102 protein-coding genes (2 of these 102 cut by a window edge) are annotated in these 114,249 nt (G+C 70.1%); 70 read left to right on the top strand and 32 right to left on the bottom strand.

Annotated elements, in window-relative coordinates; all coding sequences use genetic code 11:
• A protein-coding gene (locus G6G98_RS04815; protein WP_164233487.1) for a glycosyltransferase family 2 protein crosses the window boundary here: on the bottom strand, nucleotides 1-927 show its 5' portion. Its footprint begins 144 nt before the window's first position; the window shows 927 of its 1,071 coding nt (coding positions 1-927); its start codon is at nucleotides 925-927; its stop codon lies beyond the left edge, outside the window.
• A gap of 78 nt (nucleotides 928-1,005) precedes the next feature.
• Between G6G98_RS04815 and G6G98_RS04810 the strand changes: the two genes are divergently transcribed.
• From G6G98_RS04810 to wecB, 25 genes are all read left to right on the top strand, one after another.
• Nucleotides 1,006-2,292 (top strand): CDP-glycerol glycerophosphotransferase family protein, encoded by a 1,287-nt coding sequence (locus G6G98_RS04810; RefSeq protein WP_164233489.1) that lies wholly within the window; start codon nucleotides 1,006-1,008, stop codon nucleotides 2,290-2,292.
• A 71-nt stretch (nucleotides 2,293-2,363) separates the two neighbouring features.
• Entirely contained in the window at nucleotides 2,364-3,647 is a 1,284-nt protein-coding gene (locus G6G98_RS04805; RefSeq protein ID WP_164233491.1) for a CDP-glycerol glycerophosphotransferase family protein, read from the top strand.
• Between the two features lie 2 nt (nucleotides 3,648-3,649).
• Nucleotides 3,650-4,417: a biotin--[acetyl-CoA-carboxylase] ligase gene (locus G6G98_RS04800; protein ID WP_164233493.1), complete on the top strand. Its 768-nt coding sequence runs from the start codon at nucleotides 3,650-3,652 to the stop codon at nucleotides 4,415-4,417.
• An 87-nt stretch (nucleotides 4,418-4,504) separates the two neighbouring features.
• Nucleotides 4,505-5,023, top strand: a complete 519-nt coding sequence (locus tag G6G98_RS04795; RefSeq protein ID WP_164233924.1) for a PH domain-containing protein — start codon at nucleotides 4,505-4,507, stop codon at nucleotides 5,021-5,023.
• Between the two features lie 102 nt (nucleotides 5,024-5,125).
• Nucleotides 5,126-6,250 (top strand): 5-(carboxyamino)imidazole ribonucleotide synthase, encoded by a 1,125-nt coding sequence (locus tag G6G98_RS04790; protein WP_164233495.1) that lies wholly within the window; start codon nucleotides 5,126-5,128, stop codon nucleotides 6,248-6,250.
• Between the two features lie 125 nt (nucleotides 6,251-6,375).
• Nucleotides 6,376-6,843 (top strand): 5-(carboxyamino)imidazole ribonucleotide mutase, encoded by a 468-nt coding sequence (gene purE, locus G6G98_RS04785; protein WP_164233925.1) that lies wholly within the window; start codon nucleotides 6,376-6,378, stop codon nucleotides 6,841-6,843.
• Nucleotides 6,840-8,291: an LCP family protein gene (locus G6G98_RS04780; RefSeq protein WP_208321424.1), complete on the top strand. Its 1,452-nt coding sequence runs from the start codon at nucleotides 6,840-6,842 to the stop codon at nucleotides 8,289-8,291. The genes purE and G6G98_RS04780 overlap by 4 nt, the downstream gene beginning before the upstream one ends.
• 65 nt (nucleotides 8,292-8,356) lie before the next feature.
• Nucleotides 8,357-9,433, top strand: coding sequence for a glycosyltransferase (locus G6G98_RS04775; protein ID WP_164233497.1), 1,077 nt, complete (start codon nucleotides 8,357-8,359; stop codon nucleotides 9,431-9,433).
• A 170-nt stretch (nucleotides 9,434-9,603) separates the two neighbouring features.
• Nucleotides 9,604-11,604 (top strand): cell wall-binding repeat-containing protein, encoded by a 2,001-nt coding sequence (locus G6G98_RS04770; protein ID WP_208321423.1) that lies wholly within the window; start codon nucleotides 9,604-9,606, stop codon nucleotides 11,602-11,604.
• 76 nt (nucleotides 11,605-11,680) lie between these two features.
• Complete coding sequence (locus G6G98_RS04765; protein ID WP_243842005.1) at nucleotides 11,681-12,616, top strand: ABC transporter permease; 936 nt, start codon at nucleotides 11,681-11,683, stop codon at nucleotides 12,614-12,616.
• A complete protein-coding gene (locus G6G98_RS04760) occupies nucleotides 12,613-13,350 on the top strand; it encodes an ABC transporter ATP-binding protein (RefSeq protein WP_164233501.1) in 738 nt (245 codons plus the stop codon). The genes G6G98_RS04765 and G6G98_RS04760 overlap by 4 nt, the downstream gene beginning before the upstream one ends.
• A complete protein-coding gene (locus G6G98_RS04755; protein WP_164233503.1) occupies nucleotides 13,347-15,290 on the top strand; it encodes a DUF2339 domain-containing protein in 1,944 nt (647 codons plus the stop codon). Before G6G98_RS04760 ends, G6G98_RS04755 begins: the two co-directional genes overlap by 4 nt.
• Before the next feature lie 32 nt (nucleotides 15,291-15,322).
• Nucleotides 15,323-16,048: a glycosyltransferase family 2 protein gene (locus G6G98_RS04750; protein ID WP_164233505.1), complete on the top strand. Its 726-nt coding sequence runs from the start codon at nucleotides 15,323-15,325 to the stop codon at nucleotides 16,046-16,048.
• A 5-nt stretch (nucleotides 16,049-16,053) separates the two neighbouring features.
• Complete coding sequence (locus tag G6G98_RS04745) at nucleotides 16,054-16,458, top strand: DUF2304 domain-containing protein (protein ID WP_243842004.1); 405 nt, start codon at nucleotides 16,054-16,056, stop codon at nucleotides 16,456-16,458.
• Nucleotides 16,455-17,690 carry a glycosyltransferase family 4 protein gene (locus tag G6G98_RS04740; protein WP_164233509.1) on the top strand — a complete coding sequence of 412 codons (1,236 nt, stop codon included), beginning with the start codon at nucleotides 16,455-16,457 and terminating at the stop codon, nucleotides 17,688-17,690. The genes G6G98_RS04745 and G6G98_RS04740 overlap by 4 nt, the downstream gene beginning before the upstream one ends.
• Nucleotides 17,687-18,298 (top strand): acyltransferase, encoded by a 612-nt coding sequence (locus G6G98_RS04735; RefSeq protein ID WP_208321422.1) that lies wholly within the window; start codon nucleotides 17,687-17,689, stop codon nucleotides 18,296-18,298. Before G6G98_RS04740 ends, G6G98_RS04735 begins: the two co-directional genes overlap by 4 nt.
• A complete protein-coding gene (locus G6G98_RS04730) occupies nucleotides 18,295-19,392 on the top strand; it encodes a DegT/DnrJ/EryC1/StrS family aminotransferase (protein WP_164233511.1) in 1,098 nt (365 codons plus the stop codon). Before G6G98_RS04735 ends, G6G98_RS04730 begins: the two co-directional genes overlap by 4 nt.
• Nucleotides 19,392-20,375, top strand: coding sequence for a Gfo/Idh/MocA family protein (locus G6G98_RS04725; protein WP_164233513.1), 984 nt, complete (start codon nucleotides 19,392-19,394; stop codon nucleotides 20,373-20,375). Before G6G98_RS04730 ends, G6G98_RS04725 begins: the two co-directional genes overlap by 1 nt.
• A 49-nt stretch (nucleotides 20,376-20,424) precedes the next feature.
• Complete coding sequence (locus tag G6G98_RS04720; RefSeq protein WP_164233515.1) at nucleotides 20,425-21,633, top strand: glycosyltransferase; 1,209 nt, start codon at nucleotides 20,425-20,427, stop codon at nucleotides 21,631-21,633.
• Nucleotides 21,630-23,426, top strand: coding sequence for an ABC transporter ATP-binding protein (locus G6G98_RS04715; protein WP_164233517.1), 1,797 nt, complete (start codon nucleotides 21,630-21,632; stop codon nucleotides 23,424-23,426). The genes G6G98_RS04720 and G6G98_RS04715 overlap by 4 nt, the downstream gene beginning before the upstream one ends.
• Before the next feature lie 16 nt (nucleotides 23,427-23,442).
• Nucleotides 23,443-24,555, top strand: a complete 1,113-nt coding sequence (locus G6G98_RS04710) for a glycosyltransferase (RefSeq protein WP_243842003.1) — start codon at nucleotides 23,443-23,445, stop codon at nucleotides 24,553-24,555.
• Between the two features lies 1 nt (nucleotide 24,556).
• The gene (locus G6G98_RS17275) at nucleotides 24,557-25,615 is read left to right on the top strand and encodes a glycosyltransferase (protein ID WP_347877965.1); all 1,059 of its coding nucleotides are present in this window, start codon (nucleotides 24,557-24,559) and stop codon (nucleotides 25,613-25,615) included.
• The gene (locus G6G98_RS04700) at nucleotides 25,612-26,733 is read left to right on the top strand and encodes a glycosyltransferase family 4 protein (protein WP_164233521.1); all 1,122 of its coding nucleotides are present in this window, start codon (nucleotides 25,612-25,614) and stop codon (nucleotides 26,731-26,733) included. The genes G6G98_RS17275 and G6G98_RS04700 overlap by 4 nt, the downstream gene beginning before the upstream one ends.
• Nucleotides 26,730-27,815, top strand: a complete 1,086-nt coding sequence (locus G6G98_RS04695) for a glycosyltransferase family A protein (RefSeq protein WP_164233523.1) — start codon at nucleotides 26,730-26,732, stop codon at nucleotides 27,813-27,815. The genes G6G98_RS04700 and G6G98_RS04695 overlap by 4 nt, the downstream gene beginning before the upstream one ends.
• Before the next feature lie 9 nt (nucleotides 27,816-27,824).
• Complete coding sequence (wecB, locus tag G6G98_RS04690; protein ID WP_164233525.1) at nucleotides 27,825-28,883, top strand: non-hydrolyzing UDP-N-acetylglucosamine 2-epimerase; 1,059 nt, start codon at nucleotides 27,825-27,827, stop codon at nucleotides 28,881-28,883.
• On the opposite strand, the gene G6G98_RS04685 is transcribed toward wecB, so the two are convergent.
• On the bottom strand, nucleotides 28,832-30,076 hold the full coding sequence (locus G6G98_RS04685) for a glycosyltransferase family 39 protein (protein WP_164233527.1): 1,245 nt from the start codon (nucleotides 30,074-30,076) through the stop codon (nucleotides 28,832-28,834). The two genes, wecB and G6G98_RS04685, sit on opposite strands and share 52 nt — an antisense overlap.
• Before the next feature lie 76 nt (nucleotides 30,077-30,152).
• Here G6G98_RS04685 and G6G98_RS04680 point away from each other — a divergent pair, with 76 nt between their 5' ends.
• Nucleotides 30,153-31,226 (top strand): acyltransferase, encoded by a 1,074-nt coding sequence (locus G6G98_RS04680; protein WP_164233530.1) that lies wholly within the window; start codon nucleotides 30,153-30,155, stop codon nucleotides 31,224-31,226.
• 50 nt (nucleotides 31,227-31,276) lie between these two features.
• The gene (locus G6G98_RS04675) at nucleotides 31,277-32,572 is read left to right on the top strand and encodes a nucleotide sugar dehydrogenase (protein WP_164233533.1); all 1,296 of its coding nucleotides are present in this window, start codon (nucleotides 31,277-31,279) and stop codon (nucleotides 32,570-32,572) included.
• A gap of 58 nt (nucleotides 32,573-32,630) precedes the next feature.
• Here G6G98_RS04675 and G6G98_RS04670 read toward each other — a convergent pair whose 3' ends face one another.
• Nucleotides 32,631-33,599 (bottom strand): glycosyltransferase family 2 protein, encoded by a 969-nt coding sequence (locus tag G6G98_RS04670; RefSeq protein ID WP_164233536.1) that lies wholly within the window; start codon nucleotides 33,597-33,599, stop codon nucleotides 32,631-32,633.
• Complete coding sequence (locus tag G6G98_RS04665) at nucleotides 33,592-34,017, bottom strand: GtrA family protein (RefSeq protein ID WP_164233538.1); 426 nt, start codon at nucleotides 34,015-34,017, stop codon at nucleotides 33,592-33,594. Before G6G98_RS04665 ends, G6G98_RS04670 begins: the two co-directional genes overlap by 8 nt.
• Before the next feature lie 62 nt (nucleotides 34,018-34,079).
• Between G6G98_RS04665 and glf the strand changes: the two genes are divergently transcribed.
• From glf to G6G98_RS04650, 3 genes are read left to right on the top strand one after another with little or no spacing between them, the layout of a single operon-like run.
• Nucleotides 34,080-35,216: a UDP-galactopyranose mutase gene (glf, locus tag G6G98_RS04660; RefSeq protein ID WP_164233540.1), complete on the top strand. Its 1,137-nt coding sequence runs from the start codon at nucleotides 34,080-34,082 to the stop codon at nucleotides 35,214-35,216.
• Between the two features lie 10 nt (nucleotides 35,217-35,226).
• The gene (locus tag G6G98_RS04655) at nucleotides 35,227-36,018 is read left to right on the top strand and encodes an ABC transporter permease (RefSeq protein ID WP_067350615.1); all 792 of its coding nucleotides are present in this window, start codon (nucleotides 35,227-35,229) and stop codon (nucleotides 36,016-36,018) included.
• Nucleotides 36,018-36,752: an ABC transporter ATP-binding protein gene (locus tag G6G98_RS04650; RefSeq protein WP_164233542.1), complete on the top strand. Its 735-nt coding sequence runs from the start codon at nucleotides 36,018-36,020 to the stop codon at nucleotides 36,750-36,752. Before G6G98_RS04655 ends, G6G98_RS04650 begins: the two co-directional genes overlap by 1 nt.
• Nucleotides 36,753-36,754: 2 nt before the next feature.
• Here G6G98_RS04650 and G6G98_RS04645 read toward each other — a convergent pair whose 3' ends face one another.
• From G6G98_RS04645 to G6G98_RS04625, 5 genes are all read right to left on the bottom strand, one after another.
• Nucleotides 36,755-37,336 (bottom strand): hypothetical protein, encoded by a 582-nt coding sequence (locus G6G98_RS04645; RefSeq protein ID WP_243842002.1) that lies wholly within the window; start codon nucleotides 37,334-37,336, stop codon nucleotides 36,755-36,757.
• Nucleotides 37,337-37,338: 2 nt separating this feature from the next.
• Nucleotides 37,339-38,301 (bottom strand): glycosyltransferase family 2 protein, encoded by a 963-nt coding sequence (locus G6G98_RS04640; RefSeq protein ID WP_164233546.1) that lies wholly within the window; start codon nucleotides 38,299-38,301, stop codon nucleotides 37,339-37,341.
• Nucleotides 38,298-40,208 carry a glycosyltransferase gene (locus tag G6G98_RS04635; protein ID WP_164233548.1) on the bottom strand — a complete coding sequence of 637 codons (1,911 nt, stop codon included), beginning with the start codon at nucleotides 40,206-40,208 and terminating at the stop codon, nucleotides 38,298-38,300. The genes G6G98_RS04640 and G6G98_RS04635 overlap by 4 nt, the downstream gene beginning before the upstream one ends.
• Before the next feature lie 149 nt (nucleotides 40,209-40,357).
• Nucleotides 40,358-41,656 (bottom strand): O-antigen ligase family protein, encoded by a 1,299-nt coding sequence (locus G6G98_RS04630; RefSeq protein ID WP_164233550.1) that lies wholly within the window; start codon nucleotides 41,654-41,656, stop codon nucleotides 40,358-40,360.
• Nucleotides 41,653-43,068 (bottom strand): O-antigen ligase family protein, encoded by a 1,416-nt coding sequence (locus G6G98_RS04625; protein WP_164233552.1) that lies wholly within the window; start codon nucleotides 43,066-43,068, stop codon nucleotides 41,653-41,655. Before G6G98_RS04625 ends, G6G98_RS04630 begins: the two co-directional genes overlap by 4 nt.
• Before the next feature lie 89 nt (nucleotides 43,069-43,157).
• On the opposite strand from G6G98_RS04625, the gene manA reads away from it, so the two are divergent.
• From manA to G6G98_RS04605, 4 genes are all read left to right on the top strand, one after another.
• Nucleotides 43,158-44,285 (top strand): mannose-6-phosphate isomerase, class I, encoded by a 1,128-nt coding sequence (manA, locus tag G6G98_RS04620; protein WP_164233554.1) that lies wholly within the window; start codon nucleotides 43,158-43,160, stop codon nucleotides 44,283-44,285.
• A 162-nt stretch (nucleotides 44,286-44,447) separates the two neighbouring features.
• Entirely contained in the window at nucleotides 44,448-44,765 is a 318-nt protein-coding gene (locus G6G98_RS04615; protein WP_084788236.1) for a WhiB family transcriptional regulator, read from the top strand.
• Between the two features lie 113 nt (nucleotides 44,766-44,878).
• Complete coding sequence (locus tag G6G98_RS04610; RefSeq protein ID WP_164233555.1) at nucleotides 44,879-47,863, top strand: glycosyltransferase; 2,985 nt, start codon at nucleotides 44,879-44,881, stop codon at nucleotides 47,861-47,863.
• Nucleotides 47,860-49,242 (top strand): DUF5719 family protein, encoded by a 1,383-nt coding sequence (locus G6G98_RS04605; protein WP_164233557.1) that lies wholly within the window; start codon nucleotides 47,860-47,862, stop codon nucleotides 49,240-49,242. Before G6G98_RS04610 ends, G6G98_RS04605 begins: the two co-directional genes overlap by 4 nt.
• 33 nt (nucleotides 49,243-49,275) lie before the next feature.
• Here the strand turns inward: G6G98_RS04605 and G6G98_RS04600 are convergent, their stop codons facing one another.
• The gene (locus G6G98_RS04600) at nucleotides 49,276-49,701 is read right to left on the bottom strand and encodes a hypothetical protein (RefSeq protein WP_243842001.1); all 426 of its coding nucleotides are present in this window, start codon (nucleotides 49,699-49,701) and stop codon (nucleotides 49,276-49,278) included.
• A gap of 83 nt (nucleotides 49,702-49,784) precedes the next feature.
• Between G6G98_RS04600 and G6G98_RS04595 the strand changes: the two genes are divergently transcribed.
• Nucleotides 49,785-49,991, top strand: coding sequence for a DUF3499 family protein (locus G6G98_RS04595; RefSeq protein WP_067350641.1), 207 nt, complete (start codon nucleotides 49,785-49,787; stop codon nucleotides 49,989-49,991).
• Between the two features lie 47 nt (nucleotides 49,992-50,038).
• Nucleotides 50,039-51,484 (top strand): adenosylhomocysteinase, encoded by a 1,446-nt coding sequence (gene ahcY, locus G6G98_RS04590; RefSeq protein WP_164233559.1) that lies wholly within the window; start codon nucleotides 50,039-50,041, stop codon nucleotides 51,482-51,484.
• A gap of 24 nt (nucleotides 51,485-51,508) precedes the next feature.
• Here ahcY and G6G98_RS04585 read toward each other — a convergent pair whose 3' ends face one another.
• Nucleotides 51,509-52,318, bottom strand: a complete 810-nt coding sequence (locus tag G6G98_RS04585; protein ID WP_067350646.1) for an RDD family protein — start codon at nucleotides 52,316-52,318, stop codon at nucleotides 51,509-51,511.
• Nucleotides 52,319-52,334: 16 nt separating this feature from the next.
• Between G6G98_RS04585 and G6G98_RS04580 the strand changes: the two genes are divergently transcribed.
• Nucleotides 52,335-53,327 carry a stage II sporulation protein M gene (locus G6G98_RS04580; protein ID WP_067350649.1) on the top strand — a complete coding sequence of 331 codons (993 nt, stop codon included), beginning with the start codon at nucleotides 52,335-52,337 and terminating at the stop codon, nucleotides 53,325-53,327.
• A 126-nt stretch (nucleotides 53,328-53,453) separates the two neighbouring features.
• Here the strand turns inward: G6G98_RS04580 and G6G98_RS04575 are convergent, their stop codons facing one another.
• The 5 genes from G6G98_RS04575 to G6G98_RS04555 all read right to left on the bottom strand — a co-directional run bounded on the left by G6G98_RS04575 (nucleotide 53,454) and on the right by G6G98_RS04555 (nucleotide 59,056).
• Entirely contained in the window at nucleotides 53,454-54,761 is a 1,308-nt protein-coding gene (locus G6G98_RS04575) for a DUF58 domain-containing protein (RefSeq protein WP_164233561.1), read from the bottom strand.
• Nucleotides 54,762-55,685 carry an AAA family ATPase gene (locus G6G98_RS04570; protein ID WP_243842052.1) on the bottom strand — a complete coding sequence of 308 codons (924 nt, stop codon included), beginning with the start codon at nucleotides 55,683-55,685 and terminating at the stop codon, nucleotides 54,762-54,764.
• A 94-nt stretch (nucleotides 55,686-55,779) separates the two neighbouring features.
• On the bottom strand, nucleotides 55,780-56,964 hold the full coding sequence (locus G6G98_RS04565; protein ID WP_164233563.1) for a DUF4350 domain-containing protein: 1,185 nt from the start codon (nucleotides 56,962-56,964) through the stop codon (nucleotides 55,780-55,782).
• A gap of 2 nt (nucleotides 56,965-56,966) precedes the next feature.
• A complete protein-coding gene (locus G6G98_RS04560) occupies nucleotides 56,967-57,608 on the bottom strand; it encodes a DUF4129 domain-containing protein (protein WP_164233565.1) in 642 nt (213 codons plus the stop codon).
• Entirely contained in the window at nucleotides 57,605-59,056 is a 1,452-nt protein-coding gene (locus G6G98_RS04555) for a glycerophosphoryl diester phosphodiesterase membrane domain-containing protein (protein ID WP_164233567.1), read from the bottom strand. The genes G6G98_RS04560 and G6G98_RS04555 overlap by 4 nt, the downstream gene beginning before the upstream one ends.
• Before the next feature lie 109 nt (nucleotides 59,057-59,165).
• On the opposite strand from G6G98_RS04555, the gene mtrA reads away from it, so the two are divergent.
• From mtrA to hpf, 5 genes are all read left to right on the top strand, one after another.
• Entirely contained in the window at nucleotides 59,166-59,846 is a 681-nt protein-coding gene (gene mtrA, locus G6G98_RS04550; RefSeq protein ID WP_067350661.1) for an MtrAB system response regulator MtrA, read from the top strand.
• A gap of 7 nt (nucleotides 59,847-59,853) precedes the next feature.
• Complete coding sequence (gene mtrB, locus G6G98_RS04545; RefSeq protein WP_164233569.1) at nucleotides 59,854-61,533, top strand: MtrAB system histidine kinase MtrB; 1,680 nt, start codon at nucleotides 59,854-59,856, stop codon at nucleotides 61,531-61,533.
• Entirely contained in the window at nucleotides 61,530-63,281 is a 1,752-nt protein-coding gene (locus G6G98_RS04540) for an LpqB family beta-propeller domain-containing protein (RefSeq protein WP_084788239.1), read from the top strand. The genes mtrB and G6G98_RS04540 overlap by 4 nt, the downstream gene beginning before the upstream one ends.
• 102 nt (nucleotides 63,282-63,383) lie before the next feature.
• Nucleotides 63,384-64,073, top strand: a complete 690-nt coding sequence (locus G6G98_RS04535; protein WP_067350667.1) for a phosphoribosyltransferase family protein — start codon at nucleotides 63,384-63,386, stop codon at nucleotides 64,071-64,073.
• Nucleotides 64,074-64,160: 87 nt separating this feature from the next.
• Nucleotides 64,161-64,817 carry a ribosome hibernation-promoting factor, HPF/YfiA family gene (hpf, locus tag G6G98_RS04530; protein ID WP_067350671.1) on the top strand — a complete coding sequence of 219 codons (657 nt, stop codon included), beginning with the start codon at nucleotides 64,161-64,163 and terminating at the stop codon, nucleotides 64,815-64,817.
• 69 nt (nucleotides 64,818-64,886) lie between these two features.
• On the opposite strand, the gene G6G98_RS04525 is transcribed toward hpf, so the two are convergent.
• Complete coding sequence (locus G6G98_RS04525) at nucleotides 64,887-66,203, bottom strand: hypothetical protein (RefSeq protein ID WP_067350675.1); 1,317 nt, start codon at nucleotides 66,201-66,203, stop codon at nucleotides 64,887-64,889.
• 59 nt (nucleotides 66,204-66,262) lie between these two features.
• Complete coding sequence (locus tag G6G98_RS04520; RefSeq protein ID WP_067350678.1) at nucleotides 66,263-66,865, bottom strand: PadR family transcriptional regulator; 603 nt, start codon at nucleotides 66,863-66,865, stop codon at nucleotides 66,263-66,265.
• A gap of 167 nt (nucleotides 66,866-67,032) precedes the next feature.
• Here G6G98_RS04520 and secA point away from each other — a divergent pair, with 167 nt between their 5' ends.
• A complete protein-coding gene (secA, locus tag G6G98_RS04515) occupies nucleotides 67,033-69,831 on the top strand; it encodes a preprotein translocase subunit SecA (protein ID WP_164233571.1) in 2,799 nt (932 codons plus the stop codon).
• Between the two features lie 79 nt (nucleotides 69,832-69,910).
• Here the strand turns inward: secA and G6G98_RS04510 are convergent, their stop codons facing one another.
• The 5 genes from G6G98_RS04510 to G6G98_RS04490 are packed head-to-tail and all read right to left on the bottom strand — an operon-like array spanning nucleotide 69,911 to nucleotide 76,091.
• Nucleotides 69,911-71,512, bottom strand: coding sequence for a xanthine permease (locus G6G98_RS04510; RefSeq protein WP_164233573.1), 1,602 nt, complete (start codon nucleotides 71,510-71,512; stop codon nucleotides 69,911-69,913).
• Nucleotides 71,509-72,933, bottom strand: coding sequence for a DUF1116 domain-containing protein (locus G6G98_RS04505; RefSeq protein ID WP_067350689.1), 1,425 nt, complete (start codon nucleotides 72,931-72,933; stop codon nucleotides 71,509-71,511). Before G6G98_RS04505 ends, G6G98_RS04510 begins: the two co-directional genes overlap by 4 nt.
• Nucleotides 72,933-74,480 (bottom strand): acyl-CoA synthetase FdrA, encoded by a 1,548-nt coding sequence (fdrA, locus tag G6G98_RS04500; protein WP_164233575.1) that lies wholly within the window; start codon nucleotides 74,478-74,480, stop codon nucleotides 72,933-72,935. The genes G6G98_RS04505 and fdrA overlap by 1 nt, the downstream gene beginning before the upstream one ends.
• A 22-nt stretch (nucleotides 74,481-74,502) precedes the next feature.
• Nucleotides 74,503-75,102, bottom strand: a complete 600-nt coding sequence (locus tag G6G98_RS04495) for an ankyrin repeat domain-containing protein (protein WP_164233577.1) — start codon at nucleotides 75,100-75,102, stop codon at nucleotides 74,503-74,505.
• A complete protein-coding gene (locus tag G6G98_RS04490) occupies nucleotides 75,099-76,091 on the bottom strand; it encodes a DUF2877 domain-containing protein (RefSeq protein WP_164233579.1) in 993 nt (330 codons plus the stop codon). The genes G6G98_RS04495 and G6G98_RS04490 overlap by 4 nt, the downstream gene beginning before the upstream one ends.
• Nucleotides 76,092-76,239: 148 nt before the next feature.
• Between G6G98_RS04490 and G6G98_RS04485 the strand changes: the two genes are divergently transcribed.
• The 3 genes from G6G98_RS04485 to G6G98_RS04475 are packed head-to-tail and all read left to right on the top strand — an operon-like array spanning nucleotide 76,240 to nucleotide 79,165.
• Nucleotides 76,240-77,193, top strand: coding sequence for a carbamate kinase (locus tag G6G98_RS04485; protein WP_164233581.1), 954 nt, complete (start codon nucleotides 76,240-76,242; stop codon nucleotides 77,191-77,193).
• 34 nt (nucleotides 77,194-77,227) lie between these two features.
• Nucleotides 77,228-77,908: a GntR family transcriptional regulator gene (locus G6G98_RS04480; RefSeq protein ID WP_067350708.1), complete on the top strand. Its 681-nt coding sequence runs from the start codon at nucleotides 77,228-77,230 to the stop codon at nucleotides 77,906-77,908.
• 30 nt (nucleotides 77,909-77,938) lie between these two features.
• Complete coding sequence (locus G6G98_RS04475) at nucleotides 77,939-79,165, top strand: pyridoxal phosphate-dependent aminotransferase (RefSeq protein WP_067350711.1); 1,227 nt, start codon at nucleotides 77,939-77,941, stop codon at nucleotides 79,163-79,165.
• Here G6G98_RS04475 and G6G98_RS04470 read toward each other — a convergent pair.
• Together G6G98_RS04470 and G6G98_RS04465 are read right to left on the bottom strand one after the other, a co-directional pair.
• Entirely contained in the window at nucleotides 79,089-80,327 is a 1,239-nt protein-coding gene (locus tag G6G98_RS04470; protein WP_164233583.1) for an AAA family ATPase, read from the bottom strand. The two genes, G6G98_RS04475 and G6G98_RS04470, sit on opposite strands and share 77 nt — an antisense overlap.
• Nucleotides 80,324-80,944 (bottom strand): SAF domain-containing protein, encoded by a 621-nt coding sequence (locus G6G98_RS04465; protein WP_164233585.1) that lies wholly within the window; start codon nucleotides 80,942-80,944, stop codon nucleotides 80,324-80,326. Before G6G98_RS04465 ends, G6G98_RS04470 begins: the two co-directional genes overlap by 4 nt.
• 97 nt (nucleotides 80,945-81,041) lie before the next feature.
• Between G6G98_RS04465 and G6G98_RS04460 the strand changes: the two genes are divergently transcribed.
• Nucleotides 81,042-81,320: a helix-turn-helix domain-containing protein gene (locus G6G98_RS04460; RefSeq protein ID WP_067350722.1), complete on the top strand. Its 279-nt coding sequence runs from the start codon at nucleotides 81,042-81,044 to the stop codon at nucleotides 81,318-81,320.
• Here G6G98_RS04460 and G6G98_RS04455 read toward each other — a convergent pair.
• Nucleotides 81,308-81,919: a hypothetical protein gene (locus G6G98_RS04455; protein ID WP_164233586.1), complete on the bottom strand. Its 612-nt coding sequence runs from the start codon at nucleotides 81,917-81,919 to the stop codon at nucleotides 81,308-81,310. The two genes, G6G98_RS04460 and G6G98_RS04455, sit on opposite strands and share 13 nt — an antisense overlap.
• Before the next feature lie 127 nt (nucleotides 81,920-82,046).
• Here G6G98_RS04455 and G6G98_RS17270 point away from each other — a divergent pair, with 127 nt between their 5' ends.
• Complete coding sequence (locus G6G98_RS17270; RefSeq protein ID WP_164233589.1) at nucleotides 82,047-82,433, top strand: Rv3235 family protein; 387 nt, start codon at nucleotides 82,047-82,049, stop codon at nucleotides 82,431-82,433.
• Nucleotides 82,434-82,473: 40 nt separating this feature from the next.
• A complete protein-coding gene (locus G6G98_RS04445) occupies nucleotides 82,474-83,958 on the top strand; it encodes a sensor histidine kinase (protein ID WP_067350734.1) in 1,485 nt (494 codons plus the stop codon).
• Between the two features lie 54 nt (nucleotides 83,959-84,012).
• Here the strand turns inward: G6G98_RS04445 and G6G98_RS04440 are convergent, their stop codons facing one another.
• Nucleotides 84,013-84,261: a WhiB family transcriptional regulator gene (locus G6G98_RS04440; RefSeq protein WP_017203224.1), complete on the bottom strand. Its 249-nt coding sequence runs from the start codon at nucleotides 84,259-84,261 to the stop codon at nucleotides 84,013-84,015.
• Nucleotides 84,262-84,494: 233 nt separating this feature from the next.
• Between G6G98_RS04440 and G6G98_RS04435 the strand changes: the two genes are divergently transcribed.
• Nucleotides 84,495-84,878, top strand: a complete 384-nt coding sequence (locus tag G6G98_RS04435; protein ID WP_067350737.1) for a hypothetical protein — start codon at nucleotides 84,495-84,497, stop codon at nucleotides 84,876-84,878.
• Between the two features lie 21 nt (nucleotides 84,879-84,899).
• On the opposite strand, the gene bcp is transcribed toward G6G98_RS04435, so the two are convergent.
• The 3 genes from bcp to aroA are packed head-to-tail and all read right to left on the bottom strand — an operon-like array spanning nucleotide 84,900 to nucleotide 87,778.
• Nucleotides 84,900-85,373 carry a thioredoxin-dependent thiol peroxidase gene (bcp, locus tag G6G98_RS04430; RefSeq protein WP_164233591.1) on the bottom strand — a complete coding sequence of 158 codons (474 nt, stop codon included), beginning with the start codon at nucleotides 85,371-85,373 and terminating at the stop codon, nucleotides 84,900-84,902.
• A gap of 9 nt (nucleotides 85,374-85,382) precedes the next feature.
• Nucleotides 85,383-86,456, bottom strand: coding sequence for a ribosome small subunit-dependent GTPase A (gene rsgA / locus G6G98_RS04425; protein ID WP_164233593.1), 1,074 nt, complete (start codon nucleotides 86,454-86,456; stop codon nucleotides 85,383-85,385).
• Nucleotides 86,453-87,778: a 3-phosphoshikimate 1-carboxyvinyltransferase gene (gene aroA, locus G6G98_RS04420; RefSeq protein ID WP_067350748.1), complete on the bottom strand. Its 1,326-nt coding sequence runs from the start codon at nucleotides 87,776-87,778 to the stop codon at nucleotides 86,453-86,455. Before aroA ends, rsgA begins: the two co-directional genes overlap by 4 nt.
• A 71-nt stretch (nucleotides 87,779-87,849) precedes the next feature.
• Between aroA and G6G98_RS04415 the strand changes: the two genes are divergently transcribed.
• From G6G98_RS04415 to G6G98_RS04360, 12 genes are all read left to right on the top strand, one after another.
• Nucleotides 87,850-88,512 (top strand): sigma-70 family RNA polymerase sigma factor, encoded by a 663-nt coding sequence (locus tag G6G98_RS04415; protein ID WP_067350751.1) that lies wholly within the window; start codon nucleotides 87,850-87,852, stop codon nucleotides 88,510-88,512.
• Nucleotides 88,509-88,754: a zf-HC2 domain-containing protein gene (locus G6G98_RS04410; protein WP_067350753.1), complete on the top strand. Its 246-nt coding sequence runs from the start codon at nucleotides 88,509-88,511 to the stop codon at nucleotides 88,752-88,754. Before G6G98_RS04415 ends, G6G98_RS04410 begins: the two co-directional genes overlap by 4 nt.
• A 58-nt stretch (nucleotides 88,755-88,812) precedes the next feature.
• The gene (locus tag G6G98_RS04405; RefSeq protein WP_164233596.1) at nucleotides 88,813-90,117 is read left to right on the top strand and encodes a GNAT family N-acetyltransferase; all 1,305 of its coding nucleotides are present in this window, start codon (nucleotides 88,813-88,815) and stop codon (nucleotides 90,115-90,117) included.
• 88 nt (nucleotides 90,118-90,205) lie between these two features.
• Nucleotides 90,206-91,486, top strand: coding sequence for an APC family permease (locus tag G6G98_RS04400; protein WP_243841999.1), 1,281 nt, complete (start codon nucleotides 90,206-90,208; stop codon nucleotides 91,484-91,486).
• Nucleotides 91,487-91,594: 108 nt separating this feature from the next.
• A complete protein-coding gene (locus G6G98_RS04395; RefSeq protein ID WP_164233600.1) occupies nucleotides 91,595-93,256 on the top strand; it encodes an ABC transporter substrate-binding protein in 1,662 nt (553 codons plus the stop codon).
• Nucleotides 93,257-93,298: 42 nt separating this feature from the next.
• The gene (locus tag G6G98_RS04390) at nucleotides 93,299-94,303 is read left to right on the top strand and encodes an ABC transporter permease (protein ID WP_067350763.1); all 1,005 of its coding nucleotides are present in this window, start codon (nucleotides 93,299-93,301) and stop codon (nucleotides 94,301-94,303) included.
• Nucleotides 94,296-95,291 (top strand): ABC transporter permease, encoded by a 996-nt coding sequence (locus tag G6G98_RS04385; RefSeq protein ID WP_067350767.1) that lies wholly within the window; start codon nucleotides 94,296-94,298, stop codon nucleotides 95,289-95,291. Before G6G98_RS04390 ends, G6G98_RS04385 begins: the two co-directional genes overlap by 8 nt.
• On the top strand, nucleotides 95,288-96,145 hold the full coding sequence (locus G6G98_RS04380) for an ABC transporter ATP-binding protein (protein ID WP_067350768.1): 858 nt from the start codon (nucleotides 95,288-95,290) through the stop codon (nucleotides 96,143-96,145). The genes G6G98_RS04385 and G6G98_RS04380 overlap by 4 nt, the downstream gene beginning before the upstream one ends.
• Nucleotides 96,142-96,978, top strand: coding sequence for an ATP-binding cassette domain-containing protein (locus G6G98_RS04375; protein WP_067350771.1), 837 nt, complete (start codon nucleotides 96,142-96,144; stop codon nucleotides 96,976-96,978). Before G6G98_RS04380 ends, G6G98_RS04375 begins: the two co-directional genes overlap by 4 nt.
• A 46-nt stretch (nucleotides 96,979-97,024) precedes the next feature.
• Nucleotides 97,025-98,158, top strand: a complete 1,134-nt coding sequence (locus G6G98_RS04370; RefSeq protein WP_067350774.1) for an ROK family transcriptional regulator — start codon at nucleotides 97,025-97,027, stop codon at nucleotides 98,156-98,158.
• A gap of 37 nt (nucleotides 98,159-98,195) precedes the next feature.
• Nucleotides 98,196-99,452 carry a 6-phospho-beta-glucosidase gene (locus tag G6G98_RS04365; RefSeq protein ID WP_067350777.1) on the top strand — a complete coding sequence of 419 codons (1,257 nt, stop codon included), beginning with the start codon at nucleotides 98,196-98,198 and terminating at the stop codon, nucleotides 99,450-99,452.
• Nucleotides 99,449-100,465, top strand: a complete 1,017-nt coding sequence (locus G6G98_RS04360; protein ID WP_243841998.1) for an N-acetylglucosamine kinase — start codon at nucleotides 99,449-99,451, stop codon at nucleotides 100,463-100,465. Before G6G98_RS04365 ends, G6G98_RS04360 begins: the two co-directional genes overlap by 4 nt.
• A gap of 61 nt (nucleotides 100,466-100,526) precedes the next feature.
• Here the strand turns inward: G6G98_RS04360 and G6G98_RS04355 are convergent, their stop codons facing one another.
• Nucleotides 100,527-104,192, bottom strand: a complete 3,666-nt coding sequence (locus G6G98_RS04355; RefSeq protein WP_164233604.1) for a multifunctional oxoglutarate decarboxylase/oxoglutarate dehydrogenase thiamine pyrophosphate-binding subunit/dihydrolipoyllysine-residue succinyltransferase subunit — start codon at nucleotides 104,190-104,192, stop codon at nucleotides 100,527-100,529.
• A 162-nt stretch (nucleotides 104,193-104,354) separates the two neighbouring features.
• Between G6G98_RS04355 and G6G98_RS04350 the strand changes: the two genes are divergently transcribed.
• From G6G98_RS04350 to G6G98_RS04335, 4 genes are all read left to right on the top strand, one after another.
• Entirely contained in the window at nucleotides 104,355-105,809 is a 1,455-nt protein-coding gene (locus G6G98_RS04350; RefSeq protein WP_164233606.1) for a GuaB1 family IMP dehydrogenase-related protein, read from the top strand.
• 475 nt (nucleotides 105,810-106,284) lie between these two features.
• Nucleotides 106,285-107,088 carry a hypothetical protein gene (locus G6G98_RS04345; protein ID WP_164233608.1) on the top strand — a complete coding sequence of 268 codons (804 nt, stop codon included), beginning with the start codon at nucleotides 106,285-106,287 and terminating at the stop codon, nucleotides 107,086-107,088.
• A gap of 422 nt (nucleotides 107,089-107,510) precedes the next feature.
• On the top strand, nucleotides 107,511-108,827 hold the full coding sequence (locus G6G98_RS04340) for a hemolysin family protein (RefSeq protein ID WP_164233610.1): 1,317 nt from the start codon (nucleotides 107,511-107,513) through the stop codon (nucleotides 108,825-108,827).
• Nucleotides 108,824-109,885 carry a hemolysin family protein gene (locus tag G6G98_RS04335; protein ID WP_164233612.1) on the top strand — a complete coding sequence of 354 codons (1,062 nt, stop codon included), beginning with the start codon at nucleotides 108,824-108,826 and terminating at the stop codon, nucleotides 109,883-109,885. The genes G6G98_RS04340 and G6G98_RS04335 overlap by 4 nt, the downstream gene beginning before the upstream one ends.
• Nucleotides 109,886-109,948: 63 nt before the next feature.
• Here G6G98_RS04335 and G6G98_RS04330 read toward each other — a convergent pair whose 3' ends face one another.
• Entirely contained in the window at nucleotides 109,949-111,016 is a 1,068-nt protein-coding gene (locus G6G98_RS04330; RefSeq protein WP_067350801.1) for an NADH:flavin oxidoreductase/NADH oxidase, read from the bottom strand.
• Between the two features lie 55 nt (nucleotides 111,017-111,071).
• Here G6G98_RS04330 and G6G98_RS04325 point away from each other — a divergent pair, with 55 nt between their 5' ends.
• The 4 genes in view from G6G98_RS04325 to G6G98_RS04310 are tightly spaced (at most 9 nt apart) and all read left to right on the top strand, a layout consistent with a single transcriptional unit that may run on beyond the window.
• Nucleotides 111,072-111,902: an ADP-dependent NAD(P)H-hydrate dehydratase gene (locus G6G98_RS04325; protein ID WP_067350804.1), complete on the top strand. Its 831-nt coding sequence runs from the start codon at nucleotides 111,072-111,074 to the stop codon at nucleotides 111,900-111,902.
• The gene (locus G6G98_RS04320; protein WP_243841997.1) at nucleotides 111,899-113,152 is read left to right on the top strand and encodes a hypothetical protein; all 1,254 of its coding nucleotides are present in this window, start codon (nucleotides 111,899-111,901) and stop codon (nucleotides 113,150-113,152) included. The genes G6G98_RS04325 and G6G98_RS04320 overlap by 4 nt, the downstream gene beginning before the upstream one ends.
• Nucleotides 113,153-113,156: 4 nt before the next feature.
• On the top strand, nucleotides 113,157-113,504 hold the full coding sequence (locus G6G98_RS04315) for a thiamine-binding protein (protein ID WP_067350806.1): 348 nt from the start codon (nucleotides 113,157-113,159) through the stop codon (nucleotides 113,502-113,504).
• Between the two features lie 9 nt (nucleotides 113,505-113,513).
• Nucleotides 113,514-114,249: the 5' portion of an MFS transporter gene (locus tag G6G98_RS04310; RefSeq protein ID WP_067350808.1), read on the top strand. It continues 485 nt past the right edge of the window; the window shows 736 of its 1,221 coding nt (coding positions 1-736); the start codon lies at nucleotides 113,514-113,516; its stop codon lies beyond the right edge, outside the window.

Raw genomic sequence — 114,249 nt, 5'->3', positions numbered from 1 at the left:
GCCGCCGCCTCCCGGGGCGACCGCGACCGCGATCACCAGCAGGACGTAGGCGGCGAGCGGCAGGTAAACCGCCGACGCGATCATCGACGGGATCCCTGTCAGGACGCCGGTGAGCTGGAGAGCGCCGATCACGACGGCGAGGCCGACGAGCAGCACGAGCGCCGGCGGGGCGAAGTACCGCAGGCCGTTGCGGCGACCGAAGCGGCGGACGAGCTCCCCGCGCCAGGCTCCGGTCGCGCGGAACTGCCGGGCCAGTCGCAGCCAGCTCTCCCGCGGCCAGTAAGTCACGGACAGCCGAGGGTCGAACCAGACACGATGCCCGGCCTGACGGATGCGCAGGTTGAGCTCCCAGTCCTCGCCCCGGCGGATCGACTCGTCGAACAGTCCGACCTCGTCGAGCACGACGCGGCGCATCACGCCGAGGTACGCGGACTCCGCCTCGCCCTCATGCGCGCCGCCGTGATAGGCGCCTCCACCGAGGCCGACCGGGGAGTTGTAGAGCCGTGCGACCGCCTTCTGGAAGGGCGTGCGTCCTTCCGCGTGCATCACGCCGCCGACGTTCGCCGCTCCGGTGCGGTCGAGGGTCTCGAGCGCCAGGGCGGCGTAGCCCGGGGCGAGCTCGGAGTGGGCGTCGACCCGGATCACGGTGGCGTACCGGCTCGCGCGGATGGCGGCGTTCAGGCCCACCGGGATGTGGGCGGCGGGGTTGTCGACGAGGCGGATGCGGTCGTCCGCTGCCGCGAGGCGCTGGGCGAGGTCCGTCGTGCCGTCGGTGGACGGGCCGAGCGCGAGCACGAGCTCGGCGGGCACGTCGAGGTCCTGAGCGAGAACGGACGAGACCGCGTGCTCGAGGTACGCCCGCTCGTTGAGCACGGGCATGACGAAGGAGACCCCGGGGAGGGGCTCGGTCGATTCGGGGTCTCGCACCTGTCGATCATGTCACGGGCTGCTCGGAGGTTCGCTGATCACGGGCTCCTCGGAGGTTCGCTGATTACCGTCGGGCAGATGGATCTCCTCACCGACGCGAAGAAGGCCTATCGTCTGATCAGCCGTGCCGCGGGGTCGCGCGCCGCCGCGCAGCGGGTGCGGCGCCGGATCGGGCCCATGGAGCGAGGGCGCTTCCGGATCGCCGTGTACTTCGCCGACTCCGCCGTGAACATGTACCAGATCAGGCAGTGGTACCGCCCGCTGGCGGCACTCGCCGAGCGCTGGCCGGTGGTCGTGCTCGCCCGCTCTGCGGTCGGTGCGGAGGCGCTCCTCGACGACGGGGCGCTGCCGGTCGTCTACGTGCCGAAGATCCGCGACATCGAGGACTACCTCGACACGCAGGACATCCGGATCGTCCTGTACGTGAATCAGAACACCCGGAACTTCCAGATGTTCCGGTACGGACGGCGCTGGCATGTCTTCATCAACCACGGCGAGTCCGACAAGGTCTACATGGTGAGCAACCAGTTCAAGGCGTACGACTACGCGCTGGTCGCGGGTCAGGCGGCGCGGGACCGGCTCTCCCGCGCGCTCTGGGACTACGACGTCGACCGACGGACGATCGAGATCGGCCGGCCTCAGGCCGACCACTACCTCGCGGACCCTCCGTATCCGGCGGACGACCGCACGGTGGTGCTGTACGCGCCGACCTGGGAGGGAGACCGCGCCTCGATGAGCTATGGCTCGGTGATCACCCACGGCGAGACGCTCGTCACGGCGCTGCTGGCCACCGGCCGGCACCGGGTCGTCTACCGCCCGCATCCGCGCAGCGGCGTGAACGACGACGCATACGGGGCGGCGAGCCGCCGCATCATCGCGGCGCTCGCCGCCGCGAACGCCGCGGACCCGACAGCCCATCACGTCCACGATGACGGTCCGGAGATCGGCTGGCAGATCGCCGCGGCGGATGTCGCGATCGTCGACGTGTCGGCGATGATCTACGACCGGCTCGCGGTGGGACGCCCGCTGCTGGTGACGCGTCCGGCCGATCCCGAGGCGGTGATCGATGACGAGGGCTACCTCTCGGCCTGCGAATGGCTGAGGGCGGAGGATGCCGGCGCCGTGGCAGCCGAGGCCGATCGGGTCCTCCACGACGATGAGGCCGTCGCCCGGCTCGGCCACTGGGTGCGTCACCACTTCGGAGACACCTCGCCGGGTGCGGCCACGGCGAAGCTGCACGCGGCGATCGAGCGGCTGCTCGCCGACTGGGAGCGCTGGAGGGCGCGTGAGGGCGCGGCGTCGCCGCGAGTTCCGCGGGCCGCCGCCGCACCGGAGGAGGACGACGACGGACGGCCCGAGATCTGAGCGGCGCGCAGGGCGGGGCTCCGGGTCGTCACGCATCTTCGCGACATTCCTGGACTCAGTACTCTGGAGGGATGGGTGCAGTTTCTGACGCGAAGAAGGCCTACCGTCTGCTGAGGCACGCTCTCGCGTCCCGTTCCGCCGTGCAGCGCGTGCGCCGCCGGCTGTCCGCTCTCGGGCCGCACCCGCATGACCACTATCGGATCGCGGTCTACTTCGCCGACGGCGCAGTGAACATGTACCAGATGCGGCAGTGGTACCGTCCTCTCGCCGAACTGGCCGAGCGGTGGCCGGTCGTGGTGCTGTCCCGTCAGGCGACGGGAGCGGAGAAGCTCCTCGACGAGGATGCCCCGCCCGTGGCGTTCGTGCCCACCGTCCGCAACCTCGAGAAGTTCATCGCGAAACAAGACATCCGCGTCGTCCTGTACGTGAATCAGAACACCCGGAACTTCCAGATGTTCCGGTACGGACGGCGCTGGCACGTGTTCATCAACCACGGCGAGTCCGACAAGATGTACATGACCACGAACCAGTACAAGGCGTACGACTACGCCCTGGTCGCGGGTCAGGCGGCGCGGGACCGGCTCTCCCGGACACTCTGGGACTACGACATCGACAAGCGCACGATCGAGATCGGCCGACCGCAGGCCGACCACTACTCCGGCGCGCTTCCCTACACGCCCGATGACAGGGTGGTCGTGCTCTACGCGCCGACCTGGGAGGGAGACCGGCCCAGCGCCCACTACGGCTCGATCGCCACTCACGGAGAGGCGCTGGTCACCGCGCTCCTCGCCACCGGCCGCCACCGCGTCATCTATCGCCCGCACCCCCGCAGCGGTGTCGTGAACGCCGAGTACGGGGCCGCGCACAAGCGGATCATCGCGGCGATCGAAGCGGCCAACGCGACGGACCGCACGGCCCAGCACGTGTACGACGACGGTGCGGACCTCGGCTGGCAACTGGCGGCGGCGGACGTCGCCGTCGTCGACATCTCCGCGATGGTCTACGACAGGCTGGCGGTGGGCAAGCCGCTGATGATCACCCGCCCTGCTGACGAGCGTGCCTCCGTCGACACCAACGGGTACCTCTCCGACTGCGAGTGGCTCACCGTGGACGGCGCCCGCGACATCGTCGCCGAGGTCGAGCGCGTCCGCGCCGATGAGGCCGCGATCGCCCGCCTGAGGATGTGGGTGCAGCACTACTTCGGCGACACGACGCCGGGCGTCGCCACCGCGAAGTTCCACGCCGCGATCGAGCGGCTCATGGGCGAATGGGATGCCTGGCATGCCCACGAGATCGGTGCCGTCCGGGTGGACGAGGACGATGACGACGAAGAAGGCGTCGGCGAGGACGACTGAGCATGGAGCTGTCCGCATCCCGCCGGATCGCCGCGCGCCTCGAGGTGCTTCCCGAGACCGGATCGACCAACGCCGACCTCCGTGCGCTCGCCGCCGACGCCGCCGCGTGGCCTCACCTCTCGGTGCTCCTCACGGAGCACCAGACGGCGGGTCGCGGGCGCCTGGATCGCGTCTGGACCGCGCCGGCCGGGTCGTCCGTGGCGATCTCGACGCTGCTGCGTCGCCTGCCGGAGATCGACGTCCGCGGCTGGATCCCGCTCGCGGCGGGAGCGGCCATGGCCGATGCCGTCGCCGCGCAGCTCCCCGGGCATGACGTCTCGGTGAAATGGCCGAACGACGTGCTCGTCGACGGCCGCAAGATCTGCGGCATCCTCGCCGAGGCCACGGCGGACGCCGTGATCGTCGGCACCGGCGTGAACACGGCGATGACGGCAACCGAGCTCCCCGTCCCCACCGCCACCTCGTTCGCCGCGCTCGGCGTCCAGGCGGATGTCGACCGGATGCTCGCCGACTACCTGCGTGCGCTCGACGACCTCGTCGCGGAGCTCGCCACGACCGGCGACGCTGTGCGCAGCGGGCTGCACGGGGCCGTGACGGCCCGCTGCGGGACGCTCGGCCTCGACGTCCGCATCTCTCTGCCGGGTGACCGGATCCTCGAAGGGGTCGCGACCTCACTCGACGCCGACGGGAGGCTGCTGGTGGTCGCCGACGGGGCCGAGCACACGGTCTCCGCAGGCGACGTCGTGCATGTCCGCCCTGCCGAAGACTGACACGCCCGTCATGCGAGCGCCGATGTCCGGCCCTGCAGGCACAATGGAGGGGTGACCCAGCCCGTGACGCTCGGCGGACGGCCGACGATGCCGCCACCCGGCGTGCCTGCGGAGGAGCTGCTCATCGCACGGTTCCGGGGCCACGCCCGCCGGTTGGCGTGGTCGGCCCTGCTGCTCATCGTCGCGTGCGGCGCCACGGCCTACTTCCTCGGGAATCTCCCGGCGCCCTTCGAGGACTGGATGCTGCTGACCGCAGCGGGTGTGCTCGTCGTGGTCGCCGTGATCGTGCCCTTCGTGATCTGGTACTCGCGCACGGTGACGGTCACGACCCGGCGCGTGATCGTGAGCGAGGGGATCGGCGCGAGGAGCCGGCGGGAGATGTCGCACGCTCGCGGTTACACCATCGGCGTCCGCCGCGGCATCCTGCAGCGGATCTGGGGAGTCGGCACGATCACCCTCTCGAACGGCGTCGACGCCCCGCTCCGCCTCTCCAACGTGCCGAACGTCACTCTCGTGCACGAGACTCTCGCCGATCAGATCGAGGTCAGCCAGATCCTCGCCCATCGCGATGCGCAGACGGGGCAGGACGCCGCGACAGGGCTCTGAGCGCCCGCGCCGACCGCGTCGAGACGTCCGCGGCCGTGCGTGACCGTGTGATCTGCTTCCGCAACCATGCGGGAGAATGGTCAGGACGAATGGAGGCGGCATATGACGCTGCGTGTGGGCGTGATCGGCGGAGGCCAGCTGGCACGGATGATGATCGCTCCGGCGGTCGAACTCGGACTCGACCTGCGGGTCCTCGCGGAGGGTGAGGGCATGTCGGCCCAGCTGGCGGCCACGGCCGTCGGCGACTACCGCGATCTGGACGCCGTCCGGGACTTCGTCAAGGACGTCGACGTCGTCACCTTCGATCACGAGCACGTGCCGCAGGACGTGCTCCGCGCTCTCGTGGCCGACGGCGTCGCCGTGCACCCGGGGCCCGACGCTCTGCAGTACGCGCAGGACAAGCTGGTCATGCGCGCGCGGCTCGGCGAGCTCGGCATCCCGCAGCCCGACTGGGCCGCCGTCCGCGACGCCGGCGAGCTGCAGGCCTTCCTCGACGCGCACGACGGCAGGGGCGTGGTGAAGACCCCGCGGGGCGGCTACGACGGCAAGGGCGTGCGCGTCGTCCGCGGCGCGGGCGAGGCTCAGGACTGGCTGGACGCGCTCGCCGACGATCAGGCCCTCCTCGTCGAGGAGCTCGTCGGCTTCGTCCGTGAGCTCGCCCAACAGGTCGCCCGCCGCCCCGGCGGACAGATCGTCGCGTATCCGGTCGTGGAGACCGTGCAGCGCGACGGCGTCTGCGCCGAGGTGCTCGCACCCGCGCCGGCGGCATCCGAGCGTCTCGTGCGCGTCGCCGAGGGCATCGGCCGCGCGATCGCCGAGGGGCTCGGCGTCACCGGCATGCTCGCGGTCGAGCTGTTCGAGACCGACGACGAGCGCATCCTCGTCAACGAGCTCGCGATGCGGCCCCACAACAGCGGCCACTGGAGTCAGGACGGCGCGATCACCGGCCAGTTCGAGCAGCACCTGCGGGCGGTCGCCGACCTTCCGCTGGGCGATGCCTCGCCCCGTGCGCCGTGGTCGGTCATGGTGAACATCCTCGGCGGTCCCGCGGAGGGCACGCTCGATGAGCGCTTCGCCGCGGCGATGATGGAGCACCCGTCCGCGAAGATCCACACTTACGGCAAGGCGCCGCGCCCCGGCCGCAAGGTCGGGCACGTCAACGTCTCAGGGGACGACCTCGACGACGCCGTGTACGAGGCCCGCGCGGCGGCGGCGCACTTCGCCTGAGCCGGGGGAGCGTCACACTCCGCCAGGGAGGCGTGCCGCTGGGGGTTTCTCCCAGCGCCGGCCCGTACCCTGTTCAGGTGACTGAGCCGCTGCACTCCTCCGCCGCACCCCTGGTCGGCGTCGTGATGGGATCCGATTCCGACTGGCGCGTGATGAGCGACGCCTCCCAGGCGCTGACGGACTTCGGCATCCCCCATGAGGTGGAGGTCGTCTCCGCCCATCGCACTCCGGACAAGCTCATGCAGTACGCCCGCGAGGCGCGCGGCCGCGGCATCCGGGTCATCATCGCCGGGGCCGGGGGAGCGGCCCACCTGCCGGGCATGCTCGCGTCCATGACGCCGCTGCCGGTGGTCGGAGTGCCCGTGCCGCTGGCCTTCCTCGACGGCATGGACTCGCTGCTCTCGATCGTTCAGATGCCGGCCGGCATCCCCGTCGCCACCGTCTCCATCGGCGGCGCCCGCAACGCGGGCATCCTCGCCGCGCGCATCCTCGGGACAGGGGACGATGCGCTGGCCGACCGCGTCGAGGCCTACGCCCGCGACCTGGAGGCCCAGGTCGCCGAGAAGAACGATCGGCTGAAGGGATCGCTGTGACCCTTGCGCCGCCGCGTGTCGCGGCGCGACCCCTGATCGAGACGCGGCCGCTCCGCAACCCCGATGTCACGGACGCCGCTCTCATGGCGAAGCGCGGCTGGTGGCTGGTGGCGCTCAACGTTCTCGTACCCGGGTCGGCGCAGGTGCTGGCAGGCAGTCGCCGTCTGGGCCGGTTCGGTCTCGGGGCGACGCTGCTGGCGTGGTTCCTCGTGCTCCTCTCGGGCGGTCTCGCGCTCTTCGCGCGTCCCACGCTGCTCTGGCTCACTGTCGGCGCAGGGTGGTTCTCGGCGGTCGTCCTCACGCTCGTGCAGGCGCTGCTGATCGGCTACCTCCTGCTCTGGGTCGTGCTGACGCTCGATGCGCTGCGGCTCGTCCGCCTGGTGAAGGTCGACGGCCTCTCGAAGCTCGCGATCCCGCTCGTGGCGCTGCTGCTGCTCGGGCTGATCGGCAGCGGGACCGCCTATGCGGCGACCGTGGTCGGCTCGGCCCGCAACACGATCAGCACGATCTTCGGGCAGAGCGGGCCGAGCCTGCCGCCCAGCGACGGCTACTACAACATCCTGCTCCTCGGCGCCGACAGCGGTGAGGGGCGCGACTCCATGCGGTTCGACAGCATCTCAGTGGTCTCGGTCAACGCCGCCACCGGTGCCGTCACGATCACCGGCATCCCGCGCGAGCTTCCGAACGCGCCGTTCAGCGAGGGGAGCCCGATGCAGGCCCTCTATCCTGACGGATTCGAGGGGCACAGCTCTTCGAGCTGCGGATGGAACGGCTGGATGAACCACGTCCGCAACGCCGCGGAGACCTGTCGCGAGGACGCGGGGGCCGGCCTGTATCCGGATGCCGCCGCGCACGGATCCGAGCCCGGCATCGAGGCGACGAAGGATGCGGCGGAGGGAGTGCTCGGCATCGAGATCCCGTACTACGTGTTCGTCGACATGCACGGCTTCGCGGCCCTCGTGGACGCACTCGGGGGCGTGGACATCAACGTGACGGAGCGGCTGCCGGAGGGCGGGGGACCCGCCTACGAGGGGCAGCCCGTGGAGGAGTGGGCGACCGGCTGGATCGAGGTCGGGCAGCAGAAGATGGACGGCGAGACCGCGCAGTGGTACGCCCGCTCCCGCTACACGACGAGCGACTGGGACCGCATGAAGCGCCAGCGCGAGCTGCAGGAGGCGATCCTCGCGCAGTTCACGCCGCAGACCGTGCTCACCCGGTTCAACGAGGTCGCCGCTGCCGGCACGGCGCTGATCAGCACCGACCTGCCACAGGACAAGCTCCCGGAGTTCTTCGAGCTGGTGACGAAGGCGAAGAAGCTGCCCGTGACCACGATCGAGCTCACGCCCGAGTTCGGGGTGGACGAGCACGAGCCGGATTACGCGCACATCCACGAGATGATCCAGCAGACGCTGCATCCGCCGACGGAGACCCCCGACCCCGCGCCCTGAGCGCAGGCGTGGCGCTCCCGGGCGCGCTTCCAGGCTCGGCCCGGGTGCGCGATTACGCTGGACGCATGAGTGCTCGGCTGCGTGTTGTCCTTGATCAGCTGGTGCACGTCGTGGATGCCGACCAGGCGTCGGCATCGCTCGACCTGGCCGCGGGACTCGTGGCGACCTCGCCGGCCGGCTGTGACGTTGAGGCGATCGCGCCGGCGGGCGCCTCGGTCTCCATCCGGGGCCTCGCGGGGGTGCGCACACTGCCGCTCGCGCGCCGCGAGCTGGCCGCATCCTGGCAGCTCGGCCTGACGCCGGGGGTCGGCGGCGGGCTGATCCACTCGGCGACCCTGATGGCGCCGCTCGTGCGGCACGACAGGGTGCACGACAACGACCAGACCACGGTGACCCTGTGGGATCTTCAGGCCTGGGAGGCGCCGGAGACGCTCTCCAAATCGGCGGTCGTCTGGCAGCGCGCGATGCTCAAGCGGGCCGTGAAGTACGCGGATGCCGTGGTCGTCCCGTCGCATGCCATGGCAGAGCGGCTGGCCGAGCTGAAGCCGAAGCTGGGGGAGCGGATCCGGGTGATCGCCGGCGCGGCGCCGGAGGGGTTCGCTGTGCCCGATGACGCTGACGCGCGCCGCTCGGAACTCTCGCTCCCTTCTCGCTATGTCGCCCTGTGCGGTGATGCCGATTCGCTCGAGACCGGATTCCGCGGTGCCATCGCCGCCGGACTGGATGCCGTCGTTCTGGATGCGCCCGAGGGGGCGGAGCCGCGCCTGTCGGAGGTCGCCGTCGCGGCGGGCCTTCCGGAGCACCGCGTGCATGTCCGCGGTGTCCTCTCCGTCGAGGACAGAGCTGCCGCGCTGGGCGGAGCGTCAGCGTACGTCGCCACGAGCACGCGGAGCGCCTGGCCGTGGCGGGTCGTCGAGGCGATGACGCTGGGGGTCCCCGTGGTGGCGGCCGAGAGCGGCGTCCATCGGGATGTCATCGCCGACGGCGGCGCGATCGTGCCGGTCGCCGATCTGCCGGATGCCGTCGCCGATGCGGTCGGCGCGGGAGGCGTGCGCCTGCGAGTGCTCGGCGAGGACCGCTCCCGGGCGTTCTCGTGGATGGGATCCGCGGAGCGGGTGTGGGGTCTGCACGCCGACCTGTGACCTGCTGAGCGCACGCTGGGGGTTTCGGCGACACGCCGCCTTCGTGCGCGTCTTCTCCGGTACCAGTGGCATCATTCTGCAACTTCAGTCACACTGGTCACATGTCTCGATGCGCCCGAAGCTCTCGAAACGCCGTGAGGGCGTCCCGGCTATTCGCCACATTCGCCGCCGTGGCGGCGCTCGTCGTGGGGATTCTCGTACCCGTCTCCGGTGCATCCGCCTCCGTAGCTTCGGGCCTGGCGGGTCGAGACATCAAGGCGACGCTTGTCGGGTTCAGTGCGGGAAACATCATCAGCGATGCCGTGTTCACGAACAAGAGCACGATGACCGAGGCGCAGATCCAGACGTTCTTCAACAGCAAGGTTCCGAAGTGCCTCGGCGGTTCGGACAAGTACGGCCCGATCGTCTGTCTCAAGGACTACAAGGCGACCTCCGTGAACCGCCCCGCGGACGCGTACTGCAGCGGCTACACCGGGGCGACGAACGAATCCGCAGCGCGGATCATCTATCGCGTCGCGCAGTCGTGCAACATCAATCCTCAGGTGCTGATCGTGATGCTGCAGAAGGAGCAGGGCCTGGTGACGCACACCTGGCCCAGTGCCTGGCGTTACAGCAAGGCGCTCGGCCAGGGCTGCCCTGACGGTGGCGTCGCCTGCGATCCGAACTACGTCGGGTTCTTCCACCAGATATACGGCGCCGCCCGCCAGATGCAGATCTACATGGAGGGCAAGTGGTTCACCTGGTATGCGCCGGGGAAGACCTGGAACATCCTCTGGCACCCGCCGGTCGAGGTCTCACCCGGCGTCTGGAAGGATGTCTGCGGAAGTTCGCCGGTGTACGTCGCGAACAAGGCCACGGCGGCGCTCTACTACTACACGCCCTATCAGCCGAACGCCGCGGCGCTGCGCGCGGGCTACGGCGAAGGCGACAGCTGCTCCGCCTACGGCAACCGGAACTTCTACAACTACTTCACGGACTGGTTCGGGCCGACGCTCACGTCGACGTTCTCGGATGCTCGCGTCGTGGTCAACGGCTACGTCACACCCGGACAGGTAATCACCGCAACCGGAGTGTTCACTCCCGCCGCCACCACCACCACATACCAGTGGTATCGCGACGGGCAGGCGATCGCCGGCGCCACGCAGCGCGGGTACTCGGTCACGGCCGCTGACGCCGGTCACACGCTCGAGGCGAAGGCGACCGCCAAGCGCCTGGGATACGCGGACGTCACGGCGGTGTCGGCGAAGTACGTGCCGAAGGCGATCACGGTCGATCGGATCGCGGGCGAGAGCCGCGAGCTGACCGCTGTCGAGGCATCGCGCGCTGCCTGGCCCTCCGGAACGCGCACCGTATACATCGCGGGAAGTCTCGGATTCGCGGATCCGCTCAGCGCCACAGCCGCGGCGGGCCGGGCTGACGCATCCCTGCTCCTGACCCCGCCGACCGCGCTGCCAGACGCGGTCGGCGACGAGCTCACGCGGCTCGCTCCTACGCGAGTCGTGCTGGTGGGCGGCACAGGGGTCATCAGCGACGAGGTGTTGAAACAGGTAAAGACTCGCGTGCCGGCCGCGCAGGTCGTGCGCGTCTCCGGGCCCGATCGCTACGCGACGTCTCGTGCGATCGTCGAGCAGAGCGGCGCATCGGAGAGACTGATCCTCGCGACGGGTGAGGACTATCCGGATGCGCTGAGCGCGGGGGCGGCGGGAAGCGCGAGCCGCACGCCGCTGCTGCTCGTGAACGGGACAGCGAGCGCCGTGGACGCCGCGACGCTGGCGACGATCCGCAAGATCAGCGCCAAGACCATCACGGTCGTCGGCGGTACCGGCGTCATGAGCGAGGGCATCGTGGCGCAGCTCACGTCTATGGGATTCGTCGTGAAGCGGCTTTCCGGTAGCGATCGGTACAGCACGAACGCCGCAGTGAACGCCGCATACTTCCCCAGCACCGCGCTGAAGGCTCTGCTGGCCGCCGGCGGAGGCTTCCCGGATGCGCTGTCCGCATCCGTCCTGGCAGGACGCTGGGGAGTGCCCCTGCTCCTCACCGAGCAGAGTTGCGTCGTCCCGGCTGCGGCGGACTTCATCCGGCAGCGCGGTACGAGTTCCGTGGTCATCGTCGGAGGCGCCGGAGTGCTGAGCTCGGACGGAGTGGAGCAGCTCCGGCGTTGCGGCTGACGCAATCGGGCTCAGCCACCGTACGGCAGGCAGTGGATAGGATTGATCAGGCCCGATCCCTTGGTAGGAATTCTCCGTGACAGCTGCTGACCTCTTCGCGCGCGTGCCGCGCTCCGATTTCGACGTACCCGGTCGCAGTCATGGACTCATGGACGTGGTGCGCTGGCGATACCTGCTCCGATTGCTGGTGAGAACCGGTGTGACCACCCGATACCGCAACTCGGTTCTGGGGTGGACGTGGTCCTATGTGCGCCCTGCGGCGCAGTTCCTGGTGTTCTGGGTGGTCCTGGGCATCTTCATGAACCTCGATCACGGCATCCCGAACTACGCGGTGTACCTCTTCTCGGGGATCGTGGTCATCAACCTCTTCTCCGAGGCGTTCAAGAACGCGACGACGTCCATCGTCGGAAACGCCGCGCTCGTGCGGAAAGTGTTCCTGCCACGACAGCTCTTCGCGGTGTCGGCGGTGCTGGTCGCCTTCGTCCACTTCCTTCCCCAGGTGGCGCTTCTGCTGGTCGTGTGCCTGTTGATGGGGTGGGCTCTGCACTTCTCGATCCTCTCGGTGCTCGCGATCCTCGCCGGGATGCTGATCGTGATGCTTTTCGCCCTCGGCCTAGGCCTCTTCTTCGGAGCCGTGAACGTGCGATTCCGTGATGCCGAGAACATCGTCGAGCTGCTGCTGCTGCTCGCGACCTGGGCGTCACCGGTGCTCTACGCCTGGACCATGGTGCGCACGTCGATCGTCGATCGTCTGAACTGGCCCTCGTGGATAGTCGATCTCTACATGCTCAACCCGATCACGCAGGGCGTCGAGCTGTTCCATTACGCCTTCTGGCGGCCTGCGACGCAGTCCCTCGTCTCGGCGTCCGACTACGCAGGCCTGCCGATCATCGACCTGCCGCCGACGCTCGGCTGGAGCACACTGTGGACGCTCCTGATCTCGATCGCCACGCTGCTCATCGGACAGGCCGTCTTCCGCGGTCTCGAGGGAAAGTTCGCGCAGGACCTATGACCTCGGAGAAAGCCATCAAGCCCAGCATCATCATCGACGGCGTGCACAAGAAGTTCACGCTGAATCATGCGTTCTCGCTCAAGGACACGATGGTCTCGTGGATCCGGGGCCGTCGTCTCACGAGCACGTTCGAAGCGCTGAAGGGCGTCGACCTCGTGATCGGCGAGGGCGAGTCCGTGGCGATCCTCGGTATGAACGGATCAGGCAAGTCGACGCTCCTCAAGCTGGTCTCGGGTGTCATGGAGCCGGACGAAGGCGAGGTCCTCACCCGCGGGCGAGTCGCCGGACTGATCGAGGTCGGTGCAGGCTTCCACCCGGAGCTCTCGGGTCGCGAGAACGTCTTTCTGAACGCTGCGATCCTCGGGATGAAGCGGCCGGAGATCGAGGCGCGATACGACGAGATCGTCGCCTTCAGCGGAATCGAGAAGTTCATCGACCAGGAGGTCAAGCACTACTCCTCCGGCATGTTCATGCGACTGGCGTTCTCGGTTGCGATCCATGTCGAACTCGACGTGCTCCTCGTCGACGAGATCCTGTCGGTGGGCGATGCGCCGTTCCGCGAGAAGTGCCGCCTCAAGTTCGAGGAGCTCATCGCAGCGGGCAAGACCCTGGTCGTCGTCAGCCACGACATGGAGATGGTCCGCGAACTCTGCACCCGCGGCGTGGTCATCAGCAAGGGCGACGTCGTCTACGACGGTGAGATCGAGGGCGCCATCGCCTTGGTGGACGCGTGATCCTCGACTGGGTCGCGCAGACGCCGGTCTTCCTGGTCGCGATCCTCGTCGTCTTCGTTCCGGGCGCGGCGGCCCTCTCGGCCGTGGGGATGCGCGGGCTCGCCATGATCGCCGCAGCACCGCTCTTCACCGTCGTCTCGACTGCGCTCGTCGCGGTGCTCTTCGGCGCGGTCGGCGTTCCCTGGTCCCCGGTGAGCTGGGGAATCCTCTCGCTCGCGATGGTCGGCGTCGCCTGGGGTGCGGGCAGACTGCTCGGCGGAAGGCTGAGGTCGCACGGGGATCGTGCGGCGTCCTGGATGCTCCCGACAGCGGTCGTCATCGGGATCCTCTTCGGGCTCTGGCGGCTGATCTCGTACATCTCGGATCCCGCAGGCATCTCGCAGACCAACGACGCCGTGTTCCATATGAACGCGATCCGGTTCGTCCTGGAGACATCGGACGCATCCTCGTTGCACATCAACGAGGTCATCGGCGGACGGTCGTTCTATCCGGCGGCGTGGCACGGACTCGTCTCGATCATCGTGATGGCCACTGGCACGAGCATTCCCATCGCCGCCAACATGCTGACGCTGGTCATCGGTGCGATCATCTGGCCGCTCGGCATCACCTGGCTGAGCCTTCTCGTCACCGCCTCGCGCACCGCCGCAGCATCGGCGGCGATCCTCTCGAGCGCCCTGCAGAACTTCCCGCTTCTCATGTTCCAGTGGGGGGTGCTCTTCCCGAACGCGCTCTCGGTCGCGCTGATCCCCGCGGGGGTCGCCGTCGTGATGTCATTCGCGCACTGGACGGGGGCGGGGTCGCGTCCTAACCGGATCGCACGGGCCGTCCTCTTGGTCCTGATGACCGCTGGGGCGCTGGCGCTGTCGCAGCCGTCCGCGCTTCTGCCATGGGCTGCTCTGGTGCTCGTCTGGTTCACTGCTCGACTTCTCGTAGGCCATCCCGAGTCGTCCATACGCCGACGCTGGGTCTTGATCGCGGGGCTCTGGCTGGCACTGGGCGCCGCGTGGATCGTGCTCGCACGATCGACGAGCGGCTCGCACTGGCCACCGTTCCGCGGAAAGCTGGAGGTCTTCCTCGACGTCCTCTTCAACGGCCAGCTCGGTGTGCCCTTCGCGTTCGTCATCAGTCTCCTGATGCTGTGGGGTCTCGTCGTGGCGTGGAGAGGGCAGGGGCTGCGCTGGTTCGTCTTCGCCTGGCTCGGCATCTCGACGCTCTACCTGATCGTGGCGGCAGTCGGCGCCCCGATCGTACGCGAGAATCTTCTAGGCGCCTGGTATGCCGATCCGTATCGGATCGCTGCACTCGCCCCCATCGTCGTCATCCCGCTCGCAGCTCTGGGCCTCGATGACGTGATGACACGTGTCGCGGAGGTCCTTCGCCGGCGGCGCGCTGGAGCGTTTCCCCAGGGGACTGCATCGCCGATCGTGCGGATCGCGGGCGCGGCCGTGATCATGTCGGTCCTGGTGCTCGTCCGCCCGGTGGCCATGCCCGCCTTCCTCGAGGGCACCTTCGACAGCGAGTCGAGATATCTCGCCGTGGACGACAGCTACCTCTCGCCTGACGAGCGCACCCTGCTCGAGCGACTGCCCGACTACGTCGAGCCGGGAGCCCGCGTGCTCGGGAACCCGTCGACCGGCACCGGCTTCGGATACATGTTCAGCGGGGTCGACGTGTATCCACGCACCTGGTCGTCGCCTCAGACGGAGGCATGGGCGCTGATCGGCGCGACGCTGCGTGATGCGAGTGAGGACCCGGCGGTATGCGAGGCGCTCCACGTCTACGGCGATCCGGCGTACGTGCTGGACTTCGGCGTCGGTGAGAAGAGCCCCGGGCGCTTCGAGTTGCCTGGGATGACAGACTTCGAGGGGCAGGCGGGGTTCGAAGAGATCACGGCGGTCGGTGACGTCTCGCTTTGGCGAATCACAGCGTGCGCGCGGTGAGGGCGGCTGCATGGCCGGTAGGATCACAGGCGATGCGCCAGGTTGATCTCTCCGTTCTCGTCGTCGTGCCGGCGCTGAACGAGCAGGACTCCGTCGCGGACGTCGTCCGCGACGTGAAGGCGGCGCTCCCGGAAGCCGACTGTCTGGTGGTCGATGACGGGTCGACGGACCTCACGGGTGCGCGTGCACGCACGGCGGGGGCGAAGGTGTTGACGCTGCCCTACAATCTCGGCGTCGGCGGCGCGATGCGTGCCGGCTTCCGTTTCGCTCGTCAGCACGGCTATGCCGTCGTGGTGCAGGTGGATGCCGATGGCCAGCACGACCCGGCCGCGCTCGCCGAGCTGATCGCAGGGCTGGGCGATTCCGACCTCATGATCGGGGCGCGCTTCGCCGGCCGCGGAGACTACGGCGTCCGCGGCCCGCGGCGCTGGGCCATGAAGCTCCTCGCCCTGATCATGACCCGGGTGGCACACACCCCCCTCACCGACGTGACCAGCGGTTTCAAAGCCGCCGGGCCGCGTGCGATCGCGCTCTTCGCGGACAATTTCCCAGCGGAGTATCTCGGAGACACCATCGAGGCGCTCGTGATCGCCGCGCGCGCCGGCCTGACGATCCGTCAATTGCCGGTGTCGATGCGCGTGCGCCAGGCCGGCTCTCCCTCGCACCATCCGTTCAAGGCGGCCGTGTACCTGCTCAGGGCTTGCGCCGCTTTCGGCTTGGCGATGCTCCGGCCGCGTGTGGAGGTGAAGGCTGCGTGAACTCCGTGACCTACGCGTTCGGCATCGTCGCCGCTGTGCTGGCGCTGGTCGCCATCGTCGAGCTGATGCGTCGTGGGACCCTCCGTGAACGGCACGCCGTATGGTGGTTCGTCGGTGGACTCCTGGCGCTTGTGATCGCCGTCTTTCCGCAGACGCTGACCTGGGCATCTCGCGCAGTCGGCGTGGCGTTGCCGGTGAACCTGGTGTTCTTCGTCACGATCGGCCTTCTGTTCCTGGTAAGCCTTCAGTACGGTGCCGAGCTCACGCGGATCGAGGAGAAGATGCGCACTCTCGCCGAGACCGCCGCGTTTCAACAGAATCGGATCGAGCTGCTGGAAGACCGGGTCGGCGAGCTGACGGGAGGCTCCCCGCCGCGAGAGGGCCGTGACGATTCCGGAGCGGAGAGGTGAGGCGCACTCCCCGCACCGTCATCGCCTCCCGCCTGTTCCCGCCTGAGGTGAGCGCGGGTGCATTCCGCCTCGGCGCGCTGGCCGGGGTCCTGCGCGATCGCGGACAAGAGGTGGTCGTGCTGACGACCGTCCCGCCTCGGCACGCACCGCGCTCGCCCGACGCCCCTGGAATCGACGTGCGGCGCTGGCCCGTGCTGCGCGACAGCGGTGGAAACGTGCGGGGATACGTGCAGTACGCGAGCTACGACGCGCCGCTCCTGCTGCGCCTGCTCTTCGCGCGGTTCGATGTCGTCGTCGCTGAGTCGCCGCCGACGACCGGACTGATCACGGCGCTGGTCGCTGCCGTGCGCCGCCGGCCGGTCGTCTACTACGCGGCGGACGTCTGGACGGACGGCGTCATCTCCATGGGAGCTCCCTGGCCGGTCGTCGCCCTGATGCGATGGATGGAGCGCAGCGTCCTGCGCCGTGCGGTCGCCATCATCTCCGTCTCGGACGAGGTGACGGAGCGCCTGCTCGGGCTCGGCGCCGCCGCGGAGCGGGTGTCCACCGTCGGGAACGGCATCGACACGAGCATCTTCTCCGCCGAGGCACCTCTCCCGAATGAGGCCGCACCGTACTTCGTGTACACGGGGACTATGTCCGAGTGGCAGCGCCCCGACGTGTTCGTCCGTGCCTTCGCGGAGATCGCGAGTGAGCACCCCGCGCTGCGCCTGAAGTTCTTCGGCCAGGGCGCAGTCGAAGACGACCTGCGTGCGCTGGCCGAACGGTTGGTGCCGGGGCGAGTCGACTTCGGCGGCGTGGTCAGCCCCCAGCAGTCCGCGTCGTGGATTCGCGGTGCCGTCGCATCGCTGGTGAGCATCGTGCCCGGGATCGGATACGACTTCGCTCGGCCGACCAAGACCTACGCCGCAGCGGCGGTAGGGACTCCTGTGCTGTTCGCTGGGCCGGATACCGGCGCGCGGCTGGTGCGAGACGCCGGCCTGGGCCGTGCAGTCGAGTTCTCACCGGATGCGGTCGCTGCAGCGATGCGCGACTTGCTCTTCGAGCACAGTGACGGGAGGAGCGAGCGGCTCCGCTTCGCACGAGCGTCCTGGGCCAGAGAGCACGTGTCGCTGACAGCCGTGGCAGGCCGCGTCGCCGAGGTGGTCTCGCAGGTTGGCAACCGGCCGACGACTAAGATCGGTGGTGCGCAGCCTGCGCGACCCGGAACCGACGGAAGGCCTTCTTCGTGACCACTACCGGCAGCGTGCGGATAGTCGACTCCGCCGACGTCTCGTCCGACGCCACCATCGGGGCGGGCTCCTCGATCTGGCACCTCGCGCAGGTGCGCGAGGGCGTGCGGATGGGCGAGAACTGCATCGTGGGACGCGGTGCCTACATCGGCACAGGCGTCGAGATGGGCGACAACTGCAAGGTGCAGAACTACGCCCTGGTCTACGAGCCGGCCAAGCTCGCGGACGGCGTCTTCATCGGTCCCGCTGTAGTGCTCACGAACGACACCTACCCGCGTGCGATCAACGCCGACGGCTCGCTCAAGAGCGCTCACGACTGGGAACCCGTGGGCGTGACCATCGAGCGCGGCGCGGCGATCGGGGCACGTGCCACCTGCGTCGCCCCGGTGACGATCGGAGCCTGGGCTACCGTGGCCGCGGGCGCGGTCGTCGTCAAGGACGTCCCCGCGTACGCCCTGGTCGCGGGCGTGCCCGCACGCCGCATCGGCTGGGTGGGGGAGTCCGGAGTGCCGCTCACCGCCGGCGACGACGAGTCGACCTGGGTGTGCCCGGCGACGGGTGACCGCTTTATCGAGACCAATGGAATTCTGACCAAGGAGGCCGCGTGAGCGAGTTCATTCCCCCGGCGAAGCCGATCATCGGAGACGAGGAGCGCGAGGCGGTCGACCGCGTGCTGCGCAGCGGAATGGTCGCGCAGGGACCCGAGGTGGCGACGTTCGAGCAGGAGTTCTCCGCTCACTTCACTCCCGGTCGGCCGTCGGTCGCAGTGAATTCCGGTACGGCGGGCCTGCACCTCGGGCTGCTCGCCGCGGGCGTCGGCGCGGGTGATGAGGTCATCGTGCCCTCCTTCACGTTCGCCGCGACGGGCAACTCGGTCGCGCTCACCGGTGGCACTCCGGTGTTCGTCGACATCGAGCCGGAGACGTTCACCCTCGACCCCGAGGCGGTCGCCGCGGCGATCACTCCGAAGACCAAGGGCATCCTGCCCGTGCACCTGTACGGCCACCCGGCGCGCATGCGCGAATTGGAGGCGCTGGCTGCTGAGCGCGGCGTCGCCCTGTACGAGGACGCAGCGCAGGCGCACGGAGCGTCGCTCGATGGACGCCCCGTCGGCTCGTTCGGCGAGTTCGCGATGTTCAGCCTGTACCCGACGAAGAACATGACCAGCGGCGAGGGCGGCATGGTCACCACGGCCACCGAGGAGATCGCTCGCCGGGTGAAGCTGCTGCGCAACCAGGGCATGGAGCGTCAGTACGAGAACGAGGTCATCGGCTTCAACGCCCGGATGACTGACATCCACGCCGCAATCGGCCGCGTCCAGCTCACCAAGGTCGACGCCTGGACGAAGACTCGTCAGGCGAACGCCGCGTTCCTCGACGCCAATCTGCAGGGCGTGGTCGTTCCGCCGGTCGCCGAGGGCGCCGTGCACGTCTATCACCAGTACACGATCCGCGTCCCAGAGGACCGCGACGGATTCGTCGCCGCTCTCAAGAGCGAGCACAACGTCGGCGCGGGTGTTTATTACCCGATCCCGAATCACCGGCTGCCCTCGCTGGCGCCGTACGCACCCGGACTCGACCTGCCCGAGACCGAGCGTGCAGCGCGCGAGGTGATCTCCCTGCCGGTGCACCCCTCGCTCAGCCAGGAGGACCTCGACCGCATCGCCGCCGCAGTGAACGCCGTCGCGAAGGCGGGCGCCTGATGGCGCTCCGCGCCGGCCTGCTCGGCGTCGGCATGATGGGCCGTCATCATGCGCGTGTGCTGCGCGAGATCGACGGCGTCGACCTCGTCGCGATCGCCGACCCGGGCGGCGATCCCCACGGTGTCGCGGGCGACCTCGAGGTGCTGCCCGGCATCGACGCGCTCATCGACGCCGGCATCGACATCGCCGTGGTCGCCGTGCCCACGCGCTTCCACGAGGATGCCGCGCTGAAGCTCGCGGCGGCAGGGGTGCACACACTCGTGGAGAAGCCGATCGCGCACAGCCTCCAGGCGGGGCAGCGGATGGTCGACGCATTCAGGGACGCGGGACTCGTCGGTGCGGTGGGGCACATCGAGCGCTTCAATCCGGCGCTGCAGGAGCTTCGTCGACGCATCGAGGCGGGCGAGCTCGGCGCCGTGTACCAGGTCGTCACTCGCAGGCAGGGCCCGTTCCCTGCGCGGATCGCGGATGTCGGCGTCGCCAAGGACCTGGCGTCGCACGACGTAGACCTGACCGCCTGGGTCGTGCAGTCTGACTACGATGTCGTCTTCGCGCAGACCGCGTTCAAGTCCGGTCGTGAGCACGAGGACATGATCACCATCACCGGCCGAACGACATCCGGCGTGATCGTGAACAACATCGTCAACTGGCTCAGTCCCATGAAGGAGAGGGTCACCATCGTGACGGGGGAGAAGGGCGCATTCGTGGCCGACACATCGACCGGTGACCTCACCTTCTACGCCAACGGCACGATCCCGCTGGAATGGGAGTCGGTCTCCACCTTCCGGGGAGTGTCCGAGGGCGACGTCACGCGGTACGCGTTCGCGAAGCGCGAGCCGCTGCGTGTAGAGCACGAGGCCTTCCGCGACGCGGTGCTGGGCCAGCAGACCGATGTCGTCACCATGGAGCAGGGTCAGCGCACCCTCGCAGTGGTCGAAGCCGCCCTCGAATCCGCGCAGAGCGGCGGTTCCGTGAGACCGTGATCCGCGGAATCATGACATCCGTCGGGTCCGCGAGCCGATCGGGGGAGCGATGACGGGATCGTTCTTCCGGCGAAACGCCGGACGACTCCTGAGCGCTCTCCCCGAGGGCGTCCAGATGCGGGTGAACAAGGCCAAGTATGGCTTCGAGCCGTCGGATGTGCCTGCGGCCGTGCGGGTTCCGGAGGGGGAGAAACGGCTCTACATCGCTCCGGTGAACTTCGCGGGCCAGGGGTATCGCTGGGCGCGTGCCGCCGAGATGCTCCCGGGAGTCGGCGCCGTCAGCATGCAGTACCGGAACCCTGTCGGGGATTTCGGCTTCCCCGCGGACTACGCTCTGCCGACGGCGATCTTCCTGAGGAGCCGGCGATGGCAGCGCGCTCAGTTCGATGCCGTCTCGCAGGGTTTCACCCACGTCCTCATCGAGGCCGTCCGTCCGATCTTCGGGGGGCTCTTCGACGGAGATCTGCGCCGCGAGGTGCGGGCGCTGCGTGATGCGGGCGTGACGGTGGGACTGATCGCCCACGGCACCGACGTCCGCGTGCCTGGTGAGCACCGCGCGGACAATCCGTTCTCCCCGTTCCACGGCGATGAATGGGATCAGACGCCGATCCTGGAGCGCAGCGCTCGTGAGAGGCGCGATCTGGCACATGAGCTCGCTCTTCCGACGTTCTACTCCACCGCGACGCTCGCGCGGCACCTGCCCCCGGCCACCTGGCTGCCTGTCGTCATCGATCCGGAGCCTTGGGTGCAGGGCGTACCCGCTCTCTCACGCCGCATCCCCGTGGTGGTTCACGCGCCGAGCAGCGGCATCGTGAAGGGAACCGCCTCCGTGCGCGCTGCGGCGGAGCGGCTCGCCGACGAAGGGCTCATCGAGTACCGTGAGGCGCACTCCGTGCCCGCCCATGAGATGCCCGAGCTGTATCGCTCGGCGGACATCGTCGTCGACGCGCTGCGGATGGGCAACTACGGAGTCGCCGCCGTCGAGGCGATGGCGGCAGGGCGCGTGGTCGTGACGTACCTCACCGACCTCGCGCGTCGTGAAGCGGAGGAGGCTTCCGCCGTGCCTCCGTGCGTCGTCGCCGATCCGACGACGGTCGAGCAGGTTCTGAGGGACATCTGCGCCCACCCCGACCGCTACCGGCCGCTCGCGGCCCAGGGTCCGGAGTTCGCGCGCCGTGTGCACGACGGCCGCCGCTCGGCACTCGCACTCGCCGGATTCCTCGGCGTCGACGCTCCCTGGAGCGAGGAAGAACTATGAAGGCGATCTTCGCGACATACCGCGACATCATGCCGAATCTCCCCGGTTCGGCCGGCCGCTACATCCGGACGTACATCGCGATCTCCGCGCTGCTTGCGGCGCTCGACGTGGGAGCGCTCATGCTCCTCGCGGCGTCGCTGTCATCGATGATCGCAGGGGCCCCCGTGCACCTGCCGGTGATCGGCACGATCGGCACCGACGGGTACCTCTGGATCATCCTGGCGGTGTCAGGACTGATCATCCTGAAGTCGACCGCTTCGCTCATCATGCAGTGGTTCGCCACCCGGCGCCTCGCCTCGTTCGAGTTGGAGATCGGCGACCAGCTCTTCCAGTCGTACATCCACGCCCCCTGGATCGAACGGCTTCAGCGCAACACGACGCACCTCGTCCGGCTCGCCGACGTCGGCATCGCGAACGTCACGTCGGGATTCCTGCTCCCGTTCATGACGCTTCCCGCGCTGCTGACGACCTCGACGCTGGTGGTGCTGGTGATCGTCGTCGTGCAGCCCACGACGGCCCTGGTGACCGTCTGCTACCTGGGCCTGATCGCTCTGCTGTTGTACGTCGTCCTTTCGCGGCGCACAGTCAGCGCCGGGCGTGTCAATCGCGACTACTCGTTCCGGGTCGCTGCGCTGATGACCGACATGGTGTCGGCGTTGAAGGAGATCACCCTCCGCGACAAGTCGGACGAGGTGGCGCGCGTGGTCCAGCAGGATCGGAGCATGTCTGCGAAGGCACGCGCGAACCTGAACTTCCTCTCCTCCGTGCCCCGATTCGTCCTGGACGCCGGCATTGTCGGAGGATTCCTCCTCGTCGGTGGCGCCGCCCTGCTGTTCGAAGGGTTCGACGCGGCCATCGCGGCGATCGCGCTCTTCGGGGTCGCAGGCTTCCGTCTCGTGCCGTCGCTGACGGGGTTCCAGTCGCTCATCTCGATGATGACGGCCAACATCCCTCACGTCGAGGCGGTTCTGCGCGACATCGAAGCGTCCCGCCGGTACCGGGCGAATGCCGAGCACATCGGGCACGATCGAATCGTGGGGGCTCCGACGAGCCTCACCCTCTCAGACGTCGGGTTCCGATTCCCCGGTGCTGAGCGAGCGGCCCTCGACGGCGTGAGCGGGTCCATCCCGTTCGGCACGCGTGTCGGGATCGTCGGTGCATCAGGCGCGGGCAAGTCCACGCTGATCGACCTGATCCTTGGGCTGCTCACGCCCACGGAGGGGCATCTGACACTGGGAGAGCAGGATCTCACCGACGTCATGGCGGCCTGGCGCTCCCGCGTCGGCTACGTTCCCCAGGACGTCGCGCTCTTCGACGCCTCCATCGCCCAGAACGTGGCGCTCACATGGTCGGACGACTTCGATGAGCATCGCGTCCGCGAGGCGCTGCGCAAGGCGCAGCTTCTGGAGGTCGTCGAGCAGCGCGACGGCGGTATCCACGGGCGGGTGGGAGACCGAGGTCTGCAGCTTTCGGGCGGGCAGCGTCAGCGGCTGGGCATCGCTCGCGCACTGTACTCCGACCCGCTGGTGCTCGTACTGGACGAGGCCACCAGTGCGCTCGACACGCGAACGGAGGCAGCGGTCACCGACGCGATGAACGCGCTGGGGGCCGACATCACGATCATCTCGGTCGCACACAGGCTCTCCACCATCCGTCACTCCGACCAGATCTGGTTCATGCGGGACGGACAGGTGCGCGCGCGGGGGACATTCGCCGAGGTCGTCGCACAGGAGCCTGATTTCGCTCATCAGGCGGCTCTCGCAGGTCTCACCAGTGGAGCGAACGATGCCTAAGCCCCAGCTGCTCATCATGTCTTTCTCGCCGATCGCCTCCGACGCGCGTGTGCTCAAGCAGGTGCGCGGGTTCCGTGACGACTACGACGTGACGACTGTCGGCTACGGTCCAGCTCCCGACGGCGTTGTGAAGCACTGGGAGATGCCGCGCGCGGTCGACTACCAGGACCTCAACGGTCGCTTGATCACGGCGCGGGCATACCGGGCGGTGTACTGGCGCATATCCGCCGTGCGGTGGGTGAGAGAGCGGTTGCCACGAGATGAGTATGACGTCATCCTGGCGAACGAGCCGGAGGCCGTCGGGGTCGCATTGTGGCTGCGGCCACGAAAGGGCGTGCATGCGGATCTTCACGAGTACACGCCGCGTTTGAATGAGGAGCACGAGGCCTGGGCTCGTCGCATCCGGCCGTATCACGAGTGGATCTGCCGACGTTATGTCACCAAGGCGGACAGCTGGACCACAGTCAGCAACGGTCTGGTTCGCGAGTACGAGAAGGAGTTCGGCTTCCGCCCGGAACTCGTGACGAATGCCGCTCCGTACGCCGATCTTGCACCCTCGCCCGTCTCCGGGACGATCAGACTGGTGCATAGCGGGGCCTGCTTGCGGAACCGCCGGCTCGATGAGATGATCACGGCCGTCGAGGCGGCTTCGGCGGACGTGACGCTCGATCTGTATCTCACGCCGAACCACCCCGACTACCTCGAGGAGCTAAAGGAGCTCGGAGCCGGAAGCTCTCGTGTCCGCGTGCTGGATCCGGTCCCATACGCCGAGCTGATCACGACGCTCAACGCCTACGACGTCGGCATCCACCTTCTTCCTCCCACGAACTTCAACAACACCTGGGCGCTCCCCAACAAACTCTTCGACTATGTCCAGGCGCGTCTCGGCATCCTGATCGGTCCGTCGCCCGAGATGCAGGAATACATCGAGAGGTACGGGTTCGGCGCGGTGGCGGACGGCTTCGACGCCGCCGACCTCACGCGGCGGATCGACGCACTGTCGTCGGAGGCCGTGGAGAACTACAAGCGCAGAGCGGACGAGAACGCACTCGATCTGGGTGCCGAGCGCCAGGTCGAGATCTGGCGAAGTGCCGTGGAGGCGATCACGCGTGCCCCGGGAGCGCGCTGAGATGCGGGTCCTCATGATCACGCCGTGGTATCCGACGCCGGACAGCCCGAAGACCGGCGTGTTCGTGCACCGGGACGCCGACACGCTCCGGGCTTCGCACGATGTCGACGTCCTGCACCTCTGCCCGCCCTCGCAATCGATGACGCCTGAGCCGGGTGTCATCCGGTTGCCCTATCGCGTCGCATCGCCCCTGGCGGTTCTCCGAGCCCGGCGGGCGGTCAGGAGTCTGGCGGCGGATTACGACCTTGTGCACACGCATGCGATCTCGGTGCTTCCGGCGATACCGAGGCTCCGCGCGCCGTGGGTGCACACAGAGCACTGGTCAGGTGTGCTGAATCCGCGAACTGCGAGTCTGCCGGTCCGCGTCGCCGGTGCTGCGCTGTTGCGCGCCTTGCGTCGACCGGCGGTCGTGATCGCGGTAAGCGGTCTTCTCGCCACTGCCGTGCGCCGCCACCGCAGGGGTCCTGTGATCGTGATCCCGAACGCCGTGATGGCGCCGGTCGCGATGTCGGGAGTGAGAGCCGACGACCTGACCATGATCTCGGTGGGCGGGCTGATCCGTCGCAAGCGTCCTCTGCTCGCAGTGGAGACGCTCGCCGCGCTCGTCCGTGCCGGCCGGTCAGCGCGACTGATCTGGATCGGTGACGGCCCGCAGCGTGAGGCCGTGCTCGCACGCGCAGCAGAGCTCGGCGTGCGGGAGCGGGTGCTCCTGCGCGGCGACGTCTCTCCGGAAGAGGTCTCCGCGGAGCTCCTCGCCGCCCGCATCTTCCTGCTGCCGACCGAGGCCGAGACATTCGGAGTCGCCATCGCAGAAGCCCTCCGCCATGGTCTTCCCGTCGTGGTCGGCGACGATGGTGGCCACCTCGAGTACGTCGGCCCCGATGATGGAAGACTCGTGGGATCTGCGGACCCGGAGGAATGGGCGCGGGCGGTCGAAGGAGCCCTGCAGCTCGACAGCGATCAGATCGCGCGGCGCGCCCAGGACCGCTTCTCCGAACAGGCGAGGGCGCACGCCTTCGATGAGGCGTACGCACTCGCGGCAGAGATGAGCAACCGATGAAGCAGATCCTGATCCTCTCGTTCTCCCGGATCGAGTCGGATCCGAGGGTCCGGCGTCAGATCGATCTCTTCCGCGACGAATGGCGGGTGGTGACCTGCGGGTACGGACCGCGTCCCGATGGGAGCAGCGAGCATCTCCGCGTACCCGATGAGTTCCCGGTCTGGCGGTATCCGCGAGCGGCCGTGGTGGCGCGCTGGTTCCACCGGGCGTACTGGGGGAACCGCGCCCTCACGTGGGCGAGGAATGCGCTGGCCGGCCAGGAGTTCGACGTCGTCTTCGCCAACGAGGTCGAATCGGCCGGGCTCGCGGACTCACTGAACCCGCGTCTCGGCTTTCATGTCGATCTGCACGAGTACGCCCCCACGTTGCACTCGGAGCTGCTCACCTTCCGTCTTTTCGTCGCCCCGTTCCTGCGCTGGCAGCTGCGCACCTTCGTCTCCCGTGCAGCATCGACTACGACGGTCGGCCGCGCCATCGCCGAGCGCTATCGCAGGGAGTACGGCTTCGATCCAGGGGTCGTCATGAACGCGCCCCGCTACTCGGAGCGGTCCCACTCGCCCTCCTCGACGCCGATACGGATCGTCCATGCCGGCGCGGCGCTGCGCAATCGAAGGCTGGAGACGCTCATCGACGCCGTCGAGCGCACGACGGCCGATGTGACGCTCGATCTTTACCTTCCCGCGAATGACCCCGGATATCTGCAGGAACTGCGCGAGCGTGCTTCGACAGTGTCGTCCGTGCAGATCCTCGAGCCGGTGCCGTTCGACGAACTGGTGGACACGCTCGCCGCGTACGATGTGGGGATTCACGTCCTCGCCCCGACGAACTACAACAACGCCTACGCCATGCCGAACAAGTTCTTCGAGTACGTGCAGGCACGACTCGGACTCGTCATCGGCCCTTCTCCGGAGATGGCGGCGACGCTCGAGCGCTATGACCTGGGCGTCGTGGCAGAGGACTTCTCGGCCGAGGCGGTGGCGCGCGTGCTCGATGAGTTGACGCCTGAACGCGTCAACGAGTTCAAGCAGGCATCCGCCCGCGCAGCGCGGGAGCTTTCTGCGGAGGTCCAGGTGCCGGTCTGGAAAAAAGCCGTCGACGAGATCGCATGCAGTCGATGACGGCCCAAGTCGACGTGATCGTGCCGGTGCACTCGCAGACACGACCGATCGCGAGACTCGCGGAGAGCGTTCTGATGCACACCCGGCTGCCGGTGCGGATCATCGTGGTCGCGCACAACATCGACGCGTCGCTGGTCGCGTCGTCCCTCCGGGAGTTCGCGAGTGATCCGAGGGTCGAGATCGTCGAGCTGCGCGACGGCATCCCGTCGCCGGCGGGACCGCTGAACGCGGGCCTCGACCGCGTCACCGCACCGTGGTTCACCAAGATCGACTCGGATGACCACCTTCGTCCCGGCGCGATAGACGGATGGGTGGAGCGCGCCGTGTCCACCGGCGCGGATGCGGTCATCCCGCCGATGGTACTCCCGGCTTCCGGCGTGGGCTTCCCGACACCACCTCGCCGTCCTTTCCGGCGACGGCTGGACCCCGTACGTGATCGCCTGAGCTATCGGACGAGCACGATGGGCCTGTTCGACGCCGAGCTGCGTGATCTCGCGCGGCCGATCGCGGGACTGGAGACGGGGGAGGACATCCTTCCCAGCATCCGCCTCTGGTTCGGTGCGCGCCGGATCGTCGCGGCCCGGGAGCGCGATGCCTACCTCGTAGGTGAAGGGGCGGAGGACCGGGTGACGGAATCGGGACGCCCTTTCGCCGCGGAGCTCGCCTTCGCGCAGGTGATCGGCGATGATGCCGCCTGGAACAGGATGAGCAGGGAGGCACGAGACGCGGTCACCCGCAAACTGATCCGCGTGCATGTGCTCGGCGCACTCGGACGCCGTGGCGTGACAGCAGAGGCGATCGCCGCCTCCGGTCGTGCTCTGGAGGTCCTGATCGGGACGGATCCCTCCCCGCTCAAGCCGCTGTCCCGGCTCGACAACGAGCTGATCGCGGCGCTGAGGTCTTCCGATGTCACCCAGTCTGAGATCGGCGCGCTCGTGGAGCGCCGGCGTCGCTACGCGCAGCCGGCGGCGCTGCTGACGCCCGCGCTGCGTCACGTCGCGCACCGCGACGGGCCGGTGCGGTTCCTCGCCGCCTCGTTGCTCGCGCAGCGGCGCGCAGGCCGTGCCGCTCTGGCCACGTAGTATCGAACGGTGAAGATCCTCAGCGTCGTCGGAGCCCGTCCTCAGTTCGTCAAGCTCGCCCCCATCGACCGCGCCGCTCGAGCTGCCGGCGTCGAGCACGTGATCGTGCATACCGGACAGCACTACGATCCAATGCTTTCAGACGTGTTCTTCTCGGAACTCGGGATTTCGGCGCCCGACGTGCATCTCGGCGTCGGCTCAGGAAGCCACGGTGTGCAGACCGGCGCCATGCTCTCCCAGCTCGACGCCGTGATCGAGACCCACGCGCCCGATTGGGTGCTGGTATATGGCGACACGAATTCGACCGTCGCGGCCGCTCTCAGCGCCGTGAAGCTGCACGTGCCCGTCGCCCACCTCGAGGCTGGTCTTCGATCGTTCAACAGGCGGATGCCGGAGGAGCACAACCGTGTTCTCACGGACCATGCGGCCGACCTGCTCCTGGCACCGACCGCGGTCGCCATGGAGCACCTCGCCAAGGAGGGGCTCGCCGACCGATCCGTGCTGGTGGGAGACGTGATGACGGATGTCCTTTACGCCACCAGGGATGAGATCGCCGGCGGGCCTTCGACGCTGGTCGCCGAACTCGGGCTGACCGAGGGCGCGTTCCAGATTGCAACCATCCACCGTGCAGAGAACACCGACGATCCCCTCCGGCTGGCTCAGATCGTCGAGGCTCTGGGCGCGCTGAGCACCCCCACAGTGCTGCTCGCGCATCCGCGGCTCGTCGCGCGGGCGGCGGAGTTCGGTGTGGAGCTCGAGCGGGGCAGCTTGCGCGTGCACCGACCGCTTGCCTACCAGGACCTCATCGCGGCCGTGCTGAGCAGCGGACATGTGGTCACCGACTCAGGCGGGCTGCAGAAGGAGGCGTTCCTGCTTCGCGTGCCGTGCACCACCGTGCGCACGGAGACGGAATGGGTCGAGACGGTCGAACTGGGGTGGAACGTCCTGGTGTCCGATCCTGCGGAGCTGTCGTCGGTCGTGTCACGACCGGCGCCCGCGGCGACTGACGCCGCCCCCTACGGCGACGGGTCCGCGGCTCGCCGCGTGATCGAGGTGCTCTCCGCCTGATCGTCGCGGGTGGAGGATTCGACGACGAGAGCGTCGTCCGCCGGGTCCTCCGCCATACCGGGGAGCGCGGTCGGATTGTTCCGAGAGCTGCGGATCCAGGTGACGGTCGCGGCGACCAGCATGCCGGCGGCGAGCATCCAGAAGATGAGGCCCGGCGTCGCGTACCTGAACTGGGTCGGCGTGCCGTTCGTGATGTTGTAGACGGCGGTGGCCGCGATCGCGCCGAGCAGCAGGTGGGACTCGAACCGACGCCAGAAGAGGATCATCCCTACGACGGCCAGGCAGATCAGCACAAGAAGCGACCGGTCGCCGCGGAGCATGGTGAGGACGTCCGCCCGGACGATGTCCAGGGCCATCCGTGGGACGTTGAGGAGTGCCTCGCCCAGGGTGTCGGCGCCTGCCTGCGCGAGGAACTGGTCGAGTTGCGAGAACGACGGGAAGACGAGCATCTGGATCACCTGGCATCCGACGGCCGCGATCCCGACGATGAGAGCGGGCCACATCAGCCTGCTGTTGCGCCGTTCGATGAGCGATCCGAGCACCCATGCGGAGATGAAGGCGCCGGCCATGATCAGTGTGGCCTGACGGGTGAACGCGGACAGCACCGTGACCCCGCCGATGGCGACCAGCAGCCAGGGGCGGCGGCGCTCCAGCCACCGCCACGTGAGCAGAAGTGCGAGGGCGGTGAAGAGCGCGGACAGCCCCTCGGTCAGCATGCCGGTTCCGATCGAGACCAGGAACAGTGAGGTGCTCACGAGAAGGCCGATGAGAAGGGCCACGAGCGTCCCGAACCGGCGGCGGAGCATGACCACCGCGATGATCAAGAACGCGAAGGTTGCCAGGAGCGGGACGACGGCGAGTCCGGCCGGCCCGAACAGGGCGATGAACGGTGCGCTCAGGGCGGGTAGCACCACCCGCGGCTGCACGAGCCCCCAGCCGAACAGATCGGAGACGGGCGGCACGTCGATGTTGCGCGGGGCGGCGTAGTCCACCGTCAGCTCTCTCGCTGCATCGGGATCGTTCCCGAGGAAGAGGTAGGCCATCGCGAGGTAGTACCTCGAGTCGGGATAGAACATCCGGTACCAGCGAACGTATGTCGCATACGTGAGCGCGAAGGTCGAGGCGAGGACCGCCCACATGAGCAGCGCGCTGCGGTGGCGCAGGAACCAAGAGAGCAGACGGGAAGGTGCCATAGCGCGACTCACGCTAGCACGCTGCTCACCTCGGAACGGTTCTTCGCGGCAGGCCACTCCGGGATAGCGTACTGGGATGACTGAGAGCATTCCCCGAACCCCCCGGCGTCATCGGGGGCTCGACGTCCTGCGCGTCGTTGCGATCGTCGGCGTCGTCAGCATCCACACGTTCGGCGCCCTGCGGACTTCGCCGGAGATCCAGGGTACGGCGTCGTGGTGGGTGGCAGTCGCGTTGAACGCCGGGTTCATCTGGGCGGTGCCGGTCTTTGTGATGATCAGCGGCGCCCTCCTGCTCGGGGAGCGTCCGCATCGGCACGGACCGATGGATTTCTACCGTCGTCGCCTCATGCGGCTGGCCCCGGCCTTCGTCTTCTGGCAGGTGTTCTACCTGATCGTCGTCCGTCAATGGCTGAGCGGTCTCCATGAAGGACCTGGCGCCATAGCCGCGCTCCTGCTGCGCGGTGAGCCGTACACTCACCTCTACTTCCTCTGGCTGATCGTCGGCCTTTACATCGTCTCCCCGGTTCTGCGCGCCTTCATGAGCGGCGGCGGGCGGCGGCGCGCGGTGATGCTCGCGGCCGGCGCTCTGTTGATCACCGTCCTCACCTACTCCAGCGCGGCTCTCCTCACCTGGGCCGGTCATCCGACCAGGCTCACCCTGCTCGCCCTGACGCAATGGGTGCCGTACGTCGGATATTTCGTGGCGGGCTACGCCCTGAGAGACGTGCGACTGAAGGGGGCTGCCCTTGCGGCGTGCGCAGGGGTCGTCATCCTCGCGCTGGCGTGGACAGTGTTCCAGGCCGGTGCCGTCCCACCCGGGTCGTTCGTCTCCGCGGCGCTGTCCCAGAGCTATCTCGGTCCCGTCACCGTGGTGCTCGCCATCGCCCTGTTCGTCGGGGTCAACAGTGTGTTCCGCAGTGAAGCGAGCGCCGGGCACGCGCGCATCCTGGTAACCCTGTCGGATGCAACCTTCGGAGTGTACCTCGTCCATTTCGTCCTGTTGATCCTGGTCCGCTCGCTTCCATGGTTCTCGACCGCCGCGACCACGTCGGTGGCGACGGGCACCCTCGTCTGGGTGATCGTCGTGGTGCTGTCCTTCGCGATCGTCATCCCGCTCCGGCGGGTCCCGTTCATCCGCAGACTGTTCTGATCCGGGCCGAGCGTGACTCGCTTCAGGTGCGTCCGCGTAGACTGGGCATCATGCGTATCGCTGTCGTGGCCCTCGGAAAGATCGGGCTTCCCCTCGCTGTCCAGTTCGCCTCCTCCGGTCACGACGTGATCGGCGTCGATGTCAATCAGAGGGCGGTCGACACGATCAATGCCGGGCGTGAGCCCTTCCCCGGTGAGGCCCACCTGCAAGAGAAGCTCGCGGAACTGATCCCGGCCGGCCGGCTGCGCGCGACGACCGACTATGCGGAGGCGATCCCCGGTGCGGACGCGGTGGTGCTGGTCGCGCCGGTGTTCGTGAACGACGAGACGTGGGAGCCGGATTTCAGGTACATGGACGCGGCGACGCGGTCGCTGGCCGAGCACCTGACCCCTGGCACGCTGGTGTCCTATGAGACGACGCTGCCTGTCGGCACGACCAGGACCCGGTGGAAGCCGATGCTGGAGGAGGGGTCGGGCCTCACCGAGGGCGTGGACTTCCACGTGGCCTACTCGCCCGAGCGGGTGCTCACCGGTCGCGTCTTCGAAGACCTCCGCAAGTACCCGAAGCTGATCGGCGCACTCTCAGACGAGGGCAACCGTCGCGCACGGGAGTTCTACGAAGCGGTGCTGCAGTTCGATGAGCGGCCCGACCTGCCTCGCCCGAACGGCGTGTGGGATCTGGGCTCGACCGAAGCATCGGAGATGGCGAAGCTTGCGGAGACGACATACCGTGACGTGAACATCGGTCTTGCGAACCAGTTCGGCCTGTTCGCCGCATCGCACGGGATCGACGTGTACAAGGTGATCGAGGCGTGCAACTCGCAGCCCTACAGCCACATCCACCGGCCAGGCATCGCCGTCGGCGGTCACTGCATCCCGGTATACCCGCGACTGTATCTGTCGACCGATCCTGACGCCGACATCGTGCGCGTCGCGCGTCAGTTGAATGCGTCCATGCCGGAGCGACTGGTGCAGCAGGCGGAGGGCATTCTGGGCGACCTCAGCGGTCTGCGCGCGGTCGTGCTCGGCGCCGCGTATCGTGGCGGAGTGAAGGAGACGGCGTTCTCGGGTGTCTTCCCGACGGTGGCAGCGCTGAAGGCGCGCGGCGCCGAGGTCGCCGTGCATGACCCGCTGTACACCGATGAGGAGCTTCGCGGCTTGGGCTTCGAGCCGTACGAGATCGGCGGCGCCGCCGATCTGGCGATCCTGCAGACCGACCACGCCGAGTACAGGAACCTCTCCCCGGCGCAGATCCCCGGGGTGAAGATGCTCGTCGACGGCCGCAACGCGTCCGATGCCGCGCTGTGGGCGGGCACACCGCGCATCGTCGTCGGCACCGCCGGTTGAGCCGAGCGATCCGCATCGCCGTCCCCGGCGCACTCGGGGCGGCGATGCGCGATTGCGATCAATCCTCTGAGCGGGAGTAGGCGGGGAACGTCGGAGTCGACGGTGTCGCCTGGATGTCGAGTTGCAGGGCGCTGATGAGCATCTGCGTACCTATCATCAGTGGCAACGCGGCGAGCATCACTGTCGCCGCGGTCGCCACCACCGACCCCGCGATCTGGAACATGACCCACACGCTGATGCCGATGCCGATGACGAAGAGCGTGAGGCCCGCGAACAGCAGCAGCGCGATGGGCGAGAACGACCAGAGCACGTACCGGTACCAGATGCGCGTCCAGTAGCCGACGGTGAGGCGGTTGAGGAGCTCCGGAATGACCTTGCCGAGTCGGATGCTGGAGACCTCGTCTCCGTACACTGCGGGAATGGGTACGTCTGTGGCAGGGATCTGCAGGATGTTCAGATGAATGAGCAGGTCGTTCTCGAAGCTGTATCGCTTCGCTACGCGATCGAGAGGAATCCTCGAGAGCACCTCCGTGCGCACGGCGGTGTACCCGTTCTGCGGGTCGAAGAGGTTCCAGTAACCCGAAGCCAGCTTCGTGAAGAACGACAGCACGATGTTGCCGAAGACTCGGTATCCGGGCATCCCGTGGAACGACTCGGGCGAGTAGAAGCGGTTCGCCTTCGCGAAGCCGTAACCGCCGTCCGTCACCTTGTCGAGCAGGGCGGGCAGGTATGCCGGATCCATCTGCGCGTCACCCGCCATCACAACGTTCACGTCGGAGCCGAGTTCCATGGCGGCCTTGTGCGCCGTGATGATCGCGCCGCCGACGCCTTGGTTGATCTCGTGACGGATGAGGGTGACCCGGGGGTCGTCGGCGCTGCGGACGACCTCGCTCGTCGCATCGGGGCTGCAGTCGTCGACGATCACGATATGGTCGACGAAGTCCGGCATCGTCTCGATGACCCTCGCGATCATCTTCTCTTCCTTGTAGGCCGGCACGACGGCGGCGATGACCGCATTCTTATACATCCGAACTCCGGGGTGCAGGGGTGGCGAACACCCAATAACGGTAGGCGAAATAGTTCCAGATCGTCGTGGCGACGACTGCTACGACCTTGCCCGCGAGCCAACCCGCTCCGGTGGTGTCCATCAGCCAGACGATGCCGGTGGTCGCGAGCGTGTTGAACACCACGAGAAGCGTGTAGCGGGCGACGCTCGGGACGACCTTGGACTCGGAGGCGAAGGCGATCAGTCGCTGGGTCGTGTAGGTGACCGCGAACGACGCCAGGAAGGCGAGCGGCGTCGCCACGGTCAGCGGCACGCCGAGCAGGTCGTGCGCCAACCAGAGAAGGCCGACATCGACCACGAAGCAGAATCCGCCCACCGCCAGATACCGGAACGCGCTGTGGCCCCACAGGGCTGACAGCAGTGGGACTGATCTCGGCACGCGTCTAGTCTCTCAGAGTCGGCGCCCAGGTCCGACTCCGCACCCCCGATACGATGGGAAGCATGGATCTCCTCGTAGTCGGGTCGGGCTTCTTCGGCCTCACCATCGCCGAGCGCGCCGCCGAAGCCGGCCGCAAAGTCACCGTCATCGATCGCCGTCACCACATCGGCGGCAACGCGTACAGCGAGGCGGAGCCGGAGACCGGGATCGAGGTGCACCGGTATGGCGCGCACCTGTTCCACACGTCGAACGCCACCGTGTGGGAGTACGTGAACCGCTTCACGACCTTCACGAACTACGTGCACCGGGTGTACACGACCCACAAGGGCGTCGTGTTCCCGATGCCGGTGAACCTGGGCACGATCAACCAGTTCTTCCAGGCCGCGTACACGCCTGACGAGGCGCGCGCGCTGGTCAAGGAGCAGGCGGGCGAGTTCGACGTCAAGACGGCGGCGAACTTCGAGGAGAAGGGCATCGCGCTCGTCGGCCGGCCGCTCTTCGAGGCGTTCTTCCGCGACTACACGGCCAAGCAGTGGCAGACCGACCCGCAGAAGCTGTCCGGCGACATCGTCAGCCGGCTCCCTGTGCGGTACACCTACGACAACCGCTACTTCAACGACACCTGGGAGGGCCTGCCCACCGACGGCTACACGGCCTGGCTGGAGCGCATGGCCGACCACCCCAACATCGAGGTGAAGCTGAACGTGGACTACTTCGACGAGTCCCAGCCGCTGAGCAAGAAGGCCACCGTCGGTCAGGTCCCGGTCGTCTACACGGGGCCGGTCGACCGCTACTTCGATTACGCGGAGGGCGCGCTCAGCTGGCGCACGCTCGATTTCGAGCAGGAGGTCCTGAACATGAAGGACTTCCAGGGCACCAGCGTCATGAACTATCCCGACATGAACGTGCCCTATACGCGCATCCACGAGTTCAAGCACTTCCACCCGGAGCGCAAGGACATCTACGACGGCGACAAGACCGTGATCATGCGGGAGTTCTCCCGCTTCGCGAACCGTGAGGACGAGCCGTACTACCCGGTGAACACCCCGACCGACCGCGAGGGCCTGTTGGCGTATCGCGAGCTCGCCAAGGGGGAGAAGGACGTCCACTTCGGCGGCCGCCTCGGCACCTACCAGTACCTCGACATGCACATGGCCATCGGCTCGGCGCTGTCGCTCTGGAACAACTCCCTCTCGTAGACTCGACACCGTGAGTCACGCTGCTGTCGGGGCGCCCGGGACGCCCCGGCGCTATCTGCATTCGCTGTGGCTGCTGTCCGCCCGGGACCTGAAGGTCCGCTACGCGACGAGCTTCCTCGGCTACCTGTGGTCGGTGCTCGACCCTCTCGTGATGAGCGCGATCTACTGGTTCGTGTTCACGCAGGTGTTCCACCGCACCGTGGGCGAGGAGCCCTACATCGTGTTCCTCATCGTCGCCCTGCTGCCGTGGGTGTGGTTCAACACCTCCGTCTCGGACTTCACCCGGGCTTTCCGCAAGGACTCGCGCCTCGTGCGCTCGACGGCGATCCCGCGGTCCATCTGGGTGAACCGCATCGTGCTCAGCAAGGGAATCGAGTTCCTGTTCTCGATGCCGGTCCTCGTGCTGTTCGCGGTCTTCAGCGGAGCGACGGTGAGCTGGTCGCTCCTGTGGTTCCCCGTCGCCGTCCTGCTGCAGGTCGTCCTGCTCGTCGGGCTGGGACTTCTGGTCGCGCCGCTCTGCGTGCTGTATACCGACCTCGAGCGCACCACGGCCCTGATCCTGCGTGCGCTCTTCTATGCGTCCCCGGTGATCTACAGCTTCGACGACCTTCCCGCGCCGTTCGACACGATCGGCGCCTTCAATCCGCTCGCAGGCATCTTCACCCTGTACCGCGTCGGATTCTTCCCTGAGCTCTGGAACCCCGTGCCCGTGCTGATCAGCGCGCTGATGTCCGTCGGCATCCTCTTCCTCGGGATGTGGACGTTCCGCGTGCTCGAGCGTCCCGTGCTGAAGGAGCTGTGATGGCCGCCGCGATCGAGGTGAAGGGGCTCGGCGTCCGCTTCCGCCGCAACCGCCGGGGGCGGCGGAGCTTCAAGGACCTTTTCGCAGGCGCCTCGCGGCGTTCGCGCCCGGGGGAGTTCTGGGCGCTGCGGGACGTGTCGTTCACCGTCGAACCTGGCGAGTCCATCGGAGTCGTCGGGCGCAACGGGCAGGGCAAGTCGACGCTGCTGCGGCTGGTGGCCGGCGTCCTCCTCGCCGATGAGGGGACCGTCGTGGTGAACGGCGGGGTGGCCCCGCTCATCGAGATCACCGGTGGCTTCGTCGGCGACCTCACCGTGCGCGAGAACGTGCGTCTGACCGCCGGTCTGCACGGCATGTCGCGTGACGAGGTCTCCCGCCGCTACGACGACATCATCTCCTTCGCGGAACTCGCCGGGTTCGAGGAGACGCCGTACAAGCATCTCTCCAACGGCATGAAGGTGCGTCTCGCGTTCTCCGTCGTCTCGCAGCTCGACGAGCCGATCCTCCTCGTCGACGAGGTCCTGGCGGTGGGCGACAAGGCGTTCAGGGACAAGTGCTACAAGCGCATCGACGAGCTCCTCGCCGAGGGGCGCACGCTGTTCTTCGTCAGCCACAACGAGAGGGATCTGCGCCGCTTCTGCACGCGCGGACTGTACCTCGACAAGGGCGGTCTGGTGATGGACGCTCCGATCAAGGACGTGCTCGCCCGGTACAACGCCGATCACACGGCGTAGGTTCAGAGCCCGACGAGCGAACGCACGTTCTGAAGCGACGACCTTGCGGCGTCGAGCGCCTCGGCCGTCCCCGAGCCGGATGAGAGCGCGGATCGCAGGTCGACGAGCGTCTGCGCATACGCGGCGACGCCGTCGCGCCACTGCGCGCTGATGGAGGAGGGCGCCTGAGCATCAGCGAGGCGCTGGGCATCCTCGCGGAGGGTGTCGACGACGGGGAGCGCATCCTGGTTGCTGTTCGCGGCGATGATGTCCAGCCCGTAGGGCGCGTCGTCCAACCACCCGCTGACCTGATCGCGGAACGCGGGAAGCCCGGGATCGACGGGGGGCGGCGACGTGACGACCGGAACGGGGGTGGGAGTCGCGGATGGCGACGGGGTGGCCGTCGGTGCCGCGGAAGGTGAAGGGGTCGGCGAGCTCGTGGCTTCGGGGCGCGGATCGGGTTCGCGCGGGATGAGGAAGAACAGCAGCACCACGGCGGTGACGAGAACCCCGGCGAGAAGCCCCGCGATCAGCCAGGCACGGCCTCGCCGCTTCGGCGCCGGCGGGAGAGGAGCCCAGCGCAGCTCCGGCTGCTGCTCGCTCATCCTCACGCCTCCAGGGGTGCCATCGGCTGCCAGGACCGGTCGCGGCTGAGGCGTCCGCCCTCCTTCAGCCCGCGGAACAGGTTGCTCGTCCCCCGGATCGTGCGCTCCACGAACACGAGCCGGATCAGCTCCTTCGCGAACGTCATCGACGTGCCCAGTCCGAAGAGCACCGGGTTGTAGACGCCGTGCACACGGTAGTACTTCTTGATGTATGCGCGGTTGCGCATGATGTAGAAGCGATAGGCGTTGCTCGACGCGTTCATGTGGCGGATGCCCATATCCCACTGCCGGATCTCGCGCGTGCGCCGCAGCACGAACTCGTCGACGATCACCGCGGTGGTCTTGCGCGAGGCCAGCCAGCCGTACATCTGGTCGTCCCAGTAGATGAAGAAGCGGGGGTCGGGCAGGCCGATCTGCTTGACGATCGAGCGGTGGATGAACATGCCCTCGAAGCATCCGCTGTTCATCTCCTTGAAGCCGGACGAGTCGAAGCCCGACGGCGCGAAGGGGATCGGGATGCCCATGCGCTCGGCGATCCGGTACTGCCAGTAGAACTCGCTGCCGTCGTAGTCGTAGCGGCGGCCCTGGATGCTCTTGAAGCGCGGCGCCCACTTGCCCATCTTCGCCAGCCCGTCGGGGATCACCTCGACGTCGTCATCCATCATCCAGATCCACTCGGAGCCGAGCTCGTAGGCGGTCCGCATGCCCTCGCTGAAGCCGCCCGAGCCGCCGGTGTTCGTCTCCAGCCGCCGATAGACGATCTCGGTTCCGATCCTGGACCGGAAGGACTCGACGACCTCGGTGGTGTCGTCCGAGGAGGCGTTGTCGACGATCACGACGTGCCCTGGCTTCGGCTCCATCGCAGTGATGCTCTCGAGGAGGCCCGTGAGGAGGTGAGACCGATTGAACGTGACGATGACGATCGTCGCCGATGCCGGATCGAATGCAGCGGGCGCCGCGGTCATGCCTTCTCCTCGAAGATCTTCTGCCAGGACTGGGGTGAGACGAGCTCGGGGAGCGCGTCACGGTACTGCTTCTGCAGTTCAGGCCAGCGTCGTCGCAACTCGGCGTGCAGGCGCACCGTCTCGCGCAGCATCCGGCGGTACTTCGCCCTGTCCCGGGTGTAGATGTTCTTCCCGGAACCGTCGGCGGCGCTCACGAGTGCGCTGTCGAACTCGGGGACGCGCCACCAGTGCGCGTCGTCCTTGCCGAACTCGACCTCAGGCTGGCGGATGTTCGCCCCGTGCGGCTTGTGCAGCCAGTGCGACAGCAGGGTGGACAGCGTGAACCAGCGCAGGCGCAGGCCCGTCGGGTTGTCCAGGTCGTTCTTCGACAGCTGCTTGTAGACCTGCCTGCCGCGCCGGGCGTGCAGGACCGTCGACGGATCCCGGTGGACGACGGTCTCGGGGTACTCGGCTGCGAGCGCCCGCGCAGCCGGCATGGCGGTCGCGAGGTTCGCCCGCATGTGGTCCGGACCGGACAGCACGTCGCGCAGCGCCCGCGCCCGCAGCGCCACCGGGTAGTACTGCATCATCATGAGGTGCTTGAGGTCGACGCGACGGCTGTGGGTGAGGAGGCGCCCGCCCCGTGGCGCGTTCGAGTGCAGCAGGCCGGCGACGATGCGGTTGCGGGCGTGGAAGTAGGCCTGCCAGTCGATCGTGTCGTCCTTGTTCACCCAGGAGACGTGCCAGAGCGCGACGCCCGGCACCGACACCGTGGGGAAGCCGGCCTCTCGGGCGCGTAGGCAGAACTCGGCGTCGTCCCACTTGAGGAAGGCGGGGAGGGAGAGGCCGACCTTGCGGATCGCGTCGAGCGGGATGAGGCACATCCACCATCCGTTGTAGTCGGCATCCATCCGCATGTGCAGCAGGGTCGACTGGCGCAGGTTGGCGACGCCGAAATCGTGCGGCATCTTCTCCTGATACAGATTGCGCCACATGAAAGGGGCCTCGTCGATGACCTCGGCCCAGCCGTGCAGCTTCGGGCGGTCCAGAAGATCGAACATGTGCCCGCCGACGAGCACCGGAGTGGTCGCATACTGTCCGAACACGATCGAGCGTCGAAGTGACTCCGGCTCGATGCGGACGTCGTCGTCGAGCAGCTGTACGAAGTCGCTCTCCGAGCGCTGGAGGGTCTCGTGCATTGCGCGTGCGAAGCCACCGGAGCCTCCGAGGTTCGCCTGGCGGATGACTTGGAGCGTCTCGCCCAGTCGTTCGGCGACGTCTGAGAAGCCATCCTGCTCCGCCACGAGCTGCGTGCCCTGATCCACGAGGAAGATGCGGTCCACGAACTCGAGCGCATCCGGTGACGCTGCCAGCGCCTGCAGCGTCTCCACGCAGTAGTCGGGCTTGTTGTACGTCGTGATGCCCAGCGACGCCTTGCCCGAGCGTGCCGGCTCTTGCTCGGTCGTCCATTCTGCACCTTCGAGGACCGCATGCTTCTCGTCCGCGACGACGTCGAACCAGATCCAGCCGCCGTCGCTGTACTGCGTGAGGTCCAGATCGAACGATGTCGACGCATCCCCTGTGACCTCCTGAGTCGCGATCCGCTGCCGCACGCCGGAGCCGTTGGACCGGTACACCAGGAGGGTCGCGGGGCCAGAGGTTCGAACCGTGAGACGGATCTCGCGGACGCTCGTCCAGTGCTGCCAGTACGACGCGGGGAACGCGTTGAAGTAGGTGCCGAGCGACACGCGGCGGCCGGCGACGATGCGGGCGCGGTGACGCCCGAGGATGTTGCCGAGGTGCGCGCGGCTGGAGACGCGGACGGGCTCGTCCTCGATCACCGACCAGGTCTCGGGGTCTGCGTACAACGGCAGAAGGTCGGGGTCACGATCGAGCGGGAAGACGACGTTCTGTAGGACGTAAGCCACGGGATGGATCTCCGGAGTTTGTTGCCGCACGCTGCCTTCGACGACAGGCGCTGGACACGACGAGCAGAGATCAGCCTACCCTCCGCCGCCTTCGGATCAGCGGGGAACGGGCGGTGAACGCACGGATCGGTGCTCGCAGTCCGCAGTCGTCACGCTTCCCGGCCCAGCGTCGGGATCACGCCCGTGTGCGCGGCGTCGATGCTCTCCCGCCAGGAGCGGGACTGCCCGGCGCGCAGCGCGCACAGCACGAGCATGAACCAGCCGGCGCCCACCAGGGTGAAGCTCTCGAACATCGAGTCGACGGCGAGCGTGACGAGCATCAGCGGCGTCCACGCATAGACCACCGACCGGCGCACGCTCGCGACGAGCCAGGAGCGCACGGTCGCCACACCGCCGAGCAGGAGGAACAGGACGAGTCCCGCAGCGCCGAGCTGCAGCAGCACGTCGAAGTAGGCGTTCAGTGCGCTCTGGTGGTGGTCGTCGAGCTGGAAGTTGATGTACGTGAACGGATACTCGCCGCGGGCCCAGGGGCCGAACCATCCCCAGCCCTGGATGGGCTTGATCGCGACGAAGTCGAGGATCATGTTCCACAGCGTCGCCCGGATCGAGAAGTCGGAGCCGGCGTCCAGGAGCGCGATGATCGGATGCCGCAGCGCGAAGGCGGCGCTCAGCGCCAAGGCGACGAGGATGCCGAGCGTCCACTGCACGATGTTCCGCCGCTCGGCCGGAGCGTGGCGGACGATCGTCAGCGCAACGGCGACGACCCCCACGGCGAGGGCGAGCACCAGCACGGTGGGGGAGGAGGACAGGAACGCGAGCAGGGTGGCGAGTGCGATCGACGGCACCGCGAGCTGCGCGGTGACCGACTGCGAACGCCATTCGATCACGAAGGTGATGATGGCGATCACGACCACGAAGCCCAGCATGTTCCGGCTGCCGAAGATGCCCTGCACCGGGCCTCCGAGGGCGAGATTCCCCTGGATGCCGAGGAACGTGAAGGGCACGTCGAGGAGGATCCCGGAGAGGATCTCCAAGCCGAGGGACACCGACAGCAGCGCACGGAGGGCGTCGCCGAGTGCCCTGACGGTCTGCAGGGTGTCGCGGATGTGGCCCACGACGATCGCGAGGAACGCGAAGCCGAGGAGGGACAGCCATCCGAAGAGAGAGTCGGACTTGTCGGTCGTCCAGACCAGGCTGATCGCGGCCCACACGAGGAACGCCAGGAGCGAGGAGGGGGCGATGCGCAGCAGCGAGAGCTCCTCGCGGCGCACCCACAGGATGGCGGCGCCCAGCAGGCACAGCACCGCCACGATCGTCGCGAGGGTGACCGGCGACGTCATCCGCTCGATCGTGAACGACGCGAACACGGTCGTGAGGACCGCGATCGTGAAGGCGCGCGCCATCTCCGCGGAGCCGAGCAGCGGGGCGAGGCGGCGAGTCGGCGTCACGGAACCCGCCGCGCTCTCTCGCCGCGCTCGATCACGCGCTCCCGCTCGCCGACGCCGACCAGCGGGATCGCCTTGATCTTGAACGAGAGCATCACCAGCAGCATCCATCCCCAGAGCATGATCGGCGTGGATTCGGTGAGCCCTTGAACGAGCAACACGATCGTGAACAGGCTCGGCAGCAGCGTGATCGGCGAGTAGTCCCTGTCCGCCTTCAGATCCCACCGCGGGCGGTCCACCGCGAAGAACCAGGAGCGCCACAGCAGGCTGAGGAAGGCGATGGCGACGAGGAGCAGGCCGACGATGCCGAGCTGCATCATCACGTCGAACCACATGTTGTGCGCGTGGAACACCGTGATGCCGTGGTCGACGATCCAGCCGTCGAAGGCGGGGTCGGCGGGGATCCAGGGGCTCGCGAATCCGTTGCCGAGCACCGGATGCTCCGCCCAGCGGCCGAGGACCTTCTCCCAGATCTTGTCGCTCCGGCCCGTGAGGTCGGCATCGCGACCGAGGAGGGCGAACAGGGGCTTCTGCAGGAGCCAGAAGGCGACGACAGCCAGCACGGTGCCGCCGATGAAGAGCGCGTAGAGCCGCGTGCGCCCGCCGGGCTTCGTGGTGCGTCGCATCAGGAGGGCCACGACGAGCACGACGGCGGCAGCCGCCGCGCACACGTACGCGGTCGCGGAGGACGCGCGGAACAGGAAGTATGCCGCCAGCAGCATCCACAGCGCCAGCGTCACCCGCCAGCGGGCGCGCGTGGCGAACAGCACGCCGAAGGTGATGATCGCGAACAGGCTGATGATCGCCAGCACGTTGGCGTTGCCGACGATCCCCTGGATGCGCCCGCCGTCCAGGAGGTTTCCGCGCACCCAGTACCACTGCGGGTCGACCTCGCCCTCGGGGCGCCGGAAGAAGTTCGGCAGGATCGGGCCGCGCACGACCAGTGCGACCCAGAGCTCGAGTGCGAGCGAGAGGCCGAGGATCCACTTGAACGCGGAGGACAGGGCGCGCACGATCTCGTGCCAGGTGAGGACCTGGACGACGAACAGCGCGTTGACGGTGACCGTGGCGAGGAGCACCCAGGTGACGAGGGTGGTCCCGCGCCACTGCGACCAGGCGACGGAGATCAGCGCGAGCACGGTGTAGGCGATCGCCGCCCAGGGCAGACGGCGCCACGGGAACGGCTGGGGGCGTCGCTGCGCGAGGAGGGGGATGCCGATGGCGAGGGTGGCGAGGACGAAGATCAGCAGCGTCGCGGCCGCGCCGAGCTCGCCGAGGAGGTTGTAGACGGCGGAGTGCGCGAAGGTGGCGACGAGGACCAGGATGATGTATCCGCGCAGCAGAAGGTGCCCCGTCGACTCGCGCTCCGGCGCGGCGGGCGGGGCGGACACCGGGTGCTTCGTGTACTGCGCCATCGCGTTCAGGCTACAGCGCCGGGCCGGGGGTGCGCCTGAGCGCCGCCGCGTCCTCCGCAGGTGCGGGCGGCTGTCCTACGCTGGTGCTCATGCTGCTGAGCCTGACGAACGTGCCGCGCCCCTGGGCGTGGGGATCCCGCACCCTCCTCGCCGAGCTCGAAGGGCGGGTGCCGTCCGGCGCCCCGGAGGCCGAGGTGTGGTTCGGCGATCACCACGCCGATCCCTCCGATGTCGCAGGCGACGGCACGCTCGACCGCGTCACCGGCGGTGCTCTGCCCTACCTGCTGAAGCTGCTGGCCGCCGACGAGCCCCTCTCGATCCAGGTGCACCCGACGCTCGAGCAGGCGCGAGCCGGCTGGGCGCGCGAGGGCGGGCTCGACGCCGACGACCCGCGACGCAACTACCGTGACGACAATCACAAGCCCGAGCTCCTGGTGGTGCTCAGCGAGACCTTCGAGTCGCTGAGCGGGCTGCGTCCGCTGGACCGGACGCGGGAGCTGCTCTCGCTGCTGGGTGACGGCGCCGGTGTGTCCGCGCTCCGCGACCGCCTGGGCGGGGAGGGCGACGCGCTGCGCCGGACCCTCGCCTGGGTGCTCGGCGAGGCGCCGCAGAGCGAGATCGATCAGATCATCTCCGCGGCCCGCGCCGCGGCACACAGTGAGACGGGGGAGTGGGCGCCCACCCTGCGCGCGATCGACCGTGTGGCGGATGTGCACCCCGGAGACGCCGGCGTCGTCGTCGCACTGCTGATGAACCACCTCGTGCTGCACCGCGGAGAGGGTCTCTTCCTGCGCGCCGGTCTCCTGCACGCCTACCTCCGCGGACTGGGGGTCGAGATCATGGCTGCGAGCGACAACGTGCTCCGCGGCGGCCTCACCCCGAAGCACATCGACGTCCCCGAGCTGCTCGCCGTCGTCGACACGCAGCCGGGCGATGTCCCGGTACTGCGGCCGGAGGAGGATGCCGCGATCGCCGAGTACCCGGTCCCCGTGCCCGATTTCGCGCTGCGCCGGGTCTCCCTCTCCGGCGCACCCGTGACGCTTCCGGTCACCGGACCCACCATGGTGCTCGCCACGGCAGGGCGGGTCGCGGTCGGCGGCTCGGGTGCGGACGAGCGGGAGGTGCCCGTGGGCACCGCCGTCTTCGCGACCGCCGACGAGGGCGCGGTGACGATCACCGGCCGTGGTGAGGCCTTCATCGCGACCCCCGGGCGCTGACAGGTCCGTCGCTCCCGTCTCCGCGACACGCCGAGAGGTCGTCAAGAACTTTCAAGAGCGGCTTGAGGGTTTACGATCCGCGACTTGACCGATCGGAATGACACGGGTGTAATTAGTGGAGCACGGCCCGCCGGGGGGCGGAGACAGGGTTGGGAGATCGAGATGACGGGATACCGTTCCGACGTACCGGAGAACTGGTTCGTCGATCCGATCAACCTCGGTGTTCCCGGGGTGCGGAAGGTCGAGACCGACGACGACAACGCGCTCGCCTGGCAGAGCGATGCTCTGTGCGCGCAGACCGATCCGGAGGCCTTCTTCCCCGAGAAGGGCGGCTCCACGCGCGACGCGAAGCGGATCTGCACCTCCTGCGACGTCCGCGGCGAATGCCTCGAGTACGCGCTCAACAACGATGAGCGCTTCGGCATCTGGGGCGGTCTCTCGGAGCGCGAGCGCCGCAAGCTCAAGCGCCGCGCGGGCTGAGCCCCACCGGAACGCCGAGCCCGCGATTGCTCGTCCGAGGGACGGACGGCTTCGGGGCCACGCCGGGTCCACTGACCCCGCGCTCGCCGCGACCCGCTTAGGCTGACCACGTCATGCCAGCCCGAGTCCATGCCATCATCGTCGCGCGCCCCGGATCCTCCGCCCGCGCGCAACTGCTCCGCACGCTGGACGCGCTGCGCTCCCAGACCACTCCGGCCGCCGCCATCACGCTCGTGATCTGCGGCGACGCGGTGACCGCCCGCGAGAGTCCGGCCGTCGCGGCCTCCGTCGAGGGCATCATCGAGGCGCGCAGCGGCACGTCTTTCGCCGAGGCGGTGGAACTCGCCAGGCCCCGGGTCGGGGACGGGAGCTCCGTCTGGCTGCTCGCGCACGACACCGTCCCGCATCCGCGGGCCCTGGAGCGGCTGGTCGGCACACTGGAGCGCTCGCCTTCCGCGGCGATCGCCGCCCCGAAGCTCGTGCAGACGGACAGCCAGCGCGAGATCGTCTCGCTCGGCGTGAGCATGACCGCGCTGGGCCGATCGGTGGAGCTGGCAGCGGGCGAGCTCGACCAGGGGCAGCATGACGGCCGGGACGACGCTCTCGGAGCCGACATCCGCGGATTGCTCATCCGGAGCGAGGTCCGCGACGCGCTGCGCCCGGATCCGGCGCTGAAGGGCGCCGACGAAGGCCTCGATCTCGGTGTGCGTGCGCGCCTGGGCGGCGGTCGCGTGGTGCTCACCCCTGCGGCTCGCGTCTCCGTGAGCCCCGACGGCCCGGCGGCGCTGCCGTCCGGTCGCACCCGCCGCGCCTACGTCACCAGGGTGGCGCAGCTGCATCGGCGGCTCGCGTATGCCCCGGCCCCGGCCCTCCCGCTGCACTGGCTCACCCTGCTTCCGCTGGCGCTGTGGCGCTCGGTCACCCACCTCGTCGGCAAGCGCCCTGAGGCCGTGGCTCCCGAGTGGGGAGCCGCGCTGACGGCCATGGCGCGATTCGGGGCCATCGCGCGCTCGCGCCGCGGCATCCGCTCGTTCCGGACGTCGACCTGGGCGAGCATCGCGCCCCTGCGCGTCAGCAGAGCGGACCTCCGTCGCCGGCTGGACGACGGACACGGCAGCGAACGAGGCGCCGTCAGCGAACTGCGCTTCTTCTCCGGCGGCGGCGCCTGGGCCGTGCTCGCGGCGCTCGTGGTCGGCATCGGCGCGTTCACCACGCTGCTGGCGTGGCCGGTCCTCGGAGGGGGAGCGCTGCTCCCGCTGCGCAGGACGGTGACCGCGCTGTGGGCGGACGCCTCCTGGGGAGTCCGCGGGCTCGGCGTCGACGTCGTCGGACCGGCCGACCCGTTCGCCGGTGTGCTGGCGGTGCTCGGATCGCTCTCGCCCGCCGCGCCCTCCTTCTCTCTCGTGCTGCTGTGGATCCTCGCGCTGCCCCTCGCCGTGCTCGGCGGCTGGTTCGCCGCGACCCGGGTCACCGACCGGTCGGGGCTGCGGATCTTCGCCGGCGTCGTCTGGGCGCTCGCCCCCTCGTTCCTCACCGCGCTCGTCGACGGACGGCCCGCCGCGGTGCTGGTGCACCTGTTTCTCCCGTGGCTGTTCCACGCCGCCGTCGTCGCACACCGCTCCTGGGGCGCCTCCGGCGCGGCATCCGTCCTGTTCGCCGCCGTCGCGGCATGCGCGCCCTCGCTGGCCCCCGCGATGATCGTGCTCTGGGTGGTCGCCCTCGGGATCACCCTCTCGGGTGCCCGCTTCCGCGGGGCCGTCCGCCTGCTCTGGCTCCCTGTGCCCGCTGTGGCGCTCTTCGCCCCGCTCGTGATCTGGCAGCTCCGGCACGGCAGCCTGGTGGCGCTCCTCGGCGACCCCGGCCTCATCTGGGCCGGACCCCAGGCGACAGCGGATGCCGCGGGGCGGCTCGCGCTCGCGACCGGGTTCCCCACCGCCGACCTCGCCGGTTGGATCGGCTTCGCCGGTGAGCCGCTCGGCGGCTGGGCGGGCGTCCTGCTCGCCCCCCTCGCGATCCTCGCGCTCGCCGCCGCGGTCGCGCCGCGCTGGCGCGCCGGGATCACCCTGCTCGGCGTCGCGCTGAGCGGCATCGCCACCGCATTCCTCGCGGTCGGGATCACGGTGTCCTTCGCCCAGGGCGTCCCCGTCCCGATCTGGCCGGGCGCCGGGCTCAGCCTCGCCTGGGTCGGTCTGCTCGGCGCCGCGCTGGTGACGCTCGACACCGCGATCACCCTGCCTCGCCTGCGGCTGGCATCCGCGCTCGTCGCCGCCCTCGCCGTCGCGGTGTGCGCCGTCCCTGCACTCACCGCGTTCCACTTCGACAGGTCGGCCCTGCGGAACGGCCCCTCCTCGACCCTCCCGGCGTACGTGGCCGCGCAGGCCGGCTACGAAGATCCGGTCGGCACGCTCGTGCTCACTCCCCAGGACGACGGAGGACTGGCTGCGGAGGTCGTCTGGGGCACCAGCGAGACGCTCAGCGCGCAGGCGACCATGCTCTCCACCGCCACGGCGCCCCAGGGCTCAGACATCACGACGCTCGCGGTCGACCTGATGTCCGCACGCGACTTCGACGCGGTCGCGGAACTCGGCGAACAGGGTATCGGCTACGTCCTGCTCGCCGAGCGCGAGGACGAGGCGGATCGGGCCCGATCCCTGCGCACCTCGGCGATCACCGCGATCGACCAGCGCACCGGCTTCGTGCAGGCGGGCAACACCGATCGCGGCGTGCTGTGGCGTCTCGAGTCGGAGGCCGCCGACCGGCCTGCCCTGTCCGCGGGGGAGCAGGCGACCGCCCGGCTGGTGGCCACCGTCCAGCTGCTGCTGCTCTTCGCCGCACTCCTGCTCGCCGTCCCGACGCGGTCGTCACGGCGGGCCGCCAGGGCGACGTCCCGCATCGTCGGGCGCGCTCCGGAGGAGCCCCTGGTACTGCCGGGGCGCGCGGAGGACGCGCACGACGAGGAGCCGGCTGCGGGAACGCCGGAAGCCGCGGAGGAGACCCCCACGGGCGACGTCGGCGAGCCCTCGAGCGATCCGGACGAGCCGGCGCAGGAACCGGAGCTCGAAGGGGCGATGCCCGCACGCGAGGAGGACCGACGATGAGCGGCAACCGGGCGATCCGGGTCGCGGCGACCAGTGCACGCCTGCTCACCGGAGCCGCGGTCGCGGCCGCGTGCGTGATCGGGGTGATCGCAGGGATCGCGCTCCCGTGGCCGGCCGTCGTGCACGAACCGGCCCAGGTCGACGTCACGCCCCTTCCCGGCGACACCGTGGTGGTCTGCAACGGGGACTTCCGCGCGCTCGGCCGCGACCCCTCGAACCCGCAGCAGATGGTGTCGGCGGGCTCGCCCCGCCTCACCGCCGGAGGCGCCGAAGGGGACCCGGAGAGCACGGCGCTCTCCGCCGGCGATCTCGTCGGCGCCGGCGAGCTCCCGCGTCTGACCGCGGTCGCCGAGGGACGCGCGGCGCCGCTGCTCGGCGCCACCGAATCCATCGATCTCGATCTTCCCGACCTGTCCGGCTTCGCCGCAGCACCGTGCCGCGAGGCGGGCACGGAGTCCTGGCTGATGGGGGGCAGCGTGACGACCGGCGCGGAGGACGTCGTCATCCTGACGAACCCCGGCGAGGTGCCGTCCACCGTGACGCTCACCGTGTTCGGGACGGTGCGCGGCACGAGCACCGCGATCGTCCCGGCCGGCACCCAGATCGCGCTCCCGCTCTCGTCGATCGCGGCGGGTGCGGAGGCGCCTGTCGTCAAGGTGACCGCGACGGGAGCGCCGGTCCGCGCCGTGCTGCAGTCCTCGCTGACGCGCACCCTCGACCCGGTGGGGATCGATCTGCAGGACGGGGTCGCCGGTCCGCAGCGGCATCCGGTGATCCCCGGGGTCGAGATGTTCCAGAGCGACGGCGACGACGCCGCGAGCGGCGTGCTGCGCCTGCTGTCACCGGATGCCGACACGGAGGCCGTCGTCACAGTGCGCGGGGTGGGGGAGTCGAGCGTGGCCGACGAGTTCCCGGTCCCGCTCACCGCCGCCGAGCCCGTCGAGGTCTCGCTGTCGTCGCTCGATCCGGGGACGTACACGGTGGAGGTCGCGGCGGAGTCGCCGCTGCTCGCCGGCGTCAGGGTTCAGGACGGCGGAGGGCCGGACAGCGACTTCGCATGGACGCTCCCTGCCCCGGAGTTCGAAGAGGAGACGCTCGTCGCGGTGCCGCGCGGACCGGACGCGCGACTGGTCCTCTCCAACGGGGAGGAGAACGACGTGACCGTCGTCCTCGGGCTCCCCGGAGTCGACGGAGGACAGGAGGTCACGGTTCCGGCCGGTTCCTCCGCTGCCGTCGACGTCGCTCCTCGGACGGTCTACGCTCTGCGCACCACCGGGCCGGTGCACGCCGCAGTGGTCATGTACGCGCCGGGCGCCCTGGCGACCTGGCCGGTGTGGCCGTCGGCCGGACCTGAGCGGAGCATCACGGTCTACCCGTGAGACCCGGTGCGGGCTCGTGCGCCGACCCCGGGGTCAGTGGTCGTGGCCGAGATCCCAGGGCTCGCGCCCCACGTACTCGGCCGCTGCCCGGAACACGGCGCTCTCGATGGCCATCCGCCGATGGGCGCCGTCATCGTGGCCGGGAGGGAGCAGTCTCTCGATCGGCAGCCGGAACAGCACGATCCGGCGATTCTCGCGGTCGAGGTGCCATCTCGGGACCTCGTCCGAGGCCGTGGACGACGGCATCGCGCCGATCTCGAACCGCACCTCCTGCAGCTCGGGCCAGGTCCCGCGGAGGAACTCCACCGCGGTGCCGACGGTGAGGTCGAACCGGTCGATGCGGCCCTCCAGCGGCGCCAGCGGCGGTCTCACCACCTCGCTGCGGCCGAGGCGGCCGTGCCGCCCGTGACGTGCGCCGCGACGGGCGGGACTGGCGCTGGCGGCGCGGCGACGAGGCATGCGGAAAGTCTAAGCGCTGCCGGTGCGCGGGAGCGCGGCGCGGCTCCCGCGTCTCGCGTCGGCGCGGACGTACCCTGACGGAGATGGACGGAAGACTCTGCTCGAAGGTCGGCTGCGCGCGTGAGGCCGTGGCGACGCTCACCTACGACTACGGCGACCAGATGGCGGCTCTGGGGCCGCTCGGCATCGCGCATCATCCGCACGCGCACGATCTGTGCGCGCCGCACGCGGACAGGCTCTCCGTGCCCGCCGGCTGGCTCGTCGTCCGTCACGAGGCCCTCCGCGCCTGAACCGACATCTGCACGGCGCCTCCGATGCGGGATGGAAGAATGGGAGGATGCCTGAGCTCGAGTTCCGCGTCGCCGATCTGTCCCTCGCCGAATCCGGCCGCCACCAGCTCCGCCTCGCGGAGAACGAGATGCCGGGGCTCATGGCCCTTCGCGCCGAGTTCGGTGCGGCGCAGCCGCTGAAGGGGGCTCGCATCGCCGGATCCCTGCACATGACGGTGCAGACCGCGGTGCTCATCGAGACGCTCACGGCGCTCGGCGCCGAGGTGCGCTGGGCGAGCTGCAACATCTTCTCCACGCAGGACGAGGCTGCGGCCGCCGTCGTCGTCGGCCCGCACGGCACCGTCGACGCGCCGGCCGGCGTCCCGGTGTTCGCGTGGAAGGGAGAGAGCCTCGAGGAGTACTGGGAGTGCACCGAGCGCATCTTCGACTGGTCGGCGGAGGGCTTCGACGGTCCGAACCTGATCCTCGACGACGGCGGGGACGCCACCCTCCTGGTGCACAAGGGCGTCGAGTTCGAGAAGGCCGGCGCCGTCCCGGACGCCTCCGCGGGCGACGCCCACGAGTACACGATCATCCTCGACGTGCTGCGCCGCTCTCTGGCGGAGTCGCCCGACCGCTGGACGAAGGTCGCCGCCGGACTCATCGGCGTCACAGAGGAGACCACGACCGGTGTGCACCGCCTGTACGAGCTCGCCGCTGCCGGTGACCTGCTGTTCCCGGCGATCAACGTCAACGACTCCGTGACGAAGAGCAAGTTCGACAACAAGTACGGCATCCGTCACTCGCTGCCCGACGGGCTCAACCGCGCGACCGACGTGCTGATGGGCGGCAAGGTCGCGTTCGTCTGCGGCTACGGCGACGTCGGCAAGGGCGCGGCCGAGGCCCTCCGCGGCCAGGGTGCGCGGGTGATCGTCAGCGAGGTCGACCCGATCTGCGCGCTGCAGGCCGCGATGGACGGCTTCCAGGTCTCCCGCCTCGTGGACGTGGCCGGCGAGGTCGACATCGTCGTCACGGGAACCGGCAACCGCGACGTCGTCACGACCGAGCATCTTCTCGCCCTCAAGCACCTCGCGATCGTCGCGAACGTCGGCCACTTCGACAACGAGATCGACATGGCCGGACTCGAAGGCCTGGAGGGCGCCGAGAAGGTCGAGATCAAGCCGCAGGTGCACGAGTGGCGCCTGCCGAACGGCCGCAGCGTGCTCGTGCTCAGCGAGGGACGCCTGATGAACCTCGGCAACGCGACCGGTCACCCGTCTTTCGTGATGAGCGCGTCGTTCACCAACCAGGTGCTCGCCCAGCTCGAGCTGTTCACGAACATCGAGGCCTACCCGACGGGCGTCTACACGCTGCCGAAGGCCCTGGACGAGAAGGTGGCGCGCCTGCACCTCGACGCGCTCGGCGTGAAGCTCACCGAGCTCACCGCAGACCAGGCCGCGTACATCGGCGTCCCGGTCGAGGGGCCGTACAAGCTCGAGCACTACCGCTACTGAGGCGTCCGGCGCGTCGAACGGGGCTCAGATCCCGACGCGGCGTCCGGTGAGGCGCTCGGCCCTGGCGTCGGCGTTCTGCAGCGCCCGGCGTTCGCGCTCGCGGCGGAGTACCGTGATGCCGACGAGCACCAGCTCTGGCGGTGCAGGCGGGATGGGGGACACGAAGGGCGCGGCATCCGTCAGCAGGTCCTGGGCGACCCGGGCCCGCGCAGCCGGGACCATCCTCGGCGCCGACTGCAGGAACTGGGAGATGCGCCGGGCGAGCCGGTCGGGCAGACGGGCCACGTCGGCGATCTGCGCCCAGCCGGCCAGCGCCGGCGGCATCACGGGGACGTTCGGGGTCAGCCGCGGCGCCCTGACCCGCTGGCTGTACGTCCCCGCGACCATGTCGCCGAGTCGCTGCGATCGGGAGCTGAACGCTCCGGCGAGCACCGCGATCCCGCCGAGCGTCATGTAGATCTCGAGGACGCCGAGGAGCCCGCGGATGAACGCGTGACGGAACCCGGTCGCACCGCCGTCGATGCGCACGATCCGCCCGCCGACCGCGAGCTTGCCGAGGCTGCGGCCCTTCATCAGGACCTCGATCGTGATCGGGAGCACGACGAAGCTCACCACGATCGAGACCACGGTGGCGATGCGGCCCGTCGCCTCGTCGAGGAGGCCGGCTTCGCTCAGCCAGATCTGCACGAAGATCCACAGGATGAAGACGGCGAAGCTCAGCAGCATGTCGATGATCGCGCCGAGAGCCCGCAGCAGGAAGCCGACCGGCTGCACGTCGATCGCGACGGCTTCGCCGGAGAGGACCTCGTCGGACGTATCGAGCGGGGCGGACATGAGTACAGTAAATCAGGTGGATGCCGATGCGCTGACCGATGCACGCCGGGCCGAGTGGGAGCGGCTCGAGGAGCTCAGCCGCGCGCCGCTGGACGGCACCGGCGTCGACGAGCTCATCGTCCGCTACCGCGCCGCCTCCGCGGACCTCGCCGACCTGAAGACCTCGGTGGGGGACTCGCCGCAGGGCGCCTATCTCTCCACCATCCTGGTCAGGGCACGGCTGCGCCTGACCGGGGCATCCGACAACATCCTCACGCTGACCGGGCGATTCTTCTCCCGCCAGCTCCCGGCGGCGCTGTATCAGCTGCGCTGGACGACGCTCGTGGTCGCCGTCGTGTTCATCGCGATCTCCGTGGGCACCGCTGCGTGGATCTCCGCAGACCCGGCGCTCCTCGCCACGCTCGGCCCTCCCGACCTTCTCGAGCAGTACGCCGAGGAGAGCTTCACGGGCTACTACACGGAGAACCCTGCCGCCGTGTTCATGGGGATGGTGTGGACCAACAACGCCTGGATCGCGCTGCAGTGCGTGCTCTTCGGCATCACGGGCATCTGGCCCGTGAACGTGCTCGTTCAGAACGCGATGGGTCTCGGGGTGTCCGGCGCCGTGATGGCCGCGCACGGCCGGGCGGACGTGATGATCCTGTACATCCTGCCGCACGGACTGCTCGAGATGACCAGCATCTTCGTCGCCGGTGCCGCGGGCCTGCATCTGTTCTGGTCCTGGGTGTCTCCTGGCCACCGCTCGCGCGCCGAGGCCCTCGCCGCGCAGGGGCGCGCCCTCGCCACCGTCGCGATCGGCCTCGTCTTCGCGCTGTTCCTCGCCGGGCTCGTCGAGGGCTTCGTCACCGGCTGGGCCCTGCCCTGGCCGGTCAAGATCGGGATCGGCGCGGCCGCGCTCGCCGTCTTCCTCATCTACATGCTCGTCGTCGGCCGGCGGGCGCACCGCCTGGGCGAGACGGGCGACCTCGTCGAGTACGAGGCGGGCACCCCGCGTCTCGTCGCCGGCTGACGGAGACTTGCGCTCGTTCTGAGCGCGTCGAGACCCCGCCCTGTCGTCGAGACCCCGCCCTGCCGGCGGCATGAGCTGGGGGTCTCGGCGAGAGCCGGGGGTCTCGGCCCTCGGCGTGCGCAGCGCTCAGAGCCGGCCGGCGGCCTTGAGCTCCAGGTAGCGGTCCGCGATCCGGGGCGGGAGCGATTCCGGATCGGCGGCGATCGCCTCTCCTCCGGCACGGCGGATCGCGTCGGCCACGTTCTCGGCGTCCCGCATGGTGCGCTCGGCCGCGGCTGCGAGGTAGATCTCCTCCCGGGAGCCGCGCTGCCGGGCGAGCTTCGCGATGCCGTCGTCGGTGACCGAGCCCACGAGGATCGACGTCGCCCGGGACGCATCGGGGAACGCCCCGAGGAAGCCGCGTGCGGACTCCGCGGCGTCCTGTGCGGTGAGCACCACGATCAGCGAAGGGCGGGTGGTGAGCGTGCGCACCGCGGCGAAGGCGCCGTGCCAGTCGGTGTCGACGAGCCGAGCATGCACCGGCGCCATCGCGTCGGTCATGGCCGGGAGCAGGTTGGCGCCCTCGACACCGGTGACGCGCGCGCGGACGACGCGGTCGTACATCAGCAGGTGCACGTGATCGCCGGCGCGCACCGCGAGGGCGGCGAGCAGCAGCGAGGCCTCCAGCGCCGCGTCCACCCTGGTGCCGTCCCCGACGCGGGCGGCGGCGGTGCGGCCGGTGTCGATGATGATCACCACGTGCCGGTCGCGCTCCGGCCGCCAGGTGCGCAGCATCGTCGTCCCGGCGCGGGCCGTGGCTCGCCAGTCGATCGAGCGGACGTCGTCGCCGCGGACGTACTCGCGGAGGGAGTCGAACTCCGTGCCCTGGCCGCGGACCTGGATGCTGGTGTTGCCGTCCAGCTCCCGGAGCCTGGCGAGACGCGAGGGCAGGTGCTTGCGGGAGGCGAACGCCGGGAGCACGCGGATCGCGCCGCGGACGGCGTGCCTCGCCTGCCGGCCGGCGAGCCCGAGCGGGCCCACCGAGCGGATCATCACGAACTCGCTGACGAGCTCGCCGCGGCGGCGGGGGAGCAGCGGGATCGCGACGCGACGGCGCTCGCCCGGGGGAACAGTCAGGCGCTGCCTCTCCTCGCCGGCGCCGGCCGTGGGCTGCCACGCGTCGCGGATCACGGCGTGCAGGGTGCGCCGGCCGTTGTTCTGCAGTGCCACGCTCACCGGCACCGGCTCGCCCAGGCGGGTGCGGGCCGGCAGACGGCGGGACACCACGACCGTTCGCGGGCTCGGAGCGAGGGCCACGTCCAGCGCGACGAGCAGCGCGCACAGCCCTGCCCAGATGCCGAGCGCCGCGTACGGCGGGAAGCCCGCGAGCCCGGCGAGGACGAGCGGGACGACGCCGAGGGCGACGACGAGGGGAAGGCGGCCGGTGACGATCACCTAGATCGGCACCCGGGTCTGCTGCACCACCGAGGTGAGCACGGCGTCCGCCGACACACCCTCCATCTGCGCGTCCGGGCGCAGCTGGAGACGGTGCCGCCAGACGGGGACGAGCATGGTCTGCACGTGATCGGGCGTCACCGCGGAGGACGCGTTGAGCCAGGCCCACGCCTTCGAGGCGGCGAGCAGGCCGGTCGAGGCGCGGGGACTCGCCCCGAGCTCGACCGACGGCGACTGGCGGGTCGCGCGGGCGAGGTCGACGACGTAGCCGAGGACATCGTCGGTGACCTCGACGCGCCCCGCCGCGGCCTGCGCGGCGCGGATCTCGTCGGCGCTCACCACGGGCTCGACGCCGGTCAGCTCGCGCGGCGAGAACCCGGACGCGTGCCTGCGGAGCACGGAGACCTCGGCGTCCCGCTCCGGCATCCCGACGACCAGCTTCATGAGGAAGCGGTCCAGCTGCGCCTCGGGGAGCGAATAGGTGCCCTCGTGCTCGATCGGGTTCTGCGTCGCGGCGACCAGGAAGGGATCGGGCAGCGGCCGGCTGCTGCCGTCGGCGGAGACCTGACGCTCCTCCATCGCCTCGAGCAGCGCCGCCTGGGTCTTCGGAGGCGTGCGGTTGATCTCGTCGGCGAGCAGGATGTTCGTGAACACGGGGCCCGCGCGGAAGTCGAACTCCCCGGTGCGCGCGTCGTACACGAGCGACCCGGTCACGTCGCCCGGCATGAGGTCGGGGGTGAACTGAACCCGCTTGGTGTCCAGTCCGAGCGCACGGGCGAAGGAGCGCACGACGAGGGTCTTGGCGACGCCCGGCACGCCCTCGAGGAGCACGTGTCCGCGGGCGAGCAGGCTGACGAGCAGGCCGGTGACAGTGCCCGCCTGGCCGACCACGGCCTTGTCGACCTCTGCCCGCACGCGGTGCATCGCCTGCCGCAGCTCGGCGTCGTTGAAGTTCTCAGCGGTCACGGGGTGCCCTCGGCTTCCGTTCGGATGGGGTGGACGTGGGTGCGGATGCGCGTCACTCGGGTCTCCTCATGGCGCGGGTCGAGTCGTCGACGGCGGTCTCCAGCTCGCCGAGGCGGCGCGCCAGCTCGACGAGGCCCGCGTCGTCGCGGGGCGTCGGGCCGCCGAGGAGCGACTGCAGGGAGCCGCGGGGGATGCGCAGCCGGTCCGAGGCGGCATCCGCGACCTCGTCGACGCCGGCGGTGATCGCCAGGCCGAGCCGGCGGGCGAGCCGGCGTCGGCTCCCGTCGCGCAGAGCCACGGCGGCATGCCCGGCGTCGGCGGCCTTGGCGGTGAGCCTCGCCCGGCCGTGCATGGTCTCGGATGCCCGCACCGTCACCGGCAGCGTCTCCGCGACGAGGGGACCGAAGCGGCGCCCGCGCCAGAAGGCGGCCGTGACGCCGGCGAGCATGAGCAGGAGGATGGCAGGGGTGACCCAGCCGGGGGTGAGAGAGCCGAGGGTGTCGGGCATCTCGCCCTCGATGTCGGAGTCGCCGTAGGAGGGCACGTACCAGACGACCTTCCCGGTCTGACCGAGCAGGGCGAGACCGAGGGCCGCGTTGCCGTTCTCGGCGAGGTAGGCGTTGCTGAACAGGCGGTCGCCTTCGACGACCGTGCGCCGCACGCCGTCGTCCTCGTCGACGAGCACGGCCGCCGCGTCGTCGGAGCCGAAGCAGCCCTCGACCCCCGGCGCCGGCGCGAACAGGCGGTCGGGCCGGATCGTGCCCACCTCCGCGAACTCGGGGAGGGAGCAGTCCGCGGACACGGGTGCCGAGCTGCCGGCGGCATTGCCTCCGATCTCGAGCACGTTGAGCAGGTGGGTGCCGGTGGAGAGGAACACGACGCGCTCGGCGGGCTCGATGAGGTCCTCGAGCCCCTCGTCGGTGAGAGTGTACGGGTGCGCCATCACGAGGGTCGTGTCCTCGTCGATCGCGGCGCGCGCCTGATCGCGGGAGCGGAGCACGGCGACGTCGACACCCTGGTCGCGGAGGATCTCCGCCAGGGCCATCGCTCCGGAGTCGCCGGCCCCCTCGGGGTCGAGGGCACCGCGCGAGCCGGGAGCCCTGGCGGCCACCTGGAACGCGACGAAGACGCCCACGAGCACCAGGGCCACGACGACCCCCCAGCCGCCCAGGCTGCGCAGCCGACGTCCGCGCGGGGCGCGCACGGCGGTGGAGGCGTCGCGAGCCTGCTCGGTCACGGTCACGAGGCCACCGTCTCCAGGCGCATCCTGCTCAGCCGGTCATCGGTCGCCGCGAGCTCGGCGTAGCGCTCCGGGGTCGACGGATACCGCAGGTAGCGGACGTCGTCGAAGGACACCGCGGCGGCGTGCACGGACTCGGCCTCGCCGGCGAACAGGGCGCCGACCTCCCTGGCGATCGCCTGCGCGGTGGCACCCGGCGCGGGATCGATGAGGTCGCGCTCGAGCAGGCCGCGCGCGAGCGCGCGGAAGCGAAGGATGGTCGCCTCGTCCCAGTCGCCGGCCCTGGCGCTGCGCTCGGCCTCCGCGCGCAGCTGCGCGGCGGTGCGGTCGTCGTCGGCGCCCAGCAGCGAGCCGCTCGGCCGGCGGACGGCGCGAGATGCGCGAGGGCGCCCCCAGACGATGAGAGCGGCGATCAGGGCGGCGACGATCACCACGCACACGATGATGAGGGCGGCCGGCCCGACGTTCCCTCCGCCCTCGGCGCTGAACAGGTCGCCGATGAACCGGCCGATGTCGCGCGCGAGGAGATCGAACCACGTCGGCTTGGCCTCGGCGTAGCGGGGATTCGACAGCTCCTCCTCGGCCCAGCGCCGCGCCTCGTCGCCGTCGGGAACGAGGACGTCTCCGAACGGACCGATCATGCCGTGCCTTCGCCGCTCCCGGGCGCCGTCCAGGTGCTGTCGGCCGCAGGCACGGACGGAGCCGGGGGAGCTGGGGGCGGGACCGGGGGGACAGCCGGAGGGACCGGCGGGATCGCAGGCGCCTGTCCGCCGGCATACGGCGGCGGCGCGGGTGTCGCGGGCGGAGCAGACGGATACGGCTGCTCCGGGTACTGCTGCGGAGCGGCGCCGTAGGGCTGTGCCGGGTACGGCTGCTGCAGGTACGGCTGCCCAGGATAGGGCTGCGCCGGGTAGGGCTGCGCCGGGTACGGCTGCGCCGGGTACGGCTGCGCCGGGTACGGCTGCCCCTGGCCCATCGGCGACGTCGCCCACTCCGGCGCCTGCCGCGGCGGCGGCGCACTGGTCACCGCGCGTGCGGCGTCGACGACGAAGGGATCGCCGAGCTGCTCATCGGTCCAGCCCAGGTCTCGCCGCTCCACATAGGTGATGAGGGTCTGGTCGAGGCCCTCGTACCGCATCCGGCTGTCGAGGTACACGAGCGTGCCCGCGGTGCTCTGCACGACCAGTGTGATCGCCTGCAGGACGAGGAGGAGGATCTGCGGAGCGAGCAGCGCGAACACGAAGGTCATCACGGCGCCGGAGTCCATCGATCCGGTCGGTGCGATGACGGTGCCGAGCATCGAGCTGAGCAGCGAGATGGGGAAGCTCACGACCTGCATGGCCAGGCCCATGATGGCGCCGATGAGGAAGGTCACGCCCCACGCCACCCAGAAGCGCCCCCTGGTCAGACGCCAGGAGCGGACGAGGGCCTCCCGGAATCGCGCCCGCTCGAGCACCAGGATCGACGGCACGAGGAGCAGCTTGGTCGTCAGCCAGACGGCGAGGGGGATGCTCGCGAGGACGAGCAGCACGATGACCACGACGCTCAGGCCGATGAGCTCGCCGCTGCTGCCGAGCCCCCCGGCGACGGCGCCGGCGACGATCGCGAAGATGATGATCATGAGGCCGAAGACGAACAGCACCGAAAGCGAGGAGAAACCGGCGAGACGCCAGAACGCGGGTGCCATCCGGCGCCAGAGGGTCCGCAGTGTGGCCTTCACGCCGACCGCCGCGTAGCCGATCTCCGCGGCGACCACGCCCTGCATGAGAGCGGTGAACGCGACGGATGCGATGCCGACGGCGATCCCGGCCACGACGTTCATCGCGATGGTGCCGGCGAAGACCGCCTCGAAGTCGGGCGAGGAGGGCGAGACCGTCTCCAGCCGGGTGAAGGTCGTGACGAGCACGAAGCCCATCACGGCGGCGCTCAGGATCACGACGATGAGCTGGATGACGACGCCGAATCCGAACAGCACCTTCGGGTTGTGCCGGAGCGCCGCGAACGCCTTGCCGAGCAGCATCCCGAACGTCAGCGGGTGAAGCGGGATGATCCCCTTCTTGGGCGCGGGTGTCCACGTCTGGCCGCTCACTGGCACTCCCTCCCCTGTGCACTCCGATCCCGGTGCGCTCCCATCGTGTCACACCCCCGTGCGGCGCAGACATGGGGACCGTGGTACCGAGTGCCATAAGGTAACAGTTATGACCTCACGCATCCTTGTGGTCGATGACGACACCGCGCTCGCCGAGATGATCGGCATCGTGCTGCGCACGGAGGGCTTCGAGCCGGTGTTCTGCGCGGACGGCGCGCGGGCGGTCGACGAGTGGCGCGCCCAGCGGCCCGACCTCGTCCTCCTCGACCTCATGCTCCCGGGGATGGACGGCATCGAGATCTGCACGCGGATCCGCGCCGAGTCCGGCGTGCCCGTCATCATGCTCACCGCCCGCAGCGACACCGCCGACGTGGTCCGCGGCCTCGAGGTCGGGGCCGACGACTACATCGTGAAGCCCTTCAACCCGAAGGAGCTCGTCGCCCGCATCCGCACGCGCCTCAGGCCTGCGCCGCAGACGGTCGGCGAGCAGCTGCGCGTCGGCGATCTCACCGTCGACGTCGACGCGCACGAGGTGCGCCGCGGCAGCGAGCCGATCGCGCTCACGCCGCTGGAGTTCCAGCTGCTCGTCGCGCTCGCCTCGAAGCCGCAGCAGGTCTTCTCCCGCGAGATGCTGCTCGAGCAGGTGTGGGGCTACCACTACAAGGCGGACACGCGGCTGGTGAACGTGCACGTCCAGCGTCTGCGCGCCAAGGTGGAGCTCGATCCGGACAACCCCAGGATCGTGATGACGGTGCGCGGCGTCGGCTACCGCGCCGGGAGCGCGGGCTAGGCGCACGATGGCCGCGACGACAGCGACCACCACCGCGGTCGCCGTCCTTCGCGACTGGCGCGGCTGGCCGGCGACGCTCAGCGCGCTGTGGCGGCGCTCGCTGCGCTTCCGCACGCTGACCGTCACCCTGCTGCTCACCTCGATGGCGATCCTCGTGACCTGCGTCACGATGGCGCTGGTGATACAGAACGACCTGTTCGAGTCCCGCAAGCTGGAGGCGCTGGAGGATGCGCAGCGCGCCATCGCGCAGGCGCAGAACACGCTCGACGTCGCCGAGGTGGGCGACGATCCGGCAGCCCTTTCCGCCCTGTGGGACAGCACGGCGGACTTCCTCGCCAGGAACTCCGCCGCCGACCAGCTGACCGCCATCCGCATCGACGTCTCACCCGATGGAGTGCCCCTCACCGGCTTCACCGCCGGCCTGAGTGCGAACGACATCACGCCGGCGCTGCGCAACCGGGTCGTCGAGTTCGACGACCGTCAGTCGTGGCAGTCCGCCGCGCTGCAGATCGACAGCCGCACCGTGCCCGGCATCATCGTCGGGCAGCAGCTCCAGGTGCCGGAGGCAGGGCCGTTCGAGGTGTACTTCGCCTACGACCTCGCGGATGCCGATGAGACGCTCGGCTTCGTGCAGCGCACCCTGTGGATCGCCGGCATCGGCCTCGTCGCGATCGTCGCGGTGATCTCGTACGTCGTGCTGCGCACGGTCTCCACGCCGATCGTCGAGGCAGCGGAGACCAGCGCACGTCTCGCCTCCGGCGACCTCGGCGTCCGCCTCGAGGTGCACGGCGAGGACGAGCTGGCCACACTGGGCCGCTCGTTCAACGCGATGGCGGACAGCATCGAGGCGCAGATCAAGGAGCTCGGCGAGCTGTCTCTCGTGCAGCAGCGGTTCGTCTCCGACGTCTCGCATGAGCTGCGCACGCCGCTGACGACCATCCGGCTCGCGGCCGACATGCTCAACGACCAGCGCGAGGACTTCGACGCGACGACCGCGCGGACCACGGAGCTCCTGCACACCCAGGTGCAGAGATTCGAGACGCTGCTGTCCGACCTCCTCGAGATCAGCCGCTATGACGCGGGCTCCGTGCAGCTCGAACTGGAGGCCACCAGCCTCGCCCATGTCGCGGAGGACGTCATCGAGCAGATGCGACCGCTGGCGGAGAAGCACGGCGTCGAGCTCCGCCTGGTCGCGCCCGGCGGCTACTCGCCGGTGGACATGGACCCGCGGCGCGTGCGGCGGGTGCTGCGCAACCTGATCGGCAACGCCATCGAGCACGGCGAGGGACGACCCGTCGTCGTCACAGTGGACAGCAACCAGCATGCCGTCGCCGCCGGCGTCCGCGACTCCGGTCTCGGCATGGATCCCGAGGATGCCGAGCGGGTGTTCGATCGCTTCTGGCGGGCGGATCCTTCGCGGCAGCGCACCATCGGCGGCACCGGACTCGGCCTGTCGATCGCCCTGGGCGACGCGACTCTGCACGGCGGCACGCTCGCGGTGTGGTCGGAGCTCGGTGTCGGCACGAACTTCGTGCTCACCCTCCCGCGGCACGGCGGGGTCCTGGACGGGCCGTCGCCGATCCCGGTGGAACCCGAGGAGCCGCTCGCCGGGCTGGGGGAGGCCACGCAGCCCATCCAGCTGGCCGACCTTCCCGCCGACCTGTTCGACGAGGGGAGCATCCGATGAGCGCCCGGAGGACGCGCCCGCTGCGCGCTCTCGCCGCGGCGGCGCTGGCCCTCGCGCTGTCCGCCTGCGCAGGGCTGCCGACGAGCGGTGACGTGCAGTCGGGCCTCCCTCTCGGCACCTCCCCGGAGGAGCCCGGCTTCCTGCTCCTGGCTTCGGGCCCCGCTGACGGCGCCGGTCCCGCCGACATCGTCGAGGGGTTCCTCGAGGCGGCGATCACCCCGGCCGATCGCTGGTCCGTGGCGCGCTCGTTCCTCACCCGCGACTACGAGTCCGCGTGGCGGCCGGGAGCGGGGGTGCTCATCGACGTCAGCGCCGAGAGCAGGGCGTTCACCTCCTCCGTCGAGGACGGCGCGGACCGCGAAGGCGACGGCGAGGATGAGGTCGAGGCCGAGGAGGGCGACACCGCCGAGGTGGTCGTGCAGGTGGAGCAGGTCGCGCGGCTCGACGAGGCCGGGGCGTACTCGGAGGAGCTGGGAACCTCGACGCTCCCGTTCGAGGTCACCTTCACGGGCGGGCAGTGGCGGATATCGAAGGCGCCGGACGGCGTCGTGATCGACGAGTCGCGCTTCGGGCGCGTGTACGACGACTACCCGCTGCAGTACTTCGACAGCTCCTGGAAGCGTCTCGTCCCCGACGTGCGATGGCTTCCGCGCCGGGTCGAGGGCATCGCGACGGCGATCACCCAGTCCCTCATCGGCGGCGCCCCCAGCGAGTGGCTCGAGTCCGCGGTGCAGACCGCATTCCCGCCGGACGTCCAGCTAGCCCGCGATGCGGTCCCGATCGACTCGGATCAGGTCGCCGACGTGGCGCTGAACAGCGCGGCCGCGACGCTCGACCAGGTCACGCTCGCGCGGATGCGCACGCAGCTGCAGTCGACCCTGGAAGCGGCCGGCGTGCACGTCAGTCAGGTGCGCTTCAGCGTGGACGGGCGCAACCTCGAAGCCGGCGTGGTCCCGATCGGCGAGGAGCCGGAGGACACCGGCGCCATCGTGCTGACGGCCGACGCCTTCGGCACGCTCGTCGGCGGGGAGATCACCCCCATCGAGGGGGTCAGCGAGGACATCCTCCGCATGCCACGGCCGATCACGTCGATCGACGTCGCCGCCGACGACTCCTTCGCGGCCGTCCAGCTCGCCGACGGGCACGTCTACCGGGCGGGAGCGGGACAGATCGACGCGATCGACGAGCGCCCGGGGCTGATCCGGCCGGCGATCGACCCCTACGGCTTCACCTGGACGGTGCCGGCGCGCAGCCCCGGCGCCCTCCAGATCAGCGGAAGCGACGTCGATGCGCGCCCCGTGGATGCCGCGTGGCCAGGTGCGTCCGAGATCTCCAGCATCCGAGTGGCGGGGGATGGCGCGCGCGTCGCGGCTGTCGTCACCGTGGGCGGACAGCGCTGGGTGGCGGTCGCAGCGGTGACCCGCGACGAGGGCGGCGCGCCGACCGCGCTCGGCGAGCCGAAGCCCGTCACGGAGCTCAGCGGCCCGGCGAAGAGCCTGGTCTGGCTCGGTCCCGATCGCCTCGGCGTGCTCACGGAACCGGAGGATGCCGTGGTGCTCACGCAGATCGTCGGCGGCACCGGCGTCACCGAGACCGCGCCCGCCGACGCCGTGGCGCTCGCCGGAGCCCGGACGGCGTCCGGAGTCCGGGTGCTCGATGCGGAGGGCGCCGTCTTCGCGCGGAGCGGCTCGGCATGGCGGGAGTCGACGGAGGGCGTGCTCGTCCTCGCCACCAGGGCCGGCTACTGAGCCCTCCTGCACCGTTCAACGGTCGTCGACGTCTTCCACCGCCCCCGGGCCTGAGCGGCGATGTCCCGGCGCGGGCACGCCCTGCCAGGAGACGATCGCCGGATGCCGCTCTCCTCGCCCCTCCGCGCCGTCGCCGCCGAGGTCGCCGCCTTCCTGCTGGCCGCGACATGTCCGGGCTGCGGCGAGCCGGGCACGCTGCTGTGCGCGTCCTGCCGCGTCGCGCTGCAGCCGCGGCCGGTGAGCCTCCGCACGCCCGCCGGCCTGCCGGTGACGGCGGCGCTGCCGTTCGAGTCGGTCGCCGCCCGGTGCGTCCGCCGGCTGAAGGGCGAGGGGGAGACGCTGCTCGCCCGGCCGCTCGGCGCGGCGCTGGCTGCGGTGCTCGCGACCGTCGGGGATGACGTGCACCCCGTCCCGGTCCCCACCGCACGCGCGGCGTACCGCCGTCGCGGCTACCGGGTGCCCGAGCTGCTCATCCGGCGCGCCGGTGCGGAGCCGTGGCGCGTGCTGCGCACCGTCGGCACCCCGGCGGATCAGCGCGATCTGGGGGCGGGTGAGCGGGCGGCGAACGTGCAGGGGACGATGCGGGCACGGGGCCGGGGACACGGCGCCCGGGTGGTCGTCGTCGACGATGTCGTGACCACGGGCGCCACTCTCGACGAGGCTGCGAGGGCCCTCGCGGAGGCGGGATTCGCGGTGGTCGCCGCGGTGGTCCTCGCCGCCACGCCGCGTCGCGGCCGACGCGGAGCAGACCCATCGATGACACGCAGGAGACACGAAGAAAATGAGTCGTGACATTGGCCCGGGAGCGGACTACGGTTGGGCAGAACAAGGCGACCACGGTCCGCCCTTGGCCGGGAGGACCGGGACAAGGAGGCAGCAATGGAAACGAGCATCGTCGGCGTCGGGGTGGGTATCACCGATCGCTTCCGAACCGTTGTCGAGGAGAAGATCGCCAGGATCCAGACACTCGCGTCTCGGGCGCAGCGGCTGGATGTCAAGGTCACCCATCGCGTCTACCGCAACGGCCATGTCCCCGACGAGACGGTCGAGCTCACGCTGGTGAGCAAGGGCCCCGTCGTGCGCGCCGAGGCGACCGACGGAGACAAGTTCGTCGCGCTGGACCTCGCGATCGACAAGATGTCGGAGCAGCTCCGCCGGGCGAAGGAGAAGAAGGTCGACGGCCGCCACCACCCCCGCGGAGCCCACTTCGAGAAGGGCAGCGGAGCCCTGGAGGGGATCGACGTGCAGCCGGCATCCGTCGACGTCCTCCACGCCGTCGCGACCGGAAGCGTCCCCGTGCAGAACGAGGAGGAGGAGACCTACTCGCCCGTCGTCATCCGCACCAAGAGCTTCGACGCCGAGTGGATGACGGTCGAGGAGGCCGTGGACCGGATGGAGCTCGTCGGACACGACTTCTTCCTGTTCGTCGATGTCCGCACCGACCACCCGAGCGTCGTCTACCGCCGCAAGGGCTGGGACTACGGCGTCATCGCGCTGAGCACGCAGGCGCCGCCCTCCGAGGCGCTCGCGTCCTGAGACGACAGAGGAGCGGCCCGTCCCGGTAGGGGCGGGCCGCTCCTCTGTCGGTGCAAGGGGCGGGTGTCGTCAGTCGAAGATGCCGTCGAGGATGCTGCCGATCACGAGTCCGCCGAGGATGCCGGAGGCGATGTCGCCTCCTCCGCCGCCGCGACGACCGCCTCCCCATCCTCCGCCTCCCCAGTTCTGATCCTGCGGGCGGCTGGAGTCGATGTCGCGCTGTGCGAGCTGGAGTGCCTCCGACGCCAGGTGCGCGACGCGCCGGGCGAGCGCCAGGGCCTCCTCGCGGGTGTCCTCCGGCTGCGGGGACGGGAGGTCGCCGCGCAGTCGCTCGGCCTCGGCGAGCCGCGTGCGCGCGTCGGCGCCGATCCAGCCGCGGTGCCCCGAGATGAGTCCGCGGGTCACTCCGAGCTGACGGTCGGCGTCGTCGATGGCGTGCTGCACCTGCTGCACGCTCGGCAGCGGATGCTCGGCGCGATGCCGTGCCTTCGCGATCGCCTCGTCGAGGGCGGAGTTCGCCTCCCGCAGCTGCGACAGCTCGGCGAAGGGATCGCTGCGGCTGCCCGACGGGGTGAGCGCGCTGAGCGCCGCCTGGAGCGCGGTGACGGCCTGCGCGACCGCCGGGACCTGCGGCGCGGTGCGTGCGGCGATGAGATCGCCGCGGGAATCGGCGACGATCTCGGCGAGCGTCGACTCCGCGCGCAGCGCCTCGATCTCGAAGTCCTCCACGGCGTCGAGCAGGGCCGAGGCGCGGCGCGTGGCCTCCGTGGCCGTCTCCAGCGCGAGGTTGGCCTCCTCGTTCTGGCGTGCGGCGCGGCGGCGTTCGGAGACGTCGGCGCCGTGGGTCGCGAAGGCGATCAGCTGCTCGGCCTCGGCGGCGCTGGCCGTGATCTGGTGCATGGCGGAGTCCGCATAGCGGGCGGAGAGGCGCTCGATGGTGTCCTTCGTGTGCGGGATGCGGGCGCTGAGCGCCTCGGCATCCGCACGGACCTGGGCGACGATCTCCGGGGCTCGGCGGACCTTGGCCACAGAAGCGGCGAGGACCGCGGTCTTCTCGTCGAGCAGATCCTGCGCCCAGTCGCAGAGCTGCACGATGCGCGCGTTGCGGGTGCGCAGCTCCTCGGGGGTGTCCGGGATCTCGTCGTGGTTGAGCTGGTGCAGCTGGAACGCCTCCCGGAGGTGAGTGCGCACGGCGCTCAGCGCCGCCCGCAGGTCCGACGTCAGCGACTCGCCGAGCTCGGCCTCGGCGAAGACGAGCTCGTCGGCGGTCGTGCGGATCCGCTCGTCAGCCCCGACGAGGGCCTGCTCGGCGCGCCGTGCGAGGTCGGCGTCCTGTGCGGCCAGCTCTTCCTGTTCGCGCTTGCGTCTGCCCCATAATCCAGCCATGTCCTGATCCTACTGAGCGGAGCGAGGGGCCTGGCTGTGCATCCGCTTCAGGCGAACGCTCAGGCCACGGCGGCGGACGCCGTGCGCGCGGGACGGCCGCGCTTGGGCCGATCCGTCGTCAGCTCGAGCGCGAACGCATGCTGCGGATGCCGCCGCAGACGCTCCTCGACGTGGTCGAGCCAGCGAAGCTCCGCCTCGGCGGTGAACAGGAGGGCGTCGACGGTGAGGGACCACGCCAGTCCCTGCGGGCTGTCGGTCTCCCTGGAGTCCCGCGTCCGGCGGAGGCTCTCCACGTGGAGCAGGGACGCTTCGCGCTGCGCGCGGATCAGAGCGGAGGTGTCGGCACCGGGGAGCGTCGCCGCGACGGCCAGCTTGATCGCCAGCTCATCGCGGGTGCCGTCGCCGCGGACGACGGGGGAGGAGAGCCACGCCGCGACCTCCGCGGAACCGGCATCCGTGATCGACCAGTACACATGACCCATCTCGTCCTGTTCGCCGCGCTCGACGAGGCCGTCCCGCTCGAGGCGCTCCAGGGTGTTGTAGATCTGCCCCACGTTCAGCGGCCATGTGGAGCCGGTGCGGCGGTCGAACTCGTGACGCAGCTGGTAGCCGTAGCAGGGACCCTGGCCGAGGATGGCGAGCAGGCTCTGGCGAACGGACATGATCTCCTCCTGACGTCATTTCGGAGTATATGCATACCCGGAAACGCAACGTGGCATCGCCGTGCAGGCGATCCGCAGGTCACAGGCCGGTAACATGACAGGGTATGTCCGGACGGTCGCCCATCCGCGCGCCGGGCAGTTGACCCAAAAACAGGGAGAAGACATCTGTGGCCAATCCTCTTGAGAAGCTGCTGCGCGCCGGCGAGGGACGGGTCATCCGTCGCCTGAACCAGGTCGTGAAGGCCGTGAACGCGCTGGAAGAGGACTTCGCGAAGCTCACCGACGACGAGCTGCGCAACGAGACCGCCGAGCTGCGGGAGCGCTTCGACAAGGGCGAGACCCTCGACCAGCTGATGCCAGAGGCGTTCGCGGCCGTCCGCGAGGCCGGCAAGCGCACCCTTGGGATGCGCGCCTACGACGTGCAGATCATGGGCGGTGCGGCGCTTCACCTCGGGAACATCGCCGAGATGAAGACCGGTGAGGGCAAGACGCTCGTCGCCACCTTCCCTGCCTACCTCAACGCGATCGCAGGAAAGGGCGTGCACGTCATCACCGTGAACGACTTCCTCGCGTCCTACCAGGCGGAGCTCATGGGCCGCGTGTACCGCGCGCTGGGCATGACCACGGGCATCATCGTCTCCGGGCAGACGCCCGCCGTCCGCCGCGAGCAGTACGCGGCCGACATCACCTACGGCACGAACAACGAGTTCGGCTTCGACTACCTGCGCGACAACATGGCGTGGCGCAAGGAGGACCTCGTCCAGCGCGAGCACTTCTTCGCCATCGTCGACGAGGTCGACTCCATCCTCATCGACGAGGCCCGCACGCCGCTCATCATCTCCGGCCCGTCCTCGGGGGAGGCCAACCGCTGGTTCGCCGAGTTCGCGAAGATCGCGCGCACCCTGGAGGCGGGCGTCGACTACGAGGTCGACGAGAAGAAGCGCACCGTCGGCGTGCTCGAGCCCGGCATCGAGAAGGTCGAGGACTACCTCGGCATCGACAACCTGTACGAATCGGCGAACACCCCGCTGATCTCGTTCCTGAACAACTCGATCAAGGCGCTCGCGCTGTTCAAGAAGGACACCGACTACGTCGTCATGAACGACGAGGTCATGATCGTCGACGAGCACACCGGACGCATCCTGGTCGGGCGCCGGTACAACGAGGGCATCCACCAGGCCATCGAGGCCAAGGAGGGCGTCCCGGTGAAGGCCGAGAACCAGACCCTCGCCACCGTCACGCTGCAGAACTACTTCCGCCTCTACGAGAAGCTCGCCGGCATGACCGGCACCGCCGAGACCGAGGCCGCGGAGTTCATGTCCACCTACAAGCTCGGCGTGATCCCGATCCCGACGAACAAGCCGATGATCCGCAAGGACCAGGCCGACCTCGTGTACAAGAACGAGGCCGCGAAGTTCGCTCAGGTCGTCGAGGACATCGCCGAGCGCCACGCGTCCGGTCAGCCGGTGCTCGTGGGCACGGTGAGCGTGGAGAAGAGCGAGTACCTCTCGCGCCTCCTCGCGAAGAAGGGCGTCAAGCACGAGGTCTTGAACGCGAAGAACCACGCCCGCGAGGCCGAGATCGTCGCGCGCGCCGGAAGACTCGGCGCCGTCACCGTCGCCACCAACATGGCCGGTCGAGGCACCGACATCATGCTCGGCGGGAACGCCGAGTTCCTCGCGGTGCAGGAGCTCAAGTCCAAGGGGCTCGACCCGGTCGAGACCCCCGAGGAGTACGAGGTCGCCTGGGACGAGACGTACGAGGCGATGAAGCAGGTCGTCGCGGAGGAGGCCGAGAAGGTCATCGAGGCCGGCGGACTGTATGTGCTCGGCACCGAGCGCCACGAGTCCCGCCGCATCGACAACCAGCTCCGCGGGCGCTCCGGCCGTCAGGGAGACCCGGGCGAGAGCCGCTTCTACCTGAGCCTCACCGACGACCTCATGCGTCTGTTCCAGTCGGGGGCGGCGGAGGCGATCCTGTCGCGCACGAACTTCCCCGACGACGTCCCGATCGAGTCCGGCCTGGTCTCTCGCGCCATCCGCAGCGCGCAGGCGCAGGTCGAGTCGCGCAACGCGGAGATGCGGAAGAACGTCCTCAAGTACGACGACGTCCTCAACCGTCAGCGCGAGGCGATCTACGCCGACCGCCGGCACATCCTTCAGGGCGACGACATCGCAGACCGCGTGCAGCACTTCATCGAGGACGCCATCACCGGCGTGGTGAACGACCACACCGGCGAGGGGCACAACGAGAGCTGGGACTTCGACGCGCTGTGGACGGAGCTGAAGACGCTCTACCCGGTCGGCGTGACGATCGACGAGGTCGTCGCCGAGGCGCAGGCGCACGGGCGCAAGGGCGGGATCACCGCGGAGGGGCTCACCCGCGAGCTGCTCTCGGATGCGAAGATCGCCTACGAGAAGCGCGAGGAGTCCCTCGGCGAGGCGGCGACGCGCGAGCTCGAGCGCCGTGTCGTCCTCCAGGTGCTCGATCGCCGCTGGCGCGACCACCTCTACGAGATGGACTATCTCAAGGACGGCATCGGCCTGCGGGCGATGGCGCAGCGCGACCCTCTGATCGAGTACCAGCGCGAGGGCTACGCGATGTTCCAGTCCATGATGGGGCAGATCAAGGAGGAGTCGGTCGGCTACCTCTACAACCTCGAGGTCGAGGTCCGTCGTGCAGGCGACACGCAGGCGACCGAGGTCGAGGCCAAGGGCCTCGCCGACGGGGCGGGCGAGCAGCGCCTCGAGTACTCCGCTGCGAACGACGCGGGGGAGGTCGAGGTCCGCAACGATCGCGGCCAGGTGCAGCAGGCGGCGACGGATCGCCTCCGTCAGGCGGCAGCCCGCGCCGCTGCGGCCGGCCAGCCCGAGGCGGATGCTCCGCGCGGCGCCTTCGGCCAGAAGACGGATGCCGCCCCCGCAGGCAACCGCGAGCAGCGCCGGGCACAGGGCAAGAAGAAGTAGACGCAGTCGTGCGCCCGTTCTCTTCGGTGGTGTCCGTGCGCCCGGGGGAATCCACGTCCCCGGGCGCACGGAGTCTGTGTCACATGGATGCGAGGGTGAGCTCGTCCTTGGGCGTGAAGACCGCCTGATCCCTCGTGACGCGATCCTGGAACCACTTGGCCAGGAACAGCACCGCCACCATCAGGTAGGCGACCGCGAACATGACCTGCGAGTCCGCGAGCCCCATGCTGAGGTCGGCGACCCGAGGCACCGGTGCGTGGATGACGCCGAAGAACGCCACGATCGCGGCGATCGTCGCGACGACGCCGCCGCTGACCGCCCTGTTCCGGATGGCGAACACCGCGATCATCCCCCAGAGGAGGGAGGACAGCGGTGCGCCGTTGCCGAGCGTGCTGATTCCGCTGTAGTAGGTGCCGGCGGCGTTGAGCGCCTGGGCGCCCACCTCGCCGGCGTTGGTGCCCGCGGACTTCAGCACGTTGTTCACGAGGCTGTTCGCCCAGCTGGCGATCCACGGGAACAGCGCGATGAACACGACGGGGAGCTCCACCTTCGGCGTCTCCCGCACCGACTGGGCGGCGGTGACGACGCCGATGTAGATGAGGATCGGCGCGATCGCGGCCAGCGGGACGATCGACAGCAGCACGGCGCTGAGGCCGAACAGGCCGACGGCGAACATCGTGATGCCGTTGAGCATCGTGTATCCGATGCCGGCGCCCATCTCCTTGTAGGCCGTGTGGCCGATGTACACGGTCACCGGGTACGGGTTGCCCATGAGGGCGCCGATCATCGTGGCGGAGCCGTTGACGAGCATGACAGGGCGCGCCCGGTACGAGTCGCCGGCGGCCTCGGCGGCCTCGATGTTCTCCAGGTCGAACACGTAGTTCGCCAGCGCCAAGGGCACAGCCGACGCCAGGTACGGCGCCGAGTGACCGAGGCCCTCGAGGAAGTTGCCGACGGAGACCTGCGGCGGGTTGAAGCCCGCGTTCGCCAGCGCGGCCTGCACGGCCTCCGGGCTCTGCAGCCCGAAGGCCCATGCCGCGGCGCTGCCGATGACGAGCAGCAGCAGGCCGGTCGGGACCTTGCCCAGGAACGGCACGCGGCCGAACCAGTTCATGAACACCAGGACGAGCACCACGAAGGCGACGACCGGGAACTGGAAGCTCTGCAGCATCGGGTTCATCGCGAGCAGCAGCAGTCCGAGGCCGGCGAGGCACGCGAGCAGCACGGAGCGCGGCACGGTGCGGCGCAGGACGTCTCCGAAGAAGGAGCCGACGAACAGCATCAGGCCTTCGAGGAAGCCCCACACCAGACCGACGCCGACGGCGAGCTCGGCGTTCTCCGTGGTCGAGTACACCGGCAGGATGACGAGGAACGTCACCGTGAAAATCGACGGAGCACTGGGGCCGGAGGGGAGCGCGACGACGTCGCCGCGACCCTCCTTCGCAGCCAGGCGGCGGGCGAACCACACGTACATCGACGAGGTGATCAGGATCGCGAGGCCGAACGCCGGCGCGATGCGGCCGACCACGATCTCGGACGGGAGACCCGCCATCGTGAGCAGCGCCGTGAACGTGATGATGTTGGTGAGGTTGTTGGTGAACAGCGCGAAGAACGCGGCGATGTCGCCCTTCTTCCACCACTTCAGCTCGGTGCCCGCAGCGGCGGGCGCGACGGCGGTCATGCCTTCACCGTCTCGGCGAGGGCGCGGAGCGCCTGCTGGAAGGCCTCGACCGGCGGGTGCGTGATGCCCGCGCCGATCATGCCGATGCCCGGCTCCTTGTGGGCGATGGCGGTGTTGATGATCGGCAGGATGCCGGTCTCCATCACCTTGCGCACGTCGATCCCGCTGGGGACGCCCATGAAGTCGAGCGCCGGAATGGTGATGTTCGGGTTGTTGCCCGTGGTGATCGCGTTCATCGTGCGCGAGTATCCCATCGCCTCGTCGACCGTGCCGCCGACGAGCGCGACGATCGCGGGTGCCGCCGCCATCGCGAAGCCGCCGATGCCGAAGGTCTCGGTGATCGCGGAGTCGCCCATGTCGAGTCCGGAATCATCCGGGGTGTAGCCGGCGAACATCGGGCCGACCACCTGCTGCGCGGGTCCCGTGAACCACTGCCCGCCGGTGCCGGACACGCGGATGCCGAAGTCCACGCCGTTGCGCGCCATCGTGGTGACGATCGTCGAGTTCTCGATGCCGTTCGCGGCGTCCATGGACGCCTTCGCCGCGACCATCCAGGTCGGACCGGAGAAGTAGTCGGAGGAGGCGACGAAGTCGAACACCTCCCGCTTCTCCTTGGTGGAGAAGTCGGTCTCGAGGATGTACGGCGCCAGCGCCTGGATGAGAAGGGTGGTGCCGGCCACGTTGCGGTTGTGCGCCTCGTCGCCCATGTGCAGAGCCTGCGAGAGCATGAGCCTCAGGTCGAGGCCGTCCTCGTTCAGCGCCATGGCCGCCGAGAGCACCGGACCGAAGACGTCGCGCATCCAGTTCAGGCGGTCGATGACCGACTGGTCGTTCGCGCCGAAGCGGAGGATCTTCGAGAGCTGCTCGGACAGGTTCGTGAACGCGGTGTTCCCGTGCGTGCGGTTGGTGACCTTGTGCACCCACATGCTCGCACTGGTGACGCCTGCCATCGAGCCGACCGACTGGTGCTCGTGGCAGGGCGAGAAGGTGATCTCACCGGAGGCGGCGAGCTCGAAGGCCTCATCGAGGTCCTTCGCCAGGCCCTCGAAGACCAGGGCGCCGGTGACGGCGCCCTTCATCGGGCCGGACATCCGGGTGAACTCGATCGGGGGACCGGCGTGCAGGATCGTCTTCTCGGTCATGCCGGGGACCGTGTCCAGCGCCTGGCCGAAGCCCTCGAGGAAGGGCTGGGCGGAGAGGATGCGGTCGAGGGCCACCTGGTTCGCGGCGTCGATCTTCTCCGCGACCGCCGGGTCTTCGAGGCGGCTCAGCGCGGCGATGACCTCGGGGTCCCCGCCGCCCGGCGGGGTCCAGTCCATCAGCACCGGCTGCACGCCCTGGGCCTGCAGGTCCTCGGCGAACATGTCCAGGCCGAGGTTGACCGGCTTCAGGCCGGTCGAGAACAGCTCGTTGACACTCATCAGTTGTCACCCTTCGCGACGAATTCGCGGGCCAGCAGCCCGAGGTTGGTGGAGGAGGAGGCGATGGTCACGCCGGCGGCCTCGAGCTGCGCCACCTGGGCGTCGAACGAGGGGGTGTCGATGTCGGTGCCCAGCACGTAGCCGAGGATCTCCAGGTGCTGACCGCGTGCGGCGGCCTTCTCCTTCGCCTCGGTGATCGCCGGGATCGTGACGCCCACCGGGTCCTCGTGGGCGCCGAAGCCCAGCACGAAGTCCATGGCGATCACGCCGACCTCGGGGTCGTCGGCCTCCTGCACGAGGCGCTGCAGCCGCAGCGAAGGGTCGATCATCGGGTGCGGACGGCCGTTGGTGAAGTCGTCGTCGCCCATGTCGAGGAAGGTGTGCTCGCGGGAGGCATCCGTGGCGCCGATGCGGCGGGCCGGGTCCTTCTGGATGTTGGAGTACACGTTGTCGTACTTGTCCAGCGCCGCGAACATGGCCTCGTCGCACAGGGTGCCGCCGCAGAAGAGCCCGCGGACGTACTTCTGCTCGGGAGCGAGCTTGGCGCGCACCTCCTCGATGAGCGGGATGTTCAGCGGGTGCTTGTCGAGCGTCGACTCGTCGATGCCGGAGGCGACGACGGCGGCGATGGCGAGCGGCTTGGTGCCCTTCACCATCGTCACGTTGTCGTAGCCGGAGTCGGTGCGATCGGAACCGAGGAAGGTGACGAACACGGGCTTCGACGCGGCGCCGGCCACGGCGAGGACCTTCTCCGCGACATCCTCCGCCGGGGGCTTGGAGACGATCACGATGACAGAGGTCTCCGGGTCGGCGTCGAGGGCGTTGATGCCGTCGATCATCGAGATGCCGCCGATCTCGGTGGACAGGTCGCGACCACCGGTGCCGATCAGCTGCGAGACGCCGCCGCCGAAGTCGTGGATGCGGACCGATACCTCCTGGCTGCCGGTGCCGGAGGCGCCGACGATGCCGATGCTGCCGCGGCGGACCGCGTTCGAGAACGCCAGGCCGACCCCGTTGATGATCGCGGTGCCGCAGTCGGGACCCATCACGAGGAGGCCCTTCTCATGCGCGAGCTGCTTCAGCGCGAGCTCGTCCTCGACCGCCACGTTGTCGGAGAAGATCATCACGTGCTTGCCGGCGTTGAGAGCCTTGCGGGCCTCCCGTGCGGCGAAGGCGCCGTTGACCGAGATCAGCACCAGGTTGGCGTCGGGGGCGTTCTCGAAGGCTCCGTCCAGGGTCCGGTAGCGGATCTCCGTCGCGCCGGTGGCGCCCTTGTCCTTGCGGGCGAGGATGTCGTTCACGGCCTGGATCGCCGCGTCGATGCTCTCGTCGTCGGCGTCGATGACGATCATGAGGTCGCTGGGTCTGGCATCGTCGATCGCGGCGTCGTTCACGCCGACGCTCTGGAGCACCTCCTTGTTCATCGGCGTCGCCATGCCGAGCAGAGCCTGGGTGACGCCCTCGACGGCGTTGGCCTTGGTGCTCATGGACATGAGCGACACGGAGTCGAGGTACGTGTTCTTCCTGATTTCGATGCGCCTTGTCATCGTGGTCCTTTCGGGGGAGGTCTCAGGCCTGGTGGCTCTCGAGGATGCGGACGATCTCGTCGTAGCCGCGCTGACGGGCGAGCTCTGCGGGGGAGACGCCCCAGGGGTCGGGCATTCCGGGCTTCGCGCCGTGGGCGAGCAGGAGCTCGACGATCTCCTGGCGAACCGGGCCGCCGTCGCCGAGGATGATCGTCTCGATCAGGGCCGTCCAGCCGAGGTTGTTCGTGAGGTTGACGTTGATGCGGGTGTTCTCCAGCAGATAGCGCACGACCTCCAGGTGACCCTTCTCGGCCGCCGGGGTCAGTCCGTTGCCGCCCATCCGGGTGAGGCGCTTCAGGTCGGCCCCGGCCTCGGCCATGGTCTTCACGAGCTCGAGGTCGTCGTTGATGCAGCCGTAGAGGAACGGGTTCGAGCACGTCTGGTCCTGCGCGTCGATGTCGACGCCCTCGGCGATCAGCGCGCGGACGACGTCGAGATGGCCCGCGCGGGCGGCGTGCAGGATCGCCGTCGCCTCCTCGCGGTCCACCGCGTTCCTGTCTGCGCCCTCGGCGAGGGCGGCGCGCACGCCGTCCAGATCGCCGGCTGCTGCGGCGGCGAGGTATCGCTCGTCTGCTGTGGTCATCGGATTGACTCCTTCTTTCGTGAGGACTGTTCGAGGTCGTGAGAGTGCGTGGCCGCGGAGATCCGCGCTGCGGCTTCGAGCTCGAGCGCGAGACGGATGCCGGTGAGGAGATCCGCACCGGAGCTGTGCCCGATGGCGAGGATCCGGCCGGCGGCGTCGTGGAGCGCCGCCGAGTCGGGTGCCGCGAGTGCGTGGACGAGATCGTGCATGCTCTGCCGGCCCCGGGCGGCGAGGGCGGCGCGGATGGTCGTCGCGCTGAGCAGCGTGGTCCGCTCCGCGTTCAGGTCCACGGCGCCGGCGAGGCCGGGGATGATCCGGTTCAGAACCATCCCCGGCTGCGCGGCGAGGAACGCGAGGCCGGTGAGGACGTCGTCTCCGGAGGGGGTGAGCCCCTCGCCGAGGCCGACGAGCCTGCTCACCGCTGCGGCGAGGGCGGCGTCGGAACCCGAAGCGGCGAGGGCGCCGGTCACGGCGGCGCGGAGGCCTTCGACGCCGTGGGCGAGAAGCGCCGCACTGGCGCGGCCGAACGGCGTCTGCGGCGCGGCGCCGTGGAAGAGGGAGAGCGTTCCGTGCGCCGCGACGAGCTGCGCGACGTCGAGCGCCGCCGGGTCGGCTCCGGTGGGGGTCCATCGTCGCTCGGGAGGGAGGAGGATGCTCACCGCGTCCGCAGCTGCCCCGATCCGGATCTCGCCGGGGCGGAGGGCCGCGGGGACGCCTTCGGCAAGCGCGAGCTGCGACCACTCCGCGACGGGGAGGCGGACGGTCCAGGGGGCGTCGTCGAGCTCGTCGGACACGACGCCGACGAGCAGGTCTCCGAACCGGAGGTTCGCGGCGCGGGCATGGACGGAGTGCACGGCCCCGTGGAGGGCGCCGGACGACCCGTCGGCGGAGGTCGCCGAAGGGTGGCCTGCCGTGCCTGAGAGCGTCTCCTCAAGCGCAGCATCCCAGGTCGTCGCCGTCGTGGCGATGAGGGTTGCGACGGGGGTCATCGTCTTCTCTCCGAGGGCCTGAGCATCCGGGTCGCATGCTCAGCTTTCTTTCCTGCCTACACGGTATACCATTACTCTCGTTGGCATACCATTTTTGTGAGTCTGGCTGGCCCGCGGGACTGACACCCACCCCCCCAAGGAGAACCTGATGCGCGTCGTAGTGGCACTCGGAGGCAACGCTCTCGCCCGTCGTGGCGAGCCGATGACCGCGGAATTCCTGCGCTCGAACGTCAAGTCCACGTGCGAGGCGCTCGCCAAGCTCGGCCGTGACAACGAGATGGTGATCACGCACGGCAACGGTCCGCAGGTGGGCCTCCTCGCTCTGCAGAATCTCGCGTACCAGGATGTCGCGGCCTACCCGCTCGACATCCTCGGGGCGGAGACGCAGGGCATGATCGGGTATGTCGTGCAGCAGGAGCTGTCGAACGCCCTCGGGGGCGAGCGCGAGGTCGCCGCGATCATCACCACCACCGTGGTCGACGAGTCGGACCCGGCATTCGACCGCCCCACGAAGCTCATCGGTCCGCAGTACTCCGCGCACGACGCCGCCGAGGCCGCCGCCGAGTACCGGTGGACGATCGCGAAGGACGGCAACGCCTTCCGCCGCGTCGTCCCCTCGCCGAACCCGCTGTCGATCGTGCAGGCGCCGCTGATCCGCCGTCTTCTCGAGGCCGGGAGCCTCTGCGTCTGCGTCGGCGGCGGCGGCGTGCCCGTGCGCGAGGACTCGAAGGGCCGCCACGTCGGCGTCCAGGCCGTGGTCGACAAGGACCTCGCCAGTGCCGCGCTCGCCGCCGACATCGGTGCCGACACCCTGATCATGCTCACCGACGGCGACTACGTCAGCGAGAACTGGGGCACCCCGGAGCAGCGCGACATCCACACCGCCTCGGCGGATGCCGTCGCGGCGATGAAGTTCGCCGAAGGCTCCATGCAGCCGAAGATCGATGCGGCGATCCGCGTCGCCCGCGCCGGCGGCCGTGCGCTGATCGGGCCGCTCGACCGCCTGGACGACCTCCTCGCGCGGAAGATCGGCACCGAGATCGTCCCGACCCTCGACGAGGGCATCCGCTGGGTCGAGAAGGCTCCCGCCAAGAAGGGCTGATCATCGCGCGAAGGGGGCGTGCGAGGATAGTGCTGTGAGCAGCAGATCTGAAGAGCGCGTGCTGGAGTCCACGCGGGCGGCCGACTGGCTGCGCGATGCGATCCTCGACGGCACCCGCGAGGCCGGTAGCCGACTCATCGAGCGCGATCTCGCGACGGAGTTCGGTGTCAGCCGGGTGCCGGTGCGCGACGCGCTGAAGCTCCTCGAGGCCGAGGGCCTGGTCGAGCTCCGTCCTCGGACCTGGGCGATCGTCCGGGAGTTCACCCCCAACGACCTCGCCGACCTCGACGAGGTCAGGCAGGTGCTCGAGCCGATGGCGTTCCGTCTCGCCGCGGAACGCCATCGGCGAGACGGCCTCGACCGGCTGCGCGCCGCCCTCGAGGACGAGCAGGAGAGCGCGCGCACGGCGAACAGCCGCGTGTCCCGCCGCGCCGCCGCCGACTTCCACGAGATCGTCGTCGAGCTCGCCGACAACAAGCTCCTCGGCGAGCTGATGAACGGCATCCGCAGCCGGATGCGCTGGGCGCTCGCCCAGCATGACGACCTCCAGCACATCGCGGAGGAGCACGTCGCCCTGTACGAGGCGATCCGCGACCGTGACGGCGACCGTGCCAGCGCGCTCGCCTACGCGCACGTCGACAGCAGCCGCCGGGAGCGGATCGCGCATGCGGAAGCGCTGCGCACCGGAACCGTGCCGGTGGTTCGCGCGGACTGACGGCCGCCCGCCGACCGGTATTCTTGGCGGATGACCCCATCGCGCCACTTCGACCAGTCGTCGAAGCTCAAGAACGTCCTGTACGAGATCCGTGGGAACACGCTCGTAGAGGCGGCGCGGCTGGAGGCGGAGGGGCACCGGATCCTCAAGCTGAACACCGGAAACCCCGCGATCTTCGGGTTCGAGGCGCCGTACCAGATCGTGCGCGACATGCTGGAGGCGCTGCCGACCTCGCACGGCTACAGCGACAGCAAGGGCATCCTCTCGGCGCGCCGCGCCGTCGTCAGCCGGTACGAGGAGATCGAGGACTTCCCGCTCTTCGACCCCGAGGACGTGTTCCTCGGCAACGGCGTCTCCGAGCTCATCACGATGACGATGCAGGCCCTCCTCGACGAAGGCGACGAGGTCCTCATCCCCGCTCCGGACTATCCGCTCTGGACGGCCATGACCAGCCTCGCCGGCGGCACCCCGGTGCACTACCTGTGCGACGAGGAGGACGGCTGGCAGCCCTCCCTGGAGGACATCCGCTCGAAGATCACGCCCCGCACCAAGGCGCTCGTGATCATCAACCCGAACAACCCGACCGGCGTCGTGTACTCGAGGGAGATCCTCGAGGGTCTCGTGCAGATCGCGCGCGAGCACGAGCTCCTGCTGCTCTCGGACGAGATCTACGACCGGATCCTCTTCGACGACGCCGTGCACATCCCGACGGCGACGCTCGCGCCCGACCTCCTCTGCCTGACCTTCAACGGTCTGTCCAAGACCTACCGTGTCGCCGGCTATCGTTCCGGATGGCTGGTCATCACCGGTCCGCAGGCGCACGCGAAGGGCTTCCTCGAGGGCATCAACCTCCTGGCCTCGACCCGGCTGTGCCCGAACGTCCCCGCGCAGCACGCCCTGCAGGCCGCGCTGTCCGGTGTGCAGTCGATCGACGCCCTCATCGCTCCGACCGGTCGTCTGCACGAGCAGCGCGACATCTCCTGGCAGGGGCTGGAAGCCATCCCGGGGGTCTCCTGCGTGAAGCCGCAGGGCGCGCTCTACGCCTTCCCCCGGCTCGACCCGAACGTGCACGAGATCAGGGATGACGCGAAGCTCGTCTACGACCTGCTCGTCGCCGAGCACATCCTGCTCGTCCAGGGGACCGGCTTCAACTGGCCGACTCCCGACCACCTGCGCCTGGTCACGCTCCCCGAGCCGCGCGTGCTGGCAGAGGCCGTCGAGCGCCTCGGGAACTTCCTGTCGAGCTACCGGCAGTAGCCGGCTCCGCCGCCGGTGCGACCGTCCGCGCCAGGCGTCGCACCGCAGCGACGAGCGGGGAGCGCGGTGTGACGTCGGCCATCGGTCGCGCGTGCAGCAGCGCGGCGTCCGCGGCGCGCTGATCGAGCGGGAGGAAGGCGACGTCGGTGATGCCCGCGAAGCGCTCCAGCGTGCGGCGGATCTGGCCGCGGGCGTCGATGCCGAGCGGTCCCGGCCGCACCTGGTTCACCACGACGGTCACCGGAGTCGCACCGCACAGGCGGCGCAGCTCGGCGTGGTCGCGCAGGAAGCGGCTGATGCCCAGCGGATCGGCCGCGGCGACGGCGACGATCGCGTCGGCCTCGCGGAGCGTCGCGGCGGTGGCCGCATGCCGGCGCGGGCCGGCGAGATCGAAGGTGGCCTCGTCGTCGGCGTCGAAGGCGGCCGCGACGTCGACGACGGTCTCCTCGGCCCAGCCCCTGCAGGCCTGGAGCGTCATGCGCAGCCGCGATTCGGAGAGCTCCGGCCAGCGGCTGGGGCGGTTCAGCCCGCCGAGGACCTCGATCTCGCCGGCCGAGGTCTGGAGGACGGCGGCGAGACGGGTGAGCTCTGCGTCGTCGAGGGCGCCGAGCTCCGCCCGGCGGCAGGCCGCGGCGATCCCCGGAGCGTCATCGCCGAGTCCCAGCAGCAGCGCGATCGAGGGGGCCACCGTGTCCGCGTCGACGAGCGCGGTGCGCCGGCCGGCGCGGGCGAGCTCGACGGAGAGCTGGATGGCGAGCGTGGATCGTCCGGGGCTGCCCTGCGGCCCCCAGACAGCGGTCACCCGGTTGGCGGGACCGGTCGGACGCTCTGCGGTGGCGGGCGACTCGGCGGCGAGGGCGGCGGCGACCTCCCAGCCGGCGACGTCTGCGGGGAGCGCGGCGGGCAGTCCGAACCGCGCCGGCAGGCGGCTGTCGCCTTCGCCCACCGCCAGGATCCGCACCCCGGCCCGGTCGCACGCGGCGACCAGCGCCGGGGTGAGCACATCCCGGGTGGCCGGCACGAGAAGCGCCTCGGTCTCGGGCGGCAGCGGGAGGATGCCGGCGGGGGACGTCACCCTGACCACGCGCACACCCTCGAGATCCAGTTCGGCGGCGAGGGCGCTCGCCCGCGGCTCCGCCACCGCCACGACGACCGCGGTCACGATCCCGATCCGACCGGGACGACGGAGAGGACCGAGCCGCCGGTGATCGCGGAGAGCACATCGGCGACGTCGGCGCGGTCGATCACGACCTCCACGGCCGTTCCGGCCGAGGCGAGCATGCTGTCGGACTCGAGCACGGCCGCGATGCTCGCATCCGCGACGAGGATGCGCGGCGCGTCGAGAGTGCGGCCGTCCTCCAGCGGCGGCGCGTGCCACAGCTCGACGACCGTGCCAGGGGACACGCCGGCGGGGATGCCGGTGCTGCTCTCGACGACGATGGTCGTCGACCTGCTGTCGTCCGCATCGGCGGCGGCCGAGGCAGGCATCAGCTCGCCCTCGGCGACGGTGCGCGCGGCGACCTGGCCCGGCTCGAGATCCTGAGGCGCGAGATAGTCCGCGGTGAGGGCTCCGAGCCCCACCTCGACGACCTGGAAGTCGCCGGAGACCAGAGCCTCGCCCTGGACGATCGTGCGGTTCGCCTGGAGCACCGGGGTCGTCCTGCCCGCCGAGGACACGACCAGCCAGACTCCGGCGATCGACAGGATGACGAGCACGACGCCGATGAGGAAGCGGATGTCGCCCCAGAACGCGCGGCGGGGGCGGGGGAGGGAGGTCATGCCGCCATCGTCACAGAAATCCGGGCGGGGCCTCCCGAGTTATCCACAGGTCATACTCGTGAGCGGCAGGATGGTCCCGCCGGTGGAGAATGGACGCATGCCCGATTCGCCCGCATCCGCTCCGCGGTTCCTCGCGCCCGCGCAGGTCGCCGAGCTGCTCAGCATCGAGGTGGACGAGGTCATCGCCCTGGTCTACGAGGGCCGGCTCCGCGGATCGCAGCTGGGGTCGCCGGCGCGATGGCGGGTGGAGGAATCGAGTCTCACCGAGTACCTCGCCGAGCAGTCCGAGGAGGCAAGGCGCATGGCCCTGTGGCGGCAGTCGAACGAGGCGAGCTTCCCCGAGGTCTGGGGGACCTCCCGGCCTCAGGGGAGCTGAGCGACCGAAGCCTGTACCGACGCGACGGCGGCGAAGGGGATGATCCGGAAGCCGTGCACGGCGTCCGCGCGCCGGGCGTCGCCCGGATCGTGCAGGGCGATGTCCAGGTGATCGGCGCCGGCACGGTCGATCGTGCCGTGCAGGTCATCGCCGTCGACGGTCGTCAGCCGGACGGCCACCCGTCTCCGGGCGAGGTCGCGCAGCACGAATCCGAGGGTCATCCGCTCTCGGAGCGATGGCGGCTCGTCCCCGGTGTCGTCGAGGCTGCCCAGCAGCGCGCCGTGGTCGACGGCGATGCCGTGGATCGCGTGCAGGGGGAGGAGGCGGACGGCTCGACCGGCCGCTGCGCCGTCGTCCGGCGCGCCGAGGACGGCGACCCAGTCGGCGCCCAGGGACTGCAGCCGCGCACGGAACCGGCCCGGACCCGCCAGATCGATCGTCGCAGAGGCTCCGCCGGCGCACAGCACCCTCAGACGGCTCCGGAGGTCGAGCCGGGAGATGCGCAGGCGCTCGGACTCGGCGTCCAGAGCGGCGCGCTCGGCCTCCCATTCGGAGGCGAGCTGCCCTTCGAGGTCTTCGAACAGTCGATCCCAGTGCACCCGACCGAGCGTAGGCGACCGGCCGGGTGCGGCGTACGAGTTATCCACAATTGTCCGATCCGGACCGCGTCCGTCGATCGAGCCATGCTCTACTGGCCGCAGTCTTCACCGATGGAGAGTGCCGCAGATGACGCTTCACGAGTACTTCGCACCGCAGCCGACGCCCCGGGCAGAGCTTCCGGACCCGGCCCCGCTGCTGCGCAGCCTCACGCAGGGCGTCCTCGAAGTGCTCGCCGGCGTGCGGGAGGTCGACCAGCTGGCCCGCTGGTTCAGCGAGGACGCATACCGCAACCTCGTGACCAGGGCGAATCTCTCCGCACGGGCTCGCAGCGCCAGGGGTGTCCCGCCGGCGCGCCCGACGTTCGAGATCCGCTCGATCCGGGTCTCGGAGCCCGTCGACGGCGTCGTCGAGGCCGTCGTCGTTGTCGCGGGCCCCGGTCGCACGCGCGCCGTCGCGATCCGCCTGGAGGGCCTGGACCGGCGCTGGCGCGCCTCGTCGCTCGCGGTGCTGTAGCCTCGCGGGCCCGGCATCTCCGCCCCAGTAGGCTGGGGGAGTGTCAACCCTCAGTGATCTCGCCCATGCCCAGGGCCGCCTGACCGACAGTGACGTCGAATGGCTCCATCGTCTCGCCGGAGACGGCCAGCTCCTCGCCGATCTCGCCTCCGCGGACATCGTCGTCTGGATCCAGACCGATGACGGCTCCTTCATCGCCGTGACCCACGCCCGGCCCAGCGGGGCAGCGACGCTCTTCTATCGAGACATCGTCGGCGAGCGGGTACGGCCCCAGTGGCGCACACAGGTGCAGGGCGCCTTCGAGTCGGGTGAGATCGTCGACTCCTCCTCGCCGGACTGGTTCGAGGAGACGCCGACGCGGGTGCGCGCCGTGCCGATCGTGAACGATCGCCGCACGAGCGAACAGCGGCCGTCCGTGATCGGGGTCGTCACGCGGCACACGAACCTCGGGGAGGCGCGCACGCCCTCACGCCAGCAGATCACCTTCGACGAGTGCGCGAACGACCTGTTCCGGATGATCGCAGAGGGCAGCTTCCCCGACCTGGCGGCTCCGACCTCACCGCGGCGAGGCGCGCCGCGCGCCTCCGACGGCCTCATCCGGATCGACGTCGACGGCATCACCACCTTCGCGAGCCCGAACGCGCTGTCGGCCTTCAACCGCATGGGCTTCGAGGACGAGCTCGAGGGGGAGTCCCTCGCCGAGGTGACCACCCGTCTCGTCCCGCCGTCGCGCCAGGTCGACGAGTCGCTGCCGGTCGTCGTCACGGGACGCGCCCCCTGGCGCACGGACATCGAGGCGCGCGGAGTCACGGTGTCGCTGCGGGCGATCCCGCTGAAGGACCACGGCACCCGCATCGGCGCGATCGTGCTCTGCCGTGACGTGTCGGAGCTGCGCCACCAGGAGCAGGAGCTCATCACCAAGGACGCCACGATCCGCGAGATCCACCACCGGGTGAAGAACAACCTGCAGACGGTGGCATCGCTCCTGCGCATCCAGGCCCGCCGCACCCACTCCGACGAGGCGCGCGACGCCCTCACCCAGGCCATGCGCCGGGTCGACTCGATCGCGGTCGTGCACGACACGCTCGCGCAGGGCCTCACGCAGAAGGTCGACTTCGACGAGGTGTTCCACCGCGTCCTCAAACTCGTCGCCGAGGTGGCCTCTGCCCCGAACACCCGCGCCAAGACGCAGTCCACCGGCCGCTTCGGCGTGCTGCCCAGCGAATACGCGACGCCGCTGGCGCTGGCGCTCACCGAGGTCGTCACCAACGCGGTGGAGCACGGGCTCGCCGGGCAGGAGGGCCTGGTCACCATCGATGCGGCGCGCACCGAGGAGAACCTGCGCGTCACGGTCCACGACACGGGTCTCGGCCTCCCCGAGGGCCGCATCGGCCAGGGCCTGGGCACGCAGATCATCCGCACGCTGATCCAGGGCGAGCTCGGCGGCACCATCGAGTGGCGCGGCAGCGAGGGCGAGGGGACGGAAGTGGTCATCGACATCCCGCTGCGCTGGCTGAAGAAGTAGCCGGACACGGAAGCGGCCCCCGAGACGTCGTCTCGGGGGCCGCTCTCTCGTCGCTCAGGAAGCGCGGCGGGCGCGCGCGGCGCGGCGCTTGAGGGCGCGGCGCTCGTCCTCGGAGAGACCGCCCCAGACACCCGAGTCCTGGCTGGTCTCCAGGGCGTACTGCAGGCAGATCTCGGTCACCGTGCAGGTGGCGCAGACGGTCTTCGCCTTCTCGATCTGATCGACGGCGGGGCCGGTGTTCCCGACGGGGAAGAACAGCTCGGGGTCGACGGTCAGGCAGGCGGCCTTGTCGCGCCAGTCCATGGGGGCTCCTCGGTGTGGATTTCAAGAGATGTCGCAGCGCGACGACTCGGATTCGGGCGGCAGATCGGGGTTCAGCTACCCTGTTCAGGTGCGGACGGGTGTCCGCTGTTTGTGATGCGAGCGCGATGCCCGCCCCACGCCGCTGTGGGAGCACATGACTTTGTCTATTCTGTTACATGCAGGTTACGAAATCAAGGGTTTCCGTGCCTCTCATCCGATTCTCAGGAGACATCGTGCGCGCACCCCGACTCGCCCTGGCCGCGGCGGCCGTCCTCGCCGCAGAGGCGGTGGCGCTGGCCGTCTTCGCGCTGATCGAGCTCGTCGGACTCGGCGCCGGCGACGCGGCATCCCTGCCCACCGCGCTGGCGCTGATCGTGCTCACCCTGCTGGGCGCCGTGGCGCTCGCGGCGTTCGCGTTCGGGACGCGCGCCGGCCGCTCCTGGGCGCGCTCCGGCGGAGTGGTGTTCCAGGTGCTCGCCGTGGCCCTGGCCCTCGCCGCGCTCACGCTGCAGCCCGTGCCGTGGGTGTTCGTCGTCGCGGTGGGCCTGCCGGGGCTGGTGGCATTCGGGCTGCTGATCGCCAGCGCGCGCGCCGAGGCGGCCCCCCGCGCAGACTGACGCGGAGCGGGGCGGCGGGCGTCAGGCGTCGATGCCGAGCAGCCTGCGCAGGCGTGCGACGTGCCCGGTGGCCTTCACGTTGTACAGCGCCAGGGTGATGACGCCGTCCTCGTCGAGCACGAAGGTCGAGCGGATGACTCCCTCGATGACCTTGCCGTAGTTCATCTTCTCTCCCCACGCGCCGTAGGCGGCGTGCACCGCGTGGTCGGGGTCGCTGAGCAGGGTGAAGGTGAGCCCGTCGCGCGCGCGGAACTCGGCCAGCTTCTCGGGGGTGTCACGGGAGATGCCGACGACGCGGTACCCGGCGCCCTGCAGGGAGGAGATGCTGTCGCGGAAGTCGCACGCCTGCGTCGTGCACCCGGGGGTCATCGCGGCCGGATAGAAGTAGAGGACCGTCTTCTGCCCGCGGAGGTCGGCGAGGCGGACGGCGCGGCCGTCCTGGTCGAGGAGGGAGAAGTCGGGGGCTGCGGTTCCGGTTTCGAGGCGCTCAGTCACCCGGCAAGCCTACCGGCCCGGGGTCTGCTCGGCCTTGTCCGCGAAGGTCTGCAGCAGGCGCTGCAGGGAGTCCAGCCGTGCGCGGCCCGTCTCTCCGAGCTCTCCGTCCACCGCCGCCTCGATGAGGGCGCAGTCCGGAGCGTCCGCGAGGTGCGTGCAGCCGCGAGGGCAGTTCTCGGCGATCTCCGCGAGCTCGGTGAAGGCGGCGAGGATGTTCGCCGGGTCGACGTGCCCGAGCCCGAAGGAGCGCACTCCCGGGGTGTCGATGACCCATCCGGTGCCCTCGGCACCCTGGTAGCGCAGCGACACCGTCGACGAGGACGTGTGGCGTCCGCGGCCGGTCACCTGGTTCACGTGACCGGTGGCGCGCCCTGCGGAGGGGACGAGTGCGTTGACGAGGGTCGACTTGCCCACGCCGGAGTGCCCCACGAACACGGTGGAGTGCCCGATGAGCGCCGCGCCGATCTCGTCGACCGGCATCACCTCCCGGGCGCTCTTGAACACCCGGAGCTCTTCGAGGCCGTCGAAGTGGGAGAGGAACGGGGCCGGGTCGGCGAGGTCGGTCTTGGTCACGACGAGGAGCGGGCGGATGCCGGCGTCCAGCGCCGCGACGAGATAGCGGTCGACCAGGCGGGCCCGCGGCTCGGGGTCGGCGGCCGCCACGACGATCAGCATCTGATCGGCGTTGGCGACGATGACCCTCTCGACCTGGTCGGTGTCGTCCGCGCTGCGGCGCAGCAGGGAGGTGCGCTCCACGATGCCGACGATCCGGGCGAGGGTCCCCTCGGTGCCAGACGTGTCCCCGACGACGCGTGCCTGGTCGCCGGTGACGATCGGCATCCGGCGCAGTTCGCGGGCCCTGGTGGCGGTGATGGTGCGCTCTTCTGCGGTGTCCTCTCCGAGAAGCACGGAATAGCGCCCGCGGTCGACGCCGAGGACGCGGCCGATCTGCGCGTCCTCGTGGGCGGGGCGGCGCTTGGTCCGCGGTCGGTTCGCCTTGGGGTTCGGCCGGCTGCGGATGCTGCTCTCGTCGTACTCCTCGAAGTCGTCGTCGAGGTCGTCGTCGCCGCCGAGCCAGCTCACGCGGAGTCGCCCCGCAGCATCCGCTCCCAGAGGAGGGTGAACTCGGGCAGCGTCTTGGCTGTGGTGCCGATGTCGTCGATCTCGACGCCCGGTACCCGGAGGCCGATCAGCGCACCCGTGGTCGCCATGCGGTGGTCGTGGTGCGCGGCCCAGGATCCGCCGGTGAGCGGGCGCGGGATGATGCGCAGTCCGTCGGAGAGCTCCTCGGCCTCGCCGCCGAGCGCGCGGATGTTGCCGACGAGGGCCGCGATCCGGTCGGTCTCGTGCAGGCGGATGTGCCCGATGCCCCGGATCGTGGTCGGCGACTCGGCGAACGCGGCGAGGCCGACCAGGGTCGGCGTGAGCTCGCTCGCGGCCGACAGATCGAGGTCGAGACCGCGGATGCCTGCGCCGGCGCGCACCGTGAGGGTGCCGCTGTGGCGGCCGACGTGCGCGCCCATCGCCTGGAGGATCTCCGGCAGCAGGTGGCCGGGCTGAGTGGAGTGCACCGGCCACCCGGTGACGGACACGGAGCCTCCGGTGACCAGCGCGGCGGCGAGGAACGGCGCGGCGTTGGAGAGGTCGGGTTCGATCGCGATCTCCTTGGCGCGCGGCACGCCCGCCTCGACGAGCCACTCGCCGACGCCGGGGCGCTCGATGCGGATGCCGCGGCGGCTGAGCGCCTCGATGGTCATGTCGATGTGCGGCAGGCTCGGCAGGTGCGTGCCCGTGTGCACGAGGTGCAGGCCGACGTCGAAGCGCGGGGCGGCCAGCAGGAGTCCGGAGACGAACTGGCTGGAGGCGGAGGCGTCGATCTCGATCCGGCCCCCGCGGATGCGGCCGTGGCCGCGGATCGTGAACGGCAGAGCCCAGGTGCCCTCGTCGTCGATGTCGACGCCGAGATCACGCAGCGCGCTGATCAGCCCGCCCATGGGTCGGTGCAGCGCCGTCTCGTGCGCGGTCAGGTGCACGTCGTGCTGCGAGAGTCCGGCGAGCGGGGCGATGAACCGCATCACGGTGCCGGCCTGACCGCAGTCGACCGTGGTGCCGCCGAGGAGCTTCGCCGGCGTCACCACGAGGTCGGGGCCGAACTCGCCGTCGCCGTCGACCTCCTCGATGCCGACGCCGAGGGCGCGCAGGGCGTCGACCATGCGGCGGGAATCGTCGGAGTGCAGCGGGGCGATCAGCCGGCCGGGGCCGTCGGCGATCGCGGCGATGATGAGCTCGCGATTCGTCAGCGACTTGGAGCCGGGGATCGTGACGGTGGCGTGCACGGCCCCGGAGGCGGTGGGCGCGGTGTAGGCGCCCTGGACAGGGGAGGGGGAATACCTGTTGACGCTCATCGGTTTCCACCTTAGTAAAGACGAGCGGTCCGCCGACCGAAAAGGCGCGGCCGCACCCCCGAGGAGAGAGCATGCTCGCCACGCTGGAACGCGAGGCTGTGGACCTCAGCGGCCTAGACTGGCCGGTGATGGATGACACCGTAACCGCAGACACGGTCAGCGACCCTCGACGCGAGTTCGAGGAGCAGGCGATCCCGTTCATGGATCAGCTCTACGCCGCCGCCATGCGCATGACCCGCAACCCTGCCGACGCCGCGGACCTCGTGCAGGAGACGTTCGTGAAGGCGTACGGCTCCTGGGCGACGTTCTCGCAGGGCACGAACCTCAAGGCGTGGCTCTACCGGATCCTCACCAACACCTACATCAACATCTATCGCAAGAAGCAGCGCGAGCCCTTCCAGGGCACGATCGACGAGCTCGAGGACTGGCAGCTGGGCGGCGCGGAGTCGACCACGGCCTCGCACAGCCGCTCGGCCGAGGCGGAGGCGATCGATCGGATGCCGGCATCCGTCGTGAAGGACGCCCTGCAGGCCGTTCCGGAGGACTTCCGCCTGGCGGTGTACCTCGCCGACGTCGAGGGATTCGCCTACCAGGAGATCGCCGACATCATGAAGACGCCCATCGGCACCGTGATGAGCCGCCTGCACCGTGGCAGGCGGATGCTGCGGGAGCTGTTGGCAGACTACGCCGCCGAGCGGGGCATCGCCGCGGCAGAACCAGGGAGCAGGAAATGAGCGACTGCGGCTGCGCCAAGGCCCGTCAGGATCTGGAGGAATACCTCCGCAACGAGGTCTGCAAGACCGAGCACACCGAGATCCGCGAGCATCTGGAGAACTGCCCGTCGTGCCGTGACGAGGCGCTCGTGGCGAAGACCCTCACCGAGGTCGTCGCGCGTGCCTGCAAGGAGACGGCTCCGGAGGAGCTCCGCGACCAGGTGTTCGCGCGCCTGCGCCAGGTGCAGGCCGCCCAGCACTGAGCACATCGCGGGGGCGCTCGCGCCACGGGGACGTCCGCCGTCTGATTAGGGTGGGGGCATGACCTTCATCGATGCCAGGGATGTCTCCGCCGACCCGACCTCCGCGACGAGACTCGCCGATGACGGGCTGGAGTACCGGGTCGTCGACGTCGCGGACGCGACCCGCGCCACGGCGTTCCAGCGGGCGGTGTCGCGCGGCTTCCTCGGCGCTGAGCCGACTGCGGAGGCCGTGGAGCACGGTCGCGCCCCCTTCGAGGCGCGCCGCAACGTCGGCGTCTACGAGGCCGGTGCGGCCGCCGAGGCCCTTCCGGTGGCGACGACGAACTCCTGGGTCACGCCGCTGACCGTTCCGGGCGGCGCCGAGATCGGGATGTGGGCGATCAGCGTGGTCACCGTCGCTGCGACCCACCGCCGTCGCGGCATCGCGCGGGCGCTCCTCGAGGGTGAGCTCCGTGCGGCAGCTGAGGCGGGCGTGCCGATGGCCGGTCTCACGGTCTCGGAGGCCACGATCTACGGGCGCTACGGCTTCGGGCCGGCCGTCCCGGTGACGCGTCTCGCGATCGACACGCGTCGCGCGGGCTGGTCGGGCCCGTCGCCCGACGGCCGCGTCGAGTTCGTCGCGAAGGAGGAGCTCGCGGCCGATCTCGGCACTGTGCACGAGCGCGTCCGGCGCACGCGCCCGGGCCAGATTCCCGGCTGGACGGGGAGATGGCAGGGCTTCGCCGGCCTCTCGCCGTCCGACGCCGACCGGGACCGGGTGCGCGGCGTCCGCTATCTCGACCAGGCGGGGGAGCTCCGCGGCGCGCTCGCCTACACGCTCAGCGAGAAGGACGGCACCTTCCGATTCGGAATGCACATCCGCATGCTGGTGGCGGAGACGTCCGACGCGCTCGCCGCTCTGTGGCGCTTCGCCCTGCAGCACGACCTCGTGGACGAGGTCGACGCAGGGCTCCGGGCGCTCGACGATCCGCTGCCGTGGCTGGTCGCCGACCCGCGCGGCGTGACGAAGACCGAGCACGACCACGGCTGGCTCCGGATCCTCGATGTGCCCGCCGCGCTCGTCGCGCGCCGCTACGCGGCGCCGCTCGATCTCGTGATCCGGGTGAGCGACCCGCTGGGGTTCGCGGCCGGGGACTGGAGGCTGCGTGTCGACGGCACCGGGGCTGCGACGGCGGAGCGGGCAACCGGTGCGGAGCCGGACGTGCTGCTCGGCGTCGCCGACCTGTCCAGCCTCTACCTGGGCGGCGTCAGGGCGGCGACGCTGCACGCAGCCGGGCGCATCGGCGCGGATGCGGCGACCGTCGACGCGCTCGACCGCGCCTTCGCGTCGTACCCGGTCCCGTCGCTCGACATCTGGTACTGACGCGCAGTCGCAGACCTGTCCGAGAAGCGTCGGACATTGGCGGTCGGGGCCCTGACAGGGTGCCGGCGGCATGCCGCAGTATGAGCGGGTGACTGCGACGACGACCCGGCCGGTGCGGGGCCTCGGCCTGCTGCAGGGCGTGGCGCTGTACCTCGCCTCCGTGCTCGGCACCGGGCTGCTGGTGCTCCCCGGTCTTGCGGCGCGCGCTGCCGGTCCGGCGAGCCTCGTCTCCGTCGCGGCGGTCACGCTGCTCGCCATCCCGCTGGCGTCGACGTTCGCGATCCTCGCCGCCCGGTATCCGGATGCGGGCGGTGTGGCGAGCTACGTCCGCAGGGCTCTCGGCGACACCGCGGCGAGGGCCGCCGGCTACTGGTTCCTCTTCGGCGTCTCCGCCGGCGGTCCGGTCGTCGCGATGCTCGGCGCGCAGTACACGGCCGCCGTGCTCGGCATCGCCAGAGCCGCAGTGCCCGCGCTGGCCCTCGCCTTCTTCATCGCGCCGCTCGGGGTGAACATGTTCGGCGTCCGCGTCGCGGGGTGGCTTCAGCTGGTGCTCACGGGGCTCCTGCTCGTCGTCGTCGTCGTCGTGGTGGTCGCGCTGGCGGCCCCGGCCGTGGAGATCGACAGCTTCACGCCGTTCCTCCCGTACGGATGGGGCGGTGTCGGGACCGCCGTCGTGATGTTCGTGTGGGCGTTCGCAGGCTGGGAGGTAGGCACGCACATCTCCGGCGAGTTCGCGCATCCGCGGCGGGTCATCCCTATCGCCACCGCTATCACGCTCGTGCTCTCCGGGGCGGCCTATCTCGCCCTGCAGATCGTCACGGTCGGGGCGCTGGGGGAGCAGGCAGGAGAAGGTGACGTGGTGCTGCTCGACCTCGCCGCCCGTGGGGCGCCCGGCGCTGCGCCCGCGATGATCGGCGCCGTCGCGGCGATCGTCGCCGTCGGGGTGCTCAACGTCTACCTCGGGGCGTTCGGCAAGCTCGGCGCCTCGCTCGCGGCCGCCGGCGACCTCCCCGCGTGGTTCGCGCGCGGGGCGAGGAGCGGGGAGGTGCCGCGCCGGGCGCTCCTGCTCACGGCCTCCGTCGCGTCGGCCTACTTCCTCGTCCTGTTCCTCACCGGGATGGACCTCCAGCCGTTCATCCTCGTGCACACGGCGAGCATGGTCGCGATCTACGCGCTCGGGATGGTCGCCGCCATCCGCATCCTAGACCGGGGCACCCTCGGCTGGTGGACGGCCATCGTGGCGGCGGTCCTCTGCGCGGGGCTGCTCCTGCTCGCGGCATCCGCCCTCCTCGTCGCCGCCCTGCTCGCCGCTGCAGCCGTGCTCGTCACGGTCGCGCGCCGTATCAGGAAAAGATTCTTTACAAAATAATTGGAAAGGTCTTTACCGGAAAGAACCTTTACTATAACCTCGCTTCGAGGCGGACCCCGTCCGTCCTTGCTCGACCAAAGCAACGAAGCCCTTGAGACGAGGTTCCCCATGCACGACAACCACTGGAGGAAGGCCCTTCCTCTCGTCGCCGGCGCCGCCGCGCTCGCACTGACCCTGGGCGGCTGCACCCCCGCGCCCGCCGCGTCCGGAGCGGACCGCCCGCTGCGGATCTGGTCGGGATCGATGACCCCCATCGCCAACAACTTCAACCCGTTCGCCGTCGACACCGCCACACACCTGACCTTCGGCGCGATCTACGAGCCCCTGTTCTTCTTCAACCAGCTCTCGTCCGACGAGCCGGTGGGACTCATCGGCGACGCCTACGAGTTCAGCGAGGACGGCACCGTCCTCACCATCAGGATCAAGCCGGACCTCAAATGGAGCGACGACAAGGACCTCACCGCCGAGGACGTCGCGTTCAGCCTCGGCTACGGATCGAACCTCGATCCTGACATGCTGTCGGCGGAGGCGACCGACGCCACCACCGTCGTCGTCACCTACTCGACCCCCAAGTTCACCGCAGCGTCGCTCATCCTCGGGTCGACCTGGATCGTGCCCGAGCACGTCTGGGAGGGGATCGAGGACTACATGTCGGAGACGAACCCGAACCCGGTCGGCTCCGGTCCTTACAAGCTCAAGGCGTTCACCGACGCCGCGTACACCCTCGAGGCGAACCCGCTGTTCCGCGAGGGCGAGCCGGACGTCAAGGAGGTCCAGGACGTCGGCATCGACTCGAACCAGTCCTCCGAGGACCTGCTGAAGACAGGCAAGCTCGACTGGGTCGGCCAGTTCATCGCCAACCCGGACGGCGTCACCGCGAACGGCCGGATCAGCACGATGAACCAGCAGCAGGACCCGACGGTCATCATGACCTGCGCCGATGCGACTCTCGGCTGCGAGGGAGCGCAGACGGATCCGGCGGTGCGGCAGGCCCTCAACCTCGCCATCGACCGCGGCGCGATCAGCGACAAGGCCTTCGCCGGTCTCTCCGGCGAGGCGTCGCCGAGCTTCGCGCTCCTGCCGCGCGACGAGAAGTGGCTGGCGGATCCGGAACTCGCGACGAGCCCGCAGGAGGCGGATGCCGAGGCGGCGGCCGCGGTCCTCGAGGCCGCGGGCTACACGAAGGACGGCGAGGGCTTCTACGGAAAGGACGGCGTCGCCATCGAGCTCGACCTGTTCTCGCCCGACGGATGGACCGACTACAACGATGCGGCGAAGCTCATCAGCGCCCAGGCCGCGGAGGCCGGCATCCGCGTGAACGCCCGCACCGTGTCCGAGGCCGAGTACTGGACGCCGGTCTCGAACGGCGAGTTCCAGCTGGCCCTCTACGGCCTCACGCAGTCCCTCGTCGCCGATCCGTTCTCGAACTACGACCAGTACTTCGCGACGGCCGCGACGGCGAAGGTGGGCGAGATGCCCAGCAGCGGACAGAACTACGCCCGGTACACGAATCCGGTGGTCGACGAGGCGGTCGCGGCCGCCGGCGCCACGCAGGACGAGGCGATCAAGAAGGACGCCTACGCGACCATCCAGGGCGAGATCGCCCGCGATCTGCCCTACATCCCCGTCGTGCTGAACGCATCCCAGTCGTTCTTCAACACCGCGGACTTCACCGGCTGGCCCACCGAGGACGACATGTACGCGGCCCCGCTGCCGTACCTGTCCACCGCCTCCGCGGTCATCCTGACGCATCTGCGTCCCGCGAAGTAGGGGGACCGCGCCCATGGTTCGAGCCGCCGAGAGGAGGATGGCATGACCTTCTGGATCCGTCGCATCGTGTTCTACATCGTCACGCTCTGGGCCGCCATCTCCCTCAACTTCCTGCTCCCGCGGATGCTGCCGGGCGATCCGGCGGCGATCATGCTGGGCAAGCTCCGGAGGGCGAACGGAAACCGTCCGCTGTCGGAGGAGACGATCAGCGCGATCACCTCCATCCTCGGGGCGGAGAAGGGCTCGACCCTGTGGGACCAGTACCTCGCGTACTGGGGCCGGATGCTGCAGGGCGACCTGGGGATCTCCTCGACCCGGTATCCGGCCCCGGTGGGCGAGCTCATCGCCGCGGCGCTGCCGTGGACCGTGACGCTCGTCGGCGCGGCCACCGTCATCTCCTTCGTGCTCGGGATCGTCGCCGGAGCCTGGGCAGGCTGGAAGCGCGGCACCTGGGTCGACCAGCTCGTCCCGGTGACCACATTCCTCCAGTCCGTCCCCTATTTCTGGCTGGCTCTGGTCCTCGTGGCCGTGTTCTCCGTGCAGCTCGGCCTGCTGCCGATCATCGGCGGCTACGACGTGTTCGCCTACCCGGCGGGTCCGGAATGGAGCCCCGCATTCATCGGCAGCGCATTCGTGCACGCCCTCCTGCCCGCCGTCACGATCGTGATCTCCTCGGTCGGCGGCTGGCTGCTCGGGATGCGGAACATGATGGTGCAGACCATGGCGGAAGACTACGTCCTCACGGCGGAGGCGAAGGGGCTGCGCCCCTCGCGCATCCGCGGGGCGTACGCGGCCCGGAACGCGTCGATCCCGAGTCTCGCCGGGTTCGGCATCGCGCTCGGGTTCGTGGTGGCGGGCTCCATCGTGACGGAGCAGGTGTTCAGCTATCCCGGCATCGGGAAGCTGATGATCCAGGCGGTGCAGGGGCTGGACTACGCGCTCATGCAGGGGGTCTTCCTGGTCATCACGCTCACCGTGCTCGCGGCCAACCTCCTCATCGACCTCCTGTACGGCTTCATCGACCCGAGAGTGCGCCGCAATGGCTGATCTGATCACGGCGCCCCTCGCCGAATCCACGCACGCCGTGGCCGTGTCCCGCGCCGAGCGGCGTCGCCGCGTGCTGCCGCACCTGTCCGGCAAGCTCCTCGTCGGCATCCTGCTGATCGCGGCGATCACCCTGTTCGGACTCATCGGTCCGCTGCTCGTCGGAGATCCGCGGGACGCCGGGTTCGAGGCGCTGCTGCCGCCGAGCGCCGAGCATCCGCTCGGGACGACCAAGCTCGGCCACGACGTGCTCGCCCAGATCGCGACCGGCACGCAGGGGTCGCTCTTCGTCGGCGTGGTCGCCGGTTCCGTCGCCCTCGCGCTCGCGCTGCTCTTCGGGGTCCTCGCCGGGTACTTCGGCGGCGTGCTCGACGAGGTCCTGATGCTGATGACGAACATCATGCTCGTCATCCCCGGTCTACCGCTCGTGATGGTGATCGCCGCGTACGTGCAGCACACGGAGGGACTCGGCGCCCTCGCACGGAGCTCCCTGCTCGTCGCCCTCGTCCTGGGGATCACCGGCTGGGCAGGCTCCGCGGTGGTGCTGCGGGGCACCGCGCGGTCGCTGCGGACCCGGGACTACGTGGCCGCGGCCGTGGTGGCGGGGGAGCGGCCGCTGCGGGTCATCTTCGTGGAGATCCTGCCGAACCTCGTGCCGCTGCTCGCGGCGCAGCTGATCTTCGGCGTGATCTTCGCGGTGCTCGGCGAGGCCGGACTCTCCTACCTGGGCCTCGGACCGACGGGCTCGATCACCCTCGGCACCGTCCTCAACGACGCCCAGACCGGGCAGGCGGTCGGCAGCGGGGCGTGGTGGTGGTTCGTCCCTCCCGGTGCCATCATCGCCCTCATCGGAACCGGCCTCTCCCTGATCAACTTCGCGATCGACGAGATCGTGAACCCGAAGCTGCGCCTGGCGCCGATGGCGGCACGCCGGCAGCGGCTCGCGCGACGCTCCGGCCGCGGGGTCGGCGGAGAGGGGGCCATCGCATGAGCGAGGCGGTTCTCACGGCACGGAACGTGTCGATCGAGTACGAGGTGGATCCGCCGGTGAAGGCGGTGCGGGACGTGTCCCTCACCCTCAACCGGGGCGAGATCCTGGGGCTGGCCGGGGAGTCCGGCTGCGGGAAGACGACCCTCGCCTACGGCATGAACCGGCTGCTGAAGGCGCCGGCGCTGATGACAGGCGGCGAGATCCTGTTCCACGATCGCGACGGCTCGGACATCGACGTGGTCGGCTTGGACGGCGAGGGGCTGCGCGCGTTCCGCTGGGACAAGATCTCCATGGTGTTCCAGGGAGCGATGAACTCGCTCAACCCGGTCATCCCGGTGCGCGCGCAGATCTTCGACATCTTCGACACCCACCGCCCCGGCATGTCGCGGCGCGACAGGCAGGCGCGGGCGGAGGAGCTGCTCACGCTGGTCGGCGTCGAGCCGACCCGCCTGACGTCGTTCCCGCATGAGCTCTCCGGCGGGATGCGGCAGCGGATGATGATCGCGATGGCCCTCGCGCTGGACCCGCAGGTGATGATCATGGACGAGCCGACGACGGCGCTGGACGTCGTGGTGCAGCGCGGCATCATCCGCGAGATCATGCGGCTCCGCGAGCGGCTGGGCTTCGCAGTGATCTTCATCACGCACGACCTGCCCATGCTCATCGAGATCAGCGATCGCATCGCCGTGATGCTGCAGGGGCGGATCGTGGAGGAGGGCACGGCGGAGGAGATCTACCGGAACCCGCAGCACGACTACACGAAGAAGCTGCTCTCGAGCTTCCCCTCGCTGCGCGGAGAGCGGGGCGACTTCGTGCGCACCGGTGCGCAGCCCGGAACGGAGGCCGTGCGATGAGCGCCCCCACCCTCGAGGCTCGCAGCCTGGTCAAGGACTTCACCCTGCGCTCCGGGTTGCGCACCACCGTCGTGCACGCGGTGAAGGACGTGTCCTTCACACTGGAGGCGGGGAGGACGATCGCGCTGGTCGGCGAGTCCGGAAGCGGGAAGTCGACGATCGCACGGATGCTGATGCGACTGGAGCACCCCACCAGCGGGCAGATCCTGCTGGACGGCAGACCGGCGGCGGACAGAGGCCGTCCGCTGGCCGCCTACCGTGGTGACGTGCAGATGGTGTTCCAGGACCCGTTCGCTTCGCTGAACCCGTTCCACACCGTCGGGCATCACCTCGAGCGGCCGATCCGCCTGCATCACCCTCGACTCGGCGCCGCCGCGGTGCGCGCGCGCGTCCTCGAGCTCCTCGAGCGCGTGCGCCTGTGTCCGGCGGAGGACTTCGCGGAGCGCCGTCCTCACGAGCTGTCCGGAGGGCAGCGGCAGCGTGTCGCGATCGCCAGGGCGCTGGCACCCGGAGCGCGGTTCATCGTGGCCGACGAGCCGGTGTCGATGCTGGACGTGTCGATCAGGCTCGGCGTGCTCAACCTCCTCGCGGACCTGCAGCGCGAGGACGACCTCGGCGTGCTCTACATCACGCACGACCTCGCCACCGCGCGGCACTTCTCCGACGAGATCATGGTGCTCTACCGGGGCGACGTCGTCGAACGCGGACCCGCGGACGACGTCATCCTCCATCCGCGGCACGAGTACACGAGGACGCTCCTCGGCGCCGCCCCCGAGCCCGAGAACCTCGGCCGCCTCCGCGATGAGGTCCGCGCCGAGCTCGCGATCCGCTGAACCCGCGGCCCGCGCCGCCAGCCACCGCGCCTCGGAAGGAGGAGCCATGTCTCAGATCGACCCCGGAACGTCGTCCTGGTTGCGCACCAGGAACGACCGCGAGGCGCTCCGGCTCCTCCTCGAGCACGGACCGCTCACCCGCACGCGCCTCGGCGAGCTCTCCGGGATGTCCAAGCCGACCGCGACGCAGATGCTCGCCCGCCTGGAGAAGGCCGAGCTGGTGGCGCCCGTCGGCGAGGCGTCCGGCAGTCGAGGGCCGAGCGCGGTTACCTGGGGCGTCCGCGGAGATCGTGTCACCGGCGTGGCCGTGAGCATGACAGACGACGGCCTCCAGGCCGTCCTCGTGGATGCCGTCGGCACCGAGCATCCGATCGTCGAGCTGGCTGCTCCCGGCCTGCGCTCGCCGGAGGGCGACGTCCGCCGTGCGATCGAGGCGGCCTGCGCAGCAGCCGGGGAGGACCGCCGCAGGGTGGAGGCGGTGACCGTCGGAGTCCAGGCTGCGGTGAGCGGAGCGCACGATCTGCTCTCCCTCACCGACTCTCTTCCGGGCTGGCCGTCGACCGGCGCCCGTGCCCGCATCGAGTCCGCGCTGGGCGTGACGGCGACCCTGGAGAACGACGTGAACCTGGCGACGATGGCCGAGCGCGCGTTCGGCGTCGCACAGGACGCCGACTGCTTCGCGCTGCTGTGGCTCGGCGTCGGCCTCGGCGTCGGTGTGGACATCGGCGGCGTCATCCACCGCGGCGCGCACGGCGGGGCCGGCGAGATCGGCTATCTCGCCGTCGCCGCCGGCGCCGGCGTCCCCGCCGCCGTGACGACCGCCCTGCTCGGCGCCGATGCCGTCGTCTCGCTCTCGGGCGACGACCGCCATCCCGCGGACCTCGACGGACTCGACGCGGACGCCGCCGTGCTGGGAGTGCTGGCGGATCGCGTCGCGCTGACCCTGGAGCCCGTCCTCGCCGTGCTCGACCCCGACCTCGTCGTCCTCGGCGGACCCACCGCGCTCGCAGCCGGCGGCGCGCTCGCCGAACTCGTCGGCGCGCGGATCGGGGGCGCCGAACGGCCCGCGGCCGAGGTGCGCCTGAGCGGCACAGGGCACAGCGCGGTGCTCGCCGGCGCGCGGAGCCTTCTCGTCGAGCAGATCCGCTCCCGGCTCGAGGACCGGATCCCCACCCAGTGACCCCGCGGGGCGCAGACCGAAAGCACAAGGAGAGCAGATGAGACTGACCATCGTCGGCGGCGGATCGACGTACACCCCGGAGCTGATCGACGGCTTCATCCGGCTCCGGGACGAGCTGCCGATCGAGGAGATCGTCCTCGTGGACGCCGACCGGTCCCGCCTCGAGCTCGTCGGCGGCATGTCCCGCCGGATGCTGGCGCGCGGCGGGCATCCGGCGAGGCTGATCACGACCGACGACCTGGTCGCCGGGGTGGCGGACGCGGACGCGGTGCTCGTCCAGCTCCGCGTGGGAGGTCAGGACGCGCGGGAGCAGGACGAGAGCTGGCCGCACGATGCCGACTGCATCGGTCAGGAGACCACGGGCCCCGGCGGACTGGCCAAGGCGCTGCGCACCGTGCCGGTGGTGCTGCGCATCGCCGAGGCGGTGCGCCGTCACGCGAGGCCGGATGCGTGGATCGTCGACTTCACCAATCCCGTCGGCATCGTCACCCGTGCGCTGCTGCAGGCCGGTCATCGCGCCGTCGGGCTCTGCAACGTCGCGATCGGCTTCCAGCGCCGCTTCGCCGCCGAGGCGGGCGTCGCGCCGGAACGCGTGGCCCTCGCGCACGTCGGCCTCAATCACCTGACGTGGGAGCGCGGGGTGTTCGTCGACGGCGAGGACATCCTGCCCCGAGCCCTGGAGACACGTCTCGGAGATCTCGCCGCGGACGTCGACCTCGCACCGGCGCTGCTCGCGCAGCTCGGCGTCATCCCCTCCTACTACCTGCGCTACTACTACGCACACGACGAGGTCCTGCACGAGCAGCGGCACGCAGCCACCCGCGCCCAGGAGGTTCGTGCGATCGAGCAGGAGCTCCTCGGGATCTACGCGGACGAGAGCGTCGACACGAAGCCCGAGATCCTGGAGAGGCGCGGCGGGGCCTTCTATTCCGAGGCCGCGATCGAGCTGCTCGGCGCGATCCGCGGGGTCTCCGACGCCCCGCGGGTCGTCAACCTGCGCAACGACGGCGTGCTGCCGTTCCTCCCCGATGACCACGTCATCGAGGTGCCCGCCCGCCACGTGGACGGCCGCTTCGTCGCGGAGCCCGTCGCCCAGCTGCCGGACGACATCGCCGGCCTGATCGGCGCGGTCGCCGGCTACGAGAGGCTGGCGCTCGACGCCGCGCTCCACGGAGGCCGCGACCGCGTGCTCCGCGCCATGCGCGCGCATCCCCTCGTGCTCCAGCACGACAGGGCCGAGAAGCTCACAGACCTGCTCCTCGCCGCCAACTCCCGCTTCCTGGAGTGGGCGTGACCGCGGCATCCGATCTCGTCCTCGCCGTCGACGGCGGCGGATCCAAGACCGACGTCGTGCTGCTGGACACCGCGGGCGCCGTGCTCGCCTGGGAGCGGGGACCGGGGTCGAGTCCGCAGCTCGAAGGGCTGGCGGAGTCGGTGCGCATCATCGACGCGCTCGTCCGCGCGGCGCTCGGCGATCGTGACCCTGCGCGGCTCGCGCAGGCGGGTCTGTACCTCTCCGGTCTCGACCTCGCCGAGGAGATCGACGCCTTCCGCACCGCGATCGCCGGCATGCCGTGGGCGCAGGGGCCGCACGTCGCCGAGAACGACCTGCATGCGCTGCTCCGCGCCGGCACCGACGCCCCCGATGCGGTCGCGGTCATCTGCGGCACCGGGATGAACGCGATCGGGGTTCGCGGCGACGGCGCGGTCGCGAGGTTCCCCGCCCTCGGCCCGCTCTCCGGCGACTGGGGCGGCGGCACCGAGCTCGGCGGCGCCGTCGTCTGGCACGCGGCGCGAGCGGAGGACGGACGGGGACCGGAGACGGCGCTGCGCTCGCTGCTGCTCGAGACCGTGGGCGCACCGAGCGTCAACGCCCTCATCGAGGACGTGCACCTCGGGCGCCGCGCCGACGACGGCTTCGCGACCCTCGCGCCACTGGTGTTCGAGGCCGCGCACGCGGGGGACGCGATCGCCCGTGCCGTCGTGCAGCGGCAGGCGGAGGAGGTGGTCGCCTACGCCCGCGCGTGCGTGACGGGGCTCGGCCTGCAGCGCACGAGCATCCCGGTCGTGTTCGGAGGAGGCGTCGCCCGCGCCCGCGACCCGCTGCTCCTGCACGGGATCACGAGAGGGCTCGAGGAGCACGTGCCGGACGCGCGGCTCGAGATCGTCGACGCGCCGCCGGTGCGCGGCGCCGCGCTGCTGGCGCTGGCGGATGCCGGAGCGGCGGATGCGGCGGTCCGGCGTGCGGAGGAGGCGCTGGCCTCCGACCTCCGCTTCTCATCGCCGGTGCCGCTCACCGCGCGCTGAACCCCGGACACACGAGAAGGGCGCCCCGGCACAGGCCGGGGCGCCCTTCTCGTATGGCGTGTCAGCCGATCGTGAGCGCGTCGCGCAGGAGCTTCGCCTGCTCGACGGCGTGCACCTTCGACGAGCCGGTCGCCGGCGATGCCGAGGCGGGGCGCGCCACGGGGTGGAACGTGCGGTCGCCGGGGACGTCCGCGAAGGCGAGCGCGAGGAACGGCCAGGCGCCCTGGTTCTCCGGCTCCTCCTGCACCCACACCAGCTCGGCGTTCGGGTAGGAGTCGGTGATCGCCTTCAGCTCCTCGATCGGCGTCGGGTACAGCTGCTCCAGGCGGACCAGCGCGATCTCCGGGTTCGGGTTCTTCTCGAGCTCGGCGCGCAGATCCCAGTGCACCTTGCCCGAGTGCACGAGGACGCGCTTCACGGCGTTCCGGTCGAGACCGCGATCATCGTCGAGCACCGGCTCGAAGCGGCCGCTGGTGAAGGCCTCCACGGGGCTGGTCGCACCGCGCAGACGCAGCATCGCCTTCGGGGTGAACACGATCAGCGGCTTGCGGGGGCGGGCGTAGGCCTGACGGCGCAGCAGGTGGAAGTGGGAAGCAGGGGTCGACGGGCGCGCCACGATCATGTTGTCCTGCGCGCAGAGCTGCAGGAACCGCTCCATGCGCGCGGAGGAGTGATCTGGCCCCTGGCCCTCGTAGCCGTGGGGGAGGAGCAGGGTCACGCTGGACTGCTGACCCCACTTCTGCTCGGCGGCCGAGATGTACTCGTCGATGACGGACTGGGCGCCGTTGACGAAGTCGCCGAACTGCGCCTCCCAGAGCACCAGGGCCTCCGGGGCCTCCACCGAGTAGCCGTACTCGAAGCCGAGCGCCGCGTACTCGCTGAGCAGCGAGTCGTAGACGAAGAAGCGGCCCTGCGACTCGGAGAGGTTCGACAGCGGCAGCCACTCCTGGCCGTTCGCGCGGTCGTGGAGCGTCGCGTGGCGCTGCACGAACGTGCCGCGGCGCGAGTCCTGGCCGGCGAGGCGGACCGGGGTGCCCTCGACGAGGAGGGAGCCGAAGGCGAGCAGCTCGCCGAAGCCCCAGTCGATGTTGCCGTTGCGGCTCATGTCGAGACGCTTGTCGAGCAGCTGCTGGATCTTCGGGTGCACCGTGAAGCCCTCGGGCTTGTTCACGAACGCGTCGCCGATGAGCTGGATGACCTCGTTCGCGACGCCGGTGATCTCCGGGGCGCCGACCTGGTCGTCGACCGCGGGCAGGTCGGGGGCGATCGGGGTCGCGCCCGTCTCTGCGGCGTGGGTCTCCGCGAAGGCGATCTCCAGACGGTTCTGGAAGTCCGCCTTCGCCTCGTCGTACTCCTCCTCGGTGATGTCGCCACGGCCGACGAGCGACTCGGTGTACAGCTTGCGGACCGAGCGCTTCGCCTGGATGAGGTCGGTCATCAGCGGCTGGGTCATCGACGGGTCGTCGCCCTCGTTGTGACCGCGGCGGCGGTAGCACACGAGGTCGATCACGACGTCGCGGTGGAAGCGCTCGCGGTACTCGAACGCGAGCTGGGCGACGTGGATGACGGCCTCGGGGTCGTCGCCGTTCACGTGGAACACCGGCGCCTGGATCGTCTTGGCGACGTCGGTCGAGTAGACCGAGGTGCGGCCGTCGTTCGGGGTCGTGGTGAAGCCGACCTGGTTGTTGACGACGACGTGGATCGTGCCGCCGGTGCGGTATCCGCGCAGCTGCGACATCTGCAGCGTCTCGACGACGACGCCCTGACCGGCGAAGGCCGCGTCGCCGTGGACGAGGATCGGCAGCCAGGTGAAGGTGCCGATCGGCTTGCGGTCCTGCTTCGCGCGGACGATGCCCTCCAGCACGCCGTCGACGGTCTCCAGGTGGGAGGGGTTCGCAGCCAGGTAGACCGGCAGCTCGGAGCCGTCATCGGAGATGAACGTGCCCTCGGTGCCCAGGTGGTACTTCACGTCGCCCGAGCCGCGCTGGTTGCCCGGCATCTGAGTGCCCTCGAACTCGCGGAACACCTGGCCGTAGGTCTTGCCCGCGATGTTCGTGAGCACGTTGAGACGGCCGCGGTGGGCCATGCCGATCGCGGCGCCTTCGAGGCCGGCCGCGGCCGCGCCCTGAAGGATCTCGTCGAGCAGCGGGATCAGCGACTCGCCGCCCTCGAGGGAGAACCGCTTCTGCCCGACGAACTTCGTCTGCAGGAAGGTCTCGAACGCCTCGGCCTCGTTGAGCTTGCGGAGCACCCGCAGCTGCTCGTCGTGGCCGGGCTTCTGGTACTTGACCTCGACCTTCTCCTGGAACCAGCGGCGCTGCTCCGGGTCCTGGATGTGCATGTACTCGATGCCGAGGGTGCGGCAGTACGAGTCGCGCAGGACACCGAGGATGTCGCGGAGCTTGGCGAGGCGGCGGCCGCCGAAGCCGCCGGTGACGAACTCGCGGTCGAGGTCCCAGAAGGTGAGGCCGTGGCTCTCGATCTCGAGGTCCGGGTGCGAGCGCTGCACGTACTCCAGCGGGTCGATGTCGGCCATCAGGTGACCGCGGACGCGGAAGGAGTTGATGAGCTCCTGCACGCGGGACTGCTTGTCGACGCGCTCGGCGAGGTCGACCGCGATGTCGGGGTTCCAGCGGATCGGGGCATAGGGGATGCGCAGAGCGGCGAAGATGTCGTCGTAGAAGCCGCGCTGACCGATGAGCAGCTCGTGCACCTTCTTGAGGAACTCGCCCGATCCCGCGCCCTGGATGACGCGGTGGTCATAGGTGCTGGTCAGGGTGATCGTCTTGCCGATCGCGAGCTCGTTGAGCGTCTTCTCGCTCGCGCCCTGGAACTCGGCCGGGTACTCGAGGGCGCCGGCGCCGATGATGCAGCCCTGGCCCTTCATCAGGCGCGGCACGGAGTGCACGGTGCCGATGCCGCCCGGGTTGGTCAGCGAGACCGTGGTGCCCTGGAAGTCGGCGGCGGTGAGCTTGTTGGCGCGGGCGCGGGTGACGAGGTCCTCGTACGCGGCGAGATACTCGCCGAAGGTCATCGTCTCGGCGCGCTTGATGCTCGGGACCATGAGGGCGCGCGTGCCGTCGGGCTTCGGCAGGTCGATCGCGATGCCGAGGTTGACGTGGGCGGGGGCGACGACCGACGGCTTGCCGTCGATCTCCGCGTAGAACACGTTCTGGCTGCGGAACTCGTCGAGGGTGCGGATGAGCGCCCAGCCGATGAGGTGGGTGAAGCTGATCTTGCCGCCGCGGGTGCGGGCCATGTGGTTGTTGATGACGATGCGGTTATCGATCATCAGCTTCGCGGGGACGGTGCGCACGCTGGTGGCGGTGGGGACGGTCAGCGACTCGTCCATGTTCGCGGCGAGGGTCTTGGGCAGGCCGCGGAGCGGGGTGACCTTGTCCTCCTCGGACGGCTCGACCTCCTTCGCCTCGGGCTTCGGGGCCTGCGCCGGGATCGGAGCGGCGGCGGCGGGCTTCGTCGTCGTGCGCGCGACCGGCTGCTGGCCGATCACCGGGATGGGAGCGGTGACGGGGTGCGCGACCTGATCGGCGGGAGCGGCGGGCGCGGCGGCGCCGGACGCCTCCGACTCGTACTTCTCCAGGATCGGCCACCACTCCTTGTCGACGGAGTCGCGGTTCACCTTGAACTGCTCGTAGAGCTCTTCGACGAGCCAGGAATTGGCTCCGAACCCCCCGTCGCCCCCGACGCCGGTCACCTGGTTCGACACGCTCGATCGCCCTCTTTCATCGCTGAATCTCAACGTGGACGGACGGCGGCGCAGGATGCGTCGGGGTCCGCACACTCTCGACCCACAAGCCTAACGTGTTTCCCACCGGGAATCGTCGCGCGCATCCACCCCGGAGCGGCGTGTTCTGAGTACCGTGGAGGCATGGAGTTCGCAGGAGAGCAGCCGGCCGTCGACCTGACCTATTCGGACGTCTTCCTGGTGCCACGCCGTTCGGCGGTCACCAGCCGTCTTCAGGTCGATCTCGCACCCCAGGACGGGACGCCGGCGACGCTGCCGCTGGTCGCGTCGAACATGAACTCGGTGACGGGACCGCGACTCGCAGCCGTGCTCGCCCGGCGCGGCGGTCTCGGCGTGCTGCCGCAGGACATGCCGCTGCAGGATCTCGACGCCGCGATCCGCGACGTCAAGGCGCAGCCGGTGCTCTGGGACACGCCGATCGTGCTCCCGTCCTCCGCCTCGGTCGCCGACGCGCTCCGGCTCCTGCCGCCGACACCGGGGCACGGCATCGTCGTGGCGACGGGGGCTGCGCCGTACGAGATCGGCCGCGTGCTCGGCATCCTGCCCGCCGTGCGGCTGGCCACCGCGCTGCCGGACGCGCAGCTCGGCGATCTCGTGCACGGCGGCAGCCCGGCGATCGACGCCGACGACATCGGCTCCGAGCGTCACGCCTTCGACGTCATCACCGAGGCCGGGGCGGAGATGGTCACGGTCGTGCGGCACGGACATCTGGTCGGCACGCTGAGCGCGCGCAGCGCGCTGCGGTCGACGCTCTACCGCCCGGCGCTCGACGGCGACGGGCGTCTGGCCGTCGCCGCGGCCGTCGGCATCAACGGCGACGTGGCCGCCAAGGCGAGGGCGCTCGCCGGCGCCGGCGTCGACGTGCTCGTCGTGGACACGGCGCACGGACATCAGGAGGGGATGCTGCGCGCGCTCCGCGCGGTCTCCGAGTTGGGACTCGGCCTGCCGATCGTGGCCGGCAACATCGTCACCGCCGACGGGGTGAACGACCTCGTCGACGCCGGCGCGACCATCCTCAAGGTCGGCGTCGGCCCCGGTGCCATGTGCACCACCCGCATGATGACCGCCGTCGGGCGTCCGCAGTTCTCCGCCGTGCTGGAGACCGCCGAAGCGGCCAGGGCGGCCGGCGCGCACGTCTGGGCCGACGGCGGCGTGCGGTACCCGCGCGACGTCGCCCTCGCGCTCGCCGCCGGGGCGGCATCCGTCATGGTGGGCTCGTGGTTCGCCGGCACGATCGAGGCCCCGGGGGAGCTTCAGCGCGACGCCGACGGGCGCATCTTCAAGGAGTCGTGGGGGATGGCGTCGACCAAGGCCGTGCAGGCCCGCTTCGGTCGTCTCGACGCGTACGAGCGCGCCCGCAAGGAGCTGTTCGCGGAGGGCATCTCCTCGTCGAAGATCTACCTCGACCCGCTCCGTCCCGGCGTCGAGGACCTGCTCGACATGATCACCTCGGGCGTGCGCTCCTCCTTCACCTATGCGGGAGCGTCGACCGTGCCGGAGTTCCACGACCGCGCCCTGGTCGGCCTCCAGTCCGCGGCCGGATACGAGGAGGGCAAGGCGCTGCCGGTCAGCTGGTAGAGCGGATCGGGTTCCGGGTCCGTTCCGCGCGCGGCTGTTCGCTGATCGCGCGGCTCTTCGCTGCACGTGCGGCTGTTCTCGCGGGTCGCGCGGCTCTTCGCTGCATGCGCGGGCGAAACTTCGGCCGCGCATGCAGCGATTGACAGCGCGAGCGGGGGAGGCGGCGCGAGCGGGGGAGTCGGCGCGAGCGGGGGAGGCAGCGCGAGCGGCTGCGGATCACCTCTTCTGCACATCCGGTTCGAGGGGGAGATCTCGATCCTGCGTTGTGAGGAACGAGCGGATGCCGAGGCCGACGTGCGAGCGTTCCGATGTGAATCCGCGCACAGAGCATCCGATCGTCGTCCATCGACGCCGCGAGACAGACCCAGGCCCCGCCGACGACCGGCGGTTGCGTCGGCTCGTGGCCGGAGGCACGGTCAGACGGGTGGTTGCAGGCAGCTATGTGAGGGTGGACGACTGGAACAGGCTCACTCCGATGAATCGGCATCTGGTGCGTGTGCTCGAGGTCGCCGACCGTGCGCGCTCGCCGATCGTGATCACGCACTCCTCCGCCGCCGCGGTGCACGGGATCGACCGGATCGGACCCTGGCCCGAGCTCGTCGACGTCCGCGTCGCGCGGGCCACGGGGGGACGGTCGTCCGGTGCCGTGCGACGCCGCGCACTCGGATTCGACGGCGTCGAGCTCGTCGAGTGGCGTGGCCATCTGGTCACGTCGGCGGCACAGACGGCGCTGGACATCGCCGCGGCATCCGACTTCCTTGCGGGGGTGATCGCCCTCGACCAGGCCCTGTGGGCGCGGCGAACCGGCGGCGCGCTGGCCGATATCCACGGCCTCCGCCGACTGATGGATGCGAGCTGGCGGCGCGGATTCGGCCGCGTGCCGAGAGCGGTCGAGTTCAGCACGCACCTGTCCGACTCCGTGCGGGAGTCGGAGGGACGCGTGCTGATCGACCGGCTGGGGTTCCCCGAACCGGTGCTGCAGAGGGAGTTCGTCATCCCGGGCGGACGCACCGTCCGTCCGGATTACTACTTCGAGGACTTCGACCACGCGGCGGAGTTCGACGGTATGGGAAAGTACTTCGATCCCGACATCCTCGCCGGCCGAACCCCGGAACAGGCGCTGCTGGAGGAGAAGGATCGTGCCGACGCGCTCCGGCGCACGGTGGCTGCGCTGTCGAGATGGCGCACGCCCGCGCACCGGAATCCTGTCGAGCTCTACGACATCCTGACCGCTGACGGACTTCCCTCCCGCCTCCCGCGGCCTCGATCGCGTCGCTGACACGGCAGACGCCTCAGGCCGTCCCCAGCTCCAGCCCCGCCTCCACGCGGCTCATTCCTGCTGACGCGCCACTTTCATCTGGGCCGCGCGCGTCTCCATCCCGCTCACGCTGCTGTTCCCTGCACACGCGGCTGAAGCTTCGAGCGCGCGAGCAGGGAGAGACCGCGCGAGCAGGCAGAGACCGCGCGAGCAGGGAGAGACCGCGCGAGCAGGCAGAGACCGCGCGAGCAGGGAGAGACCGCGCGAGCAGGGAAGGACCGCGCGAGCAGGGACGGACCGCGTGACCGCGGGAGTCGGTGGGCGAGGCGCGGCCCCGCCGCGCCCACAGCGGCCTTCTGTACAATCGGGACCACTATGGACGACCCTCCCAGTTGCAGTACATCGCCCCACCGCCCGCCTCTCGAGACTGAGAGGAACCTCTGATGGATCTCATCCTGCTGGGCGTGGGGCTCCTGCTCACGGTCGGGACCGGCCTGTTCGTCGCGAGCGAGTTCGCGCTGGTCAATCTCGACCGCGCCGACCTCGAAGCTCGCCAGGCGCGCGGCGAATCCCGGCTCTCCCTGACCATCAGCGCGCTGCGGCACACCTCGACGCACCTGTCGGCGGCGCAGCTCGGCATCACGCTGACCACGCTGCTCACGGGTTACACGATGGAGCCGGCGCTGTCGAACCTGCTGAGCCCGACACTCCGCGCCTGGAGCATCCCGGAGGCGGCCATCGCGCCGATCGCGACCGTCGTGGCGATGCTCGTGGCCACCGCGCTGTCGATGATCCTGGGCGAGCTCGTGCCGAAGAACTTCGCCCTCGCGCTCCCGCTGGCGACCGCCAAGCTCGTCGTGCCGTTCCAGGTCGCGTTCACCACGGTGTTCAAGCCCGCGGTGGTCGTCCTGAACGGCAGCGCGAACGGCGTGCTGCGCGGCATGGGCATCGAACCGAAGGAGGAGCTCTCCGGCGCCCGCACGGCTGAGGAGCTCTCCTCCCTGGTGCGCCGCTCGGCGAGTGCCGGACTCCTCGAGGAGGACACCGCCACGCTCCTCGACCGCACCCTGACCTTCTCCCGACTGACCGCGGCCGACGTGATGACCGCGCGGCCGAGCATGCACGCGATCGCCGCGGGCGACTCCGCCGACGACGTGATAAAGCTCGCCCGTCGCACCGGACACAGCCGCTTCCCCGTCTATGACGACGATCTCGACGACATCACCGGCGTCGTGCATCTGAAGGCCGCGATCTCGGTGCCGCGCGACCGCCGTGCGGACGTGCCGGTCGGCGCGCTCTCCACGGAGCCGCTGCGCGTGCCGGAGACCGTGCACATCGACGGCCTCATCGCCGAGCTCCGCGCCCGCGGCTATCAGCTCGCCGTCGTCGTCGACGAGTACGGCGGCACCGCCGGGCTCGTGACGCTCGAGGACCTCGTCGAGGAGATCGTCGGCGAGGTGGCCGATGAGCACGACCGCTCCCGCGCGGGCGTCATCGTCGGCCGTGACGGGGTCACGTTCCCCGGTGAGCTGCGCCCCGACGAGCTCCGTCGCCGCGCCGGCGTCGATGTGCCGGAGGGCGACGTCTACGACACGGTGGCCGGCTACGTGATGAGCGTGCTCGAGCGCGTGCCGGCCGTCGGCGACGAGGTCGACATCGACACCGGCACGCTGCAGGTCGTGCGCATGGACGGCCGTCGCGTCGACCGCATCCGCTACGTCCCGAGACCGGCGGACGACGATGAGGAGGTGACCCGATGAGCGACTGGGCCGGAATCGCCTGGCTGGTGGTGCTGCTCGTCGCCAACGCCTTCTTCGTCGGAGCCGAGTTCGCGGTGATCTCCGCACGGCGCTCCCAGATCGAGCCGCGCGCAGAGCAGGGCTCGCGCGCGGCGAAGACCGCGCTGTACGCGATGGAGCATGCGACGCTGATGCTCGCGACCTCCCAGCTCGGCATCACGATCTGCTCGCTGCTGATCCTGAACGTGTCCGAGCCGGCGATCCACCATCTGCTCGCGGCGCCGCTGCACGCGATCGGCTGGTCGGATGCCGTCGTCGACACGGTGTCGTTCACGATCGCGCTGCTGATCGTGTCGTTCCTGCACGTGGTGTTCGGCGAGATGGTGCCGAAGAACCTCGCGTTCTCGATCCCCGACCGCGCCGTGCTGTTCCTCGCCCCGCCGCTGGTGTGGGTGTCGAAGGTGTTCATGCCGGTGATCTGGCTGCTGAACGCCTCGGCCAACGCGGTGCTGCGCCTGTTCCGGGTCGAGCCGAAGAACGAGGCGGCGTCCACGTTCACGCTCGAGGAGGTCGCGACCATCGTCGATCAGTCGCGCCGCGAGGGCGTGCTCGCCGATGCCGCCGGGGCGGTCGCCGCCGCCGTGGAGTTCACGGACAAGAAGGCGCGCGACATCGCGGTGCCGCTGCACGACCTGGTGACGCTGCCGCCGACGACCACTCCGGACGAGATCGAGAAGGCGGTCGCGCGGTACGGGTTCTCCCGGTACGTGATCGTCGACGACGAGGGCGCCCCGGTCGGCTACGTGCATCTGAAGGACATCCTCCGCGCCGCCGACGGAGCGGACGCCGAGGCGAAGATGGCCGTGCCGATCCCGGCGAAGCGGATCCACCACCTGGTTCCGGTGCAGGAGGACACGGACCTGGAGGATGCGCTCGCCGTGATGCGACGGGCCGGCCTGCATCTCGCCAGGGTGCGCGACGCCGATGGTCGCACGACCGCGGTGCTCTTCCTGGAGGACATCCTCGAGGAGCTGGTCGGGGAGGTCCAGGACGCGACCCGTCGCGTCCGCGGGCACTGACCGGCTCCCGCACGCACGAAGGCCGCCGCCCGTACGGGGCGGCGGCCTTCGTCGTCGCGGGTGTCAGCGCCAGCGCGCGCGCTCGTACTGCGGCGGCCAGGCGACCTCCGCACCGAGCTCGTGCGCGGCGCGGAGGCCGAAGTGCGGGTCGCGCAGCCACTCCCGGCCGGCGAAGATCGCATCGGCGGCGCCGTCGACGAGGACCTGCTCAGCCTGTGCCGACGCGGTGATCAGGCCGACGGCGGACACCGGGATGCGCCCGCCCTGCCGCACCGTCTCCGCGAGGGAGACCTGATATCCGGGGAAGACGCTGATCTGCTGATGGGCCACGAGCCCGCCGCTGGAGACGTCGATGAGGTCCGCGCCCCGATCGGAGGCCCAGCCGCCGACGATCGTCGCCTCGTCGGCCGTGAACCCGCCTTCGGCGTGGTCGGTCGCGGAGATGCGGACGAACAGCGGCACATCCTGGCCGGCCTCCGCGCGCACGGCGTCGACGACGCGGAGCAGCAGCCGTGCGCGGTTCTCCAGGGAGCCGCCGTACTCGTCGTCCCGCCGGTTCGACAGGGGTGAGAGGAACTGGTGCAGCAGGTACCCGTGGGCCCCATGCAGCTCGAGCACGTCGAAGCCGGCGTCGAGCGCGCGCCGGGCCGACACGGCGAACGCGTCGACGACCGCGTCGATCCCGGCCGCATCGAGGGCGACCGGCTCGGCGAAGCCCTCGAAGGCGACGGCCGAGGGCGCGACCGTGGTCCAGCCGCCGTCGGCGACCGGCACCGAACCGCGCTGCTCCGCCCACGGCCACCAGGTCGAGGCCTTGCGTCCGGCGTGGGCCAGCTGGATGCCGGCGAGGGCGCCGCGGTCGTGGATCGCCTGCACGACGGGCGCCCAGGCGTCGCGCTGCTCGTCGTTCCAGATGCCGGCGTCGCGCGGGGAGATCCGTCCCTCGGGCACGACGGCGGTGGCCTCGGCGACGACGAGCCCCGCCCCGCCGGAGGCGAACTGGGTGAGATGGCCGTGATGCCATTCCTGGACGAGGCCGTCGACGGCGCTGTACATGCACATGGGAGAGACCCACAGCCGATTGCGGAACGTGACGGAACGGATGCTCAGCGGAGAGAAGAGGATGCTCACCGTACGACGCTATCGGCTGGGGAGCGGGGGAGGGTCGTCGCACTAACGTGGAGTCATGGTCGATATCCGGGAATGGTCCCGCGCGGATGCCGCACGATTCCTGCGCGTCCCCGGGGAGGCCGACGACAAGTACTCCCGCGGGGTGGTGGCGCTGCGTACCGGCTCGCCCGCGTATCCGGGGGCGGCCGTGCTCGGCGTCGAGGCGGCGTGGCGCGCGGGCGCCGGCTTCGTCCGCTACGTCGGCGAGGGGAGGGCGGCGGACGCCGTGCTCGCGCGCCGGCCGGAGACCGTCGCCGGACCCGACACCGGTCGCTCCCGGATCGGAGCCTGGGTGATCGGATCGGGGACGGACGCCATGCACCGCTCGACCGTGGAGGCGGCGGCGCTGCGCGAGATCCTGGCGGGGACGACGCCGGTCGTCGTGGACGCGGGCGCCCTCGATCTGGCGCCCGGCGCGACCGCCCCGCTGCTGCTGACGCCGCATGCGGGGGAGTTCGCGCGCCTGCGCGAGCTCCTGGAGCTGCCGGCGACCGGGGACCGCGCCGCCGACGCCGAGCGGGCGGCCGCCGAACTCGGTGCGACCGTGCTGCTGAAGGGCGCGCGGACCCTGATCGCCGCACCGGCGGGCGGGGTCATCGAGGTCGCGGCCGGCACCGGCTGGCTGGCGACGGCCGGCACCGGAGACGTGCTCGCCGGCATCCTCGGGGCGCTCGTCGCGGCGAATCCGGATGCTCCCCTCGCCGAGGTGGCGGCCTCGGGCGCGTGGCTGCATGGCAGCGCCGCCCGGCTCGCGGCCGGCGCCGTCGACGGCGCCCCCGGGCATCCGATCGTCGCCCTCGACGTGGCCGAGGCCCTGCCGCACGCGATCGCGGAACTGCTCCCGTGAGCCGCGCACGAGCCGGCCGCCTCGCCGTGCTCTGGGTCGCCTTCCTGCTCGTGCACGGCCTCGTCGCCGTCGTCGGCTGGATCTATCCGAGCCAGCCGATGGGCGACGTCGTGCTCGTCTACGAGCCGTGGTCGGCAGCCGCTCTGAGCGGCGGCTCGGTCGTGGGCGTCACGGAGACCTGGGTCTACCCGCAGCTCGCCCTGCTGCCGATGCTGCTCGCCAAGGCGCTCTCCGCTCCGCTGGTGGCGGCCATGGGCGTCTCGGGCGCCTATCTCGTGGCCTGGGCGGTGCTGGTCACGGCGCTGGACGCGGTCGCCTTCGGCGTGCTGGTCGGTCCGTCCCCCGCGCAGCCCCGCCGGATCGCCGCCTGGTTCTGGTGCGGTGCACTGCTGCTGCTCGGTCCGATCGCGATGTACCGGATCGACGCGATCGTCGTGCCGCTCGCCGTCATCGCGGGGCTGTGGCTCACGCATCGCCCCACCATCGCCGCCGCCCTGCTCGCGATCGGTGCGTGGATCAAGATCTGGCCGGGCGCCCTGGTTCTCGCTGCCGTCATCGCGTTCCGTGCCAGGGTGCGGATCCTCTTCGCCGCCGCGGCGGTGACGGCCGGCGTCGTGGCCGTGTTGTTCCTGCTCGGCGCGGATACCGAGCTCTTCGGCTTCCTCACCGCGCAGACCGGACGCGGACTGCAGATCGAGGCGGTGGCGGCGACCCCGTTCCTCTGGCTCGCCGTGGCCGGCGCCGCGCGCATCGAGTACAGCTTCGAGATCCTCACCTTTCAGATCGGCGCGGCGGGAGCGGATGCCGTCGGCGCCGTGCTCACGCCGCTGATGGTCCTGCTCGTCATCGTGCTCGGCGTGATCGGCGCGGTGAAGGCGGTGCGCGGCTCCTCGTTCCCCCGGCTGTTCCCGCCGCTCGCGCTGTCGCTCGTGGCCGCGCTCATCGTGGTCAACAAGGTGGGCTCCCCGCAGTTCCAGACCTGGCTGTTCGCGCCCGTGATCCTCTGGACCGTCCTCGACCGCACCAGGGCACGCGTGCCGGCGGTGCTCGTGCTGGCGCTGTGCGCCCTCACCTGCCTCGTGTACCCGCTCAGCTACGACGCGCTGCTGCGGGGCGAGCTCGTGCCGGTGCTGATCCTGACCGCGCGCAACGCGCTGCTCATCGTCCTCCTCGCCGTCGGCATCCGCGCCCTGGTGCGGGTGCCTGCCCACCATCCGAAGAACGCCCACCATCTGAAGAACAGGAAGTGAGATCATGCTCATCGCCTTCTCCGTCGCCCCCAGCGGAATCCCTCAGGGTGGCACCCCCGCCGACGGCGCGGACCGTGCAGACGCGTCCGTCCATGACGCCGTCGCCGCGGCAGTGCGCGTCGTCCGCGAGTCCGGTCTGCCGCACCGCACCACCAGCATGTTCACGGAGATCGAGGGCCCGGACTGGGACACGGTGATGGGCGTCGTCAAGCGCGCCACCGAGGCGGTGATGCCGTTCGGGTCTCGCGTCTCGCTCGTGCTCAAGGCCGACATCCGTCCCGGCTACTCGGGTGAGCTCGACGCGAAGATCGAGCGCCTGGAGACGGCGATCGAGGACTCCGACGCCCGGTAGCATGGACGGATGACTCCCTCGACCCGCTCGAGGGGTGCGGCGAAGAGGGCGCTCCTCTCTCTCGCCATCGGCAGCTTCGGCATCGGCATGACCGAGTTCGTCGTGATGGGGCTTCTGCCCGACATCGCCGGCGACCTCCTGCCCGCGCTGTGGGCGACGAGCCCCGAGGACGCGCTGAGCCAGGCCGGCTGGCTGATCTCGCTCTACGCGCTGGGGGTCGTCGTCGGCGCCCCGACGATCGCCGGGTTCGTCGCGCGCTTCCCCCGGCATCGGGTGATGATCTGCCTCGCCCTCGCGCTCACGCTGTTCAACGCGCTGACCGTCGTGCTCCCGACCTTCGAGCTGGTCGGGATGTCGCGGTTTCTCGCCGGCCTCCCGCATGGCGCCTACTTCGGGATCGGCGCCCTCGTGGCTGCCGACGTGATGGGGCCGGGGAACCGCGCCAAGGGCGTGGCGTTCATCCTCACCGGCCTCACCGTCGCGAACGTCGTCGGCGTGCCACTGGGCACCTTCCTCGGGCAGCAGTGGGGCTGGCGGGCGGCCTTCGCCGTCGTCGCCCTGGTGTTCGCGCTCGCCGCCGTCTGCATCGTCTTCTTCGTGCCGGAGCACGCCGGCGAGCCGGGGCGGACCATGCGCGCGGAGCTCGGCGTGTTCCGCATCCCGCAGGTGTGGCTCACCCTCGGCGTGGGAGCGATCGGATTCGGCGGCTTCTTCGCGGTGTACAGCTACATCGCCCCGGTCGTGA

It is taken from the genome of Microbacterium hydrocarbonoxydans (assembly GCF_011752045.1).
Taxonomy (GTDB): domain Bacteria; phylum Actinomycetota; class Actinomycetes; order Actinomycetales; family Microbacteriaceae; genus Microbacterium.
The sequence above is the reverse complement of the archived record's forward strand: the minus strand, read 5'-3'. Positions and strand labels throughout refer to the sequence as shown.

What these genes read in the sequence shown, in the direction of transcription:
- G6G98_RS04810 (WP_164233489.1), top strand. Translation starts at nt 1,006, where the DNA reads ATGGATCTCCTCACCGACGCGAAGAAGGCCTATCGTCTGATCAGCCGT.
- G6G98_RS04805 (WP_164233491.1), top strand. Translation starts at nt 2,364, where the DNA reads ATGGGTGCAGTTTCTGACGCGAAGAAGGCCTACCGTCTGCTGAGGCAC.
- G6G98_RS04800 (WP_164233493.1), top strand. Translation starts at nt 3,650, where the DNA reads ATGGAGCTGTCCGCATCCCGCCGGATCGCCGCGCGCCTCGAGGTGCTT.
- G6G98_RS04795 (WP_164233924.1), top strand. Translation starts at nt 4,505, where the DNA reads ATGCCGCCACCCGGCGTGCCTGCGGAGGAGCTGCTCATCGCACGGTTC.
- G6G98_RS04790 (WP_164233495.1), top strand. Translation starts at nt 5,126, where the DNA reads ATGACGCTGCGTGTGGGCGTGATCGGCGGAGGCCAGCTGGCACGGATG.
- purE (WP_164233925.1), top strand. Translation starts at nt 6,376, where the DNA reads ATGGGATCCGATTCCGACTGGCGCGTGATGAGCGACGCCTCCCAGGCG.
- G6G98_RS04775 (WP_164233497.1), top strand. Translation starts at nt 8,357, where the DNA reads ATGAGTGCTCGGCTGCGTGTTGTCCTTGATCAGCTGGTGCACGTCGTG.
- G6G98_RS04760 (WP_164233501.1), top strand. Translation starts at nt 12,613, where the DNA reads ATGACCTCGGAGAAAGCCATCAAGCCCAGCATCATCATCGACGGCGTG.
- G6G98_RS04750 (WP_164233505.1), top strand. Translation starts at nt 15,323, where the DNA reads ATGCGCCAGGTTGATCTCTCCGTTCTCGTCGTCGTGCCGGCGCTGAAC.
- G6G98_RS04725 (WP_164233513.1), top strand. Translation starts at nt 19,392, where the DNA reads ATGGCGCTCCGCGCCGGCCTGCTCGGCGTCGGCATGATGGGCCGTCAT.
- G6G98_RS04720 (WP_164233515.1), top strand. Translation starts at nt 20,425, where the DNA reads ATGACGGGATCGTTCTTCCGGCGAAACGCCGGACGACTCCTGAGCGCT.
- G6G98_RS04715 (WP_164233517.1), top strand. Translation starts at nt 21,630, where the DNA reads ATGAAGGCGATCTTCGCGACATACCGCGACATCATGCCGAATCTCCCC.
- G6G98_RS04710 (WP_243842003.1), top strand. Translation starts at nt 23,443, where the DNA reads ATGTCTTTCTCGCCGATCGCCTCCGACGCGCGTGTGCTCAAGCAGGTG.
- G6G98_RS17275 (WP_347877965.1), top strand. Translation starts at nt 24,557, where the DNA reads ATGCGGGTCCTCATGATCACGCCGTGGTATCCGACGCCGGACAGCCCG.
- G6G98_RS04700 (WP_164233521.1), top strand. Translation starts at nt 25,612, where the DNA reads ATGAAGCAGATCCTGATCCTCTCGTTCTCCCGGATCGAGTCGGATCCG.
- G6G98_RS04695 (WP_164233523.1), top strand. Translation starts at nt 26,730, where the DNA reads ATGACGGCCCAAGTCGACGTGATCGTGCCGGTGCACTCGCAGACACGA.
- G6G98_RS04685 (WP_164233527.1), bottom strand. Translation starts at nt 30,076, where the DNA reads ATGGCACCTTCCCGTCTGCTCTCTTGGTTCCTGCGCCACCGCAGCGCG.
- G6G98_RS04680 (WP_164233530.1), top strand. Translation starts at nt 30,153, where the DNA reads ATGACTGAGAGCATTCCCCGAACCCCCCGGCGTCATCGGGGGCTCGAC.
- G6G98_RS04675 (WP_164233533.1), top strand. Translation starts at nt 31,277, where the DNA reads ATGCGTATCGCTGTCGTGGCCCTCGGAAAGATCGGGCTTCCCCTCGCT.
- G6G98_RS04670 (WP_164233536.1), bottom strand. Translation starts at nt 33,599, where the DNA reads ATGTATAAGAATGCGGTCATCGCCGCCGTCGTGCCGGCCTACAAGGAA.
- glf (WP_164233540.1), top strand. Translation starts at nt 34,080, where the DNA reads ATGGATCTCCTCGTAGTCGGGTCGGGCTTCTTCGGCCTCACCATCGCC.
- G6G98_RS04650 (WP_164233542.1), top strand. Translation starts at nt 36,018, where the DNA reads ATGGCCGCCGCGATCGAGGTGAAGGGGCTCGGCGTCCGCTTCCGCCGC.
- G6G98_RS04645 (WP_243842002.1), bottom strand. Translation starts at nt 37,336, where the DNA reads ATGAGCGAGCAGCAGCCGGAGCTGCGCTGGGCTCCTCTCCCGCCGGCG.
- G6G98_RS04640 (WP_164233546.1), bottom strand. Translation starts at nt 38,301, where the DNA reads ATGACCGCGGCGCCCGCTGCATTCGATCCGGCATCGGCGACGATCGTC.
- G6G98_RS04625 (WP_164233552.1), bottom strand. Translation starts at nt 43,068, where the DNA reads ATGGCGCAGTACACGAAGCACCCGGTGTCCGCCCCGCCCGCCGCGCCG.
- manA (WP_164233554.1), top strand. Translation starts at nt 43,158, where the DNA reads ATGCTGCTGAGCCTGACGAACGTGCCGCGCCCCTGGGCGTGGGGATCC.
- G6G98_RS04615 (WP_084788236.1), top strand. Translation starts at nt 44,448, where the DNA reads ATGACGGGATACCGTTCCGACGTACCGGAGAACTGGTTCGTCGATCCG.
- G6G98_RS04610 (WP_164233555.1), top strand. Translation starts at nt 44,879, where the DNA reads ATGCCAGCCCGAGTCCATGCCATCATCGTCGCGCGCCCCGGATCCTCC.
- G6G98_RS04605 (WP_164233557.1), top strand. Translation starts at nt 47,860, where the DNA reads ATGAGCGGCAACCGGGCGATCCGGGTCGCGGCGACCAGTGCACGCCTG.
- G6G98_RS04600 (WP_243842001.1), bottom strand. Translation starts at nt 49,701, where the DNA reads ATGCCTCGTCGCCGCGCCGCCAGCGCCAGTCCCGCCCGTCGCGGCGCA.
- G6G98_RS04595 (WP_067350641.1), top strand. Translation starts at nt 49,785, where the DNA reads ATGGACGGAAGACTCTGCTCGAAGGTCGGCTGCGCGCGTGAGGCCGTG.
- ahcY (WP_164233559.1), top strand. Translation starts at nt 50,039, where the DNA reads ATGCCTGAGCTCGAGTTCCGCGTCGCCGATCTGTCCCTCGCCGAATCC.
- G6G98_RS04585 (WP_067350646.1), bottom strand. Translation starts at nt 52,318, where the DNA reads ATGTCCGCCCCGCTCGATACGTCCGACGAGGTCCTCTCCGGCGAAGCC.
- G6G98_RS04570 (WP_243842052.1), bottom strand. Translation starts at nt 55,685, where the DNA reads ATGCACCGCGTGCGGGCAGAGGTCGACAAGGCCGTGGTCGGCCAGGCG.
- G6G98_RS04560 (WP_164233565.1), bottom strand. Translation starts at nt 57,608, where the DNA reads ATGATCGGTCCGTTCGGAGACGTCCTCGTTCCCGACGGCGACGAGGCG.
- mtrA (WP_067350661.1), top strand. Translation starts at nt 59,166, where the DNA reads ATGACCTCACGCATCCTTGTGGTCGATGACGACACCGCGCTCGCCGAG.
- mtrB (WP_164233569.1), top strand. Translation starts at nt 59,854, where the DNA reads ATGGCCGCGACGACAGCGACCACCACCGCGGTCGCCGTCCTTCGCGAC.
- G6G98_RS04540 (WP_084788239.1), top strand. Translation starts at nt 61,530, where the DNA reads ATGAGCGCCCGGAGGACGCGCCCGCTGCGCGCTCTCGCCGCGGCGGCG.
- G6G98_RS04535 (WP_067350667.1), top strand. Translation starts at nt 63,384, where the DNA reads ATGCCGCTCTCCTCGCCCCTCCGCGCCGTCGCCGCCGAGGTCGCCGCC.
- hpf (WP_067350671.1), top strand. Translation starts at nt 64,161, where the DNA reads ATGGAAACGAGCATCGTCGGCGTCGGGGTGGGTATCACCGATCGCTTC.
- G6G98_RS04525 (WP_067350675.1), bottom strand. Translation starts at nt 66,203, where the DNA reads ATGGCTGGATTATGGGGCAGACGCAAGCGCGAACAGGAAGAGCTGGCC.
- G6G98_RS04520 (WP_067350678.1), bottom strand. Translation starts at nt 66,865, where the DNA reads ATGTCCGTTCGCCAGAGCCTGCTCGCCATCCTCGGCCAGGGTCCCTGC.
- G6G98_RS04510 (WP_164233573.1), bottom strand. Translation starts at nt 71,512, where the DNA reads ATGACCGCCGTCGCGCCCGCCGCTGCGGGCACCGAGCTGAAGTGGTGG.
- G6G98_RS04505 (WP_067350689.1), bottom strand. Translation starts at nt 72,933, where the DNA reads ATGAGTGTCAACGAGCTGTTCTCGACCGGCCTGAAGCCGGTCAACCTC.
- fdrA (WP_164233575.1), bottom strand. Translation starts at nt 74,480, where the DNA reads ATGACAAGGCGCATCGAAATCAGGAAGAACACGTACCTCGACTCCGTG.
- G6G98_RS04495 (WP_164233577.1), bottom strand. Translation starts at nt 75,102, where the DNA reads ATGACCACAGCAGACGAGCGATACCTCGCCGCCGCAGCAGCCGGCGAT.
- G6G98_RS04490 (WP_164233579.1), bottom strand. Translation starts at nt 76,091, where the DNA reads ATGACCCCCGTCGCAACCCTCATCGCCACGACGGCGACGACCTGGGAT.
- G6G98_RS04485 (WP_164233581.1), top strand. Translation starts at nt 76,240, where the DNA reads ATGCGCGTCGTAGTGGCACTCGGAGGCAACGCTCTCGCCCGTCGTGGC.
- G6G98_RS04475 (WP_067350711.1), top strand. Translation starts at nt 77,939, where the DNA reads ATGACCCCATCGCGCCACTTCGACCAGTCGTCGAAGCTCAAGAACGTC.
- G6G98_RS04465 (WP_164233585.1), bottom strand. Translation starts at nt 80,944, where the DNA reads ATGACCTCCCTCCCCCGCCCCCGCCGCGCGTTCTGGGGCGACATCCGC.
- G6G98_RS04460 (WP_067350722.1), top strand. Translation starts at nt 81,042, where the DNA reads ATGCCCGATTCGCCCGCATCCGCTCCGCGGTTCCTCGCGCCCGCGCAG.
- G6G98_RS17270 (WP_164233589.1), top strand. Translation starts at nt 82,047, where the DNA reads ATGACGCTTCACGAGTACTTCGCACCGCAGCCGACGCCCCGGGCAGAG.
- G6G98_RS04440 (WP_017203224.1), bottom strand. Translation starts at nt 84,261, where the DNA reads ATGGACTGGCGCGACAAGGCCGCCTGCCTGACCGTCGACCCCGAGCTG.
- aroA (WP_067350748.1), bottom strand. Translation starts at nt 87,778, where the DNA reads ATGAGCGTCAACAGGTATTCCCCCTCCCCTGTCCAGGGCGCCTACACC.
- G6G98_RS04415 (WP_067350751.1), top strand. Translation starts at nt 87,850, where the DNA reads ATGCTCGCCACGCTGGAACGCGAGGCTGTGGACCTCAGCGGCCTAGAC.
- G6G98_RS04410 (WP_067350753.1), top strand. Translation starts at nt 88,509, where the DNA reads ATGAGCGACTGCGGCTGCGCCAAGGCCCGTCAGGATCTGGAGGAATAC.
- G6G98_RS04405 (WP_164233596.1), top strand. Translation starts at nt 88,813, where the DNA reads ATGACCTTCATCGATGCCAGGGATGTCTCCGCCGACCCGACCTCCGCG.
- G6G98_RS04395 (WP_164233600.1), top strand. Translation starts at nt 91,595, where the DNA reads ATGCACGACAACCACTGGAGGAAGGCCCTTCCTCTCGTCGCCGGCGCC.
- G6G98_RS04390 (WP_067350763.1), top strand. Translation starts at nt 93,299, where the DNA reads ATGACCTTCTGGATCCGTCGCATCGTGTTCTACATCGTCACGCTCTGG.
- G6G98_RS04385 (WP_067350767.1), top strand. Translation starts at nt 94,296, where the DNA reads ATGGCTGATCTGATCACGGCGCCCCTCGCCGAATCCACGCACGCCGTG.
- G6G98_RS04380 (WP_067350768.1), top strand. Translation starts at nt 95,288, where the DNA reads ATGAGCGAGGCGGTTCTCACGGCACGGAACGTGTCGATCGAGTACGAG.
- G6G98_RS04375 (WP_067350771.1), top strand. Translation starts at nt 96,142, where the DNA reads ATGAGCGCCCCCACCCTCGAGGCTCGCAGCCTGGTCAAGGACTTCACC.
- G6G98_RS04370 (WP_067350774.1), top strand. Translation starts at nt 97,025, where the DNA reads ATGTCTCAGATCGACCCCGGAACGTCGTCCTGGTTGCGCACCAGGAAC.
- G6G98_RS04365 (WP_067350777.1), top strand. Translation starts at nt 98,196, where the DNA reads ATGAGACTGACCATCGTCGGCGGCGGATCGACGTACACCCCGGAGCTG.
- G6G98_RS04350 (WP_164233606.1), top strand. Translation starts at nt 104,355, where the DNA reads ATGGAGTTCGCAGGAGAGCAGCCGGCCGTCGACCTGACCTATTCGGAC.
- G6G98_RS04345 (WP_164233608.1), top strand. Translation starts at nt 106,285, where the DNA reads ATGAATCGGCATCTGGTGCGTGTGCTCGAGGTCGCCGACCGTGCGCGC.
- G6G98_RS04340 (WP_164233610.1), top strand. Translation starts at nt 107,511, where the DNA reads ATGGATCTCATCCTGCTGGGCGTGGGGCTCCTGCTCACGGTCGGGACC.
- G6G98_RS04335 (WP_164233612.1), top strand. Translation starts at nt 108,824, where the DNA reads ATGAGCGACTGGGCCGGAATCGCCTGGCTGGTGGTGCTGCTCGTCGCC.
- G6G98_RS04325 (WP_067350804.1), top strand. Translation starts at nt 111,072, where the DNA reads ATGGTCGATATCCGGGAATGGTCCCGCGCGGATGCCGCACGATTCCTG.
- G6G98_RS04315 (WP_067350806.1), top strand. Translation starts at nt 113,157, where the DNA reads ATGCTCATCGCCTTCTCCGTCGCCCCCAGCGGAATCCCTCAGGGTGGC.